110 protein-coding genes and 2 pseudogenes (1 of these 112 only partly in view) are annotated in these 115,343 nt (G+C 41.4%); 70 read left to right on the top strand and 42 right to left on the bottom strand.

Translation table 11 applies throughout. The features are described 5' to 3' along the window. Both MSSIT_RS16175 and MSSIT_RS16170 read left to right on the top strand, forming a co-directional pair. Window positions 1-594, top strand: partial view of a metallophosphoesterase gene (locus MSSIT_RS16175; protein WP_082089046.1) — the 3' portion only. Its footprint begins 258 nt before the window's first position; 594 of the gene's 852 nt are visible here — the last part of the coding sequence; its start codon lies off the left edge, out of view; it ends in the stop codon at window positions 592-594. 352 nt (window positions 595-946) lie between these two features. Further along, on the top strand, window positions 947-1,234 hold the full coding sequence (locus MSSIT_RS16170) for a hypothetical protein (protein WP_011023552.1): 288 nt from the start codon (window positions 947-949) through the stop codon (window positions 1,232-1,234). 323 nt (window positions 1,235-1,557) lie between these two features. On the opposite strand, the gene MSSIT_RS16165 is transcribed toward MSSIT_RS16170, so the two are convergent. Next, a complete protein-coding gene (locus tag MSSIT_RS16165) occupies window positions 1,558-1,755 on the bottom strand; it encodes a hypothetical protein (protein WP_048173574.1) in 198 nt (65 codons plus the stop codon). 527 nt (window positions 1,756-2,282) lie between these two features. On the opposite strand from MSSIT_RS16165, the gene MSSIT_RS16160 reads away from it, so the two are divergent. Further along, entirely contained in the window at window positions 2,283-4,169 is a 1,887-nt protein-coding gene (locus MSSIT_RS16160) for a PGF-pre-PGF domain-containing protein (protein ID WP_052721698.1), read from the top strand. A gap of 217 nt (window positions 4,170-4,386) precedes the next feature. Here MSSIT_RS16160 and MSSIT_RS16155 read toward each other — a convergent pair whose 3' ends face one another. Further along, the gene (locus MSSIT_RS16155; RefSeq protein WP_048173573.1) at window positions 4,387-4,941 is read right to left on the bottom strand and encodes a YkgJ family cysteine cluster protein; all 555 of its coding nucleotides are present in this window, start codon (window positions 4,939-4,941) and stop codon (window positions 4,387-4,389) included. 223 nt (window positions 4,942-5,164) lie between these two features. Between MSSIT_RS16155 and MSSIT_RS16150 the strand changes: the two genes are divergently transcribed. Continuing rightward, a complete protein-coding gene (locus MSSIT_RS16150) occupies window positions 5,165-6,019 on the top strand; it encodes a MerR family transcriptional regulator (protein ID WP_048173572.1) in 855 nt (284 codons plus the stop codon). A 149-nt stretch (window positions 6,020-6,168) separates the two neighbouring features. Here MSSIT_RS16150 and MSSIT_RS16145 read toward each other — a convergent pair whose 3' ends face one another. After that, on the bottom strand, window positions 6,169-6,888 hold the full coding sequence (locus MSSIT_RS16145; protein WP_048174971.1) for a polysaccharide deacetylase family protein: 720 nt from the start codon (window positions 6,886-6,888) through the stop codon (window positions 6,169-6,171). 147 nt (window positions 6,889-7,035) lie between these two features. Between MSSIT_RS16145 and MSSIT_RS23605 the strand changes: the two genes are divergently transcribed. Beyond that, window positions 7,036-7,203, top strand: coding sequence for a hypothetical protein (locus MSSIT_RS23605; RefSeq protein WP_156158888.1), 168 nt, complete (start codon window positions 7,036-7,038; stop codon window positions 7,201-7,203). A gap of 66 nt (window positions 7,204-7,269) precedes the next feature. Here the strand turns inward: MSSIT_RS23605 and MSSIT_RS16140 are convergent, their stop codons facing one another. The 4 genes and pseudogenes from MSSIT_RS16140 to MSSIT_RS25775 form a co-directional block, all read right to left on the bottom strand. Further along, complete coding sequence (locus tag MSSIT_RS16140; RefSeq protein WP_231589915.1) at window positions 7,270-7,866, bottom strand: nuclear transport factor 2 family protein; 597 nt, start codon at window positions 7,864-7,866, stop codon at window positions 7,270-7,272. Window positions 7,867-7,882: 16 nt separating this feature from the next. Further along, window positions 7,883-8,110, bottom strand: coding sequence for a hypothetical protein (locus MSSIT_RS21420; protein ID WP_156158887.1), 228 nt, complete (start codon window positions 8,108-8,110; stop codon window positions 7,883-7,885). A gap of 95 nt (window positions 8,111-8,205) precedes the next feature. After that, complete coding sequence (locus MSSIT_RS16130) at window positions 8,206-9,027, bottom strand: alpha/beta fold hydrolase (protein WP_048173570.1); 822 nt, start codon at window positions 9,025-9,027, stop codon at window positions 8,206-8,208. Window positions 9,028-9,278: 251 nt separating this feature from the next. After that, window positions 9,279-9,386 (bottom strand): annotated as a pseudogene (locus tag MSSIT_RS25775) (DUF302 domain-containing protein); the annotation flags it as partial. Between the two features lie 525 nt (window positions 9,387-9,911). On the opposite strand from MSSIT_RS25775, the gene MSSIT_RS16125 reads away from it, so the two are divergent. From MSSIT_RS16125 to MSSIT_RS16110, 5 genes are all read left to right on the top strand, one after another. Beyond that, on the top strand, window positions 9,912-10,664 hold the full coding sequence (locus MSSIT_RS16125; RefSeq protein WP_048173569.1) for an AAA family ATPase: 753 nt from the start codon (window positions 9,912-9,914) through the stop codon (window positions 10,662-10,664). Window positions 10,665-10,847: 183 nt separating this feature from the next. Continuing rightward, window positions 10,848-11,588 (top strand): class I SAM-dependent methyltransferase, encoded by a 741-nt coding sequence (locus MSSIT_RS16120; protein ID WP_048173568.1) that lies wholly within the window; start codon window positions 10,848-10,850, stop codon window positions 11,586-11,588. A 704-nt stretch (window positions 11,589-12,292) separates the two neighbouring features. Next, window positions 12,293-12,616 (top strand): hypothetical protein, encoded by a 324-nt coding sequence (locus tag MSSIT_RS24305; protein ID WP_231589914.1) that lies wholly within the window; start codon window positions 12,293-12,295, stop codon window positions 12,614-12,616. A gap of 48 nt (window positions 12,617-12,664) precedes the next feature. Beyond that, window positions 12,665-12,820, top strand: a complete 156-nt coding sequence (locus tag MSSIT_RS23595; protein ID WP_231589912.1) for a hypothetical protein — start codon at window positions 12,665-12,667, stop codon at window positions 12,818-12,820. Window positions 12,821-12,946: 126 nt separating this feature from the next. Then, window positions 12,947-13,834, top strand: coding sequence for a class I SAM-dependent methyltransferase (locus tag MSSIT_RS16110; RefSeq protein WP_048173567.1), 888 nt, complete (start codon window positions 12,947-12,949; stop codon window positions 13,832-13,834). Window positions 13,835-14,145: 311 nt separating this feature from the next. On the opposite strand, the gene MSSIT_RS16105 is transcribed toward MSSIT_RS16110, so the two are convergent. Further along, window positions 14,146-15,237 (bottom strand): alkene reductase, encoded by a 1,092-nt coding sequence (locus MSSIT_RS16105; RefSeq protein WP_048173566.1) that lies wholly within the window; start codon window positions 15,235-15,237, stop codon window positions 14,146-14,148. A 594-nt stretch (window positions 15,238-15,831) separates the two neighbouring features. Next, window positions 15,832-16,638: a hypothetical protein gene (locus tag MSSIT_RS16100; RefSeq protein ID WP_082089044.1), complete on the bottom strand. Its 807-nt coding sequence runs from the start codon at window positions 16,636-16,638 to the stop codon at window positions 15,832-15,834. Between the two features lie 1,277 nt (window positions 16,639-17,915). On the opposite strand from MSSIT_RS16100, the gene MSSIT_RS16095 reads away from it, so the two are divergent. From MSSIT_RS16095 to prf1, 4 genes are all read left to right on the top strand, one after another. After that, on the top strand, window positions 17,916-18,329 hold the full coding sequence (locus tag MSSIT_RS16095) for a Fur family transcriptional regulator (protein WP_048173564.1): 414 nt from the start codon (window positions 17,916-17,918) through the stop codon (window positions 18,327-18,329). 362 nt (window positions 18,330-18,691) lie between these two features. Next, a complete protein-coding gene (locus tag MSSIT_RS16090) occupies window positions 18,692-20,008 on the top strand; it encodes a cytochrome ubiquinol oxidase subunit I (protein WP_048173563.1) in 1,317 nt (438 codons plus the stop codon). Window positions 20,009-20,010: 2 nt separating this feature from the next. Then, window positions 20,011-21,054, top strand: a complete 1,044-nt coding sequence (gene cydB, locus MSSIT_RS16085) for a cytochrome d ubiquinol oxidase subunit II (RefSeq protein ID WP_048173562.1) — start codon at window positions 20,011-20,013, stop codon at window positions 21,052-21,054. A 216-nt stretch (window positions 21,055-21,270) separates the two neighbouring features. Then, window positions 21,271-22,518 carry a peptide chain release factor aRF-1 gene (gene prf1 / locus MSSIT_RS16080; protein ID WP_048173561.1) on the top strand — a complete coding sequence of 416 codons (1,248 nt, stop codon included), beginning with the start codon at window positions 21,271-21,273 and terminating at the stop codon, window positions 22,516-22,518. Window positions 22,519-22,724: 206 nt separating this feature from the next. Here prf1 and acsC read toward each other — a convergent pair whose 3' ends face one another. From acsC to cdhA, 7 genes and pseudogenes are all read right to left on the bottom strand, one after another. Next, the gene (gene acsC, locus MSSIT_RS16075) at window positions 22,725-24,131 is read right to left on the bottom strand and encodes an acetyl-CoA decarbonylase/synthase complex subunit gamma (RefSeq protein ID WP_048173560.1); all 1,407 of its coding nucleotides are present in this window, start codon (window positions 24,129-24,131) and stop codon (window positions 22,725-22,727) included. Between the two features lie 3 nt (window positions 24,132-24,134). Next, window positions 24,135-25,445, bottom strand: a complete 1,311-nt coding sequence (gene cdhD, locus MSSIT_RS16070; RefSeq protein ID WP_048174969.1) for a CO dehydrogenase/acetyl-CoA synthase subunit delta — start codon at window positions 25,443-25,445, stop codon at window positions 24,135-24,137. 196 nt (window positions 25,446-25,641) lie between these two features. Further along, a complete protein-coding gene (locus MSSIT_RS16065) occupies window positions 25,642-25,851 on the bottom strand; it encodes a hypothetical protein (protein WP_048173559.1) in 210 nt (69 codons plus the stop codon). A gap of 42 nt (window positions 25,852-25,893) precedes the next feature. Next, window positions 25,894-26,655, bottom strand: coding sequence for an ATP-binding protein (locus MSSIT_RS16060; protein ID WP_048173558.1), 762 nt, complete (start codon window positions 26,653-26,655; stop codon window positions 25,894-25,896). A gap of 76 nt (window positions 26,656-26,731) precedes the next feature. Beyond that, window positions 26,732-28,141 (bottom strand): CO dehydrogenase/CO-methylating acetyl-CoA synthase complex subunit beta, encoded by a 1,410-nt coding sequence (gene cdhC / locus MSSIT_RS16055; protein WP_048173557.1) that lies wholly within the window; start codon window positions 28,139-28,141, stop codon window positions 26,732-26,734. Window positions 28,142-28,165: 24 nt separating this feature from the next. Then, on the bottom strand, window positions 28,166-28,678 hold the full coding sequence (cdhB, locus tag MSSIT_RS16050; protein ID WP_048173556.1) for a CO dehydrogenase/acetyl-CoA synthase complex subunit epsilon: 513 nt from the start codon (window positions 28,676-28,678) through the stop codon (window positions 28,166-28,168). Window positions 28,679-28,680: 2 nt separating this feature from the next. Next, a pseudogene (gene cdhA / locus MSSIT_RS16045) lies at window positions 28,681-31,100 on the bottom strand (CO dehydrogenase/acetyl-CoA synthase complex subunit alpha). 2,423 nt (window positions 31,101-33,523) lie between these two features. On the opposite strand from cdhA, the gene MSSIT_RS25770 reads away from it, so the two are divergent. Next, window positions 33,524-34,048, top strand: a complete 525-nt coding sequence (locus MSSIT_RS25770) for a DUF134 domain-containing protein (RefSeq protein ID WP_048173554.1) — start codon at window positions 33,524-33,526, stop codon at window positions 34,046-34,048. Window positions 34,049-34,352: 304 nt separating this feature from the next. Here MSSIT_RS25770 and MSSIT_RS16025 read toward each other — a convergent pair whose 3' ends face one another. From MSSIT_RS16025 to MSSIT_RS16015, 3 genes are all read right to left on the bottom strand, one after another. Continuing rightward, window positions 34,353-35,360, bottom strand: a complete 1,008-nt coding sequence (locus MSSIT_RS16025; RefSeq protein WP_048173553.1) for a type II glyceraldehyde-3-phosphate dehydrogenase — start codon at window positions 35,358-35,360, stop codon at window positions 34,353-34,355. Between the two features lie 297 nt (window positions 35,361-35,657). Next, the gene (locus tag MSSIT_RS16020) at window positions 35,658-36,998 is read right to left on the bottom strand and encodes a dihydrolipoyl dehydrogenase family protein (protein ID WP_048173552.1); all 1,341 of its coding nucleotides are present in this window, start codon (window positions 36,996-36,998) and stop codon (window positions 35,658-35,660) included. Between the two features lie 300 nt (window positions 36,999-37,298). After that, entirely contained in the window at window positions 37,299-38,456 is a 1,158-nt protein-coding gene (locus MSSIT_RS16015; protein WP_052721695.1) for a mechanosensitive ion channel family protein, read from the bottom strand. 331 nt (window positions 38,457-38,787) lie between these two features. On the opposite strand from MSSIT_RS16015, the gene MSSIT_RS16010 reads away from it, so the two are divergent. Then, window positions 38,788-39,579, top strand: coding sequence for an ATP-binding protein (locus MSSIT_RS16010; RefSeq protein WP_048173550.1), 792 nt, complete (start codon window positions 38,788-38,790; stop codon window positions 39,577-39,579). A gap of 108 nt (window positions 39,580-39,687) precedes the next feature. Here the strand turns inward: MSSIT_RS16010 and MSSIT_RS16005 are convergent, their stop codons facing one another. After that, window positions 39,688-40,071: an HVO_A0114 family putative DNA-binding protein gene (locus MSSIT_RS16005; protein ID WP_052721694.1), complete on the bottom strand. Its 384-nt coding sequence runs from the start codon at window positions 40,069-40,071 to the stop codon at window positions 39,688-39,690. Next, window positions 40,052-40,387 carry a toxin-antitoxin system TumE family protein gene (locus tag MSSIT_RS16000; RefSeq protein WP_048173549.1) on the bottom strand — a complete coding sequence of 112 codons (336 nt, stop codon included), beginning with the start codon at window positions 40,385-40,387 and terminating at the stop codon, window positions 40,052-40,054. Before MSSIT_RS16000 ends, MSSIT_RS16005 begins: the two co-directional genes overlap by 20 nt. Before the next feature lie 570 nt (window positions 40,388-40,957). On the opposite strand from MSSIT_RS16000, the gene iorA reads away from it, so the two are divergent. Beyond that, the gene (gene iorA / locus MSSIT_RS15995) at window positions 40,958-42,760 is read left to right on the top strand and encodes an indolepyruvate ferredoxin oxidoreductase subunit alpha (RefSeq protein WP_048173548.1); all 1,803 of its coding nucleotides are present in this window, start codon (window positions 40,958-40,960) and stop codon (window positions 42,758-42,760) included. Beyond that, on the top strand, window positions 42,757-43,359 hold the full coding sequence (locus tag MSSIT_RS15990) for an indolepyruvate oxidoreductase subunit beta (RefSeq protein ID WP_048173547.1): 603 nt from the start codon (window positions 42,757-42,759) through the stop codon (window positions 43,357-43,359). Before iorA ends, MSSIT_RS15990 begins: the two co-directional genes overlap by 4 nt. An 89-nt stretch (window positions 43,360-43,448) precedes the next feature. On the opposite strand, the gene MSSIT_RS15985 is transcribed toward MSSIT_RS15990, so the two are convergent. Then, window positions 43,449-43,967, bottom strand: a complete 519-nt coding sequence (locus tag MSSIT_RS15985; RefSeq protein ID WP_048173546.1) for a VanZ family protein — start codon at window positions 43,965-43,967, stop codon at window positions 43,449-43,451. A gap of 564 nt (window positions 43,968-44,531) precedes the next feature. Here MSSIT_RS15985 and MSSIT_RS15980 point away from each other — a divergent pair. Next, window positions 44,532-45,509: an MraY family glycosyltransferase gene (locus MSSIT_RS15980; RefSeq protein ID WP_048173545.1), complete on the top strand. Its 978-nt coding sequence runs from the start codon at window positions 44,532-44,534 to the stop codon at window positions 45,507-45,509. A gap of 31 nt (window positions 45,510-45,540) precedes the next feature. Here the strand turns inward: MSSIT_RS15980 and MSSIT_RS21415 are convergent, their stop codons facing one another. The 4 genes from MSSIT_RS21415 to MSSIT_RS25035 form a co-directional block, all read right to left on the bottom strand. After that, a complete protein-coding gene (locus MSSIT_RS21415) occupies window positions 45,541-46,791 on the bottom strand; it encodes a PGF-pre-PGF domain-containing protein (protein WP_052721693.1) in 1,251 nt (416 codons plus the stop codon). 365 nt (window positions 46,792-47,156) lie between these two features. After that, complete coding sequence (locus tag MSSIT_RS15970; RefSeq protein WP_052721692.1) at window positions 47,157-47,774, bottom strand: cohesin domain-containing protein; 618 nt, start codon at window positions 47,772-47,774, stop codon at window positions 47,157-47,159. 144 nt (window positions 47,775-47,918) lie between these two features. Then, on the bottom strand, window positions 47,919-48,503 hold the full coding sequence (locus MSSIT_RS15965; RefSeq protein ID WP_048173544.1) for a cohesin domain-containing protein: 585 nt from the start codon (window positions 48,501-48,503) through the stop codon (window positions 47,919-47,921). 406 nt (window positions 48,504-48,909) lie between these two features. Next, window positions 48,910-51,654, bottom strand: coding sequence for a putative Ig domain-containing protein (locus MSSIT_RS25035; protein ID WP_231589906.1), 2,745 nt, complete (start codon window positions 51,652-51,654; stop codon window positions 48,910-48,912). Between the two features lie 1,364 nt (window positions 51,655-53,018). Here MSSIT_RS25035 and MSSIT_RS21410 point away from each other — a divergent pair. Beyond that, on the top strand, window positions 53,019-53,981 hold the full coding sequence (locus tag MSSIT_RS21410) for a glycosyltransferase family 2 protein (RefSeq protein WP_052721691.1): 963 nt from the start codon (window positions 53,019-53,021) through the stop codon (window positions 53,979-53,981). A 232-nt stretch (window positions 53,982-54,213) separates the two neighbouring features. Here the strand turns inward: MSSIT_RS21410 and MSSIT_RS15950 are convergent, their stop codons facing one another. The 10 genes from MSSIT_RS15950 to MSSIT_RS15905 all read right to left on the bottom strand — a co-directional run bounded on the left by MSSIT_RS15950 (window position 54,214) and on the right by MSSIT_RS15905 (window position 65,190). After that, window positions 54,214-55,665: a flippase gene (locus tag MSSIT_RS15950; protein WP_048173543.1), complete on the bottom strand. Its 1,452-nt coding sequence runs from the start codon at window positions 55,663-55,665 to the stop codon at window positions 54,214-54,216. Window positions 55,666-55,856: 191 nt separating this feature from the next. Then, window positions 55,857-56,993, bottom strand: a complete 1,137-nt coding sequence (locus MSSIT_RS15945) for a glycosyltransferase family 4 protein (protein WP_048173542.1) — start codon at window positions 56,991-56,993, stop codon at window positions 55,857-55,859. Between the two features lie 5 nt (window positions 56,994-56,998). Continuing rightward, window positions 56,999-58,138, bottom strand: a complete 1,140-nt coding sequence (locus tag MSSIT_RS15940; RefSeq protein WP_048173541.1) for a glycosyltransferase family 4 protein — start codon at window positions 58,136-58,138, stop codon at window positions 56,999-57,001. Between the two features lie 18 nt (window positions 58,139-58,156). Next, window positions 58,157-59,260 carry a glycosyltransferase family 4 protein gene (locus MSSIT_RS15935; RefSeq protein ID WP_048173540.1) on the bottom strand — a complete coding sequence of 368 codons (1,104 nt, stop codon included), beginning with the start codon at window positions 59,258-59,260 and terminating at the stop codon, window positions 58,157-58,159. Between the two features lie 16 nt (window positions 59,261-59,276). Then, complete coding sequence (locus MSSIT_RS15930; RefSeq protein WP_048173539.1) at window positions 59,277-60,881, bottom strand: hypothetical protein; 1,605 nt, start codon at window positions 60,879-60,881, stop codon at window positions 59,277-59,279. Beyond that, on the bottom strand, window positions 60,853-61,746 hold the full coding sequence (locus MSSIT_RS15925) for a glycosyltransferase (RefSeq protein ID WP_048173538.1): 894 nt from the start codon (window positions 61,744-61,746) through the stop codon (window positions 60,853-60,855). The genes MSSIT_RS15930 and MSSIT_RS15925 overlap by 29 nt, the downstream gene beginning before the upstream one ends. 64 nt (window positions 61,747-61,810) lie before the next feature. Then, complete coding sequence (locus tag MSSIT_RS15920) at window positions 61,811-62,836, bottom strand: DUF354 domain-containing protein (RefSeq protein ID WP_048173537.1); 1,026 nt, start codon at window positions 62,834-62,836, stop codon at window positions 61,811-61,813. Continuing rightward, complete coding sequence (locus MSSIT_RS15915) at window positions 62,833-63,285, bottom strand: acyltransferase (RefSeq protein WP_231589903.1); 453 nt, start codon at window positions 63,283-63,285, stop codon at window positions 62,833-62,835. Before MSSIT_RS15915 ends, MSSIT_RS15920 begins: the two co-directional genes overlap by 4 nt. Window positions 63,286-63,347: 62 nt before the next feature. Beyond that, window positions 63,348-64,364, bottom strand: a complete 1,017-nt coding sequence (locus MSSIT_RS15910; RefSeq protein ID WP_048174957.1) for a lipid II:glycine glycyltransferase FemX — start codon at window positions 64,362-64,364, stop codon at window positions 63,348-63,350. Window position 64,365: 1 nt separating this feature from the next. Next, window positions 64,366-65,190, bottom strand: coding sequence for a polysaccharide deacetylase family protein (locus MSSIT_RS15905; protein ID WP_048174956.1), 825 nt, complete (start codon window positions 65,188-65,190; stop codon window positions 64,366-64,368). Between the two features lie 373 nt (window positions 65,191-65,563). On the opposite strand from MSSIT_RS15905, the gene artC reads away from it, so the two are divergent. Next, the gene (artC, locus tag MSSIT_RS15900; protein WP_048173536.1) at window positions 65,564-66,403 is read left to right on the top strand and encodes an archaeosortase C; all 840 of its coding nucleotides are present in this window, start codon (window positions 65,564-65,566) and stop codon (window positions 66,401-66,403) included. 115 nt (window positions 66,404-66,518) lie between these two features. Here the strand turns inward: artC and MSSIT_RS15895 are convergent, their stop codons facing one another. Then, on the bottom strand, window positions 66,519-67,784 hold the full coding sequence (locus MSSIT_RS15895) for a M48 family metalloprotease (RefSeq protein ID WP_231589902.1): 1,266 nt from the start codon (window positions 67,782-67,784) through the stop codon (window positions 66,519-66,521). A gap of 491 nt (window positions 67,785-68,275) precedes the next feature. Between MSSIT_RS15895 and MSSIT_RS15890 the strand changes: the two genes are divergently transcribed. The 8 genes from MSSIT_RS15890 to MSSIT_RS23580 all read left to right on the top strand — a co-directional run bounded on the left by MSSIT_RS15890 (window position 68,276) and on the right by MSSIT_RS23580 (window position 75,928). Further along, complete coding sequence (locus MSSIT_RS15890; RefSeq protein WP_048173535.1) at window positions 68,276-70,720, top strand: DUF1616 domain-containing protein; 2,445 nt, start codon at window positions 68,276-68,278, stop codon at window positions 70,718-70,720. Between the two features lie 900 nt (window positions 70,721-71,620). Beyond that, the gene (locus MSSIT_RS15885; RefSeq protein ID WP_231589901.1) at window positions 71,621-72,145 is read left to right on the top strand and encodes a PEF-CTERM sorting domain-containing protein; all 525 of its coding nucleotides are present in this window, start codon (window positions 71,621-71,623) and stop codon (window positions 72,143-72,145) included. A gap of 754 nt (window positions 72,146-72,899) precedes the next feature. Beyond that, the gene (locus MSSIT_RS21405; protein WP_052721690.1) at window positions 72,900-73,445 is read left to right on the top strand and encodes a PEF-CTERM sorting domain-containing protein; all 546 of its coding nucleotides are present in this window, start codon (window positions 72,900-72,902) and stop codon (window positions 73,443-73,445) included. Between the two features lie 600 nt (window positions 73,446-74,045). Then, window positions 74,046-74,636 (top strand): PEF-CTERM sorting domain-containing protein, encoded by a 591-nt coding sequence (locus tag MSSIT_RS24300; RefSeq protein ID WP_048173532.1) that lies wholly within the window; start codon window positions 74,046-74,048, stop codon window positions 74,634-74,636. A 374-nt stretch (window positions 74,637-75,010) separates the two neighbouring features. Continuing rightward, on the top strand, window positions 75,011-75,166 hold the full coding sequence (locus tag MSSIT_RS24295; protein WP_187151781.1) for a hypothetical protein: 156 nt from the start codon (window positions 75,011-75,013) through the stop codon (window positions 75,164-75,166). A gap of 247 nt (window positions 75,167-75,413) precedes the next feature. Continuing rightward, a complete protein-coding gene (locus MSSIT_RS23585) occupies window positions 75,414-75,560 on the top strand; it encodes a hypothetical protein (RefSeq protein WP_156158883.1) in 147 nt (48 codons plus the stop codon). Next, entirely contained in the window at window positions 75,560-75,715 is a 156-nt protein-coding gene (locus tag MSSIT_RS24290) for a hypothetical protein (RefSeq protein WP_187151779.1), read from the top strand. The genes MSSIT_RS23585 and MSSIT_RS24290 overlap by 1 nt, the downstream gene beginning before the upstream one ends. 66 nt (window positions 75,716-75,781) lie before the next feature. Then, on the top strand, window positions 75,782-75,928 hold the full coding sequence (locus MSSIT_RS23580) for a hypothetical protein (RefSeq protein ID WP_156158882.1): 147 nt from the start codon (window positions 75,782-75,784) through the stop codon (window positions 75,926-75,928). Between the two features lie 769 nt (window positions 75,929-76,697). Here the strand turns inward: MSSIT_RS23580 and MSSIT_RS15860 are convergent. Continuing rightward, entirely contained in the window at window positions 76,698-76,940 is a 243-nt protein-coding gene (locus tag MSSIT_RS15860; protein ID WP_048173530.1) for a hypothetical protein, read from the bottom strand. Window positions 76,941-76,997: 57 nt separating this feature from the next. Here MSSIT_RS15860 and rpl3p point away from each other — a divergent pair, with 57 nt between their 5' ends. The 26 genes from rpl3p (at window position 76,998) to MSSIT_RS15730 (ending at window position 91,355) form a co-directional block, all read left to right on the top strand. Next, entirely contained in the window at window positions 76,998-78,011 is a 1,014-nt protein-coding gene (rpl3p, locus tag MSSIT_RS15855) for a 50S ribosomal protein L3 (RefSeq protein ID WP_048173529.1), read from the top strand. 6 nt (window positions 78,012-78,017) lie between these two features. Then, window positions 78,018-78,779, top strand: coding sequence for a 50S ribosomal protein L4 (gene rpl4p, locus MSSIT_RS15850; RefSeq protein WP_048173528.1), 762 nt, complete (start codon window positions 78,018-78,020; stop codon window positions 78,777-78,779). Further along, window positions 78,776-79,024, top strand: coding sequence for a 50S ribosomal protein L23 (locus MSSIT_RS15845; RefSeq protein ID WP_011021103.1), 249 nt, complete (start codon window positions 78,776-78,778; stop codon window positions 79,022-79,024). The genes rpl4p and MSSIT_RS15845 overlap by 4 nt, the downstream gene beginning before the upstream one ends. A 10-nt stretch (window positions 79,025-79,034) precedes the next feature. Then, entirely contained in the window at window positions 79,035-79,751 is a 717-nt protein-coding gene (locus MSSIT_RS15840; protein WP_048173527.1) for a 50S ribosomal protein L2, read from the top strand. Between the two features lie 15 nt (window positions 79,752-79,766). Beyond that, window positions 79,767-80,177 (top strand): 30S ribosomal protein S19, encoded by a 411-nt coding sequence (locus MSSIT_RS15835; RefSeq protein ID WP_048173526.1) that lies wholly within the window; start codon window positions 79,767-79,769, stop codon window positions 80,175-80,177. An 11-nt stretch (window positions 80,178-80,188) separates the two neighbouring features. Continuing rightward, window positions 80,189-80,644, top strand: coding sequence for a 50S ribosomal protein L22 (locus tag MSSIT_RS15830; protein ID WP_048173525.1), 456 nt, complete (start codon window positions 80,189-80,191; stop codon window positions 80,642-80,644). Continuing rightward, complete coding sequence (locus tag MSSIT_RS15825) at window positions 80,645-81,583, top strand: 30S ribosomal protein S3 (protein WP_048173524.1); 939 nt, start codon at window positions 80,645-80,647, stop codon at window positions 81,581-81,583. Continuing rightward, window positions 81,583-81,786: a 50S ribosomal protein L29 gene (rpmC, locus tag MSSIT_RS15820; RefSeq protein WP_048173523.1), complete on the top strand. Its 204-nt coding sequence runs from the start codon at window positions 81,583-81,585 to the stop codon at window positions 81,784-81,786. The genes MSSIT_RS15825 and rpmC overlap by 1 nt, the downstream gene beginning before the upstream one ends. Beyond that, window positions 81,776-82,108: a ribonuclease P protein component 1 gene (rnp1, locus tag MSSIT_RS15815; RefSeq protein ID WP_048173522.1), complete on the top strand. Its 333-nt coding sequence runs from the start codon at window positions 81,776-81,778 to the stop codon at window positions 82,106-82,108. Before rpmC ends, rnp1 begins: the two co-directional genes overlap by 11 nt. Before the next feature lie 4 nt (window positions 82,109-82,112). After that, window positions 82,113-82,442: a 30S ribosomal protein S17 gene (locus tag MSSIT_RS15810; RefSeq protein WP_048173521.1), complete on the top strand. Its 330-nt coding sequence runs from the start codon at window positions 82,113-82,115 to the stop codon at window positions 82,440-82,442. Beyond that, a complete protein-coding gene (gene rpl14p / locus MSSIT_RS15805) occupies window positions 82,439-82,837 on the top strand; it encodes a 50S ribosomal protein L14 (RefSeq protein WP_048173520.1) in 399 nt (132 codons plus the stop codon). The genes MSSIT_RS15810 and rpl14p overlap by 4 nt, the downstream gene beginning before the upstream one ends. A 10-nt stretch (window positions 82,838-82,847) precedes the next feature. Next, window positions 82,848-83,198, top strand: a complete 351-nt coding sequence (gene rplX, locus MSSIT_RS15800) for a 50S ribosomal protein L24 (RefSeq protein ID WP_048173519.1) — start codon at window positions 82,848-82,850, stop codon at window positions 83,196-83,198. A gap of 13 nt (window positions 83,199-83,211) precedes the next feature. Further along, window positions 83,212-83,919 (top strand): 30S ribosomal protein S4e, encoded by a 708-nt coding sequence (locus MSSIT_RS15795; RefSeq protein ID WP_048173518.1) that lies wholly within the window; start codon window positions 83,212-83,214, stop codon window positions 83,917-83,919. A 4-nt stretch (window positions 83,920-83,923) separates the two neighbouring features. After that, window positions 83,924-84,421 (top strand): 50S ribosomal protein L5, encoded by a 498-nt coding sequence (locus tag MSSIT_RS15790; RefSeq protein ID WP_048173517.1) that lies wholly within the window; start codon window positions 83,924-83,926, stop codon window positions 84,419-84,421. Beyond that, complete coding sequence (locus MSSIT_RS15785) at window positions 84,422-84,574, top strand: 30S ribosomal protein S14 (protein WP_048173516.1); 153 nt, start codon at window positions 84,422-84,424, stop codon at window positions 84,572-84,574. It begins immediately after the preceding gene. A 10-nt stretch (window positions 84,575-84,584) separates the two neighbouring features. Beyond that, window positions 84,585-84,977 (top strand): 30S ribosomal protein S8, encoded by a 393-nt coding sequence (locus tag MSSIT_RS15780; protein WP_048173515.1) that lies wholly within the window; start codon window positions 84,585-84,587, stop codon window positions 84,975-84,977. A gap of 14 nt (window positions 84,978-84,991) precedes the next feature. After that, window positions 84,992-85,522, top strand: coding sequence for a 50S ribosomal protein L6 (locus MSSIT_RS15775; protein WP_048173514.1), 531 nt, complete (start codon window positions 84,992-84,994; stop codon window positions 85,520-85,522). 11 nt (window positions 85,523-85,533) lie between these two features. Next, window positions 85,534-85,992, top strand: a complete 459-nt coding sequence (locus MSSIT_RS15770) for a 50S ribosomal protein L32e (protein ID WP_048174950.1) — start codon at window positions 85,534-85,536, stop codon at window positions 85,990-85,992. Between the two features lies 1 nt (window position 85,993). Beyond that, window positions 85,994-86,449, top strand: a complete 456-nt coding sequence (locus MSSIT_RS15765) for a 50S ribosomal protein L19e (RefSeq protein ID WP_048173513.1) — start codon at window positions 85,994-85,996, stop codon at window positions 86,447-86,449. A gap of 16 nt (window positions 86,450-86,465) precedes the next feature. Then, window positions 86,466-86,990 (top strand): 50S ribosomal protein L18, encoded by a 525-nt coding sequence (locus MSSIT_RS15760; protein WP_048173512.1) that lies wholly within the window; start codon window positions 86,466-86,468, stop codon window positions 86,988-86,990. Between the two features lie 9 nt (window positions 86,991-86,999). Continuing rightward, window positions 87,000-87,629: a 30S ribosomal protein S5 gene (locus MSSIT_RS15755; protein ID WP_048173511.1), complete on the top strand. Its 630-nt coding sequence runs from the start codon at window positions 87,000-87,002 to the stop codon at window positions 87,627-87,629. Between the two features lies 1 nt (window position 87,630). Further along, window positions 87,631-88,092, top strand: coding sequence for a 50S ribosomal protein L30 (locus MSSIT_RS15750; protein WP_048173510.1), 462 nt, complete (start codon window positions 87,631-87,633; stop codon window positions 88,090-88,092). Between the two features lie 10 nt (window positions 88,093-88,102). After that, window positions 88,103-88,525 carry an uL15m family ribosomal protein gene (locus tag MSSIT_RS15745; RefSeq protein ID WP_048173509.1) on the top strand — a complete coding sequence of 141 codons (423 nt, stop codon included), beginning with the start codon at window positions 88,103-88,105 and terminating at the stop codon, window positions 88,523-88,525. A 142-nt stretch (window positions 88,526-88,667) separates the two neighbouring features. Next, window positions 88,668-90,143: a preprotein translocase subunit SecY gene (secY, locus tag MSSIT_RS15740; RefSeq protein ID WP_048173508.1), complete on the top strand. Its 1,476-nt coding sequence runs from the start codon at window positions 88,668-88,670 to the stop codon at window positions 90,141-90,143. A gap of 85 nt (window positions 90,144-90,228) precedes the next feature. Then, window positions 90,229-90,876 (top strand): adenylate kinase, encoded by a 648-nt coding sequence (locus MSSIT_RS15735; protein ID WP_048173507.1) that lies wholly within the window; start codon window positions 90,229-90,231, stop codon window positions 90,874-90,876. A 200-nt stretch (window positions 90,877-91,076) separates the two neighbouring features. Continuing rightward, window positions 91,077-91,355, top strand: coding sequence for an HVO_A0114 family putative DNA-binding protein (locus MSSIT_RS15730; RefSeq protein WP_048173506.1), 279 nt, complete (start codon window positions 91,077-91,079; stop codon window positions 91,353-91,355). A 46-nt stretch (window positions 91,356-91,401) separates the two neighbouring features. Here MSSIT_RS15730 and MSSIT_RS15725 read toward each other — a convergent pair whose 3' ends face one another. After that, window positions 91,402-91,947: a gamma carbonic anhydrase family protein gene (locus MSSIT_RS15725; RefSeq protein ID WP_048173505.1), complete on the bottom strand. Its 546-nt coding sequence runs from the start codon at window positions 91,945-91,947 to the stop codon at window positions 91,402-91,404. A gap of 556 nt (window positions 91,948-92,503) precedes the next feature. Between MSSIT_RS15725 and MSSIT_RS23575 the strand changes: the two genes are divergently transcribed. The 5 genes from MSSIT_RS23575 to MSSIT_RS15710 all read left to right on the top strand — a co-directional run bounded on the left by MSSIT_RS23575 (window position 92,504) and on the right by MSSIT_RS15710 (window position 97,686). Next, window positions 92,504-92,671 (top strand): hypothetical protein, encoded by a 168-nt coding sequence (locus MSSIT_RS23575; protein ID WP_156158881.1) that lies wholly within the window; start codon window positions 92,504-92,506, stop codon window positions 92,669-92,671. After that, window positions 92,664-94,040, top strand: coding sequence for a YncE family protein (locus MSSIT_RS15720; protein ID WP_082089041.1), 1,377 nt, complete (start codon window positions 92,664-92,666; stop codon window positions 94,038-94,040). Before MSSIT_RS23575 ends, MSSIT_RS15720 begins: the two co-directional genes overlap by 8 nt. A gap of 726 nt (window positions 94,041-94,766) precedes the next feature. Further along, on the top strand, window positions 94,767-95,000 hold the full coding sequence (locus tag MSSIT_RS25025) for a hypothetical protein (RefSeq protein ID WP_231589900.1): 234 nt from the start codon (window positions 94,767-94,769) through the stop codon (window positions 94,998-95,000). Then, window positions 94,982-96,070 carry a C39 family peptidase gene (locus MSSIT_RS15715; protein WP_231589899.1) on the top strand — a complete coding sequence of 363 codons (1,089 nt, stop codon included), beginning with the start codon at window positions 94,982-94,984 and terminating at the stop codon, window positions 96,068-96,070. The genes MSSIT_RS25025 and MSSIT_RS15715 overlap by 19 nt, the downstream gene beginning before the upstream one ends. A 284-nt stretch (window positions 96,071-96,354) precedes the next feature. Beyond that, complete coding sequence (locus MSSIT_RS15710) at window positions 96,355-97,686, top strand: beta-propeller fold lactonase family protein (protein WP_052721689.1); 1,332 nt, start codon at window positions 96,355-96,357, stop codon at window positions 97,684-97,686. Window positions 97,687-98,103: 417 nt separating this feature from the next. Here the strand turns inward: MSSIT_RS15710 and MSSIT_RS15700 are convergent, their stop codons facing one another. Together MSSIT_RS15700 and MSSIT_RS15695 are read right to left on the bottom strand one after the other, a co-directional pair. Then, window positions 98,104-99,462, bottom strand: a complete 1,359-nt coding sequence (locus MSSIT_RS15700) for an IS1634 family transposase (protein ID WP_156158880.1) — start codon at window positions 99,460-99,462, stop codon at window positions 98,104-98,106. Continuing rightward, complete coding sequence (locus MSSIT_RS15695) at window positions 99,348-99,827, bottom strand: DUF4277 domain-containing protein (protein ID WP_048173502.1); 480 nt, start codon at window positions 99,825-99,827, stop codon at window positions 99,348-99,350. Before MSSIT_RS15695 ends, MSSIT_RS15700 begins: the two co-directional genes overlap by 115 nt. A gap of 193 nt (window positions 99,828-100,020) precedes the next feature. Between MSSIT_RS15695 and MSSIT_RS15690 the strand changes: the two genes are divergently transcribed. Then, entirely contained in the window at window positions 100,021-100,299 is a 279-nt protein-coding gene (locus MSSIT_RS15690; RefSeq protein WP_231589898.1) for a hypothetical protein, read from the top strand. A gap of 533 nt (window positions 100,300-100,832) precedes the next feature. On the opposite strand, the gene MSSIT_RS15685 is transcribed toward MSSIT_RS15690, so the two are convergent. Beyond that, a complete protein-coding gene (locus MSSIT_RS15685; protein WP_048173501.1) occupies window positions 100,833-101,135 on the bottom strand; it encodes a heterodisulfide reductase-related iron-sulfur binding cluster in 303 nt (100 codons plus the stop codon). A gap of 433 nt (window positions 101,136-101,568) precedes the next feature. Between MSSIT_RS15685 and MSSIT_RS15680 the strand changes: the two genes are divergently transcribed. The 9 genes from MSSIT_RS15680 to MSSIT_RS15645 all read left to right on the top strand — a co-directional run bounded on the left by MSSIT_RS15680 (window position 101,569) and on the right by MSSIT_RS15645 (window position 114,738). Further along, window positions 101,569-103,104 (top strand): transposase, encoded by a 1,536-nt coding sequence (locus tag MSSIT_RS15680; RefSeq protein ID WP_048173500.1) that lies wholly within the window; start codon window positions 101,569-101,571, stop codon window positions 103,102-103,104. Window positions 103,105-103,480: 376 nt separating this feature from the next. Further along, a complete protein-coding gene (locus MSSIT_RS23570; protein ID WP_156158879.1) occupies window positions 103,481-103,648 on the top strand; it encodes a hypothetical protein in 168 nt (55 codons plus the stop codon). A 58-nt stretch (window positions 103,649-103,706) separates the two neighbouring features. Then, window positions 103,707-105,092: a YVTN family beta-propeller repeat protein gene (locus MSSIT_RS15675; RefSeq protein ID WP_048174942.1), complete on the top strand. Its 1,386-nt coding sequence runs from the start codon at window positions 103,707-103,709 to the stop codon at window positions 105,090-105,092. Between the two features lie 634 nt (window positions 105,093-105,726). Further along, complete coding sequence (locus MSSIT_RS15670; protein WP_011024107.1) at window positions 105,727-106,263, top strand: UPF0228 family protein; 537 nt, start codon at window positions 105,727-105,729, stop codon at window positions 106,261-106,263. Window positions 106,264-106,551: 288 nt separating this feature from the next. Continuing rightward, the gene (locus MSSIT_RS15665) at window positions 106,552-107,856 is read left to right on the top strand and encodes a beta-propeller fold lactonase family protein (RefSeq protein ID WP_048173499.1); all 1,305 of its coding nucleotides are present in this window, start codon (window positions 106,552-106,554) and stop codon (window positions 107,854-107,856) included. Continuing rightward, window positions 107,835-108,497 (top strand): UPF0228 family protein, encoded by a 663-nt coding sequence (locus MSSIT_RS15660; RefSeq protein ID WP_231589896.1) that lies wholly within the window; start codon window positions 107,835-107,837, stop codon window positions 108,495-108,497. Before MSSIT_RS15665 ends, MSSIT_RS15660 begins: the two co-directional genes overlap by 22 nt. A 1,057-nt stretch (window positions 108,498-109,554) precedes the next feature. Next, window positions 109,555-110,778 carry a cysteine peptidase family C39 domain-containing protein gene (locus MSSIT_RS15655; RefSeq protein ID WP_048173498.1) on the top strand — a complete coding sequence of 408 codons (1,224 nt, stop codon included), beginning with the start codon at window positions 109,555-109,557 and terminating at the stop codon, window positions 110,776-110,778. A gap of 360 nt (window positions 110,779-111,138) precedes the next feature. Beyond that, window positions 111,139-113,136, top strand: coding sequence for a PKD domain-containing protein (locus MSSIT_RS15650; protein ID WP_231589894.1), 1,998 nt, complete (start codon window positions 111,139-111,141; stop codon window positions 113,134-113,136). 225 nt (window positions 113,137-113,361) lie between these two features. Beyond that, on the top strand, window positions 113,362-114,738 hold the full coding sequence (locus MSSIT_RS15645) for a YncE family protein (RefSeq protein ID WP_082089040.1): 1,377 nt from the start codon (window positions 113,362-113,364) through the stop codon (window positions 114,736-114,738). Window positions 114,739-115,343: the final 605 nt, after the last annotated feature.

Genomic DNA, 115,343 nt, shown 5'->3' with positions numbered 1-115,343 from the left:
GATATTATCGTCCTGGGCGGAGATTACATTTACGGCAGTACGGCCTATATAGAACCCTGTTTTGAAGAGCTTTCCGGACTCAAAGCAAAAATGGGAGTCTTCGGAGTTACGGGAAATCACGATGAATGGGGAGATTACAATCTCACGGTAACGAGCATGGAAAAAGCCGGTATCATTGTTTTAAGCGACAGGGCGGAGTGGCTGGAAATCGGCGAAGATAAAATCAAAATAGCAGGCATTGACTGGCATGATTCCCGGCACTTTTCCGGTGAACCTGATATCGGTCCGCTGATAATGGATGTTGAAGAAAATGATTTTGTAATTTTAGTTTCACATACGCCCGATTTTGCCGAAGAATTAAGAACAGGTAAAGTCGACCTGCTGCTATCCGGACATACCCATGGAGGACAAATTACATTTTTCGGGTTCTGGGCGCCGTATGTGCCTTCCTATTACGGGCAAAAATACAGGTCCGGAATTGTAAAAACCGATAGAACCACTGTTTTGATTTCCAACGGTGTCGGAAATACGTTTTTACCAATCCGTTTTTTTGCCCGGCCTCAAATCAATATAGTCATCCTGGAAAATGGTTAAAACTGACAATTTTTGGCCTGTAGCTATTTTAAATGCGATAAGGATTATAAAAATAGAAAGTACTATTTCACCCGAAATTGAACGACATCAAAACTAAATCCTGTGCATTAAGTAGAACGAAACCCTATGCATTAAGTAGAACGGAACCCTATGCATTAAGTAGAACGGAACCCTATGCATAAGTAGAACGAAACCCTATGCATGAAACCGGAAATATAAATCATGTAACTATTTAAAAATCATGTAACTATTTAAAAATCATGTAACTATTTAAAAATCATGTAACTATTTAAAAATCATGTAACTATTTAAATCATGTAACTATTTTATATAATAAAATGTGTGATCCAGCATGCCCAGAAAATACAGCAACAAAACAACCCATTTCATCCTCCATGATGACGGTACTTTCGACGTTTATATAAACAAAAAATTCAAGGAATGCGGCCTTTACGAAGAAACCCCGGATACTCTGAAATTAGACTATTATAAACATTCTTCTATATTCCAGAAAGAAGAAGGCTGTTTAATTTCCGATAACGGCAGGATATGGATAGAGGACGGAATAATAAACGTTCCGGGCGGAATTCTTGACAATGGGGTGTTCATTGTCAGCAACGACAGTGAAAATACCGTTTAAATTATTTTTAATTTCATGCTCCCGGAAAGAAATAAAAGAGATTACAGGAGGTCTCAAAGTATAATAATTCTCGTAACTCTTTTCATTGTAACTCCTTTCATTATATTTCCCTGAAAATTCAGGATATTGAGAAGGACTGATTTCTCTTATCTTTTAGTCCGGCTTGGACTCGCTTAAAAAACAAGGGTTTTTTCATCAGTTCCTTCATGGATTCTTTATTCCCGCTAAACCTCCCTTTTTTGCAGTTCAGCTGCCAGCTCTGAAACCTGCTCTCTAAGTGCTGCTACACCGTCGTTTGTTTTTATTTCATACATGGTTTCACCTCATGAATGATATATTTTGATCGAAAGGACAAGATCGGTAACATCCTCAACAGAGGTCCCGAGGCTCCTGATTGAAGAGATGTCACTCTCCTGGTCGAAGACCCGGACGTCTCCTGTCAGTGGAGTCACCAAGGTTTCAATCCCGGCCACGATCACTCCGGCCAGGGTTTCTGCCAGGACTACTCCGGGGATCCCCAAGGAGGTTTCTGCAAGAACGTAATCGTTCAGGTTGCCTGGTAGTACAAAACTCCATCAACGACGTCGGAATAATGTGGGATTCCTTCCTGGAAAATGTTGAGAGTGATAGAAGGATAAGAGGTCAGTTTCTGGTTTGACCAGATCTTTGATGCGGGACTGTCGTTTCTCCGGTGATCACCTGAGCAGGAATAGCTTTGAAAACTTCTCGTTTATGTAGATCGGAAATCATGCGAGACAAATTTGAGGGTCTTCCTCTTCAGTCTGAGAACGTGGGTGCTCCACAGAGGGGGTTTGAGAAAGGAGTATTTAATGGAAAGTCGAACACCTCAATAAAAAATAAAAACCGACTTATATGATGTGTTTAATAACAAAACCAATAATGTAGGGGTGTTATTCTGACAAAAAAATTATTATCTATTCTATTCGCTGTAGCTCTATCCGTTCAGGTTCTTGCTGGATGTTCAGCAGCTACAACCTTTACGGTTGATGATGACGGGCCTGGAAATTACACAACTATCCAGAGTGCGGTGAATGAAGCTTCTTCAGGCGATCTTATTGTCGTGAAGCCTGGGGTATACCATGAAACTGTTAATATCATTGTTCTAGAACTCGAATTTAAAGGAGAAGGGATGCCAGAGGTCGATGGATTCAAAGAAGACATTCCCGGTGAGACTCCAAAAATCGCTATCTGGGGATTCGACATCACGGGAACTGGCATAAAAATTGATGGGAAATTCAGCAACGGAAATTATATTCATCACAATGTCTTCCACGACTGCGGAATTACTATAAGCGTGCAGGAAATGAGCTCGGAGGACACTATTGTAAATAACGAGTTCTATGGAGGGGAAACGGCAGTTTATTATGACGGTGATAGCGGTTTAAATATTCGAGACAACAAAATATCCGATGCAAATACTGGGATAGAAATTGATTCAATACACTATCAAAACTCAGTAAAAGAAATTTCCGGAAACACTATACAGGGGTGTAATGTTGGTCTGGTCTTGGAAGATTATACCAGCGTTGGTGAAATTTATAATAATGTTTTCAACAATACAGAGAATATCAAAATTAGTCCAGGACCATACTTTGACATGATCCCCAAAGTACAAAGCTGGAATAAAACCAGCTTGTCAAAAGATACGAACATCATTGGCGGCCCATACATCGGAGGTAACTACTGGAGCTCTCCTTCAGGAGATGGTTTCTCTCAAACTCACCTGGATACTGACGGAGACGGGATTGCAGAAGAGGAATACCAGATAAGCGAAGGAAATGTTGATTATTTCCCCCTGGTCACTCCGAGAATAGAACCGGAGCCTGTTGCAAACTTCAATACAAACGTCACAACAGGGGATGCTCCTCTTTCTGTCAAGTTTACAGATGTTTCTCAAAATGCTGCTTCATGGAGCTGGGACTTTGACAACAACGGACAGCCTGACTCTACCGTCCAGAGTCCGATTTACGTCTACGAAGTTCCGGGAAACTATACCGTTAAACTGACAGTAAGTAATAGCGTCGGTACTGCAGCGATAAGTAAAGATATAACCGTGGCTCCCGGGGATAATAGTACAGTAGATGTTTCTCCTGGAGACAACTCAACGGACGTTGTCCTTCCTGGGAATGAGACTAACTCTACCGGTGATACAACAGTGGACAGCTCCGGTAGCAGCCGCAAGAGTTCCGGTAGTTCGTCCGGAGGTGGAGGTGGTGGAGGATCCCCTGAGCTTGCAAAGAATGTTGAAGTTAAGGAGCTCTCCCAGGTCTTCATCATAAACGGCAAGGCTGTTAAGTTCGAGTTCAAAAACAATGCAACCTGCGTGGTCTCTGTAGATTTCGACGCGATCAGGAACGCGGGAAAAACGACAACTATTGTCGAGCAGCTGAAGAACAAGTCCGTCCTGGTCCCTGGACTGCCTGCAGGTGAGGTCTACAAATCCTTCAATGTCTGGGTTGGAAATTCCGGATATGCGACCTCAAAGAATATAGAGAATCCTGGTCTGACCTTCAAGCTGGAAAAGTCCTGGCTGCAGAGTGAAAGTATAGAGCAGGACTCAATCGCTCTGAGCAGGTACATGGATGAGGACGAGCACGACGATGATGACGGTACCTGGACAGAACTTAACATAACCAAAACGGGAGGAGATGATAAGTTCCTGTACTTCTCGGCAGAAACTCCCGGGTATGGTTCGTTTGTCATCACCGGAGCTCCTGCTCTGAAAGCCCCGGGAGAACAAGTCCTTGAGCTGCAGGCTGAGAATAGGACGGTTGGGTCCGTGAACGCTTCAGAGGAAGAGGACAGAGGGGACGAGGAAAACAACGGGGTTGGAAAAAATCTTATAAACATCGGAATTGTGGCCGGTGCTCTTGTAGTAGTAATGGGACTTGCATTAAAAGGCATGAAAAAGTAATCACTTCGCAGCTTTTACGAAGATCTTCTTTATCCCTTTTCTATTTTCTTCCGGAGCAGATCGCATGAAGGATCTTTCGGGGATGTTTCCTATCTTTTTTCTTTCTTAACTTTCTCTTTTTAGTTTCGTCTGTGCTTCCCTTTTGCTCCGGCATAATCCTTCATTAACAGGCAAGAGAATAGGAAACGAATAAAAGAGAATAGGAAACGAATAATAATCATTTCCTTTCAAGAAATTCTATGAACGAATCTAAATTATGCTCTTTCATTTCAATACAAAAATCATTATTTTTGTCTATGTTTTTATACTGTTCGTACAAGGCATTTAGTCGACTATGCATTGTCGAATTTACCGATTTATACCACTGAGTATAATCTTGAATTATGTTAACGGACATCGGGCACAATAACAACGTTAAACCGAATCCTGCTTCCTCATCCGGAATAATTACAAAAGGAAAATTTCTACACGCTTCCGGCCTATTATCGTATATTCTGCATTTTGAGTTTATCAATAACGGGCACTGTTCGACGGCATTTATTGCTTTATAACATCCTTCCAACTCTGATTTTACCGCATTCGATTTTAATATATTCGCATTTTCTTTATCTACATTTTTTAAGATTTTCTCATATTCTTTTCTGCTAAAATCGATAATATGATGTTTGCAGCAACTTGCATTACATGATTCAGGACAGCTATAATGTTCAAGTATACTTTGAGTTTTTGAGATCAACCAGTCGTGTTTTTTAAAACGTTGTCTTCTATCCATAGCATTCACCCGATTGAGAAAAAAGAGATGTTAAGTTTATAATATCTATCGATTGCCCTATAACTTTGTAAAGCCTGTACGATTTTATAATAAAAGAGGTAACGCAGCTGTTTTAACCATGTGTAGAGGCTTTTGCTCCTTTCTTCTTTGTTCATACGAAGTTTCCCCCGGGGAAAAGTAAGGCAGTTTATCTAATTTCAGGACAATTGAGGTTTTGAGCAAGATGCTAATCGATCAAATTCCAATTGGTAAGTTTTCCTTTATGACTCGTCTCTCCCGGAAAGCTCTCAGGCTCTACGATAGGAAAGGGCTGCTAGTCCCGGAAATAAAAGATTCTTTTACAGGTTACCGTTATTATACGGTTCCTCAGATCGAGCAGGGAATGAAGATAAAGACCTTTACTTTTCTGGGATTTTCCCTTGAGGAAATTTCCATGCTTCTGGACGCAGAAAGCAAAGGAAATTCCGAGTTTATTGAGACCTGTTTCAGGAAGAGGCTTGAGGAGGTCCGGCTGGAGGCTGTGCAGCTGCAGAGGATTGAGAGCATTTTGCAGGGCGCCTGCAAACATAGTGGAAAAGTTATGGAGATATTTAAAATGTCAGTTACAGAACCCGTAATTAAAGAAATTCCAGAGCTCCGTGTCCTGAGCAAGCGTGAAAAAGGAACTTTTGTAGTAACCATAGGAAAGCTAATCAATGAAATCTGTGCATGCGTCAGCAGTCCTGAAAACCAGCGGAACCGAGTAAAAACTACAGGCCCTATTATGTTCCTCTGCCATGATGAAGAATACAAGGAAACAGGTGCGGACATAGAGATCACACTTCCGGTCTCAGGCCGGGTCTCAGTTGAAGACCCAAAATTGGAGATAAAGACACTGCCGGCTATGAAGGCCATTTCAGTTATCTATCGAGGCCCGTACCATGAAGTTGAAGTGGCATACAACAGGATTTTCTCCTTTGCAGAGGAAAATAACCTGGAAACAATTCTGCCAAGCAGGGAATTATATTTTAATGACCCTGCTGAAGTCCCGGAAGAAGAACTAATGACTGAAGTCCAGGTTCAGTTCAGAGAGAGGTAATTCTTCTACAGTATATTTCCTGTATTGCGTAGTTTTCGTACAGCTCCGGAATTCTGGAGCAGTTTTCTTTTTTGTCTATTGTCTAATCAGTGCGATGAGATTAGGAAAAATTCTCTATTTTAATCCCGGATTAAGTAATTTCCAGTATTTCAATCTCGGATTATGTAATTTCCAGTCGCCAATAATTCATCTACTGTTACAAAATTAAACCCCTTTTGCTGTAATTCCGGGATCGCTCTGTCTAAAGCCGATACAATCCCGAAATTTGCGTCGTGGGTTCCACTGTGTCCATCATGGCATAAAATAATTGATCCGTTTTCAGTGTTTCTCATTATGTTGTTGTAAATATCCGTTGGCCCGTATTTGTATTTGAGAGATCCGTCAAGAATAATACCATGTTCGGTAGAACTATCTGCTGAGCGACAGCTCCATAAAACGATTTTTAGGTCAAGCGCTTTTACTATCTTATTTACTCTATCGTCAGTCCTGCCATATGGAGGACGAAAGTACACAGGGGTTTTTCCGATCAAATCAGTGATTATATTTTTGGTTCTGGTCAATTTTTTGTTAAGGGTTTCTTCATCAGTAAGTTCTGGAAGAGCTCGATGATCATAAGAATGAACGGCTATGAGATGGCCTTCTTCATTTGCACGTTTGACAATTTCACTGCCCGTTATGTATTTGCTATCATGATTTTGAGCAGCAATGTTTTTCTCAATACAGCATCCAAGACAAAAAAATGTAGCTCTGACTCCATATTTTCGGAGCCCATCAAGAATATACGGAGTTACTCTGCCAGGACCGTCATCAAAGGTCAGAGCAATATTAGGGATGTTAGGATTGCCTTTTACAATTATCTCGTTTGACATCGTAAATACCTGTGTAAGTTCTTGCTTTACTTTCCTTTTTTTGCCCGGGGTCTCCCGATATCTGCTCACTTCGTGAGTATACGGATGCAGAGAGAATTTTTTAGAGGAGTTTGGAAGAAATTTTCCCTCCAGCACGATACCCTTTGCATGGGCTGCACTACCGTAAGTTTGCTTGCCGAAAACGAGATTGAGCGCGTCTACAGCTCATCTGGCGTCGAACTCTGCGGCGCGAAAGAAGTTCCCATCTCCCCTCGGAGCGGTTTTTTCCGGTGTTGTCATTCAACAGTGTACGATGTACATTTTCCTCTGACATAACAATCCCTTTCAATTTGTTGCACAGATACTTTTGCGCGCCCCCTCTCTTTCTGCTTCTGCTGAAAATTATTTATTATCCTGTTTGCTCACCGGTATGCGTTTCCATAGATCTGCAAGGGCGATAGTGTCAAAGAACGCCACTACCTTTACAATGCGTCCGTTTTTCATGGTCATGTACCAGGAATAAGTGTTGTTGTATGGTTTGCCGTCCTTGGCTGTGGCTGTTCCATCCCATAGGGCAATTACCATGTCTCCATCGGCATAAATGCCTCTCACTCTGGGCACTATTTTCACGCTTAATCGTTCGTTGAGCGGTGTTATGACTTCTTCCAGGAACTGCTTGCGGTTGGTGTAGGTCTTGGAAACGGGACTGCTACCGATAATCGTCCATTCCATATCATCAGTCAGCAGGTCGAAAACGTCGCCAGCACCACTTGCCCATTTGGCAAAGCCTTCGTTTATTATCTCTTTATTCTTGCCCTCGTCAGATTGTGTTTGAGCCATCATCTTATTCTTCCTGTTGGATTGTGTTTGAGCTGCCATTATGTCTGTCGTGGTCGCGATCATGGGATCAAAAGTCAGATATACTGTCAGATATACCGTAAATAGGTGTTTAGCGCGTTTGATGGCGATGCGAAAGCGGCTTAACAGTAGTATCGTCACATATCGTCACATATCGTCACACCGCAGATTCACGGAGAAGGCCTTCGATTTTCGGCGTGTCGAGCCCGGTCTCTTCACGCAGAATTTCGCCGTGATCGAGTTTCATGAACATCATCATCTTCGTCCTGCCGAGACCCCTGTGGACCGCCGTACTTTCCAGTTCGGCAAAGGTCCGTGCGCTTCGAGTTGCCTTCACGAACTCGACCATATCCGGATACCAAATAGCCTTTTCGAGTTCTATCACGACTAACTAAAGGCTTGGAAGATATCACGCTGAACCGTTCAATCTCTACCTTTCTGATCGTCACGTTATTCTCCTTTCCACTTTATTATCCGATCTTATTCCTTGAAAAAAGCTAGCAGGTCCTCGTTGACCCGATCCTTAAGTGTTGTGCACATACCGTGAGGCGCACCTTTGTAGACTTTCAGCGTGGCGTCCTTGACAAGCTTGGATGAGAGCATGGCTGAGGCGCCGATAGGCACAATCTGATCGTCATCGCCATGCAGGATCAGAGTCGGAACATCGATTTTTTTGAGGTCCTCCGTCAGGTCTGTTTCGGAAAAAGCTTTGATGCAAAAGTATGCAGCCGGAAATCCAGCCATCATTCCCTGGAGCCAGAATGAATCACGCACCCCTTCCGAGATTTTGGCGCCCGGCCTGTTATAGCCGTAGAACGGCAGGCTGAGATCCTTCCAGTACTGCGAACGATCGGCTTTGATGCTTGCACGAATCTGGTCGAACACTTCGATCGGAGTACCTGCCGGATTTGCTGGTGTCTTGAGCATCAGCGGAGACACAGCGCCGATCAACACAGCTCTGGCCACACGATCCGTGCCGTAGCGACCAATATAGCGGGTGACTTCACCGCCTCCCGTTGAGTGGCCAACAAGGATTGCATCCTTCAGGTCGAGTGTTTCAATAAGCTCCGCGAGGTCGTCTGCATACGTATCCATGTCGTTACCGTTCCACGGTTGGCTCGAACGCCCGTGGCCACGGCGATCGTGGGCGATGCATCGATATCCTCGAGAAGCCAGAAAGAACATCTGGTCTTCAAAAGCATCCGAATTCAGCGGCCATCCGTGGCTGAAGACCACCGGCTGTCCACTGCCCCAGTCCTTATAATAGATTCTCGTACCGTCTTTAGTCGTAATAGCGGTCATGAAACGATATCTGTCACCAAATCATATAATATCTAAAGAATAACTTCTTCTTAATATTAATAGTCTTTAAAAAAACCGGGCAAATCTTTTACTAAAATGCAAGTTTTCTTTTAAATTTAATTCACAGTTTTAGTTTTTTCGAACTAATTTCGGGCTTCAGATCCGCTTCTGATTTCTGGAACTCAAAGTAAGTAAGGGCTTCAATGCTACCCTCCTACCATAGCTGCCAATGTTTCTACGATAGAGAGATTTTACAGCAGCTCCTGAGGCAGACTGTGCCGCTTCATTAAGTAGTCCGGACTGTTGTAAGAAACCCAAACTTTCCCCTGGCTATCTTCCCAAATAAGAACCTTCAAAGGAAGATTCTGCTAACAATGTACATATACCACACTTTTTATGGCAGCAACGGATTCTACTTTTCTTCTTTCTTGTCAATGGCTGCCCGATATCTGCTTACTTCATGAGCATGCGGGCGTGGAGGGAAGTTTTCAGAGGAGTTGATTAAAAAGAAATTTGATAATCAAGATTTTATCCGGAAAAATAGGTTATAGTCCATAGGGGCTGAGATAAATTTTCCGTAATTCTGAAGCCAGTCCTAAGGTCAGCTCCAGCAAACCGCAAAGTACCCTGAAAGTCGCTTTATGAAGAGTAAAATTAATGAAAAACCGAAATTGGTTATTTCAGCCATTCGGAACTATATCTATCGGAACTACTGATAATATGAGCTATCTAAGGCCTGGCCATTGCCTTAGGACCAGGGGGATCAGGAACATATGGATCAGGAACATATTTTCGTTACATGAAACCGAACGCATGGTTGCGACATCATGCCGCTAATTACTTAAGAATGGATTCGTAGACTTATTTATCCTGGAGATGAATTGATGAAATCCGGTAAATTAGAACAATACATAAGATATATAGAATTAGATAGAGAAAAAGTACCCTCTTTTTCTGAATATCCGTTTAATTTACCTGCAGTAAGAAATCTACAGTCACTATCATTTCATCCTAAAGTCACATTTATTATTGGAGAAAATGGTTCCGGGAAATCTACAATTTTAGAATCAATAGCTGTTGCATATGGATTTAATGCAGAAGGCGGAACAAAGAATTTTAATTTTACCTCCAGAGCAACACATTCTGATTTAAGTAATTATATAAAAGTTGTTAAAGGTACCAAAAAACCCCGTACTGGTTTTTTCTTAAGGGCAGAAAGTTTTTATAATTTTGCTTCTAGTATTGATGACCTGGATAATGAAGCATCTTTCGGGCCTCCCATTATTAATTCTTATGGTGGCCGTTCGTTACACGAACAATCTCATGGAGAATCGTTTTTTGCAGTATTTTTAAATAAATTTACTGGTGAGGGTATCTATATATTGGACGAGCCCGAAGCAGCATTATCCCCATCGCGGCAAATGTCTATGCTTACCAGAATGCATGACTTAGTAAAAGAAGGGTCCCAGTTTATTATTGCAACGCATTCACCGATAATAATGGCATATCCCCAGGCCGTGATCTACCAAATTCAAGAAGGATTTGAACAAATAGGTTACAAAGAAACGGAACATTATCAGGTTACACAGTCTTTTCTAAATAATACACAGAAGATGCTTAGCATCTTACTGGAATGATAAGGAGATGAAGTTCAAGGCTCGGCCATCCGTTGACGACCCTGTTCTGAGGGGAATTCGGCATCAGATAACACTATGTTCTCGCGAGGGCGCAAACCCGGAAAGAAGATTTGAAAATGCGGGTGCGCCGGTGACGCACCACACCTTTTGGCCGCAGGAATAATATGTTTTTGGAGGGAAAGTATGCAACCGCAAAATATATTTGATAATGAAGTTTTTTTTCAGGGCTATAAAAAGCTTCGCGAAAATCCTAACAGTGCAAATATATTGGAAGAAAAACCAGCTACTTTTAGCCTGCTACCAGAATTGACAGGGAAAAAAGTACTGGATTTAGGGTGCGGTTATGGAGAAAATTGCAGCATGTTTTCCAAAATGGGCGCTAATAAGGTAGTCGGTATAGATGTTTCTTCAAAAATGCTTGCTGTCGCCAATAATGAAAACAGTGGAGATAATATTTTTTATGAGAATATGTGTATGGAAGATATTTTCTGCATTAATGAGAAGTTTGACGTAGTTGTAAGCTCTTTGGCAGTGCACTATATTAATGATTTTAATAAATTGGTCTGTAATGTGAACTCATTGTTGAAAGATAATGGCATTTTTGTTTTTTCTCAGGAACATCCGCTTACAACAGCACCAAAAAACGGTGCGAGATGGTTTAAAAATGTAGATGGAAGGATCACTCACTATGCATTGACCGATTATGCGATCAGTGGAGAACGAACCGTATCGTGGATAGTGGACGGGATCACGAAATACCATAGGACTTTTTCGGATATTGTCAACGCTTTAATTGATGCTGGCTTCATTATCGAAAAATTGCTGGAACCCGTTCCTACAAAGGAAATAATCGAAAAAGACCCTTCTTCTGCAAAAGACTTACATAAACCCAACTTTTTAGTTACCAGGGCACGAAAGAAATAACATAAGGCTGCAAGACCCGGCTTCCTGGTCCAAACATAAGAGCTATGTAAGGCCCGAACATCGCTTTAGGGCAGGGGGTGCCGGGAAGACGCGGGAAGCTCTACGAAATGTGGCCGTATAGGTGCCCGGGTTCAGCCGTCGGGCACACAGAGAAATGGTAAATACACTTTGATGTATATATGTTTGATTTTGTGAAGCTCTAATTTATGCTTTTTTTACTCATTCATCCTACGAAATAATTTTAACAAAGCAAGTCAAGTAAACATTAATAGTTTTATGTTACTCTTTATACAGGAGGAGAAAAAGTGGATAGTTGGGAATAGATAAATGCTGTTCAACGTATGCAGGATTATATTGATGAGCATATTACAGATTCAACATTCTACATATGATTGCAAAAGCAGAAAGATATTCACCCTGGCATTCTGCAAGGATTTTCAAGGAATTAACAGGTAAAACGCCATTTGAACACATTTGAACTTCGGCTGTCCTGTCAGCTATCAAGTTGAGAGATAATAATGCAAAAATAATTGATGTGGCGTCTGACTTTGTTTTTGATTCTCACGAGGGCTTTTACAAGAGTATTTTCCAAGCAATTTTGAATGACACCGCAATATTATTGCAAAAATGCGCCTCCGTTGAAGCTTTTTATACCCGGCCGTATCCTTGAATGCTACCTCATGTTACAAAAAGGAGGAAATAACATGAACCAAAATACTAACACAAACACCGTTTTTGTTCAAGGTGTTGAGGCTCCGCATGATTATACTGGAGAAATTCCTGAAGGATTCGAATTGATAGATCTTCCACCATGCAAGATGCTGGTATTCCAGGGACAACCTTTTGAAGATTCAAAGTTCGGTGAAGCAATACATGAACTATGGGAAGTTATGAAAAGTTATAAACCTGAAATTTACGGATTTGAATGGGCGGATGAAGATGGACCAGGGTTCCAACTTGCTCCAATGGGATATAGAGGTTATATCGAAGCAAGACCTGTGAGATTGTTAAACAGAAAACAGATATAATAATATTAGAATTTTAGGGGAGAACATTTAAAGGGTGCACCATCCGTGGTGCACTCTGAATCTGGGGCAGGATACGTCGTAGAACACCGAATTCACACAAGGGATGCGGGAAGAAGGGACAAGAAGAACCTGCTGCACTATATTCCTTCACCGGGCGCGGAGCACCGCCAAGGGACAATTCCGGCTCGCCCGGGCCTAACATAAGAGACATGTAAGGCCTGGTCATCGCTTTAAGGTCGGAGATGTCGGAAGTGAGAAAAGGTTCTCTGAAATTCGGCAGAGAGGCGCGCCCGTCCATGGGCGCAAATGATATTTTTGGGGCTATGAATAATGAGTGAGTATTATTGGGATACAAAACTTGATTATTTAAAAACAAGTAGATACTTATATTTTAATGATGACTATCTCGAATTTCTGATTTACAAAGTATGGGGCTTTACTAATCCAGTCAAAATCATTGATTTTGGTTGCGGTTTAGGTTATTTGGGTTTAAAGTTTTTACCACTACTTCCAAAAGGGTCAACATACATTGGAATTGATAAGGGAGAGAAATTAATTGAAGAAGCAAAAAAAATATTTTCAAAGTTACCTTATGATACTGAGTTTATTGTAAGTGATGTAGAGCAGGTTCAGTCATGGAAAATGAAATATGATGTTGCTATTTGCCAGGCGTTACTATTGCATTTACCTAACCCCAGGGAAGTACTATTAAACATGATTAATTGTGTAAAAAATAATGGGAAAATTATTTGCATTGAACCCCATTGGAACTCATGTATGGCTAATTTCTATATTGATGAGCTGGAAGAGTTTAAGTCTATAAACTTAGGATTACTTCAAAAACTTTATAGAATGGATAAAAATAGAACTGGCAAAGATGGCAATATTGGGATTAAGCTACCTGTTTATATGAGAGAGTTAGGATTGAAAAATGTAAATAGCCGGGTTAGCGATTGTGTGAGATACCTGAATCCTGATTTGTGCCTTGAAGATGGGGAGTTACTATATAATTTACTGCGTAATGAAGGATTTGGCAGCATTTGTAACAATTTAGACAACGCTGTAAAAGGTTTAGTAAATAGAGGACTGACTATTGAAGAAGCACAAGAACAGGTAGAGTCAGAGAACTACGTAAGCAGGTGCTTTAGAGAAAAAGGGCTTGAATATAACACTGTATTTGCGCCAACGATGATAATTTCATATGGAACAAAGGGATAATTTAAGGACAGCCGTCCGTAGCTGCTCTGAATATAGAGCCTGCCGCACATCAGAGAACACGCACTCCTGCAAGGCGCGGATAAAGGGTGAAGCTGGCTTTGACGAATATCTCTGAAAGGCGCACTTTTAACATCGAAGGCATTTTGCAAAGTACTTAGGCAACATATAATTATGGCTCTTCGTTGTTTTGTGTGGATATCCTCACAAAAACCAATGCGATATAAATTGAAAAATCATCTGATTAGTGTAGAACCTTAAATATACTCACCCACTCATCCCCGAGACTTTACAACACCACGCTTTGAGCCGCATCATCTATCAACCAGCGCCGGATAGTCCGTATAGCCTTTCTCTCCGCCCACGTAGAAGGTGGCCTCGTCCGGCTCGTTAAGCGGCGCGTTCTGCATGAAACGCTCTGGCAGGTCAGGATTGGACAGGAAAGGCACTCCGAAGGCAATCAGGTCGGCTTCACCGCTGGCAATGGCTTCATTCCCGCTTTGGAGGCCATAGCCACCGTTCAGTATGAACGTCCTTTCAAAAGTTCTGCGCAGGGTAGGCCCAAGCCGTGCTTCGGGTGGCACGAACCCCGACCGTCCTCCAATGGGCTCGATTAAATGAAGGTAGCCCAGACCCGTTTTGTTCAGCTCTCTGGTGAAATAGGAAAAGGTTTCCCTGGGATTGGCATCTGACATAGAATGCGCGGTATTGTGCGGAGAGATGCGGTAGCCGACACGGTCGCCGCCCCATACCTCGATGACGGCTTTCGTGACCTCAAGCGGCAGACGGGCCTGGTTCTCAAGGCTGCCGCCGTACTTATCTGTTCTTTTGTTGGATCCGCTCCGCAGGAATTGGTCCAGCAGGTAGGTGTTAGCTCCATGGATTTCTACACCATCGAAGCCGGCGGTTTTCGCGTTCTCCGCCGCTTGCCGAAACTGCCTGATAATGTCCGGCACCTCGTCGGTTTCCAGGGCTCTGGGTGCGGGAATTGGCTTTTTTCCACCTGGTGTGTGGACTAAGCCTTCGACAGGCAGCGCGGATGGCGCTACCGGCAGAGTACCACCCAGAAGGTCAGGGTGGGAAACCCTCCCTACGTGCCACAGCTGGATGAAAATCTTGCCTCCGGCCTTGTGGACGGCATCCGTTATCTCCTTCCAGCCGACGACCTGTGCTGCAGAGTGTATGCCCGGTGTATGCATGAAGCCTACACCCTGCGGGCTAACCTGTGAACCCTCGGTGATAATCATGCCGGCCGAGGCTCGCTGCACATAGTAAGTGGCCGTCAGTGGGACCGGGACGTCGTCATCCCCTGCGCGGCTGCGAGTCATCGGCGCCATCACCATGCGGTTTGGCAGCGTTAAATCGCCCATCCGATACTGTGAAAAAAGGTCCGTGTCTTCTGCCATGATGATCATCTCATTAAGCCTGCAAAATCAATAGCTATCTTTTTACCCGGATTCTTAGAATCTCATTGATATCTTCAATGCTCCCCCAATCATTGAACTGGTTCCGGTTATTGTCTCAGCGCCTGGCACAATCCCCATTGTTCAACGCTTACAATTTAACCCTGAATCACTAAATACGAGCTCCGGGTGAAAACTTATATGATAATTATTATGGAATATTTATTTAAATATTCGTAGCTTGCCTGATGAATTATCGGGTGTTTAAACCACCAAATCACATTTTGAAAAGCCAAAAATGGCGTTTTGTAAAAGTGGTAGTGAGTCTATAAAATAGAGTGCCATTTGGTACTTAGAGTGCCATTTGGTACTTAGAGTGCCATTTGGTACTTAGAGTGCCATTTGGTACTTAGAGTGCCATTCGGTACTGTACAATATGAGGAGAATAAGAATTCTTTCCAGCTACGGTCGGGTTTGGGGGTTCACTGGCTTCCGCTCCACGGGCTCCCCTCCGCCCCAGATACTCCCTGGTCTGGTGGTTTCCTGAAGAAAATTGTTATCACTAAATCTATAAAAATTAAGTGAGTAGTGTGAGTCTCACCAAATACTTGGACTGTAATTTAATTTGATTTCATTAACTTTCTCGGCAGGTAGGCCAAGGTTTTCGAACATTTCCCTGAATATTGTTCTGTACTCTTCTTCAGGGATTTCTTTTCCGGCGCTGCCTGCAGGCATCGCAATCTTTAGACGTATAAGTCCCGAACTGCTCACATAGATATTGTATTTATTGGAATTATGTATCCGGCTGATGGTAGTTTCGGGGATAACAAACCTTACGTACCCAATCTTTTTATTATTTCTATAAAATTTGTCCTCATATTTGTCTCCGTTCCACGTATCAGGTCCAGTGACAGTTTTTGTGCTGCTCTGGTTCAGGTAGGCATAGATTGCCGGGAAATCCACATTTTCATTTGTATCCAGACTCACAAACCCCTTCTGGTCTGATATCTCAGTCTTTAGCTTTTTAAGAAATTCCTCAGAATCAGTTTCGTTAAGTTCTAAACTCATTCCGAGCATTTTAAGCATCCAGGAATCGTCCGGAAACATGGAAGGCATCTGAGGTGTAATAGCGCCGGCGTCATTATGATGAGAATAATTATAGAGTGTTACAAGTGTCTGCTTATTTTCATCTTTTTTAAATTCGAGATACGTGTTTAAGTTGTAGTAAAGCTCGACTCTTGATGCCCTGTAGTCTATTTTAAACCTTTTCTCAAGCGATTCGACATTTCCGGGTTCTATTAAGTTTGCTTCATCCAGTCTGGTATGTGGTCCACTGAGGTCATATCCTGCTTTCTCTGCTTTTGTGACAACGGAATTGTAATCGATGGGTCCGATATCAACCATATCCCCATAATAAGAGGCTTGATCAGAACTACCAATTAACATAAAAAGCACAAATAGGCTCCCATAAAAGAGCACAATCAAACCTATACATATCAACAGCAAATATTTTAAAATTTTGGGGAGTTTATTCATCTGAGGAACCTCTGATATTATATTATTTAGCAGGATATACCCTTCTTAAAACCTGAAATATCAAAAAAAATTTCAAAATGCATTTACTCAAACATGGCTAAAATTAACCACTCCATGATGATATATCTTCTGAGAATCACTAAATAGTTTATTAATTATTATAATTCTTTATAAATATTCCACAATTCCAAATAGTCTGAATTTTTATACAATTATAGGACATAAAATCGATAATAAATATTCAATGCCGCGTCTGCCTCGATTATGTCTCCAACATGGGTGACATATCAACCAGCTCGGCCGGGAGCCCGGACAGCTCTTTACCGTTTCAAGACTCAATAATCAGTAGTGGTAGAGTCCAAAAAAGGCAAAACAAAAATCTTAATACTCTAATCATCAAAATGAAATATGTTGACAAAAGTCTGTGAAGTCCACAGATACTAAGTAGTTACTCTTTTTGTATAATATACTGTATCGATACTTAGACCCGATCTGAAAATTCAAAATGGAATGTTGCAAATGTTACTGCAGTCTATATTATCGAATGCTTGCTTCAGCTATGCATATTATATTTTAAAGTTACTGTAGATCGCAGATTTTCGGATAGGTTCTGGTCCAGACTGGTTATCATAGACGCTACTATTGATGTGCCATCATTAACACGCTTTTTATTTCATCTGCAGACTCTATTTTTTCCTTTTTTCAGTGGTCGCCCGATATCTGCTCACTTCGTAATCATGCGGACATGGAGGGAAGTTTTCAGAGAGTTTTGTGTACCTTGCCTTTTATCAGACACAGAGAGAACAACACTTCTCGGATAGGTTCTTAGTTGGTTCTCTCAAAAAACGACGTTAAAATTTGGATCTATATTTCAATTAAAGCCTTATAAAACTTTAAATTCTATTTAAATGGGTTTAAAATCCTCTTCTTACTATTTTAGTCCTATATCACTCTTTTTTAGTGTCCTTTTAGTGAGAAAAACTGTGATTTACGGTATTAGGAAAAGAAAATAGTCACAGGCATTCTATAAATAAAGAAATCTAAAAGATGATAGAAATTGTTAAATAACAATTAATATCATTTAGTAATGAATATCATATATGTTGGAACAAACCTGTTTTCACAGGTAATTTAGGTGGACGACAATGAAGCCCACAGAGAAAGCTGACATGAAATACACAAACCAGAGAGTCGAAATACTTGATTTCCTGCGCGAACACGACGGTCATCCCACTGTAGACGAAGTTTACGACGGAGTTAGAAAAAAACTGACACGCATAAGCAAGGCTACCGTGTATAAGAATCTCAAATTCCTTACGGAGAAAGGGTTACTGGAGGAGGTGAATGTAAAAGGGGTCTCAAGATTTGAAGCGAATTTCATTCCACATCACCATCTCATCTGCCGGGAATGCGGAAAGATGGAGGATTTTAATTCGGAACAATTGCTGGATTACTCGATGAAGATAGCTGAGGAAATAGATGGATTTACTATTGTTTCAACGAGTACTAACTTCTATGGTATCTGTAAAAAGTGTATGGAGCTAAAGGAGGAAACATAACTTAAGCAGAACGTCAAGGGGGAACAGTGTGTTATCCGGATGTACAATGGTATATCTTTCAGACGATCAAAGATAAAAATCGGGTGACACACAGCACTGTACTCCGAATTTGAATTGATGAGATTGAGTTCCATATTCTCACTGATGAAATTGAGCATGAAGATGATCTGCAAGCCGTGCCGGAAGACATTGACTTGCTTCAGCGCAAATATTGACGTGTACAACGGTTCATGGAGATTTGATATCTCTTAACCCCTGAACCTTGTTTGTTCTATTGTTATATGCAAAGTTATTGTGCCGGAAAGAGTCTTTTCCGGGTTGTAATGATTACCGAATATAAACAAAAAAACGAGGGATAACGGATGGTTGAGTTGCTTTTATTAAGCCGGCTTCAGTTTGCCATAACAGTTGCGTTCCATTTCCTTTTCGTTCCACTAACACTGGGGCTCGCATTCTTAGTGGCAGTCATGGAAACGGTATACTACAAAAACAAAGATGAAACCTGGCGAAGGATGGCAGATTTCTGGGGCAGGATATTCAAGATAAACTTCGCAATAGGTCTGGTAACGGGTCTTTCAATGACTTTCCAGTTCGGTACCAACTGGGGTGCCTATTCCGAATTCATGGGAGATGTCTTCGGACCGCCATTAGCGGTGGAAGCATTACTGGCTTTTTTCCTTGAAGGCACTTTCTTTGGCGCATGGGTATTCCTTGACCGCTCCCGTCAGAAACTGAAGGCATTTTCCATGTGGATGGTAGCTCTGGGTACCAACATATCTTCATTATGGATTATCACTGCTAACGGTTTTATGCAGAATCCAGTTGGCTATAAGATGGCTGCTGACGGGAGCAAGGTAATCATGACGGATTTCCTTGCTCTGGTTACAAACAGCTATGTGTGGTACATGCTGGTACATACCCTGCTTTCGGCATATCTTCTGACCGCATTCCTGATCATGGGAATCTGTGCATATCATTTCCTTAAAAGGAACAATAGTGAAGTGTTCAGGAAGTCTTTTGGAATAGCAGTTGCCATAGCTCTTGTCACCGCAGTCCTGCTTCCGGTTCTTGGTCACGGTTATGCACAATATGTTGCTGAACTTCAACCCGCTAAAGGAGCGGCAATGGACGCGATATGGGAAACGGGCTCCGGAGTACCCATGTATCTGATACAGGTGCCGGATTCAAGTACAGGTTCTAACAGTGTTCAGTTTCTGGGAATTCCGGGGCTTGCAAGTTTCCTGTATACGGGAAGTTTCAGCGGGACGATAACAGGACTCAACCAGTTAGCTCAGGATGAATTGCCGCCTGTAGGAATGGTATTCTGGAGCTTCAGGCTGATGACAATTCTCGGATCCCTGTTTATCATAGAGGCTCTTTTAGGCTTATATCTTCAAAAGTCAGGCAAGCTGTACACATCGGATAAGTATCTGAAGTTGCTCATGTGGTCGATTCCACTTCCATATGTTGCCATCACTGCCGGCTGGATTGTAGCCGAGGTAGGGAGACAGCCATGGATAGTATACGGGCTGCTAAAGACAGCTAATGGGATATCATCGGTTCCCATATCGGATGTGTTGTTAAGTGTTGTCCTTATCAGTACATTCTATCTGGTCCTTATAGTCTTTGAGATATACCTCATAAAGAAAACCGTAGTCAATGCTACAGGAGTTGAGTGAAAATGTTCGATTTCCTTACTCATGACATGCTTGCCGTTATCTGGTTTTTCCTGTGGTGTGTAATATGGGGAGTTTACTTCATTGCAGACTCCTTTTCCCTTGGAGCAGGGCTTTTGACACCCTTTATTGCCGAGGATAAAGCGCAGAGGGTCCAGATCCAGAGCTCTGTTGGGCCTTTCTGGGGCGGGAACGAGGTATGGCTCATCCTGGCTGCGGGAGGAACCTTTGCTGCATTTCCTCTGGTATTCTCGAAGATGTTTACTTTCCTCTATCTGCCTATGATTTTGCTGCTCATCGGTCTGATTGCAAGAGGCATTTCCGTGGAATATCTCCACAAGGATGATAATCCCCGGATACAGAAGGTCCTGATGTGGGGATGGTTCACCGGAAGCCTGCTTATCTCTCTGGTCCTGGGGGTTGCATTTGCGAACTTCTTCAAGGGGCTTGAAATCGTTTTGGGAGGATTTTATGTCGGTACACTTCTCGAACTTTTTGGCCCTTATGCATTGGTCGGTGGTGCCCTGTTCGTGCTTATGAATGTTACTTCTGGTGCACTCTGGATCAATGTCAAGACCGAAGGCGACGTAGCTGCAAAAGCAGGAGACTTGGCAAAAAAGAGTACTCTTCTTGTACTCGTACTTGCTCTTGTCTACCTGGCATACTCCTTTGCTGGCATAGAAGGTTTTACAAGCAACTATTCAGCCATGCCAGCTCTGTACTTATTGCCGGTTCTTGCGGTAGTAGCAGCTGTTTTTGCCGTGTTATTTGCAAAAAAAGACAAAGACTTCCCGGCTTTTTGCAGCAACCTCCTGGCTTTTCTCTTCATTGTGGAAAGCGGGCTTGCAAGTATCTATCCTTATATGCTCAAATCTTCCGTTTTTCCTGAGTACGGAATAGATATCTTTGAGGCGGCATCGAGCCATATGACTCTAGGCGTCATGTTGGGGGGTGCACTGGTCTTTGTGCCCATAGTTATTATCTACCAGCTGTGGGCGTATACCCTGTTCAGGGAAAAAATAACAGAAACAGAGCAGGTCGAATACTGATCTGTCTTCTTTCTTTTTTTCTTTCTTTTGTCATTTTAGACATGAAGCATAGACTTAATCATAAGAATCAAAAATCAGGTTGAGGGCAACCACCTCAGTATCTTTTTCTCATCCGGGGTTAAGCTTGAATAGTTTGTAAGAACTTTTTTCTTTCAGGTACCGACCACGGATATTTAGGTCCCTCAACGGTTTATATAAAAGAAGGAGGAAGCTTGAATGGCTGAGTACTGTACATATGAAAAATATGTATTAAAAAAGAAGCTTGAAACTCTAAAGAATAAAAGTGTGAAGAGCGCGGAATTGATTTCCCTTTATGTTCCTTCTGATAAACAGATTTCAGATGTTATAAAGCATTTGAAAGAAGAACATGAGCAGGCTTCGAACATAATATCCAAACTTGCCAGCAATAATGTACGGGAAGCCCTTGATTCTTTGCTGGCAAAGTTAAGATCTCTTAACAAAATTCCGGAAAACGGAATCGTTTATTTTGCAGGAGTTGTCGATACCGGAGCTAACAGGACAGGCATGGTAAATGAAGTTCTTATTCCTCCGGAACCTGTTGTACATTATATATATCACTGTGATTCTGTTTTTTATCTTGAGCCTATTGAGGAAATGCTCAGGGAGTGCGGTACTTATGGGCTCATACTTCTTGATTTAAGAGAAGCTAGTGTCGGAATGCTTGTAGGTAAGCAAATTGAAGCTATTAAGCATCTTCATTCTACGGTTCCTGGCAAACAAAGAAAAGGAGGGCAGAGTGCACATCGCTTTGAACAGCTCAGACGCATTGCTATTCATGATTTCTACAAGAGAATAGGGGGTGCTGCAAGTGAGGCATTCCTTGAATTAGAGCCTTCTGACCTTAAAGGCATTCTTATAGGAGGGCATTCCCCGACTAAAGAAGAATTTTATGAAGGCGAATTTCTACATTATGAGCTTCAGAAAAAGGTTCTTGGCCTGTTTGATACGGGGTATACGGATGAATCGGGTTTTTCTGAGTTAATAAATGAAGCAGAGGATACTCTCCAGGGTATTGACTTAATTAAGCAAAAGAAAGACATGGACATATTTTTTAAAGAAATCGCTACCGAATCCGGTAAAGTATCTTATGGAGAGGACAATGTAAGGGCAAATCTTGAGATAAAGGCGGTTGATGTGCTTTTACTTTCTGAAGAGTTGCGGGCTGAAAGAGTATCTCTCATGTGCAGGGTTTGCGGATATGAGAATAGACGGACAAGAATATGGAAAACAGGTGAAGCTGTTCCTACGATTGGAAATTGTCCTGAATGCGGTTCTGCACTTGAAGTTACGGATCTTATTGATATCGTGGGGGAATTTTCAGAACTCGCAGATAAAGGCAATGCAAGGATTGCTTTTATATCAACAGATTTCGACGAAGGGTCTCAATTTATGATAGCTTTTGGCGGAATTGCTGCAATCCTTAGATATAGTACAGGGATGTAGTTTAGTTCATGGGTTTCATAGTTAGTGAATTTACATAAATTATCCAAAATTACATAAATTATCCAAAATTTGATACTGTCAACTAACGAGAAGGTAATTTATGAGTTTGATTTTTGCTGTAGTCGAAAATTACGTTTTTTTTTAAAAAAGATAAAAAAGTACCGTGTCTTTTAGACACGGAATCTTAACCTTCAATTTTTTTGCCTTTATTTAGGTGGCCAGTTCTTTTCCATCCAGCCTGGGATACGGCCGGAGTCCATTGGTCCTACCTTTACATTTGCACCGAGCTTGTCCTCAAGGTCTCCCTGTAGACGGGCCGCAAGACCCGGAGTAACTACGGTGTTGTGGTTTACGGCTGTCTTAAGGTCGAACCCTGCCTTGTCAAAGGCTTCCTTCACCTTGTCAGCGGTCAGCTGTCCGCCTGCAACTGCAGCTTCCACCCCTATCCCGTCTGTGTCAACTGCAAGTAACCAGCAGTCGATTCCGTTGGACGATATATCGCTCTCCACAGTATAGTATGTGAGTGCGAAGTTTGTGGTAAAGAGTACCGGGGAATCCGCTGTCGGGCTTCCTACCTTGTACATTCCTCCGTCCACGGATACCGGGGTCCTCGGGTCCGTGTAGATGGTCTCTGCCAGGTGAACCTCAGGCAGGGTGGAATAAGGCTCCATGCTGTGGAGGATCATTATGTCTCCGTACCTTATAGTAAAGACCGAAGCCATTACGGTTTCCCAGTATGAGGCGCTGACCGGGTCGGAAATTCCAGCCATCCATGCAGTGAAGGGGAGAGCAATAATCGGGTATGCGATCTCCGTGTCGCCCATAATTCCCGCTCTCCTTATCTTCAGGAAGTTGGTGAATGTTTCCTTCAGGCCCTTTCCTGTGGGGTATGTTCCCGGGTCAAGGACAATATCCTTAATTCCTGCCTCTGCAAATGTCTTTGCAAGGGTCTTGAGGGCATCAAGGTCATTGAAAGCTGACACAACCACAGGCACCTTGTATTCAAGGGCGAGTTCTCCTACTTCCTTCCAGTTATCCTTGTTTGCAGCATAAAGCAGCGGGTTCAGGTCCTTTGCCACTTCGAGTCCTGCCTTCAGGACCTCAGGGTTGAAGGAACAGAATATCATGGGCAATCCTGCTTCAGCTACCTTCTTTACAGCTGCCGCAAACTTTGCCGGGTCGTTGGAAACGGCTCTGATGGCCACCCCATCGAGGAGCAGGTTTCGGCCTACATAGAACTTTCTGAAGTTGGCGATGCTGTTCACTCTCTCAACAATGGCAGCTTCATCCATGTTGTCTGCCACATCGAAGAACATCTTCGTCTTGTTGAAGAATGTGAGTTTGTGGCGGTACAGGACATCGTCCCCCCCAATGTTAACTGCTTTCTCGCCTACTCCTATGGTTACCTGGCGAATTTCCGGTGCAAGTAGCCTGTCGAGTTCTGCAAGTTTCTTTGCAAATTTCTTCTCCTTAATAAGAGGTGGACAGTCTGATGTCTTGCCTGACCTGTCAATCAGCTTGGAGGCAAAAGCCATACATGTAGCTTCCCCACACTCTCCACAGTTTGTCTGGGGCAAGTATTTGTAAGCTTCTAACGGGCTGTTTATTTTCATGTTTTACACCTCCGCTCCTATCCAGTTTGCAATGTCAACCTGCTCTGTGTCGATCATACCGAAGAGTGTCTGTGTGATCTGTTTCAGGACAGCAACCGATGTTGGGTGCATCATCATGAACAGGTCGTTTCCTGCAATTGCAAGGGACAGTCCTGTAACGATTTCCCATATCGGACCTCTGTACTCTCTCGGTCCCCAGTCAGAGTCTTCCTTAAGTGGGGAACTAACCATCCATGACTCACGGGCACCCCATGCATTTGTGGTCCCTGAAGACATCAGGAATGTAAGTTCGTCATCACCCATGAGGGCTGCAAGTCTGATACGCTCCATGTTGGTGTAAGCGTAGTCGAGACCGTATCCCAGGGCTGCAGTGGTGGGGTCCATGATGATTCTGTCTCTTGGGACGTTGCACTGCTTCATGAGTTTCCTGTTTAGTTCCTTCTGCGCGTTCATGTCCAGCTGTGTCCAGGAAAGCACGTCGTGATCGTATTTTAGTGCTGCCTCTGCGATTGCTGCATAGTCTAGGTTCAGGCTGGCCGATGCAAGCAGGCAGCGCTCGCCTTCCGAAACTTCTGCTGCTCTTGTGAGCACTTCCGGGTCCTTCTGTGGGTTCCCTGATCCGCCTATGGCAATTGGCACATCAACAGCCTGGAGCACTTCTTCTACAGTCTTGGCTGCTTCTTTTGCAGGAGTGTCTTTGATTAGCGGGTCTGTTGAAATCAGGTGGATGGTGATCATGTCAGCGTTGAATTTCTCAACGTTCTTCTTTGCCCATTCTCCCGGGCTGTCCATGACTTCATCATAGTTCTGCTTGACAGCTTTTGCAAGGCCGATCCTCATGTCGAACACGTCAATAGTGACCTGGTTCCTGTTCGGCATCGGTGCGTCGAAGTAGAACGGAAGGGCTTTCTCTCCGCCCAGCATCACTCTCTTTCCACGGCTTCCGCCGTCTGCCGAGGTGTTGCCTATTGGTACTTCCTGGATCTCGGTTGCCCATTCAGCGATGTTAGCAACATCGAACTTTGCAGGGATAAGATCTTTGAGTTTGGGGGCTGCAAGAGCTGGGGCAACTGCCGGAGCTGCTGGTGCGCCAATGCCCACCGGATATCCGAACATGCCTGCGATTCTTGCGAAGTGTTGGGCAAGTACTGCGCTCTCCTGCCCAAGAGCTGCGGCAAGCATCGGGTCAAAGCCGCCTCCGAGTCCACCGAGATCAATCTCAATGTCCCCTTCAATAGTCACACCTTCGAGGGCTTCTACATCCATCCCCGCGAACATGTTTGTTATATCAGATAACTTCATTTTCTTTGCCATGTAAACCTCACCGTTTCCGTAATTTATCCGTTTTTTGAACATTTAATGAGTGACTTTTTTATCCAAGAACTTTAACTGTTATACAATAATTTTTGAACGAAGCGGAGTGCTGCATTATTCTTTTAGACCAAAATGACTTCTTAACCCATGAACAACTGTTTTTTTGAACAACTTTGAAGTGTCTGAACTTCCGAGATTATCTTCTCCCAAGTAGGTTTGAAAGATTAGCAAGGTGAGTCGCTATCTGTGAACTTTCCTGTCCAATAACTGCACCCAATTGGGGATTAACTCCATCCGATTCCAGATTAATCTCTATTTCTCCCTCTATGCTTATCCCTTCGAGGGTCTCTACATTCAGACCTCCAGTCATTTTTCCCAGATCTGATACTTTTATTTTTGTGGTCATTCTGCTCACACTCCAGGTAAGTAAATTACTAAATCTCGGAGATCAGAATCCCAGCTTCTTTGCAATTTTTTCGATTTCAAGTACTGCAACCGAATCATCTGGAAGTTCGGTTAGTGGGACCCCTCCTATATCGAATTCCTCTATTTTCGAGTCAAGGGGAATCGTGCCTAGAAGGCTGAGTTTCAGGTCTCCTGCAAGTTCTTCAATCTTATTGCGGTTATTATCTGTAACTTTGTTTGCAATAACGTGAATGTTTCCTACATTTGAATCCAGTTCACTCACCAGTTCTCTGATCCTTTCGGCAGTCCGAAATCCCCTTCGTGAAGCGTCAGTTACTACAATAAGGTCATCTATGTCCCGGATAATCTTGCGGCTGAAATGCTCAAGCCCCGCTTCTGCGTCAATTACAACCACATCATAGTTTGTGATCAGTTTGTCCATTATCCCGCGGAGGAGGTTGTTCACATAACAGTAGCAGCCTGACCCTTCGGGTCTTCCCATTACAAGGAGGTCGTATCCCGGCATCTCTTCAATTATCTCATAGACCTTGCTTTTAAGTATTGACTCTTTGTTCATATCGGGGTTATCAGGCCTGGGATTCGTAATTTCTACCTGCAGGAACTCTTTTGCATCCCCGATTGTTTTTACGTTCTCACATCCAAGGGTTTCAGGAAGGTTAGTATCCGCATCCGCATCAACTGCCAGTAGAAACTTCCCTTTTTTGGAAAGGTAGCGGATCAGAAGAGCCGCTACCGCTGTTTTACCAGTCCCGCCTTTTCCCGTTATTGCAATTACTTTAGTCACAGCATACCCCTTTGTATTGTTTTTCGGTTTTAAGCAATTGCCTTTCGGTTTTAGGCAATCGCCTGTCGTCACTCAGTTATTTCTTTTCCTTCTTCTCGCTGATGATCATCCTGTCAATGGTGATCTTTGCGTTCTTGAAGGTCAGCTTTATTCCGCCGCTTGAACCGCCTGACATCATTGGCATTGCAGGCATCTGGAACCCGGCTGCTGGCATCATCATCGGAGCTGCTGCAACTGCTACTTCCTCTTCTTCTTCCTCTTCTTCCTCTTCTTCTTCCTCTGCTGCCCAGTTGGCAACTACCGGGTGTTCCTTCTCCTGGAGGAAGGCTTTCAGGGATTCAATATCAGTTGCATCGTTTTCTGTTGCAATCTTGTCTTTGAGGTCAGCAGGGATTGCTTCATCAACCTTCTCCTTCAGCATTGCGGGGAGCCATACAACTCTGTTCCAGCCCCCGTCAGCCTGGATGAACTTCGGGGAGTAGAAATAGTTGATCCCAATACCGAGGAAACCTACGATCTGCTTCCCACCGCCGGTCTGACCTGCCATGGTTGAGAATCCGATCCCGTTCGGTGCCATTCCCTGGTATTCCCTGTTAACCCAGCCTATACCGTCTACTTCGGGGATATAGAACCCTACTACTTCAAAACAGCCACAGGAGGTATGTGGGTATTCGAAGAAGGAGTGGAGGTTGATTTTATCATATTCGCCGCTGGAGAGTTTCTTTGCAATCTCGTTGATCCCGGAGTATTCTCCCTTCTCGGCGTCAATAAGGTCGCCCTTTGCGATTTCAAACTGTGGACCTTCGGGGTCTACTTTTGCTGCTGCTCGGCCGTCGAACCAGTTGATAGCACCACAGAGTGAGATCCTGTCTGGGGAAACCACACAGACATTGGTCGGAGCAAAGGACTGACAGAGAGTGCAGCCATAGAAGACATCCACATCTTCGTCGTGGAGGTCCTTGGTCCTTGCGTCTCTTGCCTTGAAGATTTCCTTTGCTTCTTCCATCTGCTTTTCAACTTCAGCCTTGTCGGTGTAGAATGTCACCTGCATCTTCTCGATAAAGGGCAGTTCTGTCTTGAAGAGCATCATGACGGCCTGTCCGAAGGGCTCGAAAGAGTCCATCTTTGAAGCTGTGTCCTTGGAAACTCTCATCCAGACATCGTACCTCTGGTTCAGGTGCATGATACCCTGGCAGTAGTTGATGAAGTCGTGGACACGCCTTTCGACCACAGACTCAAGGTCAGGCTCTACGAGTTCTCCACCTATGTGAAAGATCATTGCCCATGGGTAGGTCTTACCTTCTTCCATTTCTTTGAGGTCTGGACCGATAATTGTTACTTTGTCGTCTTCAATCTCATCCATGGGTTTTGCGCGAACAAGTTCGAGACCAAGGGACTTTGGGCCCCCAAGTTCGACGAACATTCCATCTTTTCTTACTCTTTCTCCTTCAAACATCGGGGAAATCTCAAATGGGAATTCTGCCATAATATTTCGCCTCCTAAATTAAAATTATAAAAAGTCAATTAGCTCGTCCAGGGCAGCGTAGTGGTCTGCTTTGCTAAGGTTTCCGAAAGACATTGTTGCGTTCTGGATGTAGCCTCTTTCAATTGCAATTGATTTTAAGTTGCTGAAGTTCTTTGCTGCGGACAGTACCTGGTTGATGTAGAATTTCTTGAATCCCAGGACTATGACAGTGTCATAGTTTCCATTACCATCAAGACCGGGCCATTTGGGGTCAGTGAGGTAGAAGCCGAGCATGTGGGCGTTGATGTATGTTGCATCCACGTCTTTATCAGCAAGGCTTGCCAGAGAACTCCCAGTTGCAGCGATCGGGATGTTTGCAGTCTTTGAAATTTTTACCACACGGTCAATGAGTTCCGGATCAAGGGTCAGGGTCCCCACCATAAGGAGTGGCCTCTTTGCTTTTGAGATCAGCTTTGAAGCCATTTCAGGCGTAACAGTTCTTGAGGTACCCACTCCATAGCTGGTAAATAGCTTTGTATTCTTGGCAGTATCAACCATTTTCAGGCCTCCTTGCAAAGTCTCTTAAGGTTGGTGGGCTGTGCCGAGACGTCGAATTTGATCTTCGGGCCGGAGATAATCTTCTTCTTCTTCCAGTCAATTTCCCATCCGTGTTTGGCCTCGAGCTCCTTGAGAAGCGCTTCACGCTTGGCAAGCGGTAGGTCAGCCTCATTCCTGACGAACTTCCACCACTCATCCGGATCTGCTCCAATGTACTTCTTGTGAAGCTCCATCCAGTGGGTCAGTTTAATGGACCTTCCCATGCTGTTGTCAGATGGACGGATGCAGGCTTTTGCCATCATCGGGATTGCTTCCTGCCAGGTCTCTGCGGTGGTCAGGAGGAATTCGGGAGCCGGTGGGATTGGCATCTCTTCGCCGTTTCTGGCGTCGTAGACTTTCCACTTGTCTTCTTCATAGGTCTTGGCAATCAGGGCTCTCCTGTACTTGGAACTGTGCGGGCCGAGTACTGCAGGGATACCCAGGATGTTACAGCCGGTACCGATAGGGAAGCCTTCTGGGAGAATGCACCCCAGGCAAGTCCGCAGGCACCTACACGGTTCAGGATGTAGTCTGAGATTTCTGCGAGATTGCCTTCAAGAGTCCTCTGGGCAAAGATAGACGCAACTTTCTCGGCTGCACCGGTGATGTGAGCGTTTGAAACGCAGGACCCGATGTTGGCAAGTCCACCGCATTCGAATCCGCCGGGGAACCTCTCATAAAGGGTCTTGCCGTCGTCGTCCTTGAACATACCAATGTCCATTGCTCCGCAGCCCGTGGTAACCACAATGAAGTTTCTCTTCAGGAATTCTTCTGCGATATAGTAGACGTCCTTTGTGCCTTCTGCATAGTTCGGGCATCCGATGATTGCAATAATACCGGGCGTGGTACCCATGACAAGATTCAGGCCTTCTGCACGGATTTCAGCATCAGAAACCTGTCCTCTGCCGGCTCTCATCCAGCCTTTCTCTTCTGCAATCTGCTTCTGGGCAACCTTTTCTATTATGTTGAGGATCGGGATCTCTTTCTTACATACCTGCTCGCAGCGGCGGCATCCGATACAGACATCGTGGAGTTCCCCAAGATATGATAGGTCTCCTTCCTTTGCAAATCCCATGGCTTCCGGGATGTCAAGTTCTTCCGGACAGGCCAGCAGGCAGGCTCCGCAGTCTGCACATTTTGCGACCCAGTCTGCGAATTCCTCGTCAGTGGGAATTGCAGTAATGCCTTCTGCATCACGGATCGGGCCCATTTCCATAGTAAGCCTGATACAGAGTTCACCGAGTTTGTCGTAGTCCAGCATCACACAACCCGGAATTGCTCCTGACTTGAGTTCCTCAATGACATCATCGACATTGGCATCGGTCCTGTTCGGAAGTCCGTACATGATCTTTGCATTGGAAGCGATGACCGGAATCTTAAGTTTCTGGGCTTCAGGTACAATATCACCGCGGACGCACTGTTCATCCACAACAATGACATCAGGCATTCCGGAGCGAATGACTTTCAGTTCCTTGGACATGGAACCGATGACCTTGGCATATGGGGGTCTCCTGTCAGCTTCCTTGTACCTTGAAAGGTCTATTGCGGTACAGCAGAGCCCGGCAATTTCCATCTTGTCGGTCAGTTCATGTTCTTCCATGTAATCCATCATGTAGGTGACACCGCCTACATTATGCCCGATCACACACAGGAAAGGCTTGGACTTGTCAATTGTCCCCATCCCGATTTCTATCAGAGGAGCCTCTGGATCAGCTTTCGGGAAGTCGTATGCTGCAACCTGCACAACATCGGAAATTTCCATACCTACGTGGTCCAGGCTACCACTGAAGAGAGCTTTAGAATCATAGTCGATCTCTGCGGATTCCTGGCCTGCATGGATGGTTGCAAGCAGCTGGGTCAGCTGTTCTTCTACGAACTCCATGGCTGGTTTTATTTCACCGAGGTTCTTGGGACTGAGTCCTGTGCTGATTGTGATATTCGGAGTAAGCACATTTGACTGCCCGAGGTTGAGGGGTAAGTCTTCTCCGAAGGTTTCAATCAGGTGGTCAAGCAGGTGGCGGCCGTGGGCAGCGTGGCAGGCAGTACCTGTAATCACACGGAGGAAGAATTCTCTTCCATTGTGGCCCAGCATGTCAATACCACAAGCACCTCTCTTGTTCCCTGAGAGATCACAGGGGCCGTAGGTACAGTAGCAGCACTGGTCACACATCGGGGTAATGACAGGCTCGTAGCGGTCAAGCAGTTTGAAGTTCCAGTCATCCCTGTAAGACTCGAGTCCTGGGAAAAGTGTGGGACCTGCTTTCTCGAGCTCCTTTGCTTTTTCTTCAGCAGCCTCCTTTGCTGCCCCTACAATGTTATTAATAGTGATCTGAACGGATTCAAGATCTTCTATTGAAAAACTCCCAGTAGTTAATTTGCTCATTTTAGCTTTACCTCCTAAATGCGCTTAAAGTCATTTTATCCAACGATTCTTGAAAGTTCCAGCTATTTAAATGACTTTTTTTAGAGATCGTTTTTTATTTTTTATAGAATTTACACACTTACAACACAAAATAAAGTACAGTAAATTAAGCAGTTAAAACTTTGATTTTTAGGGTGTTGGGAGTCCACTGCTTTTATTTTAGACATCAAGTGGGTAAGTCCTATATTCCTAAAGTTGTGATCTCAGAATAATAAAAGAGATCTAGAGACCATCCGAAAAGTTCTATGCGGGTTGTAAAATTACAATTAGATAATTAGTGTTTATTATCCGGAATCCGTTCATTTATGATTCGCCAATTGTAGAAGTTACAGTGGGTCACAGCACTTTTCGGATATACTCTTAAATTACACATTAGCGACGTATTATAAATAATTTGCACTTTTGTTCTGTTTAAATATAAAAATAAATAATTCCGTTGTGCAATTCGATCTAAACTCTTACAAGTCGTTGACTCATGACGAAGCATGAAAAACGGCACCATCTGCTCATTTTCCATAAGGTGAAAACATGAGATTATTCGGATGAGAGGCAAAGCAAAAGTACCGGTAATTGGCAGAACTTTTACATTAAATCAGGCGTAAAAAGCAGAAAATAGCTACCGGACTAACAGACATATGGTACAAAATTATCAGGTAAAAGTCATATCTATAATCGTATTTTATTCAGTTATGAGTTTAATGCTATTGGTTTTTGTACTTATAATACAGAGCCCTGAAAATGAATTATGAACTTATTTATTTTACCAATAGTTGTATTATCGCAGCATTAGTTATTTATACTTCGTCTCTTTTGTGTATTTTGACAGTGAGCAGAGTTAAGCGGACTATCAAGAAGCTCAAAAGCTACCTATTACAATACAGATCCAAAGAAATTTTGCTAAGTGTTTTTGTAGTTACTAACGTGTCCCTGGAAGAGTTGAAGCATTCGTTTTTAAATCTCCAGATAGAGCAGAAAGAGGCTGCTGACCGGACGGGAGTATCCCGGAAAACTTTCAGGAACGACATTCTGAATAAATGACTGGCGTTAGTCTGGACCGATCCAATATCTTCTCTAAAAAATTCCCTGTAGTTAATTTGCTTATTTTAGCTTTCCCTCCTGATTACTCTTAAAACCACTTTATCAGAGGATTTGTTTTATGGATTGTTTTATAATATTTAGCATACCGATAATTACTGTGCAATTTATATTTGTGCAATTTATATTTGTGCAATTTATATTTGTACAATTTATATTTGTGCAATTTATATTGATGTCTGCTTGAAAGTTCCGGCTATTTAAATGACATTTTTTGTAGATTGTTTTTTAACTTTATCTAAAATTTATACACCTACAATCCAAAATCGAGTACAGTAAATTAAACAGTTAAAACTTGGGTTTTTATGGAGTTGGAAGTTCAAAGCTTTTGTTTTAGCCTTCCGGTGGTAAGTCCTGTATTAGTAAACGTTCTGGTCTCAGAAAAAGAGATATAGAGAATATCCGAAAAGTTCCATGCACGTTGTAAAATTTACAATTGGACAATTAGTGTTTATTATCCGGAATCCGTTCATTTATGATCGATGATTGTAGAAGTTACAGTAAGTCACAGCACTTTTCGGATAGACTCCTAAATTACACATAAGCGACGTACTATAAATAGTTTTCATTTATGTCCGGTTTAATTATAAAAATAAAAAAAATCCGTTTTATATATCCTATCTGTATTCTTAAAGCCGTTGGCTCGTGATAAACTCTGAAAATCGGTATCATATGCCCATTTTTCATAAGATGAAAAATGAGATTATTCGAACAAGAGGCAAAACGAAAGTACAGGTGATTAACAGAAATTTTGTGTTAAATCAGTTGTCAAAGGCAGAAAATAGTCACAGGACTAACGGATATATGATACAAAGCTATCAGGTAAATGTCATAGTTCTTGTCGGGTTTTTTTACAGTTATTCGTTTATTGATATTGGTTTTACATTTTCAATACAAAACTCTAAAATGGATTCAGAATTTTTTAGTTTCATAAACATCTAAGTTATCCTGGCGTTATTTATTTATATCACTTCGCTTTTGTGTAGTTTGACTGTTGGTTGAGGTACCCTGACTCTAAAAAATCTCAAAAGCTACTTGTCAGAATCTCTGTGAAATTAAGCTAAATGTTCTCGTAATTAGTAATGTGTCCTTGGAAGAGCTTTGGGTATTTGTCTTTTTGACCTGCATATCTCTCAAATCCCTGTTCTACGGGTATTCTACAAGTTGCACTTGAAATTTTTCCAAATTTGTGTTTACTCTAATCCTTAATGACGATGTTAATGTCAATACTTTGAACGCTTCCGAAATTTATCGATGGATATTTATTGCGTGTCGCATTAGTTAGCTAGATGGTCAATAAAGTTAAGCGCAGGGTATCTTGCTTTCCAAAGGCCACCTATTACAAGCCCAGGGAAATTCCTCTTTGTTGTCTTGAAATCGCCAACCTATCCATAGAAGAGCTTGAAGCTATTCGTCTTTGTGACCTCCTCCAGATAGAGCAGAACGAGGCTGCTGACCGGATGGGAGTATCCCGGAAAACTTTCTGGAGCGATCTCCAGAGGGCACGACAAAAAGTGGCTGATGCTCTTGTCAACGGAAAAGCAATAGAGATCTCCGGAGGAGAATACATTAATACTGGTGAATGTAGGGTCAATTTTCTCTGCAAAGAATGCGATCATATGTGGGAACCCAAATTCGACCAGGCCCGTCCCGCAAACTGTCCGAGTTGTGGTTCCAGTCTGATTTTCCGACTCGGGGGCGATGGAAGAGGAAAGAGATTTGTTGAGAATGATTACTGTTGCCCTAAAGAAAAGGGAAGCGGCAGGAATACTGATGATGAGAATAAAAAAAATGACGGAAGTACAAAAAAGTGACAACAGTTATAATATCGGTGAGTGATACTGGATCGGAGTCTTATGTATGATCCCATTTTGGCTCATGGAAACATTGAGTTTTTAATATCGAGTTTCCGGATTCGAATTTGACCTGATGATGCCCGGCTCAGGGAGGATTTCTACGGAGACGGAATATCGAAGTCCCGAATCTGAGCTTTCTAATCTAAAAATAAAATTCCGGATATCCGGGCTGAATCTCCGGAATCTTCAAAAGCCGGAATCTTCAAAAGCCGGAATTTCCATAGAAGCTTGCAGTCCGAAAGCTTACATTCCGGGGTCTTTATTACACCCCAAGAGCTTTATTCGTTTTTTCTATTGACTTTGTCCCGTCACTTTCCAGTCCCATCATGGCCCTGATAGCGTCCACATTTTCGGGAACTACTATGGATTCCTGGTGGACGGCCTGGAAGAAGTAGAGTTCTTTCTCGTTCACTGTTATGGACTCGGGCCAGATACAGTTCTCCCACATGTCATTTCTGGGGCGCTTGATGTCTCTGGCAACTTCCATTATTTCTGCTGTCGAAGTAATCCCCTGTCCTATGAACCTGATTCTGGACTGGGAAGAAAAAATTTTCTTAATGTCTTCTGCAGTACAATCCGTGTTGACTTCCATATTTACAGTGTGCAGGTGCATGAGAGTTGTCGGGACCAGCAGGGCTGCAGATGTGATATTTATATGCGGGATCACGCTCTTTACATCGGGTCCGTGGTGGGAAGGAAGTTTGACCGGGTGAAGTACTATTGCATTAATCGGTCCCTTTTTTATATCATTGGGGTCGGTTGCTCTTCTTGCAAGAATAGCTCTTACTTTCTTTACCCCAAGTTCCCTGTCTATCGGTGTGATAGCCCTGCAAAGCCCTGTGGTGTTGCAGGAGACAACCCTTACCAGGTCACGGTCCAGAGCCCCCTCGTAATTGCTGGCCGCATTAAAGGAAAAACCCGCAATCGGGTGGCTCTCCCCTCCCTGCCAGATCGCTTTTACACCTGCTTTTTCATACAAAGGCTTATTCTTTTCCCCGATCCCCCCCGGAGTACAGTCCACAACCAGGTCAGCTTTCTCTATCATTTCTTCAACGGATCCGGCTGCAGGCATCCCTGCTTTTTCAAAGGCTTCGACATTCTCAGCAGGGGTATATATATCATACCCAAGCTGATGGGCCACTGCAGCTTCATAGTTTGGTGTCCTCTTGGAAATTCCGACAACTTCCATATCGTCCTGAGCCCTAACGGCGTCTGCAACTCTTTTTCCTATGGTTCCGTAACCGTTTACTGCAATCTTTGCTTTAGCCATTTTCCATCCTGTCCTGTTTTATTCATTCTATCCTTAGACTTATGCATTCTTAATTCCATAATCAAGTTCAATAGACGTCATTGTTGCATTTTTTTAGGCAATCTCAAATTTAACGATATTGATTTTTCAGCCCAATCTGGTAACTTATATCGTGAAAACTTATGTCGTGAAAAATATACAATCTGAAAATTGAGCAAGCTTTGAATAAATCGAAGAGATCCAGAATCCTGTTTACCCCCATTAAATCAGGTACTGGAATGTATGTTTGATTACATGTTTGGCCCTTGCCGGAGTATTTTACAGCATATAAGGAATATCCGAACATACAGTCGGATAGGAAAAAATCATCTTTTTCATATCAGATGCCTTGAGTCCGAGCCGCATTACTGCAGCGAAAACGTTGATAGCTTCCCCGGCATTCGGACCCAGAATATGAGTTCCCATTATGCGGTCATTTGCTTCATCGATAATTACCTTTGAAGCCACAAAATCCGTTCCTTCACTCCGGGTTGTCTTTTCGCTGCTCCTGTCCCGGTAGATTACCTTATACTTATCGCTATCTTTAACAGTGCTGATTCCTACCGAAGCCAGGACAGGCATGGTGTGGACCGCACTTGGAATACCTTTGTAGTCAGCCTCGACACTATCTTCGGTAAGGATGTTAACTGCTGCAACTTCTCCCTGATAGGCCGCCACAGGAGTAAGCTGCATACCCTCCGATGCACAGTCCCCACCTGCATAGATTCGGGGATTTGAAGTCCTCATGTGCTTATCAACTTTGATAGCTCCCTTTTCAACCTTGACCCCGGCTTTTTCGAGATTCATACCCTCTATATCCGGAACGCGGCCTGCTCCATGCACGACCATATCCGCACGGAAACTCCGGGTTTCGGATTCAGGCCCGGCCCTGACCAGAAAGCCGTCACCTTCTTTTTCGACCGCAATCACCGGCTTATTTGTTAAGATTTTGATTCCTGCGGCTTCGGAGTCCTTTATGAGTATATTTACCATATCAGCATCAAAGTGCCGCAGGAGCTTTTCACCCCTATGCAGGATTATAGCTTCCGATCCGGCTTTTAGTGCAATATGAGAAAACTCCATGGATATATGCCCGCCTCCTATGAAAATAATTCTTTCAGGGAGCTTTTCGGTTTCCATGAATTCCCCACTCGTAATTATGTATTTTTTCCCGGGAATGTTGAGTTTTCTCGGCTTTGCGCCTGTAGCAAGAAAAATATATTCTCCTTTAAGCTTATCCTCCCCGACAGTGACCGTATTTTTACTTTCAAAATAAGCTCTTCCGTGATATGTATCAATTCCCAGTTCCACAAAATGGTTCTCAGTTTTTCTGGAACATTTTTCCGTAAATGTTTTCCTGAACTCGATAAGCAAAGGCCAGTCAATCTTTAATGGATTTTGAGTTCCCGCACCTTTCCCTATCAGTCGATTATTCCGGTCCGTAATCTCGGCAATATCTATAAACACCTTCTTCGGATCACAACCTATGGGTGGAGAAACACCTCCGTATTCTCCCGAGTCGACAATAGCTGTTTTTAATCCTGAGATTGCAACTTTGTCCGCAAAAGTCCTTCCTGAGGTTCCGGTCCCGATAATTACAATATCGTAGTCCTTTTCCATAGTTTACTTCCTTTTTATCCGCTACTTCCCGGAAAAACGATAGTGTGAAATAGCTACTCCCCCGTATCCTTTTATTCATTTTATTTATAGGAATAAGTAATTCACCTGAACTTTTTTCCTGAAAAAAGTTCCCGGTACAATGAAGAATGGAGAAAAGATCTCTTTTACTATTGGGATCCGGGGAGTTTCAGTTCGTCGAGTTCAGCAGATCTTAAAAGAATACCGTGATACTGATCAGGAGCTTTTTGCTGGAGAGAATCCTTGTTAGCCGGAGAAACTGTTTTTTAAATCCTGTAAGTTTCAAACCTTTTCCGGATTTTTGTTATCCAGAATTTCCTTTAACTCCTTTTCCAGTTTTTTCCTCCTGATATCCAGGTGGTCGGCCTTCAGGTTAAGGCTTTGAAGCTGCCTCGAACGCATTTCCGGCTCAATTATTTCCTCGGTTTCTTCTATTTGTTTTTTCATGGTTTCGAACCCGGTTTTGATCTCTTCTTTCCGGATTTTTAAGAATTCCAGTTTTCCTGAAAGTTCTGCTTTTCTATTCTGTTCCGGCACACTGCTTATCTGCTGTTTCAGGTCCTTTTCTTTTTCTTCCAGGTTCGAGAGGATAAGCTCTATTTTGCCCAGGATTTCGGCTTCTATTGCTTTGTCAAAGATGATTTCTTCAGGCTTCTTTTCCGGAGGCTTTTGGGGCACTTCGACTTTCAGGGGCTCTTTTGGGGGAATGAAAACGGTCCCTTCTTTCAGGATTCTCTGGTTCATGAAGTTGGGGGAGACTATTTCTACACCGGCTTCGTGCAGGGAGTCCAGGACAGCTTTCTTGAAGTCCGAACGAGTTGTAATAAGGCTCTCAATGTTCTTTAAGAGCCCTCCGACCTTGTACGTGACCGAAAAGTCCCCGAGTTCCAGGACGTGGACGAAAGGGTTTTCAAGCCCGATTTTTTCTGCGGCCAGAAGCAGGCTTTTTTCGATTTTCCGGCGGGGGACATCGTAGCCAAGGGAGACACAGGTAGAGATAATGGTGCCCGAAGTCCTGATTGTTTTTAAAGGGTTTGAGACAAGTTTGAGGTTCGGGAAGGTTACCAGGTCCCTGTCAATAGATTGGACCTCGGTGTGCAGGATATGGACGTCGGTGACTCTTCCGAATATGGTTTCACTTTCAATGTAATCCCCTGCCCTGAAGGGCTTTATAATCCGCAGCATGATCCCGGACATCGCATTTGCAATAAAAGTGGTTGAGGAAAGCGCAACTGCAGCTCCGGCAATAATTCCGAGCAGGCTGAGGATCGACTCTTTGTACTGGGCGGCAATCGGAAGGCTGAACACGACAAAAATGAGGCCGATACTGAGGATGACAAACTGGATTAGCTGCTTTGCAAATTTCACGTCTGTGTGGAGAAGCTTTGTCCTGGCAAGCAGGCGGTCAACTGCAAAAATCAGAAAAAGGGTAACTGCCACTGTAATAATACTTACAAGATAGTCCCCGAGAATCTGGGATAAATAGCTCAGCTTCTTCTCCCCCTCTATAACTTCCTTTAATTTCTCCCTTTAATTTCTTCCTCTAATTTCTTCCTCTAATTTCTCCCTTTTTCTTTTTTGCCTTTTCGTATCCTGTCACTTACTGTTAATTTGTTTCTGATGCTTGATATTATTAACTTCAAAATTTACTTTTAATCCTCCCCGGTCCCATAGGTCGTAATTTTCTTCTTCTTTCCGTCCTGAGGTAAATAACTTTAAAAGCTCTTAAATAAATTATTGTGGATAAATTCTTGTAATAGGTGAACCGGATATGAAAATCGCAGTATGCGGGAAAGGCGGAAGTGGAAAGAGCACGATTTCTGCGCTCCTGGCAAAGCAGATGGCAAAAACAAAGAACGTGCTTGTGCTTGATACCGATGAATCCAACTACGGACTGCACGGCCAGCTCGGGCTTGCGGCTCCAAGGGACCTTATGGAGTACTTCGGGGGAAAACAGGGTTTCAAGCAAAAACAGAGAGCTCCGAAGACTGCTCCTCTCGGAGGGCTTGCAGTTCCCGGGGCTTTGGGAGGTCAGCCCAAGTCCCGTTTTTTTGAAGAGAGGTGGAGCTTTTCCGGCCTGCCTCCGGAATTCGTGGAAGAAAAGGGAAAGATAAGGCTCATGGCAATTGGAAAGATCCACGAGTTCGGGGAAGGCTGTGCCTGTCCTATGGGCGTCCTCACACGGGAGTTTCTCGAAAACCTGGACCTTACGGAAAATGATATCGTTATCGTGGACACGGAAGCCGGAGTGGAGCATTTCGGGCGAGGAGTTGCAAAGGACTTTGACACGATCCTGGTCGTGGTAGACCCTTCTTTTGAATCCCTCAAGCTGTCTAAAAAATTCGATGAACTCGGGGGACAGGCCGGAAACAGGGTTTTCTTTGTGCTGAACAAAGTTGAGGAAGACATTAAAGGCGAGCTTCTTGAAGCGGTTGATTCCTCGAAAGTTGCCGCGGTGATTCCGGCAGACAGGGAACTTTTCAGGGCGTCCCTGAAAGGTGCGGAATTCGATATTGAACTTGAGGGAATCGCAAAACTTGCGGAGTTTCTGGATAAAAATTGACTCATGGGCCGGGCCTGTGAACCAGTACATTTAATTTTGCCCAGTTTAATTTTCCGGGCAACCTTCTTTTTTTGATACTTTACTTCCAGGGACTTAGCCTTCAGTGAATTAGCAACTCAGATCCACTGTTATCCGCACCGCATCATAATTAACTATCGGTTTCTTATGCAGTACAGGGTCCATTTTCTCTTCAAGTTCCAGCAGCCCAATTCCTTCCAGATATTTTATATCGTTTGAGACGTTTGACTGGCTACGGTTCAGAAGGCGGGCAAGCTCACTAATGGACTCTGGTTTCTTTTCCCGGATCATCTGAAGCAGGCGAATTCGTTCATTTGTCAGGATTTTTGCTACATCTTCGGGGGTGCGAGCTATAATCCGGGGTTTTCGTTTCTCGATTGTGTTGCCGGCTTTTATGTCCTCAAAGAGCCGGTCAAGGTGATCGCCGTAAGCCTCATCAGACATGACCTTGATTTCAATGTCTTTTAATTTCATCTATAAGCCCCCTGTTTTGTTCTATTAGGTTGAGAATTTTTTCATAGATATGCTTCAAGGATATGAATTCAAATTCTACGGGCTGGTTGTCAAATAGGTGTTTGTGATCCCTTCTTTTATGCCCTTTTACCACATGGGCATTATCAACTCTTATGGCAGTTTCCCATCCTGAGGATTCAGATTTCACCCTGTAGTTGAAACTATACTTTACCCCATTGGGGATTTGAGGCGATTCTTTAACTCTTGTGATGGAAATATCAATGATTTCATCTTCCGCCAATACTCTGGTTTCTTTCACCGGTATTTTGGAGTCCAAAGTTTCAAACACCTGTATGCTGCTACTATTTTATGAGCCATTTCAGTATATAACTATATGGTCTAAGCATATGGGCCTTCCTAGCATCTGCCGCAAACTGATTTTGCTCCTATATCGGTCTCTATACTCAAAACAAAAACTACTTTAGGGTCCTTAAAAATTGGTCCGTTTTTTAAGGATTAATGAGTTTTATTTTTGAAATGAAGTATTGTTCTGTTGTTCCCCGGAGTAAAATAAACTTGTAAACTAATTTTTGTTTGGGAAACTCTAATTATATGTATATAGACTGAAATAAGCATTTTAGCATCTTTATTTACACACTTATTTTGAAGGACCATAAACTACTTTATAAGATTGGGCTGATTTTCAATTCCGGACAATTATCCGAAAGTATATTATTGATCGTGTTATTTTGAATAATGCAAAAGTTTTACCTAGTTTGCGGACAGCAGGTCTTGTTTGCCGGAGCTGTCTTTTCCTGAATTTCTTACTTATTTAATATTGATTGACAGAGAAATGCATTTATTAGAATCGCATTTTCCCTGTTTTAATGCTGTGGAGATGATGATTATGACTACACGCGAGTACATGCTTGGAAACGTGGCAATCGCCCGTGGCCTTCTGGAAGGCGGCGTACAGGTAGCCGCAGGCTATCCGGGAACTCCTTCTTCGGAGATTGTAGACACGCTTGCGGCCCGGAAGGACCGGGACTACTATATCGAATGGTCCGTAAACGAAAAGGTGGCAATGGAAGTGGCAGTCGGAGCCGCCTGGACCGGGGTGCGTTCGGTGGTGACCATGAAGCACGTCGGGTTGAATGTTGCAGCCGACCCATTTATGACCCTTGCCTATGCAGGGACAAAAGGCGGGTTGATCGCAATCGTAGCTGATGACCCTTCCTGCCACTCTTCCCAGAACGAGCAGGATACAAGGCGTTATGCCCAGTTTGCCCTTGTGCCCTGTTTTGACCCCTCAACCCCCCAGGAAGCCAAGGACATGATTCCTTATGCTTTCGAGTTTTCTGAAAAATTTGAAATTCCGGTTATCTTCCGCCCCACAACCAGGATCTCCCATGGGAAGTCCGATATCGAGCTCGGGGAAATTCCTGCAGACAAGCCCGAACCGAATTTTGAAAAACTGCTCGACCGCTGGGTCATGCTGCCCAAGAATGCTCGTCCCCGCCACACCCATATCCTCTCGATCCAGCAGGCAATGGAGGATGAGCTTGCCGAATCCCCCTGGAACTCTCTTGAATTGAAACCTGATGCAAAACTTGGGGTAATAGGGGCAGGCATTGCTTCGGTATACGCAAAAGAGGCCCTGGAGGAACTGGGACTTGAAGCTTCTTTCCTGAAGATCGGGGCCTATCCTGTCCCGAAAAAACTTATCCTGGAACTGCTTGAAACCGTAAACACTGTTCTCATCTTTGAAGAACTTGAACCTATTGTGGAAGAGCATGTAAAGCTGATTGCACAGGAAGCCGGCCTTCCGGTTACGGTCCTGGGAAAAGCTGGAGGTTTTGTCCCGCGAGAAGGAGAACTGGACATCAGTGCTTTCCTCGAAGCCCTTAAAAAAGCTTTTGAGCTGGACATAGAGTCCGAAACCGGGATTATTCCCCTTGAACTTGCTCCCCGCCCGCCTGCCCTCTGCGCCGGCTGCTCTCACAGGGCAACCTTCTATTCCATGAAAAAGGTCTTTGGAAACGACGCTATCTACCCGAGCGATATAGGCTGTTACACCCTTGGGATCCAGAGCGGGACCGTTGAGACCACACTCTGCATGGGTTCAAGCATCAGCATTGCGTCAGGGCTTTACCATGCAGGGGAAAAACGCCCTATCTGCTGTTCCATCGGGGACTCAACCTTTTTCCATACGGGCATGAACTCGCTCCTGAATGCAGTCTTCAACAAAGCCAATATTACGGTCACCATTCTCGACAACCGCATCACAGCCATGACCGGGCACCAGCCAAACCCCGGAGTTGGCTATACGGTTACAGGAGAGCCAACTGTTGAGGTCTCGCTTGCCGAACTCTGCAGGGCTATGGGTGCCGGATCCGTAGCGGTTGTTGATCCCTACAACCTGGAAGAGGCCCAGGGAGCCTTCAAGGCTGCAAAGGATTTCGAGGGCACAGCCGTGGTTATTGCAAAACAGCCCTGCGTGATCTCAGGCAAGAGGGCAGGGATCAGGAGGGTCCCGTATATTGTCGATCCTGAAAAGTGCGAAGGCTGCAAGCAGTGTGTTAAGTTCGGCTGTCCTGCAATCGAATTTGATGAGGAAAACAAACGTGCTTTTATTACTGCCCTCTGCAGCGGGTGCGGGGTCTGTGCGCAGATCTGCAAGTTTGATGCTATCCGGGAGGTGAAGAGATGATCCAGAAAGCCGGAGTAAAGAAAATCGACCTCCTCATCACGGGGGTTGGCGGGCAGGGGGCAATCCTTGCATCGGATATCATCGGAAAAGCAGCAGTTGTTTCAGGAATCCCTATCAGGGCAGCCGAGACCCACGGCATGGCACAGCGCGGAGGTTCGGTTGTAAACCACATAAGGCTGGGTTCCGATTTCGGGTCAATGATCCCTAAAAAAGGTGCAGACCTCATGCTTGCCCTTGAACCTATGGAAGCAGTCCGGTACCTCGATTTCCTGAAAGACGGCGGAGTGATTATAGTTAATACGCAGCCTATCATCCCCGTAACCGTTACTTCCGGAGTGGCAAAGTACCCTGAGGTCCAGGAAATCCTTGACATCCTTTCTGAAAAATATATTGTCAAAGCCTTTAATGCAGATGACCTGGCTTATGAAGCCGGGAGCAGGCTTGCAATGAATGTGGCAATGGTCGGGGCAGTTTCCGGTTACCTGCCCATCCCGAAAGAGTCTCTGCTTGAGAGTGTGAAGGCTCTTGTGCCGCAGAAAACAATTGAGATTAATGTCAGGGCTTTTGAGATGGGGAGGCAGAAGGTAGAGGAAAGTTAACCGGAAGAAAGTTAATCAGAGGAAAGCTAGGTCTTTCCTTTTTACTTTTGAATCATGAAGGTTTCAGCTTTACCTTTTTTCTTCATTTTTTAGTCTGCCGGTCCTTCAGTTCTTTTTTTCTTATCTATTATTGCTTTCAGAGTAAGTACAAAAAAGATTACGCAGATCTGTGCAAGCACTAGCCCTATCAGGTTTGAGACCGCATCTGCCACGCTTGCAGTCCGGTATGGTAAGAATGTCTGGAATATTTCGTTCAGTATACCGTAAGCAGTCCCTATAAATACTGCACAGATTGCCGAATATCTTACAAATGTCGGGTTTTTCGAACTTAAAAAAACAAGGTACAGTAAAACTCCGAGTCCGAAGTATATCCCTACATGCCCGGGGTCTATGGATGCGTCCTGAACCGTGTGCAGCGAGGCAAGCAAAAAATCCACTACAGAAGACAGGTCGTTGGCAAGGAGAGCATTTTTGAGCGGATAGCCCAGGCCCATTTTCAGGAGGTGTTTGAGGTCCCCCACGCCGGCACTGACTGACAGGTAAAATACCATAATTGCATATAATATGGTAATTAAAATAAAAAAACGGGATTTTTCGAGCTTTAGCATTTTATCTTTATGGTTTATTATAGGTGCGGGATTTAAAGCTTTGTTTTAACAAACGATTTGCAGTAAAATTCGAACAACAATTCATATCTGTTTTGTGGTTCTTCTGTATGTAAAAATTTCGGTCACATCCCAATATATTAAACTTTTTCATGTTTGCTTCAAATATCTTTCAGTGTTCCGGAATTAATTTAAATCTGAAAGCTGCCGGATAATATTTATGTTTAATCATAATAATCTTTTTTTGTCCTGGTTGTAGAAATCCCGGGATATTATACTCTCACTATTAATTATAGAGAGACTATTTTTCAAATATTGAAACTTTACTATATATGTTGGAGACTTTTTTTATGTAAATACATTTGTATCTGAAAAGGGCTAAATTGGGGTTTTTGAACCGGATCATTTTTTAAAAAGAAATCTTCTTAGTTTATACATTGGAACTGTGTATAATTTATGATAAATGTTTTCGATAAGTATTTCTATAACTATGCTTTTAATGTCCCGGGTTAAATGTAAAATTTATTTTCGTAGAACTAAAATAAATAACTCTGAGGACAGTAAAAAATGATCTCCAGTCCTTCTTCATTCATTCAAAATATTATGCTTATAAGCAATTTCTTTGTCCCGTTAGTAGTAACCGCAGTCTCAATGCCATATTTTATCAGGAAGCTTACTGAAAATAAGGTTGTTGCCAAAGACGTCTATAAAAAAGGCACACCTATGATAGCGGATCGTGGTGGGACTGCAATTCTGCTGATTGCAATGCTTTCCCTTTCCATGAACACTCTCTTTTTCAAGTTCACATCCACAAACTATGTTGTAATGATTGTCATTGCCCTTTTCGGGCTTTTCGGTGTCCTTGACGACATGGTCAATATTGGCAGGACATCCAAATTCCTGATAATGTACTACTGCTCTTATCCTCTTATCCAGTATGCAACCCATACCGCGTTCACTCTTCCAAGTATCGGAAGTCTGGAACTCGGAATCCTCTACCTGCAGTTCATTGTCCCGACTTACGTTCTGGTCGCATCAAACCTGGTTAACATGCATTCCGGATACAACGGGCTTGCTTCGGGCCTGTCCATAATCATCCTCGTTTCCCTGATTATAAAGTCAGTCCTGATACATGATGTCGAAAACATAATCCCCGTTGTAGCCGTTACGGGAGCCACACTCGGGTTTTACTTTTACGAACGCTATCCTGCAAGGATCTTCTGGGGAAATGTCGGGTCGCTTACGGTCGGGGCTGCAATCGGGGCTATTATTGTCATCCAGGGCTTCATCATAAGCGGTTTTATTATGTTCATCCCGCATACGGTTAATTTCTTAATGTATGTCTACTGGAAAATTAAAAAATATCCTGCTGTTAAGTTTGGAAAAATTAGGGAAGACGGAACTCTGGACGTCCCAAATAACCTTACTCTTAAATGGGTCCTGCCTTACTACTACAGGTTAACTGAGAAGCAGGCAACTTATGCAATGTTTTTGCTGACTTCGGTTTTTTGTATTGCGGGGATTTTAGTTCCGGGAAGGTTGTAAATAATTTAAAATAGAAGCCGATTATTCCTTTTCACTTTCTGTTTCTTTTGAAGGACGTCAGTGCAGCCAGGAATAATATCCCGGTTCCGGATATGCCAGATCCCGGTGCCTGAGAAGTCCGGGATTCCTGTCCATCTTCACTCCGGACGGTTTCTTTTTCCTTTTCAGAAGAAAGGTTAGCTTCAGAGGTTTCTTTGACGACCGGTTCTGTTCCCAGTTTTTCTTTTAAGTCCGGAAGCCGATTTTCCGGACCATATGCAAATTGGGAACTCTGGCCTGTTATTACGAAAGGAGAAAAACCCGGAGCTTCCGATTCAAAGAATATATATTCCGAATCTTCTCCTGTTTTTACGGTGGGAAGGGGATTCCATGCATTCAGGTGATATCTGTTTAGTTTGACGGTTGATACCTGAATCCGGTTTTCTTCCAGCCAGGTTTTGTTTACTCTAAAACCGATTACCGGGTTTCCTATGTTTTCTTCAGTTGAATAACCGTTCTTTCCTACCCATATATTCAGGTTTTTATAGACTATTCCCCCAGGCTTACCCGAAACAAGCCCTGAAGTATTTTCCAGAACCTCGATGGTTGTTGTTATGAAACCAGCGTTTTTGAGAGCTGTATAATTTATGTACGAAACCGGATTTTCCGAAGCTTTAAATCGATAAGAGACAACGGTTTCTTTACTTACATATACTCTGGATACTTCTTTTAGCTTAATGTTTTCATAATTTTCCCCGTTATCGATGCCTCCTCCCCCGCCGGACCTTTCTCCGGTTGAGGTTCCAGAGCTGTTGTCGGACCGGCCCGTACTTTCCGCATCCCCGACATTGACACTGCCGTTTACAATTGTTACAGGCACTGCCTTCCCGCTTGAGTTGCTTACGATGACGTTTGAAAGCTGCAGTTTGCATACTCCCGGCAGGCCGTTTGAAACGAGATTGATCGCTGAAAGAGTTCCGGGCTCTGTTGCTGTGTTTTTTCCAAGGATCAGGCTGTAAACCCCGGTAACAGTGCCCTTTGAGTTGTCAATACTGCCCGCATTGAATATGGTAGTTGCACCTGTCTGGCTTAATGCTTTTTTTTCCTGTATGTTGTTTACATTTACAAGGCTGCTGTTGAATATGAAGTCAAACTGAACTCCGGATATGGGTGTGTCAGGTTCGATGTATATGTTGATTGTAAAGCTCTCGTTTTCTTCGATAGCCTGTTCCCTGGGGGATATACTTATTATAGTTTCTGCGGCAGTAGTCCCTATCAATGTGGTGCTTAAAAAAAGGAACACTATCAAGTATAAACTAAAATTTGATCTCCTGTCCGGAAGCCTCATTTTTTTCACCATTTGTGATTTGTTAAAAACGATTATCACTACTTTAACATATATTTTTTATATGTTATACTTTTATCTCTCCAGGTGAAGCTGGTCAGGACTCGACTGGCGGAGGTGTTTGGCTATGAAAATCTCCTGAGTTCGGAACTGAATCAAGAGTAAAACTCAAGGTCATTTGAATTATGAGGGAGATTCCGATCGATCTACTTGAATATATGAACTTCTTCAAAAAAAGTGAGTTTCTCAGGAAAAAGTAAATTTCACATTAATAATAAAAAAGTAAAAGTAAACAGATGAATAACCAGGTCCTGCAAACTAATTTACACAAGTTGTTCTAACAAATTATAGATTCTTTCTTTCCATGAACTGCTCCTATCTTTTGTTTCTACAGGTTCAGTTTTATCTTTTGTTTCTACAGGTTCAGTTTTATCTTTTGTTTCTACAGGTTCAGTGCTGTGATTTTTCACTTTGATTTCTACAGCATTACCTTCCGGGCTGCTTATAATAACGTTTTCAAAGTATATTTCAGACATAATGTTCTTATTTGAGGTTAAAGACAGTGTAACTGTTGCAAATGTGCCTGGAGTCGAAACTTCTCCTTTTCCCAGAATACATCCGTATGTATTTTTTAGTGCTCCTGCATCTGTTTTTCCTGAGTTAAAATATGTCTCCATTCCGCTCTGCTCAAACAGGTCGCCTTCAGTCACATTTGTTACCTGCAGCAATGATTCATTAAATTTCAGGTCAAACTGCATGCCTGCAACATCTGTGTCTGGAACTACGAAAATGTCTAATGTAACCGGATTATCCCCCCAGTTTGTCCCGGCTGACGGCCTGAGAATTACCTCTGAAGCGGCAGCTGCATTAGAGGAGAATATTGAGAGTGCTGCTATTATTGCAAATAACCAGATGCATATTTTCCTGCTGTTCCCAAACATAGTTTCTCATCTGTATGACAAATCATATATATCTGTCTAAATACCTGGCTATATATTATTATTCTTTCTTATCTGTCTTTGTATGATGATTAACACTTATTATCCGGTAATATATGGCATATTATGCCGAAAACATCGAAACCCTCAGGCATAACTTTGCCTTTTCAAGGTCAGTTCCTCTACCAGTCTTTTAATCAGTTCCCTCTGGAAGTTATCATAATTTCTTGTTTTCGTGAGTATGATGCTGGTATTTTTCACTCTGGTTTGCACGGCATTTCCTTCCCGGCTACTTACAGTAACGTTTTGAAGATAAATTTGTGCCACACCTCTTTTGCCCGGGGTTGAGGATAACGTCACTGTTGCAAATCTGGCGGAAGTAGAAGCTTCTCCTTTTCCCAGAATGCACCCATATACGTTTTTAAGTGTTCCCGTATCCTTCTGTCCCGGGTTAAAAAAAGTTTCCGTACCATTCTGTTTAAACAGGTCGCCTTCAGTCACATCTGTTACCTGCAGTACTGAGCCGTCAAACTTCAGGTCGAACTGCATGCCTGCAATTTCCGTATCCGGATCTACAAATATATCTACAGTTATCGGGCTCCCTGATTCAACCACTTTGGATAAAGGCCGGAGAGTTACCTGGGTGGCTGCAGATGCCGTAAAAGTGAATATTAAGAGAATTGTAATTATTGTAAATAAACAGATTCCTGTTAGTTTATATTTTCTCGCCATACTATGCAATTTATTTTATGATGTATAAAAAATTATCTTTTCAAGGTCGTATTCATTATTTTCATTAACCTGCAGTTTATTATCCAGGTTAACTATAGTCATGATAATAAATAAGTTTAATAAACCAGACAGTCAGATAAACCAAATCAGCCAGTAAGCCAAATCAGTCAGTAAGCCAAATCAGTCAGTAAGCCAAATCAGCCAGTAAGCCAAATCAGCCAGTAAGCCAAATCAGTCAGTAAGCCAAATCAGCCAGTAAGCCAAATCAGTCAGTAAGTTCAAAATAGTAAGTGAATATAGTAAGTTCAAAATAGTAAGTGGATACTGAAAAGTGGCTATGTGAGAAAAGTAATTTTGAAGCAGGTTTTGTGCCTGCCCCATATTTTTTATCTTTTTTGAACTGTTTTTAGACTACTGTTTCCCCGAAATAGTACCCGGCCAGGGTAAGGTCCTGGATGTTTATCACTCCGTCCTGGTTCACATCCCAGCGCGGGTACGGCTTTACTGTGCTGCTTCCGTAATTCTGGGCTATTATGGTTATGTCAAGGATGTTTACTACCCCGTCCTGGTTTACGTCCCAGCGCGGGTGGTAGTTGTTAATGTATATATTGTTCTGCTCCGTAACTTTTTCTATTCCATCGCTTACGGCCACCTCAATTGTATGGTTGCCGCTACTGGAATAACCCGTTTCCCAGACATAAGTATTTTCAGTGCTGTATTCCACTCCGTCGATCATGATGGAGTATTTAAGGAGGTCCCCGTCTGCATCGGATGCGTTTACTGAGACCTCTATCCTTTCCCCTTCGCTGAAAGACGACCCGTCCGGAGGTTCGAAGGAATCAATGACCGGTGGGTTATTTAACTTGTTTACGGTTACCGTGACGTTCTCCGAATCCGTGAGGTACCCGTCGCTCACTTCAAAGGTAAACGTGTAAACTCCGGCCTGTCCGACAGCCGGGGTCCAGCTGAAGTCCCCTGATCCTGTGTTGAATTCTGCCCCTTCGGGGAGGCCTGAAGCTGAAAGAATAAGTTTGTCTCCGTCCGCATCTTTGGCAGTTACCTTAAAAGTGAGAGCGCTTTTCTCATCAACCGACTTGAGGTAGCAAATAGGGTCCATTACCGGAGCAGTGTCTATCAGTACGCTTGCGTTTGTAACGGTATAAGGAGCTGACCTTGAACTTGTGTCACTGATAATCACGTTTGAGAGGTTGAACTCTGCCATCCCTGTCCTGTTTCCTGCAGTCAGGTCAACGGTCGCAAAAGTCCCGGGTGCGGATACTTTTACGGCTCCCAGGATGTAGCCATAAACATTCTTGACTATCCCGGCACTGTTGTCGATCGTCCCGCTGTTGAAAACAGTGGATGCCTCGCTCTGTTTGAAAATATCTCCTTCGGTTACGCCGGTGGCTGAGACCATTGAGCTGTCGAATATGAAGTCGAGCTGTGCACCGTTTATTGGGGTGGAGGGATCGATTTTTATGCCAAGGTCAAACTGAGCTCCGGGTGCGACGTTCTCGCAGGGAATTATCGTGATTATTGATTTGTTCTCAACTGGCGGCTCTTCAGGTTCTGTCACGTTTACCTCCCAGGTATTCGAAAAGCTCTCGGTATCCGTAGAACCGCTTACGGTAACGCTATATACTCCTGCCGTATCCCAGCTATAGGTTAAGGATGTGCTGTCCTTCAGGACCGTTTCCCCGTCTACGAACCAGTTTGCGGTCAAAGCCCGGCCGGAACTTACATTGAAGTATACGGACTCTCCTGTATTCTTAACGAGCGAAGTATCTTCCGGAAAAAATTCGATCAGATCCGACGAATTACCCCCAGTTCCCCATACGTCCCAGCTCTTGCTAACATCTCCGTTTGCGTTTGACCCCTCAAATTTAATTACTGATTCGTCTTTTGTTATAGTCCACGTGTAATTAAGGGACCCTTCGGAAACAAGTTTTCCGTCCACATACCATTCCATCTCTTTCAAAGGCTCATCTGTCCAGACCCTGAAGTTTTTAGTTTCTCCGGGGTTGAACGGGTTTTCCGTGCTTGGAGCAAACCCGGTTATCTGCGGGCCGGTTGAATCGTCCGGGATAATTGCTGTGATGGTGTAGGTCGGGACGTTTGGATCTTTACGGTACCAGGAAGAGTCAGGAGTGATTCCTGAGAGAGAAACAGTGCGGCCGTCCGGAGTGGTGATGGTGGCTGTGTGAGAGAGGAGTAGATATTTTCCTTCTGGGTAATTCTTATAATACTCGGTTATTGCTGGAGAATTCTTTCTGTTTTCATTTGGTAATGCTGTATGACCATTACTTTCTGTGTTAAAGCTTGTTTGATTATCTCCAAACCCGTTAGTACTTGAAAACGTAGTATTGTTTGCTGTTATTAGTACTGCACAATCTGATATTTGATTTCCTTTAGGATCTACTGCTAAAATGTCAGCATAATAACCTACTTTGTATTCAGCCTTATTCCCAGCTTGGAACCTATACGATGGAGTTTTAGTGTTAATGAAATTGACATTCTGTGTCTCTATCATCCATGCATAAGTGTTGAACGATGAATCCATTATTGAAGCATCTTTTACAACGCCACGCCCACCTAATCCTAAAGCAATTCCATATCCTGTATGGTTAAGTATTTGTGCATCCAATATTTTTACGCCCATAGCGTAGTTTATCAGTATTCCCCCACCTCTATTGTCAGAAGTGAGGTTTTCAACAAATAAATTCATTAATCTATTGGCGGATAGTGCTGACCCACTTGCATTATAGGAATTATAGTTTTTTATTGTAATGTTATGTGTGACTCTATCATCCTTAACCGGTGTCCAATTTATAAGGTTATAATCTGGTTGATAGACTGCATCAGGTCCAGCTATCAGGAAATTTTCTGCTATAGACCCATTAACTGTCACGTTATTAATCGAACAATTCCATTGGCCATGGAAATCTACTCCGTTATGACCTGCGTTGTCCACATATATATTTTCGAGTGTCGTATTAAATTCATTGTCTGTGAGATCTACCCCGCTCCACGGACCTCCATTCACTGATATGTTAGTAACTTTATTGTCATGTCCACTTGCTACAATGAACGCAACATAGGTTTTAGGGTTAAGATAGTCGCCTCCTCTTTCTATGGTAATGTTATCTATCATCACCTGAGTTCCATTTTCGCATAAGAACGACTGTTGGGCCATATCTTGCATATATATATCCTTGATGTAACCTCCGGCTTTGTTATTAATTAGCAGTCCATTAGTAGAATTATATATCCAAATATTGGATATGTTCCCTGTATATACACCTCCGTTGAGAGTATATGAACCAATCTTCGTAAATGTTATATTATGGAGGTTATAGCTTCCTAAATCCTTAGAAGCGATATTGATAGTTGTATCGTTGCCAGTTATTGTAGCATTAGATATTTTCCACGGCGCTCCCATAAATCCCCCTCCTGTACCAGGGTAGTTGCGTTCAAAATATAATGTTACATTTTCAAAATTTATGGACCCCCCATATGACAACGAAAGTTGAGTAACATTTTTAAATGTGTAACTCCCATCTGGATTCCGTCTAATTACAGTCTCATTTGTATCAAGGACAGGATTATTATCTGGATTACAATAGTAAGTGTGATTATATAAGTAGCTCATATTAGGAATATGACCATATCTGAATTGATATCCATGATATGATTCAAAATAGTATCCGGCTGGCGCTTCAGCGGAAGCCATACTAATGGTAGTAAACAGGAAAAATGATATAAATACTAGTAGTATTGGGTATATATTCATTTTCGGCATGAATTTAAGTTTAACTTGCAAATATTTATTATCGTGTTGGTATTCGTCTTAGTTTGCAAATATTCTATTTATTTAATCATCAATATTACACTTAATCATCTAATATTACACTTGTCGATTTTTGGGAGTTGTAGTCATTGACCGTTACTTTTCCAAAACTGAATTCTTAGTCTATAATCGCTACCAATTTTTCGTGTTACTACAAATTGCTGGTAGTTTATGGTTAATTTTAAGTTGTTTCTTATTATAGATTGATTCGAGCATTTGTTCCAAAACTAAGTTTAATCCAATTATATTATAAAGTTCTGTTAGTTATTCTAAACTTGAATTTTTTATAGTCTTAATACCAGTTCAAGAACTAATTTAATATTAACTTTATCTTTGTGATTCAGTAGTAATATAGTTTGAAAAGTTCCCTGACTGAGGAACATAAGAAATCATTCTTGTTGTCTTAAGTTGTTGATTTTGAACTTGAAGCCTGATTTATGTTTTAGCCGATTATATGAAATCGATATTATGTCTTAATTTTCAATTTGATCAAATGTTTGATAATCTTTATGAAAATGGAGGTAATTTATCACGATTCTTCACTTTACCGAAGACACATGTATTGGAGTCGTAATTTTTATATGAACTTTCTCATAAAATCCAATTGCGCAAATCCTATATACTTTAACTGGCTTTACTATACACAAATTATCTTTTAAAGTGAATATATGGTAAAAGTTTCGGTTGTTATTCCTCTTTACAATAAAGAGCCACATATTAAGAGAACATTATGTTCTGTTTTGGGCCAAAATGTTAACGATTTTGAAGTAATTGTAGTTGATGGAGGATCTGAAGATAATGGTCCAACTATAGTGGAAAACTTTGCAAACATGGACTCACGTATTAGATTGATTCGGCAAGAAGGCACAGGTGTATCAGAAGCTCGTAATCAAGGCGTTCGCGAAAGTCGTTCAGACCTCATCGCTCTTCTGGATGCTGATGATGAATGGATGTCAAATTATCTTGAAACAATTCTGCGGATGCGGGACAATTATCCATACGCAGGTCTATATGCAACATCAATTAAGAATGAATTTATTGGTAATGTGTTGATGGAATTAGACGAAGAATTGAGAAACTTAGTTCCTAATGAAGGGTTAATTCTAAGTTATTTTAAGATATATAAGCACGGGCATGCTTTGTTTGGAACCTCTTCAGTAACGATCCCCAAAAAAATATTTTTAAATATTGGAGGATTTCAAACTGACTTTTGGTGGGGGGAAGATATTGATCTGTGGGGTAGGATTGCTCTAAAATATCAAATTGCTTACAGTAGTCAGGTGTGTGCAATATATTACCAAAATGTTATCAACAGTGCTGTAAAAAGAAAAAAGCCTGTAGAGACTCATCCTTTCCTAATAACCGCAAAGAAAGCTCTAAATCTTGATCAGGTTCCACATGAAATGGTAAATGATTTAAAAGCGTATGTAATGTTTCTTGAAATGTTCACCGCGAAACATAACATCGAAGCTGGTGATAAAAAGCTAGCTTTTGGTCTTTTAATCAGGAAAGATATTAATTTAACTTACAAAAAAAGGTTACTTCGTACCATTGTTTCAACAAGTGTTAAAACCAATTTCCCATTGATCTATAAAAAATATCTAAATATTTATAATCATGAGGTTCCCTAGTCCTTTTATTATACACACATTTCTGAAGCCGTATTTCGGAAGAAAGGAACAGAATGTAAATTTCATAAATTAAAAAGTTCCAGTTTAACAACAGATAATTGTTATTTTATTATTACTGGTACTTGTCGTGCAGTATGTTTTGGGTATAGTGACTGCACATGTAGCTGTTTTTCCCAAAAAAATATTGTGGGATCAACTATAGTAGGGGTCAATCTCATTAATAATACCACTATCACTCAACCGAAGATGCATGAATATTGTTGTCCATTTGTTTTCCTATTAATTTATTAAACAACTTTTTATCTTCTTTATCTATCCCGCCTAAAAGATAAATCAATATTGGGTATGATATTATGATTGGTATGGCAAATAATTCATTATAACTATTAATCGCAAACATAAGTAGAAACATCAAAATACTAGCCATTACAGGTGCTCTTATATCATATATTAATTTAGCCAAACTTATAAAGTTTGGAAGATAATATATCATTATGAGCGCATTTATTAATTCAGTTGCTACAGTTGCCAAAGCTGCTCCTTGATAGCTTAATTGGGGTATTAACAGATAATTCAAACCGATGTTTATAAATGCACAAATTGCAGTAGAAATGGTAGTTACTTTCTGTCTATTTATAGAAACTAAAAGTTGAACTAATGAATAATTTATAAACATAATCGCGGTTGCCCAAATTAATATTTTAAGAACAGCTACAGCTTCATGAACTTGATTTCCGTATAAAATATATATTATTTCGTCTGCAAAAAATGTCACTATTGCGGCGAGTGGTAACGAAATACTAAGTAGATACTTAAAAGATTTGATGTATGCAAGTGTGAGATTCTCTTTAGAATTTTTAAAATATCTTGACATTAGCGGAAACATTGAAACCATATAAATGTTAGGGATAAAGGTAAATGCCTCTGTGAGTCTATAAGCGGCGCTATAAATCCCAACTTCTGAATCACCTTTCATCATTGAGAGCATAACAACGTCAATTCTAAAGTAAATTATAATGAAAACGGAAGTTAAAGCCAGAGGAATCGATTCTTTTAGTAAGGATTTACACAAGTCTATATCGAGGTAGAATTTCGGTCTTATATATTTCCTTGAATAAATCATAGCGAGTACGCTATATAGAGCATCAGATGCTACAGTAGCTAAAACTAACAAGATTAAACCTAAATCATAATAAATAATCACAAACGTTGATACAAAAAGAAATAAACGATTTAATACTCCAAAAATAACTGAATATTTCATCTCAAGGTTTGCTTCATAAATCGCACCAAAAGGTGATAAAGCTCCAAGAAGTAATTCTAAAGAAGCTAATTGAACAAGATATTTTGTTTCAACTGGATAGTCCAAAAAATGTATGGTCAAAACAGATAGGGATAAGGCTGTTATCGACGAAACTATCGAAATTAGAACAGCATTACCAATTAGCTTGTTTGCAATTTCTGGAGATCTTGCAATTTCTCTAACAACTATATTATGTGTTCCAAGTTCTGAAATAATATTGAAAAAAGAGATAAATGCAAATGCAAATGCATACTTTCCATATCCAGCGTCGCCTAGATATCTCACCATATATATAATTACGAATAAGTTAATTATTTTGGTAGTTATTCTACCCACTAACAAAAATCCAGTATTTTTAGCTATTTTTTGTATGGTGTTCATACAAACTCCATTTTTACTAGTGTTTTTTGTCAACAATCACCAAGTAGATAACTACTCATTCGTTCTCAAACTATTAATATTTCAGAACCAATTATTCATGATGAGGTGCTCAATTAATTTCTAATCTCTATAATTCAAAGAAGTGATTTTGAGTTTTGGGTTTCTTAATAATAGATCAGATTGCACATTAATTATATTTTAGTATATAATTCCACATATTTATTTGTGCATTGAAGTAGTGAAAATTTTTCCAATATTCTTTTTTTACATTTTTCGCCCATCGAATCGATGAGTTCTTTGTTATGAATAGCGACTATTTTCTCTACAAGGGCTTTACTTTTTTTTGGAATTATATATCCGTTTTGGCCATCAATAACTATCTCTTTCAAACCACCCGAATCAAATCCTATAACAGGAACTCCTATTGCCATTGACTCTAAAGCTGTATAAGGACATGCTTCTTCTACTAAAGTTGGCATAACAACACAAGATGAAATACAGAAAACTTCTTCGATGTTACTTATCTGACCAGTAAATATGACGTATTTTTTTAAATCGTATTCTTGAACTTGAGTCTCTAGATAATTCCTACATTCGCCTTCTCCTACGAGTATAATTTTTATGTTAGGTATTTGTTTAATTATCGATGGTATTTCTTTGATTAGATAATGAACGCCTTTGTCTTTCCTTAACCCAACACACGTTATTATAAATTCATCTTTAACTTTATATTTTTCTTTTATTTTGCCTACTTCGCATCTTTTATTAAATCTCTCTATATTTATCCCATTATATATTACACACAAGTTTTTAGGATGTATCCCGTAATCCTTAACATATTTTAATTTCGTAAACTTTGAGACACATATGATTCGATTTATTCCATAACTAAACAATTTTGAATTTACATTATAATAAATTAGACGAATCATTTTTTTAAATTTTGTTTTTGCTTCCTTACCTCCCATATGATCCGTATATACAATCCGAACATCAGATATTATACTTAAATAATTTACAATGGTGTATATGGGGTAAAAGTGAAAATGAACGATATCTGGCTGATTTTTCTTTATAATTCTGTAAAATTCAATAAAGTTCTTTATGTTATATTTTGATGGTTTAATTATCTCGATTTTTGCACCTTTGTTTAATAAAGAGTCTTCAACAATCTTAATAGGTTTGTCTCTGAAAATGATTAGGTGTTCAAAATTATTATCTTTTAATTTATCGGTCAATGCAACAATGAATTCTTCAAAGGAACCAAACTTAGTTGGAGAGATGTTACAAATAGATATTACACGTTTTTTGAGAGTTTTCTGGGGCATAGTATTTACTCCATACGTGTTTTCGTAATTTCTTTCATGGTATATTCTATAGATTTATTAAGAGTTTCAAAAAAAGTTCTGTAATTATTTTTATCTTCAAAGTTTTTTCTAGAATTTTTTCCCATAACTCCCATTAGTTCTTCATTGGACAGTATTTTTTTTATTGATTCATACAATTCTTCTATGTTTTTTTCCTCAACAACAAAACCATTGTATTCGTTTTTTATCATGTCGAGACTAGCTCCAACCGCATTAGTAGCAATTACGGGCTTACTAAATGCCATTGCTTCATTTATGACCAAGCCCCATGGTTCGTAAGAATAATCATAAAAAATGGATGGTAGAACAAACAGGTCACATACATTGTAATAAGATGCTTTTTCTTTTTCTTCTATTTGTCCTACAAATAGTACATTATTTAATCCCAAATCTGCAACCATTTTCTCATATTTGTTTCTATCAGGTCCATCTCCGGCAACTAACAAAAAATCGTTTACATTGTCTTTTTCTAACATTTTTAATGAATTCAATAAATAACCCAAACCTTTTCGTTCTATAACTCTTCCCAGATATAGTATGATTTTTTTATCCTGCAATCCTAATTTGGATCTTAAATCAAATGTAGGATTTTTGCTGTAATCGACAGCACACTGAGGATGCGTAAAGATTTTGTCCTTATCAACACCGAAATTTCTATAACAGGTATATGCACTAGTTCCCATTGCAAAAATAGAATCCGAAGTTTTTGACACAAGTCTAGTAAATTTATTTAATAATTTCCTACAAAAGGAGGAATCTTCCCAATGCCAAAATTCAGTCATAAAAACAAATTTTTTCCTGCGTATCTTCGCTATTATCCAGCAAACATACCAGCTTGTAGAGGTTAAAACAACATCGTAGTCACTGCACAAGAGTTCTCTTATTAGTCTAAAATACATTCCAACGTCTTTCCGACCGACCCTAAAGTTAGTTTTCAATACCTTACTTTTCCATTCTTTTGGAATTTCCTGTTGTTTTTCGTTTACGTTATCTTGACCTCTTCCCTGTTTAGTAAAGACAAATGTTGTATCATAATTCCTATTTAATCTCTCAAAAAGTTCAACTCTATAATCCATATGTGCAGGATGAATAAAGATTACTTTCATACTATACATCCTATTAATTTACTGTCTATCTAATATTAAATTATAAACTTCTATATATTTAGGCGTTATTAAATCCCATGAACAACTCTTTGCAAATTCCATCTGGTAATGTATATCTACTTTTTTCTTTGGAAATGAGTTCAGTATTTCACTAATTTTCTTAGTATTGAGTTCAAAATAATTTAACGGAAAGCCATTTTTTATAGCAAAATCATATATACCGACATTTTTGGAGAAATAAACTGGGCAATTTGCACAGGTTAATGCTTCAAGAACGGCCAGAGGGAAATTATCAAATCTTGAGGGGTATATAGCAAGATCAACATTTTTTAAAAATTCTTTTATTTCTTCTTTATTGAGGGAACCTAAGAAAATTACATTGCTGCTTATTTTTAATCTAAAACATATATCTTTTAGTTGCTTTTTTTGAGATCCCTCTCCTGCAAGATAAATCATTGTGTTTTGATTCTTTTTTATGCAGCTTTCTGCAGCTTCCAATAATATGTCAATTCCTTTTTCCCACGAAAGCCTACCGTGATAAAATACATTAAACGCATTTTTATCCACAGGATTTTTTAAATTTACAGTTTCGTAATTCGGTTGGAACCAATAGCTATCAATAGCATTAGGAATAACTACACTTCTTGAAACTCCATATTTTATGAGTTTCTTGTTCATAGAGTAAGAATGAGTTATCACCGCATCTGCACTTTTTAACAATTTTGGTAAAAATATATATGATAATATATGAACAAGTGAACGAATATCTCTATAACTTGATTTAAGCTCAGTCCTTACGTCGCCGTGGTATTGAATTATTATTTTTTTTCTTTTAATTAATTTTGTATGAAAATACAGTAGAAACTTACTGTTCGGTAATATAAAGGGTAACACAGGGAAATGTACTACATAATCTTCGGAAAGTTCATTCAATTCTTTATAACTAATTACACGTAAATTTTGAAATTTCTCTTTAATAATATCTAAGTCTTTTTTTTTAGAAAAAAGTATTATTTCATTAAAAGGCAGGATATCTGCATGCTTAATCAACTCTTCCAAAATTTCCCTGGCAACATTTGAAGGAGATCCTTTATCCGTTGGATAATAATATATTAAGTTCATTTTTTAAACCCGAAACTCAATTTGTCCATAGCCTCATTCTTCCACAATCATAGACCCTATTTTTGTTTCCGGGCAGGGAATTAAATAATGTGTTGTATATATTTGCATCTTCATAATAATAAGAAACATCCACTCTTCCTAAAAATTCTTCAGCTCTTTTGTCTGTAATTGGAAATAGAGATATCCAATTTAATACCCCTGAAGAATCAGTATTCAAAACATATGGATTATCAAAATAAAATTCCTTAGAAAATGGGGAGTTTTTAACTATATTATTTTGATCTAATGTTACAAGCCCATTGATATAATTTAAAATGTCATCGGCATATTTAATTGGTTTTCCACCATATGATGCCGCTAACCTATCTGATTCAAATCCATTATCTACGGCTATTTTATCTTGAGATATATGGTTTCTTATCCATTCTCCGGTAAGGTATGTATCATCTTTCATATACCAATCAGAGTATCCACCTTTGAGTCCTAACCGATAATGTGCAAAAAAAGTAGAAAATGTTACATTCGCTATTAAAACTGTTATAACAATGATAACCACAATTTTACTGTTTCTTTCTTCATTTTTTATTATGTTTAAGAGTCCCACGGACCCTAATAAGGTAGCGAATAAGTATGTTGTCATATAACCATATGTTTGGTTAAATGAAAATATCAGTGTAGGCAGTAAACAAATTAAAATTGCCCATTCCTCAGACAACTTGTCTTTTTTGAGAACAAGATATGTAAGCCCGCCTACAGAAAGTGGAAATATAATGCCTGCGTTCCTTCCTGTAATTATTCCAATATCTATTATCCATGAATATCTAGAGCCTGCATTTATTAGTCCCAATTTACTGCCAAATAAGAAGATAGAAATAATCAGAAGAAAACTAATTGAAATATATATATAATTTAAATTGACCTTCCTCAATGTGACCTTTTTGGTATTCAAGAAATTGTTCCGTCTGCAAACTTCATATACTAAAGTGGTAAGAACTATTACTCCTGAATAAAACATCGCTATATATACAAAGTGGTGAGTTGCAAGCAAAAGCAGTGCAGTTATAATAAATAGGAGTATAAACCTTAATTTGAACCTTTTTACTATTTTAAAGGCTAAGTATATTAAGAATGGGAGAAACACAACAATTTGAGCACGGGTGGTAATTTCCCAGGTTGTGAGGTTCATGGTACCTGCAGTTAACGAAAATATGGCTGCAAATAAGAATCGGTGGAGGAAATTATCATAGAGAACTGTTGCCAGTGAATATGATGCAAATATACTGAATAAGCCCAGAATTATGCAGAAAAGTAAAATTACTATTTCCATCCTTATGCCTGTCAATTGTGACATGCCTGAAAGTGTAAAGGGAACAGCACTGGCATAAGAATAAGGATATAATCCAAAAACAGACATCCAGTTAATCCACCACCCTGCAACTCCAGCGTTAGAAACGGAATTTGCAAGTGAATGTATAAAGAAGGAGTCATAACCTTTCTCATGAGGTATGCTGGGAATTCTCATTACAATGTTCAATATTAACAATAATCCCATTAGCAGAAATTTAGTTTTTCTAGAGGGGTTATATTGAACATCAGAGTTTGAGCTTGAATTTTCCTGCATAGTATCTTCCGATCTCAATATGTTTTTTTCTATAGTACTGCCTGACTTCCGGGATGTCTATTTTCTTTCGGATTTTTACGACTCCTTTTATATATCCTTCTATATATGCAATTCCTATGTAGAAGGGACTTGTTAGGCTATATTTTACGAATTTAAATGTGGCATATAATGGGTGATAGTCCCTGTAATAATCGGATTCCCCTTTAGTCATGTATCCTTTCCATAAACCTTCAGCGCTGCCGGTTCTACGTGTTTGGATTCCGACAATATCTTCAAACTTTTTTGTGTCCCATCCATGTAATACGGCAAGGACGTTTGAGACGGAATCGGCTGAATAGCTTATGGGGAAGCCTCCTGTTTCCATGAAACATTCCCGCCTCCAGACTCTCAGGCCTCCGATTGGAAGGTTGTCTCTGCCTTTCTCGGTAATGAGGTTATTTGCTTCAAAGTATGCTGTGCTTCCGCTGGCAACACCAAGATGGGGGTCTTGTTCAAATCTATCCATGATCTTTTCGAAAAAGTTCTTTTCTAACACCATATCAGCGTCAATGAGGCCGATATATTCGAAGGGAATTTTTTCAGTAGAACTTATGTCCAGAGATAACGATAATCCATCTCTTACTACTTTTGCGTAATGAAAGCTGAGATCTCGTTTCGTTCCTTCGGATGTAAATACATGGATCCAGTCGTATTTTGTTTCAAGATCTTTCAAAATTTCAGCAGAATTGTCAGTACTGTTATCGTTTACAATGAGCCAGAGGTTTGGGGTTATCGTCTGGTTAATTATGGATTCTGCAAGCTCCGGAAGGGATTTTTCTTCATTTTTACACGGAGTTGCCAAAATATAACCAGGTTCTACGGCCATGTATTTTCCCCCTATTTCATTCCAACTGATAAAAATCTGTTGAAATTGAATTATTATTTACTGTTTATAGTTTATATGAACCTTCAATCTCATTGACCATAAATTCCACAACATCTATTTTTTCTTTTAATAGCTTCTCTCTTTTCTCTTTAGAATTCTTTACCAGAAAATTGTCTGACAGAAGCGATTTTGCCTTTTCGAGGGCTTCTCCTCTATTCGGGATAGTGAACGCTAATCCGTAGGTCTCCAGCTCATCGAGATACCCTCTATGGGTATTTGAGACGTATATCGCCGGGACTCCGAGTATGGCTGCTTCCGAAGCCATTGTTGCTCCTTCTCCAATACACATTTTGGAATAGTAGAGAAGATCATGCAGATCTCCTGGTTTGAATTTAAGCTCATAATCAGAGATTGTCTCCCATTGTTTTGTCTCTGAAGAAATTATAACTCGACCATATCTTTCAAGCTCCCTAATAAAATTGATTAACTCTTCCTCGGAACTGAAAGTGAACCCTCTTGCGCCTATATCATGATGGGATGCAAGTGCCGATAAACGCAGTATAATATATCCTTCGTCCAGATTGTATTTTTTAAGCACATCTCTATTCGGTGTAAAATATCTTGAGTGCAGATATGCCAGTTCATAGTACCCATTGAACCTTATTTGTTTGGGACCAAGGTCAAGATAGAAACTGGATGATGTGTATATTTTATCCGTAAAAGGAAATGTCAATTTTATTACAAGTCCGGCAATTTCAGTATCTGAAAAAGCGATATGTGGTTTTCCAAGTACCCGGCTTACGTGAGCCGAATAAGGAGATCCAGGGCTAACAAAGATATCCGGCTGGAATTTTTTAGCTATATTATAAAGGTGTATGTCGTTTGTGATAATGCCAAAAGCCTTGCCGACCATCTGCTTATGGTGTTTGCACACCTCATACTCAAATCCGTACTCTTCAAGTACTCTTTTCGTATTTTCTTTAGCCCTTGCCACTATCTTGATCTCGTGACCCTTTTCTTGAAGTTTCCAGATCACGTTTTTAAAGACATTTACGTCTTTCGGGTGCCCGATATCAAACAGTATATTCATGGCATCTCGACCTTTTTTATTGTTTTGGCAGGCACTCCTGCAACGATATGATAAGGGTCTACATTTTTTGTAACGACTGATCCGGCTCCGACTACAGCTCCCCTGCCAATTCTTATCTCAGGCATTAGTATAGAGCCAGCGCCAAGCCAGGCATCGTCTTCTATTACTATCCGGCCTCTCTGAATTTTTACGTAAGGCCTGATTCGGGAATTATTGGGGTCTGAAGATGTGAGCAGGGTTACGTTTGGGCCTATAGCTACTCTATCTCCGATTATCAGGTTATCAGTATCTTCCAGTTTTTCTGCGATTGTTAGACCTTCTGCTATGTACGTGTGCTTTCCGATCTTGTACCCGCAGTTTTTGTACATAAATATCCGGAGACTGCAACAGGGCAGGTTTTTAGCAAAGTATTTGAGTACCTTTTTCTTCAGTTTCCTTAACGTTTTCATGCCCTGCTCTCCAAATAATCGAAACTATTAATCTAAATGATCATGAGTTCTCAACAACGGTTTCATAACACCCTTGCAAGATTCAATTTTTTATATGCCTTGAACCCCAGATTCAATAGTTCTTTTTTGTTCCGGTCGTGAACCTTCTCGTATCTCCCAAAATTCACTTCCTCGCCGCCAAACCTTCTCTTAAATTCCCTTACTCCATAGGGCTTGTCAGGATGTCCGGCCCCTCCGAAATCAAATTCTTTTTCCTTGCCTGCGTATTCCGAGAGCATGTGCCAGACAACGGCTTCATTTACGTAATTTATTTCCTGTTTTGAGCCTGCGTACCAGTCGTGCACCAGACCTTTATATTTCAGGACTACTCTTGAGCCGACAACTTCGCCGTCAAGGATTGCGAGGTAGAAATCGATAAGTCCGGAATCGGAGAGTTGGTCATATGCACTTTCAAGAAGAGAAATGTCTGCAAGGGGGAGCCTTACGTTTTTATAGGTTTCCTCAATTACTTTATAGCAGTCTTTTACCTCGTCTCTTGTTTCTATTTTCCTGACCTCGATTCCTATTTTCTCAGCTCTGTTTATCCCTTTCCTGCGGGGTTTGTGGATATCTCCCCAGATTTCTTTTGCAGGGCGGTTGAGGTTTATCAGGTAATTTAAATGGGGCTCATACTGGTATCCGAGGGATTCCAGGGTATTTTTCGAGGTCCCCGTATCAAAATGGTTGCGGATCTGGGTATATATGGCTCTGTTGTGCAGAAACTTCTCATAATAGTCGAGCAGCTTTTCGAGAGCTTCAAGCCCTTTTTTACCTTCTGTGAAAAGGGGGCCTCCGATGATTATTGATCTTGAGGAGATTGAGCCGACCAGGCCGGGAGCATCTCTTATAATAACTGCCTGCAGGCCTGCAAGTATTTCTCCGCTTTCCTGCTCGACTGCAGCAAGCGAGACCGGTCCGTAGTTTCTGGTTGACCTGTATACGTCTGCCATTGCACAGGTCTGAAAAATATTTCCTTCCGGGTGGCTGAATACAAAATTCTCCCATTTCTCCCGGTCAAACGACTCCGTAATTTCAATCACTTTAAAGCCCCGCATTTACAGTATCTTTTTTCCGGGTTCTGCTCCTGTACCACACGATCCCTGCTTTCCCGACATTTTTCACATTCTGGAACAGCAGTTCTTTTGCCCAGCCTCCGAAGTCTTCGCACCACCTGTTGGGGTGTACGAGCAGGCAGATCCGGGAAACTTTTTCGGTCCGGATCAGGCGGATTACATCATCAGTAGAAGAAATTGCTTTGAGGTCTGCTTTTGCATTTGCCTCAAATTCTCCCCCTGACTTATCAATCGTATCCTTGACCCGGATTTTCAAATCCGCCCAGGTCCTTCCGGTATCGGTAAGATAAAAGACTTTATTGTAGTCAATTGAAAGGTACGGCTCTCCGGTAAGCCCGAAGTCCCTGAAATCGTACTTCTGCCACAGGTCCCTGTTTGACCAGGGTTTTAGGGGGTTTCCGTGCATGCATACCGTGTTTATTTCGGCGACTTTTCTGAGGTCTTCAAGTTCCTCTCTGAAAATTTTGATTGCTTTTTCCGGGTTCCCATTTGCCTTGTCCATTACCTCATAATGGAAGCCGATCTCGTGGCCCATTCCCGCCATCTGGCGAATGATATCAGGCTTAAAGGTCTCTTCAATATGCCGGAAATAATAAGTGGATTTTATTCCGTAGCCGTGCTCAAGTTTTGCCATAGCGAGGTTTCTGTTAACCGCCCGGTCCACGTCATGCCTGAGGATGATGCATTTTTCGGGGTTGTTTTTAAGAAAATCGTATACTGTGCAGGTAGAATAATCCGTCTCTTTGATTGCCTGCAGCAGACTTTCATATTTTGTTAAAGTAAAATCCCTCACTTCCGGCACCCCCGTTTTTAGCCTGTAATCTGTCCACAACCTGAATTATCTCGTTATATCAGGTTAAGAATTCATGAGTGTATACTCAATTTTTTTATCACAGACTTTTTTGAACACAGGCTTTTTTTCAAGCACAAATTTTTTGAACATAGATTTTTTTCGAACTTCAATTTTTTGTAATTCCAGTTGATCAATTAGAAGGTTTCCGATAGAATTCAATTTTTCAGGTTAAATTGTTATGTGTTTAATATATATCTTACTATTTTACATTTTATTAGATAGTTCTCCCGGAAATTATCCCGAAGATTGCTGATAACTTTTAGGAAAGTTTTTAAATAAATTGCTCAATTATATATGCGTGTGAAGATTGGGTATGATTGACGATGAAAATAAAAATCTGGTTTTAATTTTATTGGTCCTTGCATTGTTTACAGGGATGGCAGTTGAAGTCAGTGAAGGCTCTACTGCGGTTGGGGTTGTCCTCTTCCTCATATCCGTGTTTTTGCTGACAAGAATTAATTTCAAGCAACTGGGCAGTTCCGGTTTGTTGAAAAAGTCTAAAACCTATTTTGTCATAGGGGTTTTTATAGTCTCAGCTGACCTTTATTATAACTTCAAAAACGGTGGGGAACTCGGGACCCTGGACGTTATGACCTTATTTTTCGGAGCCTCTTTAATCGGCACCCAGCTCCAAAACCCGCAGATTGAGCGCGTCTCCAGGTTTGGAATGTACATTTCGTCGGTTTTTGTCGTACTGTACCTTATTTTTTATTCCATGTTTGCTTTTCTTAATATTGATTTCCTGCACAAATTCGACCATTACTTGATCCTTCTTCCGACTGTAAAGCTGCTTGGCCTTGCAGGTATCCCTCTGGAGGTAATCGCTACGGAAACTGTCAGGGTCAGCGGTGTTGAAGAAATGACTGTGATTATTGGGGGGCCCTGCTCAGGTCTGTACTCTATGTTCCTCCTGATCGGGATTGTCTTTGGGTATAGCCGGATCGAAAAAATGGAAGTTAAAAAAACCCTGATGATGCTTGGGTTTTGTGTTGTTGTCGCTTACATAGCTAATTTATTTAGAGTCATTGCTCTTTATTTCGCGGCTTACTATTATGGGCAGGAAACAATGATGTTGCTACACACACATCTGGGCTGGATTATTTTTGCAGCCGTTGCAGCAGGTATAATGTACTTTATAGAACTAAAAAGCTGAAATAGGATCTATTCAAAGCATTTTTTTAACACCCTTTTTTACTTGAGACGATTTTACTTGAGACGCTTTTACTTGAGACAATTTTACTTGAGAAGATAGTTTCTAAGTATTTTTCTTATGAAGTCTCGCTTTTCTTCTCTTCTTTCGCATCCGATTTTTCTTTATGGGCTATGTGGCTGCGGTTGAAATGAATAAAAGTTAATCCTCTTTTCATCAAATGCTTGAAAGCCTGCACCGGGTTCAAAAAAACCCTTTTACGGGTCGGAGAAGGGCTCCTCAAATAAATCCTTCTTCTGGACAGCTTCGCAGTAGCCCCTAAAAACAGTAAAACTGTACCTGTATACGCTGCAGCAATTCCTCCATTGACAAGGAAATTGAAATCTTTGAGTGCAAAAGTAACCCCTACTATAATCACAAACAAAAATGCCATGTATGAGACAAAGCTTATCCCTAACGCAAGCCTCCAGTTTTTCACATCAAAAAAGCCAGGGACTCTTGAGCGCTTATTATCGATGTTGTCATTTTTAGAATACGTCGAATGGCTGAGGATACGTGCAACCCTGTCTCCTGTTTCGGGATGTGTATCAAACATGGATATGAAAATAGAAAGGTATCCTCTTACCTGCTGTGTGTGAGTGCTGAACAGGTGGAAATGCCCGGGATTAAACCTGGTTGATACTGGCTGAAGGGGAATATAATTTTCAAGGTACTCGATAGTTTTTGCCAGGACCCGGGGGTTTTCTGTCAGGTTGACTGCTACTTCATCGGCTTCAAGTTCTCTTTTCATCGGGTTTCTAAGATGAATAAGAAGTGCTGCAGGCGGGACTGCAATAGCAGTTGCAATATACCTGAAGAATTTCGGCGCCGGGTCCTCCGGCTGTCCGAAACCCGAGAGCATCGAGCACCACATCGCAAAATTCGGAAAAGACATTATTGTGCCTGCAAGAAATGCCGTAAATGTGTTTTTGCCCACGTCTTTATTTTTTATGTGCCCTACTTCGTGTGCCATCAAAGCTTCAAGTTCCAGTTCCCCGAAAATCTCAAGCATGGATGTTGAAATGGCAAGCGATGTTTTACTGGCATGTCCTACGGTAAACATTGAAGGGATGCTCGATTCAAAGCTGTATATTTCCGGAGGCTTGACTCCTGCTTTTGAGGCGAGGTCTTCAAGAAGCGAATAGAGGAGAGGTTTCTCGTTTTTCTGGATCTTTTTTGCTCCGTACCATTTGAGGACCCGTTTGCTGCTTGAAAAATATATATACGCATACAGGATAAATCCCAGGATTGCAATTACTACAATAAACAAAATAATTTCTATCGTGAGCCCGCCTGATAAAGCTGAAGAAAAATCAAAAGACCCAGGAATTCCAGATCCAGCCATTTACATGTTCCCCGGTTTTTTTCTTAACTGCTAGTTTAACTGCTAATATTAATATTACTGCTACAAAACGCATCGCTGCGGCAATGAATGTATTACTCCTTTAGGTATTGACTCCGTGCATATCTCCCTGGGTAATAATATAATTATAGGCACAGTAAGTCTCAAAAAGTAAATACTTTTCGAATCAAAACTTCCGGATGAATCATCATACGGCATTTTTTTAAAATCTTCTCCCTTCAGGTAATCAGTTATTTTTTGGAGTTCTCCTTTAGTTATCTGTATAAATATTTGTATAAATACACTTTTGACTATTTAATTTACTATTTGATGATTATTTAATTGACTGTTTATGTGGCTTTCAATTATCCATTTTTGAACTGCGGACTTAAATTACAGGTTTTATATTTTTAATTTTATCACTAACGTCCGCAGGCAGGTATTTTCAATATTTGGAAACTATTATATCTCTTGTCGAATAACTTCCTATTTGAATGCCACACTTAAAAAAATGTGTTTTTGTAGACGATTTACTTGCAGTTACTCTTCTTTCATGTCTGGGGGTTGTCTTTGTACTTGTTCCTCCTTTCAATGAGACTTTTCTCAGGATCCCTATAGCTCTATCCCTCTTCTTTTTCGTTCCTGGCTATGCCTTTATATCCGCACTTTTCCCGGGCAATAAAGAGATTAGCGGGATAGAACGTTTTACCTTAAGTGTTGGCTTCAGTCTTGTACTAACGGTTTTTGACGGTTTTATAATAAGCCTGCTTCCCTGGGGTTACCGGCCTGCCCCGATAGTTGTATCCATTCTTGGGATTACGACTTTTTTCAGTATTCTGGCAATTTTTACCCGGAAGTTACGGGATGAGAGCGAGCAGTTCTCATTTTCTATCAAAGAATTCATCCGATCCGTCAGGGAGGGTGAAGTGGATGAGGCTTATAAAGCCGATGGAGGTCTGGCTGGGCAGGAAGAAACCCCTGCGATCTCCGTGACGGCTGAAAACAGGCGTTTTCACAGGTCAAAAAGCAAAGTTAAAGCAAAAGGCTTAAAGCACTCTCCTGGAAAGGAGGTCAAATCCGAAACCCGGAAAAAGCCTTTACCTCCGGAAATTGAAAAAGCTCTCGTAATCGCGCTTGTAGGTTCGATAATTATCTCAAGTGCGATGCTTGCATATGCCAAGATGACTCGGGAAAAGGAGACCTTTACAATGCTGTACCTCCTGGGGCCGGATGGGAAAGCCGAAGGCTATCCGAATGAGAGTCTTATCAATCTCCCGGTCAATGTTACGGTAGGAATTGAAAATCATGAACTTCAGAGTGTAAATTATATTCTCCAGATGAAAGTTGATGGTGAAGTGCTCCAGGAGCTCAGCGTCCCTCTGGAAGACGGGGGGATCTGGCAGAAGGATATGACCTATACGCGCCATAATTTGAAACCCGGCAGGTCAAAGCTCGAATTTGCCCTCTTCAAAGAAGAGCCCGGTTATTTCTCTTACAGGTCTGTTCATCTTTATTTAGATAATAATAATACTTTCTCCCATCTGGTCGACGAGAAGTATACTAACGCCTCTGCACTCCCGAAGCTCAAAAACGGTGAGATGGAATTCTCAACCGGCTGGGGTTTTACTTCAAATTCCGAATCTATAACAGGTTCATATGTTAACGGTTCCGGTGTGAATTCTTCTTTCGCTTACGGGATAGTAAATTCCTATGAAGGAAATCTTTCCAACTATACGGTCGAGTTCGGAGAGATCTCTCAAAATATAAAGAGTGAAAACGAAACTATGGCTGTATTATCAGCATATGTAAAAGATGACTTTAATCTGACATCCGGAGGAACGGACTCCCAGCTAAAATATGTTACCATCAACGGAGAAACCGTCTGGTCGGAAGGAATCAGTGAAGCGGAAGGGTGGCAGCACCTTGAAGTCCCCATAACCCTGCAGGCAGGTGAAAACAATCTGACCCTTGGTTTGAGACAGATGGAGGACGAAATCGTACCTGTTGAAGTCTTCTGGGATAGCGTTTCCCTGATACCTCTCTCTGAACTGTCTTCATATGTTTCGGACTCCAATACTGTTGAGACCGTACCTCCGGTCTCAAGTGTTCTCGAACTTCCGGCATACACAGGTGACAGAACCTTTACTGTTTCCTGGAACGGGACAGATGAAGCTTCAGGAATCGCGTATTATTCCATAGACTCAAGCACAGACGGCATCAACTGGGAAACCTGGATTTCAAAGACCACGGATAACTCTTCCAGCTTTACCGGAAAGGATAACCAGACTTATTATTTCCGCTCAAAGGCTGTTGACAGGGCTGGAAACGAAGAGCCTGAACACCCTGAACCGGACACCCAGACTCAGATCTATACCGGAGTTCCGAAGGTCACGCTGGATATCACCCCCAATCCCTGCAAGACCGCCACAACATTTACTGTCACATATCCCATATCTCTCCAGGCCGCGGTATGCCTGGTTGCTCGGGAAGGTTTTGAATCCGAATCAACTGAATTGACATCATCTGATGGGATTAGCTGGACAGGTAATTATATTGTAAGTGCCGGGAATCACTTCTATGTAGAGGCGGTATGTACGGACATCTTCGGAAATACAGTTTCCGCTTTTGATGAGTTTACGGTTGATTCTTCAATCTCTGACTTCGAAATCGAGCTTACTCCGAAAACTATTGATGAGGGAGATCTGGATATCAAAGTTACTCCCTCAACAGCTTTAAGGTCCAGGCCCTCTGTATCAGTTTCAGGCAATATAACAGTTGATGTCACTTATCTGTCATATTCAGATGGTGCATACTTCTATGAAGCGAGAATTAAGTCCGAATTAAATGAGGGTGACCATAAAGTCTATGTTACGGGCTATGACCTGGATTCTGAAAAGATAGAGGGCAACGCTACATTTGTAGTTGACCATTCAGGTTGAGCAGTTGGTCATGCTGGAAAGCTGAATAATTGCCGGTCTGTTCAACTAATTATTTAATCTGCAGCTAATCCCAAAATAAAAAATCGGAGCCTATTAATACAAATAAAGTTTCGGTGATTTTAAATTAGGATCTTTCTTGATTTTTTTGCCTAATTTCCCGTCGATATTTTTTCTTTTAACTTTTTAAGTGCCAAATATTATAATTTCGGACATCTATAAATATCGGGCTAAATCATGTTATTATTTTATTACAGATATCTATTAACTTTTGAAGTTTTCATTATCCATTTCATTCGGTTCAGATTATTTGAAAGAAAGTAAAATAATACTAAAAACATATTTTCTTTCAAATATATCAATTCCTCGAATTCTACAAAAATAGGGAATATTAAAGAAAAATAAAGGATTGAAGAGCTGGCATATAAATTGTATATCTGTCGTATTTATGGGGCATGTATACTCATTTTCTCATAAAAGGGCAGAATCCGACTCTATAACTTTCAAATTATGTCACTTCTGTTTATTTACAATTTCTTATGTTTTTTAATCGGAAAAAGTCTTCTTATTTTATATATTTAGTCTGCACATCCTTAAATATTTACTGTTAAATATAACACTTAACATTATAAAATGATTAATTTAAAAAAGATTGTAACCAATTAATTGTTAGTATCTTTCTTCGGAATAATACTCACTTCCTTATGTTTGAATCTTAAGTTTGCCTTTGTATGGGAAGGCTGATCCCTTAAATGTGTGAATAAGAACTCTTCATTCGAACATCTTGATTTTTCGGGAAAATACTGATTTTATATGGAAACCTGAAATTAAACATTTTATAAGTCCAGTTCAACAACTTTCCGATAAATAAGGGTAGATTTATCTGGAAATCAGGGGTAGATTATGAAAAAAATGTTGTTGCTATTAGTGCGCTGTCTATTGCTAGTCTGTATCGCCGGATCGGCAAGTGCCAGTAATACCGTACTGACACCGGATGATGTAACTATAACTCCGGATGGAGAGTCCGTTGCCTCTGTTGCTACAAGTATAGGGATTAACACCCCAGGGACCTATCATGTGACTCTTACTGCAACTGATGGTCTTTTTGCATATATTGAAAGCTCCTCTCCTATTGCAGTGGGCAGTTCCAGTAACTGGGCAAGCGTTGGTCACTCTCTTTCAAGTTCTTCTTTTACATCAACTGTAGAGGCCTGCACTGGAAACCTGTACATAAAAGGAACCAATCCGGGGACGGTAACTGTAACAACTTATTCCGAATCTGGGGGAGATTCGATTACACAGTCTTATTCTGTTTATTCGGCAGAATCCGTTAATGTATTAGTTCCCGAGTTCCCCATCATTGCCTTCCCCATAGCAGCTGTAATTGGAATCGTTTTCATATTCGGACGTAACAAAGAAGGGCTGTAAGCTTTTACAACCTTTTGTTCTTTTATTTTTTTATTTTTTGCAGTCTCTTTAAATCTTGAAATTTATATTTCCGGTTTTTTTAAAAAATCCGGTTAAACTGAGTTATAATTTTATTATATATATCCATCAGCTTTTGAAATATTGCCATAGTATTTATTTTTTCATCTCGATAAATTACGGAAAATCTCAGCATCACTGGATATCTACTTCTCGGAATAATATGGGAACTTTTCAGTTTATAAAAATTGAAAAACAAGCAAAAATACCGTAATTAGAGACTTCATATCTAAGTAATGTGTATTGTTGTTTTGTGCAATATTTCACACTTGAAGCTTACAACTGTCGTATTCGTTGCCTTTTATATATCTTAATATTATACATTTCTAAGTTCACGATGAATATATCTTATCTTATATATTAAACTTGAACATCCTTATATATTTCGTGATAGATATATGGTACAACATTATAAAATGTTTAATTTCAATGTTGGCGCAATCCATTACTGGTTTGTATTCTTCCCCTGAGTACTCCCTTCCACCTCTCAATCTTTTTCCAGGGCTTGCCTGTGATAGGTAAACCTTGTTGTCCATTGTATGATTGCTGTGAAGTGTAAGTGAGTCTCTGGATATTCAAGGAAAATATTAACTTTTTTAGTGGATCCCTCAAGGATTAAACATTTATGATGAGTTCAGTTCATATGACTTTCCATAAATAATGGTGTATAAACTTATCTGGAAAGTAGGGGTAGATTATGAAGAAAATATTGTTATTAATAGTGAGCGGTTTATTGATCGCTTGTATGGCCGGGTCAGCGATGGCTTCACCGGCGAGTTCAACTTTGATAAACGCTGATACTCAAGAAGTTGTAAGTAACGAAGACTTATATTTGGCTGTTGACAACCCTTTACGCTTACAGTTATCTGTGGTATACACTGTCGCTGAAAGTGATATTACATACGACTATGGTGCTGCAGTGACTCCATGGCCAAACAGTGATGGTAATGTTCTTGGAAGTGCTAGTGATGTGAGTGTAATTCTCCCAAGTCCTGCAACTTTCACCCTGCCCAAAATAACAGAGGGTACTGGTACCTTTACAGATCCTAATATTATATTTGTAACTAGGACCTCCTCAGCACCATCCGACGCTGTATATAAGGTTACTATTGGGGATGAAGGTTTTTTCCTCACTTCTGCAAGCACAAATCTTTATGTACCTGAATTCCCAACCGTCGCCGCACCCATAGCAGGAATAATAGGATTGCTTTTTATCTTCGGGCGTAAGAAAGAAGGGCTGTAATATCCCTTTCTTCTTTTCTTTTTTTCTTTCTACTGCCCTACAAATATTTAATTTATATGGCCTGTTTTTATAAATCCAGCTGAACTGAGTTTTAAAATTCTGTTGACAAACCTGTGGGATTGATATTACTTGATTATTGGTTAACGCTTTCGTTTTTATAATTCTCATTAGTTAGCAATCGAATATCTCAATTCCATCAAAACGATAGTTTTCAACTTATTTAAGAGTCTAAGATCTTTTTTAAGGTAACGGCGAATAAATCTTATTTTATATATTATCCCTGAGCAGATTTATATATTTCTGGAGGAGTATACTAAAAGACCTTATAATGTGTTTAATTTCACAGGTGACGCATTCCATTAAATAGTTAGTATTCTCCCCCGAATACTCTCTTTACATATCTCAATTTAGACCTATGATTATCTGCTTGTTGAAACCGTTTTTTTTTGCAGTATAAATACTGTCGGTTCTAATTGAGTTTTTGAATATTCAAAGAATATCTTACTTTTTTAATGGAAATTCTGTGAACTTGAACTAATTATTCTGGTTAAAATCTATTATACGGATCTAAAGCAAAAATCTGGAAAACAGGGGTAGATTATGAAAAAAATATCCTTATTTTTGGTTAGTATCGTGCTTCTACTTGTGGTAGGGGCTGGAAATGCGTTGGCAGAGGACACTCTGGTGACTATTCTGAACAGTAAGTATGGGGCTGGGAATTTTCATGAAGTTACCAATACAAACGAGTATGAATTCCAGCCGGGAGCATATGTTGTTACTGCCTTGATCGTGGACAAACAGTCAGCTAACGTTAACCCTACAGGTTGGTATGATAGTTCCGACCCGGATTCTATGAATTTACTGTTTCCCACTCCTGAAGGATCAATAGGGGTTTCAAAGAGCTTTAATCCGGGTGGTAAGTTCGGTATGTATATTGAGCCTTCCGCTGGGACAACTTATTACAGTAAAGCAAGCCTGAATGGTGGGGTAAAACGTGTAAGGCTTTTTACTCTGGACACAGGAGGTTACGTCCTGGGATTTGAAGATTCAACCGATAATGACTACCAGGATGTAGTGCTTGAGCTCAAAGGGGCAAGTCTTAACGTTCCCGAATTCCCAACCATCGCGGCACCCATAGCAGCTATACTCGGATTGGTTTTCATCTTCGGACGTAAGAAAGAAGGGCTGTAATTCCCCCCACAACTCTTCTTTTCCTTAAAATTTCCCAACTTTCTTTTTTTTATTTATTAACTTATTTTTTCCCTTCTAAAACCCGACAAAAACTTCCTAACTTCTTAAGTATCTATCTTCAGAAACATTGTTTCCTAACATTATTTACTCATCTAACATCTAGCTATTTATACTCGTATTTACGATTCAATGTTTGGGGTTGAGCAAAATTATGGGGAGTCAGTGCTCTGGCAGCATAATTCTCCACCGGATAAATATATTTATATAATTATGTTCTGCCGCGTCTTTAATTTCTTTTTGTGGAATAAAATACGTGGCCGCTGTCTGTTAAAAAACTTTGTCGGGTATGAAAGTTAAAACAAGTAGGTGATATCATGGAATATGTAAGGAAAACATGTCCTATCTGTGGGCGTGAGTTTACAGTCCTGAAAATAGTTGAGGAAAAGGCAATTTACTGCAAGCTTGAGTGTCTTTTAGCGTCCCAGGGGACGACGAAGCGAGATAAAGCTTCCTCTTTTATGTCTATATAAATTCATACTGTTTTACCGCAAGCATTATGGTCTATTTACTTTTTAGTTTTTTTAACTCCCGGTCTGTTCTTTTAGTTATGTGTTTTTTCCTCATTGCTATTGTTCATTGGTGTATTTTTGTGTATGTTGGTGTGGTCACTTTATAGTAATATTTTAAAGTATTCTTTATTTTTTTGACAAAGTTTCTTATAAGTTGAGGTCTTACTTTTTCTAATCAATTTTTGTTAATTGTTAGGAGATTAGCGATATGGGAATTGTCAATCCGGAACTTTTTAATGTTTTCTCTGGGGGCATGATTCGAAAAATGACCCTTACGGTTGCCAGGGGACAGATGGTCCTGTCTGGCAGAACACATCCCCGAAACCGGGCACTAAAACAGGTTGGTGATTTTTAATGAAATATGTAAAAAAAATCTGCCCGATTTGCGGGAGTGAGTTCATAGTCCTGAAAAAGGTTGAAGAAAAGGCAGTTTACTGCACTCTCGAATGTCTTTTAATCTCTCAGGAAAGGATGGGGGAAGAGAAAATATCTCCTTTTATGTCTGTATAAATTCATGCTTTCGTTTCAGATTCAGGGAATTCTCAAAGTGGTCCCGGGGCCGGAGGGCGGGTTGAAATGGTAACCTGGTCATCTGGTAGCAACTCTGCCGAATTCGTCCGGAAAATACCGGGTGTGGCTCTTGCGGGCGGGATAAATTTAAGGGCCAGGAAGATTCCTGAAATCATGAAACCGGTTTTTGCTGAAAAACAGGCAGAACCCTGAGCATTTTCAGGTTCTTTTTCCATCCGAAAACTTTTTTACCTCTTTTTTACAGGGCTCCGTTTTCCGAACTCCTGCCTGGGAGCTATAACTTGCTGACGCTGCTGATAAATCGCTGACACTGGCAGCTTGCTGTCCGGGTTTGTTGTCCTGAATGTATTATATAGGGACTTCACTAAGTGTAATTAAGATGTTTCACAACGTCGTATTGGCCGGGTGGTTAGGAGCGGCATGCTAATCTGCATGTTAATCTGTGAATGGCCCTCATGGCTTTTAACTTTTTAATTTACTGCAACTTTTTAATTTACTGCCTTTTTTCTCCCCTGCAATTGATTCTACTTTTCCATTTTTCCTCTCTCCCTACAAAGGCTTTATATATTAGGTGTGCTATTTAAAGGCAAAGTACATCAGAGATGTGAGGTTTCGGGCATTATGATGTCTGGAACTCTTTATCAGATCAATGTGATGCTTAATGCTAAACTCCCGGAAATCTCCGGAAGTAAGGGCTTTTTACCGTTTTTGCGGTTGAATTTCCTGCATTGAATATAAACCAGTGAGAAAAGTCGGATCAACATGAGTGTCAAAGGGCCAATGCTTTGAAACGCCCGCTTTTGGCGCCTGAAGGTGCCTAAAATCGCACGAAACTGTTCCAGGTTTTCGATGAGTTGCGGTTGTAGTTGCTGAATACTGAAGTTTCAAGTCAGGTTAACTGAATTAAAAATAAGGTTACTGAATTCTGAACTTTCAAAATCAGATTGCTATATGTTTCAAATCAGGGCAAGGTGCCTGGATTTGGGTCTGCCAGGAATCGTAAGGTCGGTCCTTCAATAAGAGCTTTCCTGCGGAGGCAGGAACGGAAGGGAACCGAATATCTGCAGATGCCTGAAGGAATGTAGGGTACCGGGAGCACAGGGCTCCGGTCTGCTCGAGGCTTTCCAAGCCGGCAGGTCTGAAATGGACATCCCTCCCCCACCTGGTAGCGTTCGGGGAATCCGGAGCATTTCTCTTTTGTCACTCGTTTTGTTCCGACCGGAGGGACTGGTATTTCAATTGAAGTTTACGGAGTAGAAATATGGCAAGCATACACCGACCAAAACGAGGTTCCCTTGCATTCAGTCCGCGCAAGAGGGCTAAGAGCCACATTCCAAGGTTCAGAGCCTGGCCGGAAGCGACAGGTGAGCCAAAGCTGCAGAGTTTTGCAGGTTATAAGGTGGGTATGACCCACGTGATCATGGTTGATGATATAAAGAACAGCCTTACCCAGGGTATGGAAATCTCCGTGCCTGTGACTGTAATCGAAACTCCTGCAATAAGGGTCGCAGCCATCCGGGCTTACGCAGAAGACAGCACCGGGGAAAAGGCAATCGCTGAGGTATGGGCAGCAGACCTTGATCCTGAACTCAAGCGCAGGATCCCCGTTCCGGCAGCAGGTAACCAGGCTGAAGCTCTTGAAAATATCGGAAAAATGATCGAAGAAGGCAAAGTAAGCGACATCAAGTCAGTTATCTACACCCTTCCAAAGAGCCTTACCGGTGTCCCCAAAAAGGTGCCGGACATCATGGAATCCGGGATCAGTGCAAGAGACCTCGGCACCAAATTCGAATACGCAAAATCAATCCTCGGCACCCTTGTAAGTGTTACCGATGTTTTCAAGAACGGAACACTTGTCGACACCGCAGCAATTACCATAGGGAAAGGTACCCAGGGCCCTGTAAAGCGCTGGGGTATTCAGCTGATGAAAGGCAAGCACTCCAGGCAGGGCAGCCTCAGACAGGTCGGTACCCTCGGGGCTTTCAACCCGTCCCGTGTCTCCTGGAGAGTCCCGCAGATGGGCCAGATGGGATACCACCAGAGGACTGAGTTTAACAAGCGCATCCTCAAGATCGGGTCCGATGGAGAAGAAGTCACTCCGGAAGGCGGGTTCATTAACTATGGGCTTGTCCGCGGCGACTATATCCTTATAAAAGGCAGTGTCCCCGGCCCTTCCAAGAGGCTTATAAGGCTCAGAGACCCTATCAGGGCAAAGAAAGCCGACCTTGGCGAACCCAACATCCTGTACATAAGCAGGGAATCCAAGCAGGGGTGATCTAAGATGGCTACAGCAAAAACCATAGACCTTACAGGAAAAGCTGTCGGGGAAATCGAGCTCCCTGCAGTGTTTGATGCGGACTACCGCCCGGACCTGATTAAAAAGGCAGTACTGGCAGCCCAGGCAAACAGGCTTCAGCCCTACGGTCCCCGCCTCTACGCAGGCATGGAGACCTCGGCAAGAGGCTGGGGTTCCGGAAGAGGTGTATCCCATGTCCCAAGGCTTGTAAACAGCAGCAGGGCTGCAAGAGTCCCGCATGCCAAGGGCGGAAGGAGAGCTCACCCACCAAAACCGGAAGCTGACAGGAGCGAGAAGGTCAACACAAAAGAGCGCCGCTACGCAATCCGTTCTGCAATCGCAGCAACCACAGATCCTACCCTTGTAAGCCTGAGAGGACACATTTTTGAAGCCGAACTTCCCATTGTCGCAGTAAACGACCTTGAAAGTCTCGAGCGGACAAAGCAGGTAATCGAGTTCCTCGAAGCTGCAGGGCTCTATGAGGACGTACTCAGGGCAAAATACGGGAGGCACATCAGGGCAGGCCGCGGAAAGCTCAGAGGCAGGAAATACAAGCACAAAAAGAGCGTCCTGATCGTTGCAGGAGAAAACACTCCTATCCTGAAAGCGGCAAGAAACCTTTCCGGAGTAGACGTCGTAACAGTGGACTCACTGAATGCCGAACTGCTCGCACCGGGCACTCACGCAGGTCGCCTTACTGTCTGGACAGAGTCTGCAATTGGAAAACTGGAGGGCGCATTCCAATGAGTTCTATCAATTATCCGTTTGTTACTGAAAAAGCGATGATGCTGCTTGATGAAAACAAGCTCCAGTTTATCGTTGATACCAGGTCAAACAAGAAGCAGATCTTAGAAGATGTTGAGAAGATGTACGGGTTCAAAGTAAAATCCGTGCGGACCATGACCACAATGAAGGGTATGAAAAAAGCAGTCCTTGCCTTTGAAGAACCTGAAGCGGCACATGAGATTGCAACCCGAATAGGACTTATGTGAGGTGTGATCCATGGGTAAAAGACTAATATCACAGAACAGGGGTCGAGGCACTCCGACCTACAGAGCTCCTTCTCACAAGTACAAGGCAGACCTGAGACACCCCCGTGTGGATGAAAACAGCTCCCTCCGGGGAGAAGTCATAGACATCGAGCACGACCCTGCTCGTTCAGCTCCTATAGCAAAAGTTACCTTTGAAAACGGAGAAGAACTTTTCCTTCTTGCTTCCGAAGGCATTGCCGTAGGGAATATTATCGAGTGCGGAGACGATGCTGAGGTAAAACCCGGGAACATTGTACCTATCGGAAATGTGCCCGAAGGTTTCTTCATCTGCAATATAGAATCAAAGCCAAACGACGGCGGCAAATTTGTCCGTTCCTCCGGAGTATATGCAACCGTTGTAACCCACGAACCGACCAGGACTGCAGTGTCCATGCCTTCGGGGAACATAAAATGGCTCAACCCCAAGTGCAGGGCAGTCGTCGGGATTGTTGCCGGCAGCGGCAGAGTGGACAGGCCGTGGCTTAAAGCCGGGAAAAAGTATCACAAAATGAAAACAAGGGCTGCAAAGTATCCGAGGGTTTCGGCTGTTGCTATGAACCCTGTTGACCACCCGTTCGGTGGAGGTGCCTGGAAACACCCTGGTAAGCCAACTACCGTTAGCAGAAACGCCCCGCCCGGAAGAAAGGTCGGACTGATTGCAGCAAGAAGGACCGGAATGAAGCGCTGATGAGGTGTATTCGTTATGGCAAAGAAATCATCATCAAGGTTACCGAAGAGAAAGGGTGAGTATACCTACCGCGGGAAGACCGTCTCAGAACTTCAGGAACTGAGTCTTGAAGAGTTTGCAGAACTCCTGCCATCAAGAGAGCGCAGGAGCATCAAGCGCGGGTTCACAGACGGGCAGAAGAAAGTCCTGCATGAGTTCAAGGAAGGAAAGAAGGTTAAGACCCATCACAGGGACCTGATCATCCTTCCCGAAATGATCGGAAAGACTATCGAAATCCACAACGGGAAAGGGTTTGTAAGTGTAGATCTCCAGCCTGAAATGGTCGGGCACCGCTTCGGAGAATTCGCACCTACAAGATCAAGAGTTAACCACGGCAGTGCCGGTGTGGGAGCAACCCGTTCAAGCAAGTTCGTACCGCTTAAATGAGGTGAAAGGGAATGGCAAGAATCAATTACTCAATCAATGGAGACCCCGAAACTACCTCTAAAGCAATGGGTTCCGAACTTCACATCTCCCCCAAGAAATCCCGTGAGGTTTGCTGCAAGATTAAGGGTATGAAGGCCTCTGAAGCCAGGAAGTTCCTTGAGGACGTAATCGCCATGAAACAGGCAGTTCCCTTCAAGAAGCACCATGACGGAACGGGTCACAGGAAAGGGCCAATGGCTGCAGGAAGGTACCCTATAAGTGCCTCAAAAGAGATCTTAAAGGTCCTTAAAAATGCAGAAAGCAACGCCGAATATAAAGGCCTTGAACCTGCAAACATGTACATCACCCACGCCGCCATCCAGCGCGGAAGAGTGATTCATGGGTTCATGCCAAGGGCCAGGGGAAGGGCAACGCCCAAAGATACGGAAACTGTAAATATCGAGATGATCCTCTCCGAGGTGCGCTAAATGGCAATAGAGAAAAAATTCGTCAGTGACGGGTACGTCAAAGCTTCCATGGACGAGTATTTTGCAGAACAGCTCAGCAGGGCTGGATACGGCGGCATGGAGTTAAACAGGACCCCCATGGGCACCCAGATTGTTATCTACTCTGAAAAGCCGGGAATGGTAATCGGGAAAGCCGGGAAGGTCATCAGGAAACTTACCCGCGACGTTGCAAACAAATACAGCCTCGAAAACCCGCAGATTGATGCTCAGGAAGTCAAGAGGCCCGAACTTAACGCCCAGATGATGGCGTCCAGGCTTGCCGCTTCCATTGAAAGGGGCTGGTACTTCAGGAAAGCCGGACACAACACTCTCAGAGCAGTCATGAATGCAGGCGCCCTTGGTTGTGAAGTCGTAATTTCCGGAAAGCTTACCGGAGCAAGGTCCAGAGTCGAGAAATTTGTTAACGGGTACATAAAGCACTCCGGAAATCCTGTAGAAGAAGTCGTGGACGAAGGGTTTGCAGTAGCAGTCAAAAAGCTCGGGACTCTTGGTTGCAAAGTCAGGATCATTCAGCCTGGCGTTGTACTTCCCGACTCCTACAAAGTCAGGGAATCCGTCGAAGTTGAAGAACCCGCTGAAAAGCCTGCTGAGAAGCCTGTTGAGAAGCCTGTTGAGAAAGCAGCCGAAGCTCCCAAAAAGGAGGAAAAAGCCAAAGCTCCTGCTCCTGCTCCCGAAGCCCCTGCACCGGCACCCGTAGAGGAAGCTGAAGTTGCAGAGCCCGAAGAAGCAGAAGAAGAAGTCCAGGCTGAAACATCCGAAGACATTGAAGGGGCCGAACTTGTCTATGTCGAAGGTTCGGATGAAGTCCGCAGGCAGGTCAATGGTGTCTGGCAACACAAGCATGGGAGCTATGATTACTGGCATCCAATGGCAAGGGTCCACAAGGAGGCTAAGGAATAATGGCAATTCTCAGGACCAACGAAATCCGGACCATGACGATTGAAGAACGGGCTGATGAACTCGAAAACCTGAATAACGAACTGGTCAGGGAAAGAGCTCTTACCTCTGCAGGCGGGGCTCCGGAAAACCCTGGCAGGATCGGAGAAATCAGGAGAACGATTGCCCGTATAAAGACAATTCAGCACGAGCTAAATGAGATCTAAAGTGGAAATTCTACCTTCGAATCTTATCTTTCATGAACTGATAGGGCTCGAGATCAAGGTGATTAATTCCACTAATCCATCATTAACAGGAATCCGGGGCAGAGTAATCAACGAGACGAAAAATATGCTTGTTGTGGAAAACCCAGAGTCCCGGGAACTGAAGATTCCCAAGGCGGATTCGGAATTTCTCTTCCGGATCCCTGCCGAGCTCTCAGAAAAAGGCCGCAGATCCGATACATTCGTTAAAATTCAGGGAAACCTGCTGCTCTCACAACCCGAAAATCGGATCAAGAACATTAAAAAGCTACGTAAATGGGGCTAAATTCATGGCAAGAGATATTGGATTAAATATACCGGCGCCATCAGAGGAATGTGACGATGCGTATTGTCCTTTCCACGGAACACTCCCGGTAAGAGGTCAGATCCTTGTGGGTACCGTGGTCAGCAGTAAAATGGACAACACGGTAGTCATTGAAAGGCAATACATGAAAATGGTGTCGAAATATCAGAGATATGAAAAGAGACGCTCGAAGATTCATGCACATAATCCGGCCTGTATCTCCGCAAAAGTCGGTGACATTGTCACGATTGTGGAATGCAGACCTATAAGCAAGACCAAATCCTACGTTGTTGTCAAAGCAGAGGTGCCCAAATGAAAGGCATACGCTCAAACATCCCAAGAGCTCTCAATGCAGGTGCCCAGATCGCCTGTGTGGACAACACCGGGGCAAAAGTTGTTGAGATCATCTCTGTCAAGAAGTACAGAGGCGTCAAAAACAGAATGCCCTGCGCAGGAATTGGGGATATGTGCGTCGTGTCCGTAAAGAAAGGCACCCCCGAAATGAGGAAACAGATTCTCCTCGCAGTGGTGGTCCGCCAGAAGCAGGAGTTCCGCCGTCCTGACGGTCTGCGTGTCTTATTTGAAGACAATGCAATGGTAATCACGGATGAAGACGGAATCCCTAAAGGCACGGACATAAAAGGCCCTGTTGCCAGAGAAGTGGCGGAAAGGTTCCCGAAAATCGGGACAACCGCATCCATTATTGTCTGAGGTGATTGCAATGGTATCCAAACAGCCCAGAAAGCAGAGAAAGGCAAGATACACCGCACCTCTCCATATCAGGCAGAAATTCATGGGTGCAAGACTCAGTGAGGCACTTGCTAAAGAGTACGGCACAAGAAGTGCTGCAGTCATCACTGGCGACATGGTAAAGGTCATGCGTGGGGACTTCAAGGGCACTGAAGGAAAAGTCCAGTCCGTATCCCTTATGGACGGCACGATCACAGTGGACGGAGTCATTTCCACAAAAGTGGACGGCACCGAAGTCCCGAGGCCCGTAAATCCCTCCAATGTCATGATCACAAAACTGGAAATGAAGGACGGGCGCAGAGCGTCAAGCATTAAGAAGTGAGGCAGGTGATTTTGTGACACACCAGAAAAGATTATCAGTTCCAAAGAGCTGGAAGGTCGGGAAAAAAGGTAACAAGTGGATCTCCACTACCCGCCCGGGGCCTCACAGCCAGGCTCGCAGTCTTCCGCTCGGAATTATCATCCGGGACATTCTCAAGCTTGTTGACAACAGCAGGGAAGGTAAAAGGATCCTCTCCGAAGGAAACGTCCTTGTTGACGGGATCCCGAGGAAAGACCTCAGGTTCCCGGTAGGGCTCTTTGATGTAATTTCCCTCCCTCTCGTAAATGAAGCATACAGGATGCTCCAGGATGAAAAGGGACGTCTGACCCTCCACAAACTCAACGAAACCAAAGTAAACAAGTTGTGCAGGATCAATAACAAGATGACCGTCAAGGGAGGAAAAGTCCAGCTTAACCTCAATGACGGAACCAACATAATAGGGTCCAATGAATACGGGACGAAAGACTCCCTGATTCTTTCCATTCCTGACAAGCAGGTAGTAAAACACCTGAAGTTTGAAGTCGGCAACCTTGCAATGGTTGTAGGCGGTCGGCACTCTGGCGAAACCGGAAAGATTATGGAGATCAGGGAAGTTAAGAGTTCCAGGCACAATACAGTAATGATCTCCGGAGAAAACGATTTCGAAACAATCGAAGACTACGTAATCGTTATCGGCGAGGACAAACCCGAAATCAGGCTTGGCGGTGAGATAAGTGAGTAATCCTATGCGCACCCCGATGGTTGAAAAGGTAATTGTCCACATGGGTGTCGGAGAAAGTGGTCAGCACCTTGTAAATGCCGAAGATATCCTCCGGAATATCACAGGGCAGGAAGTCGTAAGGTGCTTTGCCAAAAGGACCCTTCCCGCTTTCTCGATCAAAAAGAATGAACCCATAGGCTGCAAGGTAACCCTCAGGGGCCAGAAAGCCCAGGAGTTCCTTGAGACCGCTATCGGGATTGTCGAAAAGACCCTGAACAGGTCCCAGTTCGATTCCCTCGGAAACGTCTCTTTCGGCATTGAAGAACACACTGACTTTCCGGGTATGAGGTATGACCCTAATATCGGGGTTTTCGGAATGGACGTAACAGTGGTACTCAAACGCCCGGGAGAAAGGATCTGCAAGAGGAGAATTGCAGCCCGAAAGATCCCGGTTGACCACAGGGTCACGGTGGACGATGCGATCGCCTTCCTTAACGAAAGTTATGGCGTGGAGGTCATGTAAATGAAAGAGACGATAAACAAGTCCGGTAAAGGAGTAAACGAATGCAAGCGGTGCGGGAGGAAACAGGGACTTGTCCGCAAGTACGACATTTACCTCTGCAGGCACTGTTTCAGGGAGATTGCCCACGAGATGGGCTTTGAGAAGTATTCGTAAGGTGATTTGAATGGTATTACTTGATCCTCTTGCAAACGCCCTTTCCACTATCAAAAATGCGGAAGCCATTGGGAAGAGCTCCTGTATTGTCAGGCCTGCTTCTAAAAATATTGGCAACGTCCTGAAGGTTATGCAGGATCTAGGCTACATCGGAGATTTCGAGTTTATCGACGATGGAAAAGCCGGAATCTACAGCATTACCCTTGTGGGAAGAATCAACAAGTGCGGTGCAATCAAGCCGCGGTATTCCGTAGGAACAGTCAGTTTCGAACGCTGGGAAAAGCAGTTCCTGCCAGCAAAGAACTTTGGTGCCCTTATAGTAACCACTTCAAGCGGGGTTATGTCTCAATACGAGGCCCGTGATAAGAAGATTGGTGGGCAACTTCTTGCTTATGTGTACTGAGGAGGGAACAGGAAATGGTTAAGGAAATTGCAAGAACAATAGAGGTTCCTGAAGGAGTTTCCGTCTCTCTCGCTCAGGATGTCTTTACAGCCACGGGTCCCAGGGGAACTGTCGAAAGAAAGTTGTGGTACCCCGGAATCAAGATCGACGTAAGGGATGGCGAAGTGGTAGTCGACGCCGAATATGCCCGGAAGGAACAGAAAGCCATGGTGGGAACCTTTGCTTCTCATATCAGGAACCTGGTCAAAGGCGTAAATGAAGGCTTTGAATGCAAGATGTCCATTGTGTACGCTCACTTTCCTATGCAGGTCAAAGTTGATGGCAAAACCTTCGTAATCGGGAACTTCCTTGGAGAAAAGAAGCCAAGAGTTGCAAAAATCATTGGCGAGACAAAGGTTAAGGTAAGTGGGAACGATGTCACAATTACCGGAATCAACAAGGAAGATGTCGGGCAGACTGCCGCAAACATAGAACAGAAGACCAAGATTAAGAGGTTCGATCCGAGGATCTTCCAGGATGGAATCTACATAGTGCAGAAGGCCTGAAGGTGGTTATGATGGCAGAAGAATTTAATGAAGTTGAAGGTACCAATGAAGTTGAAGGTACTTCTGTTTCCACTCTTGATATGGATCCTGAATCCAGGCGCTTATTCAATGTGAGAAAGGTTCAGAAAGGAAAGAAACCTCAGTTCAAGAGAACCTGCAGCCACAAGTTCAAAAGGCTTGATGACAACTGGAGGCGTCCGAGAGGTTCTCAGGGTAAGCAGCGCAGAAAGTACGTCTCAAAAGGTGCGCTTGCCCAGGTAGGATACGGAAGCCCGGTTGCAGTTAAAGGCCTGCACCCTTCGGGTTATTCTGATGTTCTTATTTCCAGCATTGCTGAGCTTGAGCTTATTGACCCGTCTTACGAAGCTATCAGGATAGCAGGGACAATAGGTGCACAAAAGAAAGCCCTTATTATTGCAAAAGCTGAAGAAATCGGGATTAAAGTCCTGAACCCTGGAAGGGGTGAGTAAAATGTCCGATTTGTTCAACCAGAAGAAATTGGCTTCTAAAGTTCTTGGATGCGGGCTTGACAGGGTATGGCTTGATCCCGAAGCCTCCGAAGAAATCGCCTCCGCAATAACAAGAGAAGATATCCGTGGGCTTATTGAGAAAGGTACAATTAAAGTAAAGCCTGTAAAAGGAGTCAGCAGAGGCAGGGCCAGAGCACTTGATGCCAAGCGTAAGTACGGGCACTGCAAGGGATATGGTTCCAGAAAGGGTAAGAAAGGAGCCCGTACTCCCAAGAAGGAGCAGTGGATCAAAAAGATCCGGGCTCTCAGAAGAAGACTCAAGGAGCTGCGTGCAGACGGAGCCCTTGACAAGTCGGTGTACTGCAGACTCTACAGAAAGGCCAAAGGCGGAGAATACAGAAGTGTTTCTCACCTTAACTCCCACCTTGAGTCCGAAAAACTGTTAAAGAAAGAATAACCTGGAGGAGCTGAAGATGGCAACAGGACCGAGATATAAGGTTCCTTTTAGAAGAAGAAGAGAAGGACGCACCAACTACCACCTCCGCCTTAAATTATTACTCTCAAGGCAGGACCGTGTGGTAGTCAGAAAGAGTGCAAGAAACGTTCAGATCCAGTTAATAGCTCCAACCCCCGAGGGGGACACAACTTATTCCTCAGCCGTTTCGAGTGAGCTTGCAAAGTACGGTTACACAGGAGCTACCGGAAACACAACGGCTGCATACCTTACAGGGCTCTTATTCGGGCTGAAGAGTTTGCAGAAAGGCTATGAAGGAGGCATTCTGGACATAGGACTCCAGGCTTCCTCTGCAGGTTCAAGAGTCTATGCCGCCCTTAAAGGGATTGTAGACTCGGGATTTGAAATCCCCTGCAGCTCTGAAGTGTTCCCGTCGGATGAGAGGATCCGCGGAGAGCATATAGCCGAATACAGAGAAGAGAGCTCAGACCTGCCAGAGCAGTTTGAAGCAACCAAAGAGAAAATCTTTGCTGAATTTAGTTAAGGTGATTAAATGGCATTCGATCAGGATTGGGTTCCGAAGACCAGGCTTGGAAAATTAGTTGTTGAAGGACAGGTTGCTTCCATGGACGAGGCAATCAACTCAGGCCTGCCTATAAGGGAACCCCAGATAATTGATATGCTGCTTCCTGACCTGGAAGATGAGGTGCTTGACATCAACATGGTCCAGAGGATGACTGACTCAGGACGCCGTGTAAAGTTCAGAGCAACCGTTATCGTAGGAAACAGAAACGGCTATGTAGGGCTCGGACAGGCAAAGGATGTCCAGGTCGGGCCTGCAATCCGCAAGGCAATTGATGCTGCAAAGCTTAACATTACCTATATCCGCAGAGGCTGCGGTTCCTGGGAATGCGCCTGCGGGCTGCCGCATACCGTACCTTACGAGGTTACAGGAAAGGCAGGCAGTGTAAGTGTGACCCTCATCCCGGCCCCGAGAGGTCTCGGGATCGCCGCAGGAAACACTGCGACCAAGGTGCTCGAAAAAGCCGGCATCAAAGATGTGTGGACCAAGACCTCCGGGACTACAAGGACAACTCTCAATTTCGCAAAGGCTACCTATGATGCCCTTAACCAGGTCAACGTGGTAAGGCTGCCTGTCTACTACGGTAAGGAGGAAGTCTGAGATGTATGCAGTTGTGAGAATGAGAGGTCAGGTCAACGTACGCTATACGATTGAGGACACAATGAAGATGCTCCGCCTTCACAAGGTTAACCACTGCGTGTTTTTGCCGGAAAATCCTCACTACAAGGGTATGGTCCAGAAAGTGAAGGACTACGTTGCATACGGCAAGATTGATGCAGAAATCCTTGCAGAAGTCCTTGAAAACCGCGGAAGGCTTGAAGGCAACACCTGCCTTACAGAAGAATACATCCGTGAAAACACGGACTATGATTCCATACAGGCCTTTGCCGAAGCCGTTGTCGAGGGAAAAGCCTCCCTTAAGGATGTCCCCAAACTGAAGCCTGTTTTCAGGCTTCACCCGCCCAGAAAAGGGCACGCAGGGATTAAGAGGACAGTCCAGCAGGGCGGTGTACTCGGAAACCACGACGAAAATATCAACGTGCTTCTGCACAAGATGAGATAAGGTGGTTTATATGGATGTTAAGAAATTCAGAGGGTCCAGGACCTGCGGGGGCGGGACCCACAAAAACAGGCGTGGAGCCGGTAACCGTGGTGGCCGCGGGAAAGCAGGTGGCTGCAAACACCACTTCGTCAGAGCTATGATGCGTGGATACAGCTACGGAAAGCACGGTTTCAAGCGCCCTGATGAAGTATCCAGGGACGTTTCCATAGTAAATGTCGGAGAGCTTGATGAACTTGCTCCCTATCTTGTTGAAGAAGGGCTAGCAGAAGTTATGGACGGGACATACCACATCAACCTTGAAAACCTCGGAATCGAGAAGGTGCTTGGAAGCGGACGTGTCACAAAGAATCTTGTGATCACTTCAGAGGAGTTTTCCGTCTCTGCCCGTGAAAAAATCGAAAATGCTGGTGGAAGCTGCATCGATGCCGAATAAGTAGTGTCATCCTGACCCTACTTATTTTATTCTTTTAATAACTTTTTATATTAGATGTGCTATATACCATTATCTTACGGTAAAAACATAATCTAATATTTAATGTAGTATCAATAAACGTATATTTTGAATGGTGTAATCGATGACTCTCAGGGATACCTTAGAACCGTTTTTTAATAAGTTACCTGCAGTAGCAAGTCCGGAAAAACACGTCCACTTCAAGGATAAACTCTGGTGGACTCTGGGAGTTCTGGTGCTGTACTTTGCTCTTGCAAATGTACCGCTCTTCGGGATGTCCCAGGATTCTGTTGACCTTTTTGAATCTTACCGTGCCTTTTTTGCCGGGGCTTCTGGATCTTTAGTCCTTCTCGGTATAGGGCCAATCGTCACTGCTTCTATTGTTCTGCAGCTTCTTGTTGGGGCAGATATTATTAAAATGGATCTTTCGGACCCCAAAGATCAGGCATTTTTCCAGGGAGCTCAGAAGTTTCTTGTCTTTGTCATGATCATACTGGAGGCCCTGCCGCAGCTTCTTGGCGGATACATCCAGCCGGACCCGGGGCTTGCTTCTACGCTTGGTGTAGGCCTGGGAGTGATCACTTTACTGCTCCTTATCCAGATCTTCCTCGGAGGCACGCTGATTCTCTTCATGGATGAAGTGGTTTCCAAGTGGGGTATCGGGTCAGGAGTCGGGCTGTTCATTGTTGCGGGAATTTCCCAGCAGATCGTTACAGGTATCTTTAACTGGCAGCTCGAACAAGGGCTTCCTGTCGGACTTATTCCCAAATGGATCTACATTGCCCAGAACACCGGAGCAGACTACCTCTTCTCCGGGGAAGGTCTGATGTTCCTGCTGGTCAGAGGCGGAATTCTCGCTCTCTTGAGCACGGTTACTATCTTCCTTCTCGTCGTATACGTGGAGAGTACGAGAATAGAAATCCCTCTCGCCCATAGTTCGGTCAGAGGGGCAAGGGGACGTTTTCCTGTCAAGCTCATCTATGCCTCGGTTCTGCCCATGATCCTTGTCAGGGCTCTTCAAGCTAACATTCAGATGATCGGGATCATCCTTGCCAGCAGGGGGATTACCTTCCTCGGAGAGTTCAGTGGCTCAAAGCCTTTGAACGGGATTATGTATTACCTGGCTCCCATCCACGACCCATATGACTGGATCCCGTCTCTCGTACAGGATTCCTTTGCAAGCTATGGGGCAACTGCTCCGGCAATCTGGCAGATCGGGCTTCACGTCTTGGTGGACGCTATTATGCTGATCGGAGGCGGGATTATCTTTGCTCTCTTCTGGATAGAGACTACAGGTATGGGTGCAAAGCCCACAGCCCAGAAGATCTTCAATTCAGGGATGCAGATCCCGGGTTTCAGGCGGAACATCGGCAGTATTGAAAAAGTTATGCAGCGTTACATTCCAAAGGTTACCGTTATAGGTGGAGCTTTCATTGGGATTCTTACCCTGATCGCAAGCTTGCTCGGTACGCTCGGAAGCGCCGGAGGTACAGGGCTTTTGCTTACTGTCAGTATCGTGTACCGTCTGTATGAGGATATCGCATCCGAACAGATGATGGAGATGCACCCGATGATCCGTTCCTTCTTCGGGGAGCAGTAAGGCTGGTAAACCTCTAACTACAGACTGAAATTATGGAGCAGAAAGAAAATAATCCGAGTAAAAGGATAAAAAAGGGGATTTTCGAATGAATATAATACTCTTCGGGCCCCCGGGTGCCGGTAAAGGTACCCAGGCCAAAAAACTGGTTGATTTCTACGGAATTCCACAGATTTCCACAGGAGATATCCTGCGGGCAAATGTTAGGGAAGGAACAGAACTGGGCCTTGCAGCCAAGGCATATATGGACAAAGGGGAACTTGTCCCTGACCGGGTGCTTATCGGCATAATTAAAAACCGTCTGAATGAGGCAGACTGCGAAAAAGGTTTCATTCTTGACGGGTACCCCAGGACTGTCCCTCAGGCTGATGCCCTGGAAACAATCCTCGATGAAATCGAAAAACCCATTGATATAGTCCTCAACCTTGAAGTGCCTGATGAAGTGCTTGTAGGAAGAATAAGCGGACGTCTAATGTGCAAATGCGGAGCAAGCTATCACATTATTTCCAATCCACCAAAGAAGGACAATATCTGTGATATTTGCGGAGGCGAAGTCTTCCAGCGTGCTGACGATACCGCAGAAGCCGTCCAGAACCGCCTGAATGTCTACAAAAAGCAGACTCAGCCGCTTACCAACTACTACAAAGAGAAAGGCATCCTTGTCACCCTTGACGGGACAAAGGATATAGACGTGGTCTTTGAGGACCTTAAGGCAATTCTGGCAAAGTTTGCCTGAATTCCTTCTTTCTTTTTCTTTTGTTTTTTCTCTTCTTCATTTAAGTTCCTGCGTTTTCGATCTATCCTTTAAAATTTTGGTGTTTTTAGATCCTTAAATCCTCTTTCCTGCTAATTTCCAATGCGACAGAGTGATTAAATTTTAAATATTATGCGGCTGCTTATTTCCCTAGGAAGCTTTTGCTGGAGAATCTGACTTACATGACTGAAAACTCAATAGACGAATTGATGAAGTGGGTTATCAGCGTTGACCGGCGTCTGATACTCATGCAATCCATGAAAAAGCATACTGCAGTAAGGGCTTCGGATATTGCCCATGAAGCAAGCAGGTCTACGCAAAATATCAGTCGCGCCTTAAAAGAGCTCGAGGACAGGGGTTTAATCGAATGCCTGACTCCCAAAAAAACTACCTGGAAAAAATACATGCTTACGGATAAAGGAAAAACGGTTCTGGAAAAGCTGGAGGGAAAATACCTTTAACCTCCTGCTAAAATTTTTCGATTCGATTTCCTGCTCATTTTTTCCCTTAATTTTCCTCTCTGAGTTTCATATACCCTTCCACAAGTTCGATATTTGCTTTGACCACCGACCTTTTGAACCTGTTCAGGTCTTTTGTGATAGGTCCAAGCGCATCGGCACAGGCCTGACCGGTGATCACGGTTCCGTCAGGGATCATCCTGCATGAGGAAATGTCCACTCCCCGGATAATTGCCCTGTGGAGGACGAGCGTATCCTTCCCGAGAGTGCAGTCAAACACCACTGCCCCGAACCCTATGAAGCAGCCTTCTCCTATCCTGCAGGGCCCGTGCACGATGCAGCTGTGCGCAAGGGAAGTGTTTTTGCCGACCAGCACATCGGAATGCGAGAGGGAATGGACGACAACATTGTCCTGTATATTGCAGCCGCTTTGAACCGTTATGGACGACCCGGGTTCATCTGCTCTGAGAACCGCGTTTGGCCCCACGAATACGTCGTCTCCAACACTCACGTTTCCGATTATTACTGCAGTTTCGGATATCCACGCCCTTTTGCTGACTCTCGGGTGTTGTTTATGAGGATTTGGAAGGTTCATTTTAAAACTCCTTTTTCCATGCCTGGAGGAGCTGCCCCGAATCCCGTTTGAATTTTCTATCCCGAGTCCGGTTAGCTATTTCTCAGGCTTCGATTATTTTCATGATAAATTATTATAAGTTATGATGTATTATGATAATATATTTAAATTTATATTTTGACCTGAATTTGACGGTTAAATAGAAACGGTTACTTTTTTTGCGTTATTCGGTCAAATGATAATCACAAAGGAGATTATTCTCTGAGAATTAGTGGATACTATCAAAATTATATCTACAATTTAAAATTTTATATAGGTTCCCATGTCAGTTATGAATTTCATCTTTTCAAATGAGATTGCATCTAAGCCATGAAGAATGAATGTTAAAGGATATGGTCAGAAAACTTATAAGGAGTTAGATAAATGAGATTTATGGAGTTCAGAAGTGCTTTCCAGGTACCGCCCGAGCTCCACAAAACACGCCCTAAAGGCATGAGTTATGTTAGCTTTGTCTGTATTTAAGGCTTAGCTTGCCTGATTCTGCCTCCTGGGTATAAGATACACGGGAGATTAAAGTATGAACCGTAATAAAATTGGAGTAAGTATACTTGTTTTAGCAACACTGCCGGTTGGCATGGTGTTAATACCGGCAGTAAGTGCACGGGAAGAAAAAGATTATTCTGTAACTTTTGATAATGGCACTGGCATAGAAAACAAACACTGCTTGAGGACAAAATATGGATAGTAAAAATATATCAACGATATCTATTGACACATTTTCTATTCTACATCCATCTGCAGCAATATCTAATAAAGCATACAGAATATATACCTTCATAAGAGCTTTTGGAATAACTGCACTTCTGATTTTAATACTGATAGGTGTAGCAGGTGCGGCTCCATTTGCATATGTGACAAATCTGGGAGATTATGATCAGAGAGGTTATTATTACGATACGAATTATAATGGTACTGTTCCTACTCATAATGTCGCTGTAATTGACACAGCAACTAACAATGTTACAGCCAGAGTGCCTGTAGAAGGCTGGCCTAGAGATATTGCAGTCAACCCTGCAGGAACAAAGGTATATGTGGCAACTCCAGGATTCGGTCCAACTATCTCGGTAATTGACATAGCGACAAATAAGGTTAGTGCTACAGTGAATGTAGGAGGTTATCCTATGCAAGTTGCAGTCAACCCCGCAGGAACAAAAGTTTATGTGACAGACCGTGATAGCACCAATATCTCTGTAATTGACACAGCTACAAATACTTTAATGGAACAGATTAATGTGGGGATGATTACTCGTAATGTTGTCATTAGTCCTGACGGAAAAAAAATCTATGTTACGAACACTTTCAACAATACTACTTCTGTAATTGATGCAATTACAAACAAAGTTACAACCACTATATCTGTAGGAGACAGTCCTTATGAAGTTGCGATTGCTCCTGATGGAAATAAGGTGTACGTTACTAATACAGACAGCAACACTATTTCTGTAATCGACACAACTGCAGGCAATGTTACGGCCACCGTGCCCGTAGGAGATACCCCCAGTGATATTGCAGTCAGCCCTGATGGAAAAAAGGCATATGTGACAATCTCTGGTAACTACAATGATTCCGGTAACACTGTTTCTGTAATTGACACAGTAAATAACACTGTTACAGCCACAGTTCCTGTAGGAATTACTCCTTTAGGAGTTGCAGTCACACCAGACGGAAAAAATGTATATGTGACAAACGCCAAAAGCGACAATGTATCCGTAATTGACACAGACACGGACACTGTTACGGCTACGGTGAATGTAGGAGTCCACCCTACTAGTGTTGTAATTGTACCTCCTACAGATTCTGATATGACTGTCCAAAGCACAGAGGAAACCTCCAGTTCAACTGAAGATATGGGAGTTGAAGAAACTAATATTTCTTCATCTGAAGAAATAAACGCTGTCGAACTAAATAATTACAGCGATGAAAATAATTCTGAATCTGGTAAGGATAATGGCTCAAATGAAAATGAACCGAGCAAAAATAATTCTACGCCAGGCTTCGGATTATTGGGAAGCCTGACCTGCCTGTCTGCAGGGTGGAAACTTGGGAAAAGGTAATTACCCGCCGTATTCTATTTTTTGATTATTGCAGCAATGATTGTATTGCAGCGCGGGCTGGTAGCGGTCGTACTGGATATGGCAGTTCGGGCACATATGAATCATTAATTCCATACCGGCCCTCTGGAGACTGTCGAGTTTGGTTTTGGTAACCTGGAGAAAGGTATTTTGTTAAGGTGGAGCTGAGAAAAGCCCATTCCGCAGGTAAGGGTGTGAGCGATATTTTGTCATAATTTGTCTAAAATATAGGTTACCTAATGCATAACTAGGTATGCCAAAAATTAGAATGATTATAATATATAAAGACCCGAATAAGATACAAACACTGATTTTATGAGACAAAACTGTAATACTTAAACAAAAATCAATATATGGGAATATTCAGTAAAATTGGGAAGTTTATAGAGATGTACTTGATTATATAAGGAGACAATATACATATATATAATTTCTGGCCAAATCATCAAACTGTCAAGGTCAAGGAACTATTACAGGCAATTACAGATTCAAAATCAGTTCGAAAATCGAATTGTTTGAGAATTTACACAGAAAACTTATAAGGAGTTAGATAAGAGGGATTTATGGAGTTCAGAAGTGCTTTCCAGGTACCGCCCGAACTCCACAAAACACGCCTTGAAGGCATGAGTTATGTTAGCTCTGTCTGTATTTAAGACTTAGCTTGCCTGATTCTGCCTCCTGGGTATAAGATACACAGGAGATAAAGTAATGAACCATAATAAAATTGGTGTAGATATACTTGTTTTAGCAACACTGCTGGTTGGTATGGTGTTAATACCGGCAGTAAGTGCACAGGAAGAAAAAGATTATTCTGTAACTGTTGAGGAAGCTTTTAAGCATGCAAATACGCGCATGATGGCGTTAATTGCAACCGAAAACGACTCTGAAAAAAATGGGAAGGGACATCTATTGATCCCGAACCATTGGAGCTTTATGATATAAACGGTCAAAAATTGTATTATGAATTTTCAGTATATAAAGAAAATACTCTGATAAGTAGGATTGACATTGGTGCTAATAAAACGCTGGGAAGTGCACTCCGACGCATCGAAATAAATCCTAAACACTATAACGTGGCTGAAGTCATGGGGAAGTCAATAGAATCCGCAAGAATAAAATATCCAACTGGAAAAATCGTGTCAACTAATATGGTTGTATATGACTATCCTAGCGTGGGGGCAATGACCATAGTAAGAGATAAGACTACAGGAATTGAACATCGGATATTTGTAGATGCATACACCCTTGAAGAGGTACAAGACAAACCTGCAACTGAAACCGCGCTTGGAGTTTGGTCGATGTATGAACAGGTATCGAAGGATAAAATGGACGAGAATTTAAATGACTGGCAAAAGAGTGAACAATTTACTAAAAAATTAGAACAGGAAGGAAATAATATAGGAATTGATATCAGTGCGCCAATTACTGAAGAAAATATAAAAAAACTAAGCGACAAACTAAACACCATTTCAAAAGTGGTATCATCACCATGTAACTCGACAGTAATGCCCACAACAACAGATGCCTCAACAAAAGCACTACTTAGAGATGATTCAACACAAGTAATACTTGATGTTGACACCGTTGGTCAAGAAAAAAACTTTTACTGTGTTCCGGCAACCGCTGAAATGATTGCTGACTGGCATGGCTATTCTTTTACCCAAGATTACATATACCAAGAAATGGGTGGGACAAATGGTGACACTACTGGAATTGGTCCTACTGCGGCATTATCTTGGTATAAATTATCTCGGAATGAGGGAGGATTAGGGGCAACGAGGTCATACAAAACTACTTCTTTATCTTTTACTAAAGCGATGAGTGAAATTGACTATTATAGACCTTTTGCTAGTTTCACTTCAAATCATTGTCGAGCTTGTGCTGGATATTGGGTTTTCTATGATAGTGCGGATGACTGTTTATACATTAATGATCCGGGGAGCGGGGGTAGCGTGTACTGGGAAGCTGTATCAGGTAGTCCAGAAGGTCTGCGTATATATGTGATTTTCTGAGCGAGGGGAATATAAAAGACTGAAATTGATATATATGAGGAGTTTAACTCCTCATTTTTTAGAAACAGATATGAGTAATATTTATGAGGGAATTATTGTTTCTATTGTTTTTGGACTAATTTTAATTCCAACGCGGTAATTTACTACTTATCAAAATCTAAAAAAGCATTTTTTTGCAAAAAATATTATCCATAATCATAGTATTAGAAAATATCTGTAAATTTATTCATATATATCTAATCTCGGCACCTGCATAAAAGACAAACACTACAGGGGGTAAATATATGAAAATTAAAATTATACCAACAACAGAGATTGCCATTTTTTCGAGTCTACTTTCATCTGTAGCTACATCCAATAAGGTACACAAGCAGCTTAAAATCATGAAAGTTTTAGGAATAACTGCACTTATGATTTTAATACTGATGGGTGTCGTAGGTGCAGCTCCATTTGCCTACATTACTAACTACGACAGTAATAATCTCTCTGTAATTGACACATCCACAAATAAGATTACAGCCACAGTAGATGTAGGAGAACATCCCTCTGGAGTTGCAATCAGTCCGGATGAAACAAAGGCATATGTTGTGAACTCACGTAGCAACACTGTATCTGTAATTAACACCACCAAAAATAAAGTTATAGCCACAGTGAAAGTAGGAACCTATCCTCAAAAAATTGCAGTAAGTCCGGATGGGACAAAGGCATACGTGACGAGTTTCAGCAACAACACTGTTTCTGTAATTAACACAACCATAAACAAAGTTACAGCCACAGTGCCTGTTGGAAACTTTCCTTTCGGAGTTGCCGTTAGCCCGGACGGGAAAAAGGTATATGTGGCGAATTCTGGCGGTTACTCAACTAACTTTACAGGCACAGTCTCTGTAATTGACACAACCGCAAACACTGTTGCAGCCACGATACCTACAGGAAATAATTCACTTGGGGTTGCAATCAGTCCGGGTGGGAAAAAGGTATATGTGGCGAATATGGCAGGCAGCAGTATTTCTATAATAGATACAATTTCAAATGCTGTTGTAAGTACGGTTAAAACAGGAAGAAATCCTAAGGGGGTAGCGGTCAGCCCGGATGGGAAAAAGGTATACGTAGCGATAAATCCCATCAATTCACTTACAGGTGCTGTTGATATTATTGATACAGCCACAAATAAGGTCACAGCCACTGTGCCTGTAGGAAAGGCACCTAGTGGAATTGAAGTCACCCAAGACGGAGCAAAGGTATATGTGGTGAATTACGCGAGCCACACTGTTTCTGTAATAGACACCTCTACAAACAGGGTTACAGACACAGTGCCTGTAGGAAAATATCCTATTGAAGTTGCCTTTGGGAACTTTATAGATTCTAATGTGACTGATCCGATTATAACAACAAACTCTACTGTAACTGAAGATATAAAAGTTGGAGATATAGCAAGTCCATCATCTGAAGAAATAAACGCTGTCGAACTCAATAATTCAAAAAATAATAATTCTGAATCTGATAATGGTAATAGCTCAAATGAAAATGAATCGAGCAAAAATAACTCCACTCCAGGTTTCGGATTATTGGGAAGCCTGGTCTGCCTGTATGGTGGATGGAAACTCGGGAAGAAGTAATACAGAGCTTGGATAACCCGAACATTGGCATTAATGATCAAATGACTACTTGGTCGAATAGTATGCCAAAAATTGAATTCGCCACCAGTCAAGAAAAAAACGTATATATAAGCCAAAATTCCTCAGAGGAGTTCGATAAATCTCTGGTTTCAACAGTTGATTATATACCCTTTGTATAAACAGCCAGTCTATGGGTTTATCAAATCGTTTTCATTTTTTAGCTCACATTTCGACCCCCCCTTTAATTTTCCCCTGAATTATGGTTCAATTACCATAATTTCTAGTTAATCCCATCAGTTCTTTTTTGAAAAAGTTCAAACTCTTGATTTCATTAACCAAGTGTTACATCACAAACTGTATAGCTACCGCTACATATTTTCCGAAATATAACCTTTTATTCAGCCTTATTCAGGAAGTTCACCCAGACTCGAGATTCAAGCCCAGTAGCTTTAGCAACTTGTTCAGGTGATCTACTTTTCCATTTTTTGTGATAATCACACGCTTTCCATCTATAGTCATGATATAATGGAAGGAAAGCAACCTCAGCATTTTTTCTGCTGTAGGGTTTTTCAGGATAGACCTCCCAAAATCAATACGTAAAGGCTCATTTTCCTTTTTCAGATTTTCTCTTGCTGTAATCCTCATAAGTACCCTTACTAATAAGGAAACATGCAGCAGCATAAGCAATGCTTCAATACGTTCTGGTTTTTCCAGAAATATCCTGTAAAACATAGAAGGTTTTTTCAATTCTTCAAAGTTCGTTTCAACAACTTGTTGGTTTTTATATAACTGAAAGATTTCCTTATTGTTTTTTGTATCGAAGGGAACATTTGTAATCAGTACTACAGTTTCCAACGACTGATGGCGCTTTTCCATTTTTTCCTTGTTTTGCTCAAGGCTTTTGAGTTTAACGTAAAATTCACTGGTGATTTTCAATTTTTGTTGACTCTTGGAGGGTCTTCCTTTCGGTCTTTTTTCAATTGTTTCTTCTTGGATCTCAAATGTGACATTGAATAATGAGGGTTTGTACTTCTTAGCAAATTCATCCATTGCTTTCCTGGCATCTGCTTCGCAAGCGAATGGTTTTTTAAACTCTTTCTTTATTCCTTCCTCAATTTTTTCTCGTTCCTTTTTACTTTCATTGGCTAACCTTTCATCACCATCAAGCTTTCTAAAAACGACTAACCGACATTCATTTCCATGAACAATTTTATCAAAACCTTGCACTTCATACTTTGTTGCTCTTTTAGATTCTTCATCTTTACAGCAAGGTCCTACGTATTCCCATTCATTGAGCGAATAAGCCTCAGATACAGTCTTTTCTGCAATCCTGGAACAGAATTTCTCTGGGCACCTGGAGATGAAACTGAAAGGATTTGTTTTATCGAAAAGGACTCCAAAATTCTTTTTATTCACCAGTTTCGAATCTGCTATGAAGATCGAATCACTATACATTTCACCAAATAAATCCCTGAAATGGCGCATAGCATCTGGGAGCCAAACAGTATCAGCAGTGTTCCCATCAAGTGTTTCTGTGTAAAGAGGAAGTCCTAATTCGTTTGTAATCATTCCGCTCATAATTTGTTTTTTATCAGGACGCTTATCTTTGCTATAACCGTAAGTGACCTTCAAACCTTCATAATTTTCCTCTTCACAAACCCTTAGAATCTCCCATAGTAAACATGAGATGTAGTGTCCACTTGGAATATTCGACCGAATGGAATTTTGAAGTTTGCAAAAACTTGTGATACTACCATGCTGAAAAGACCTGGGCAACCTGCTTCATGAACTCGATCCAGCAACAGACCTAAACAATCATCATTGAAGTATGAGTGGGGATAATCTTTTCCAAAAACAAGCTCAGTATCCATGAATTCAACAATCTCTTCAACAGAGCATAAAGGATATCGTTTATCTGCGCGAAAAAAAGGAGTTAGCACTATACTCAGTGCCAGAGTTCCTGGCGGAACTCTCCATTGATCTCGATCCCATTGGATGTTGTCATTGATAATGGCTTCAAAAGAAATTTGATTTAAATAATGTTTAGGAGCCAAAACTGTGAATGGGGTCGTATTTGTCTGTGGAAATTCATTTGTATTCAAGTGTTCGGAAATATTATCACAGTTGGAAGTATTTTTCATGCGAGATAACTCTCTGTTTTTATTTTAGGCTTTGAAGAATTTGTTTGTTATGTTATGTATTATATGCAGGACGTTATAAAAATCAAATCCTTAGGAATAATGTGAAGATGAGAATCGTTTATAAAAATTGAATGAAGAAAAAATTAGGTCTTATCGGGAAGATGGGGTCGAAATGTGAGTTTTAGGCGTTAATATGAGCAAAATCAACAAGAAAATCGCTATTTTTATTGTTTTTCTAACTCTCGTAGCGTTTTGGGGGTTACTTGTAAAAGTGCCAGTAGAAGATACGAAAACGCCAGATCCTGAATCGCAAGTAGCTGGTATGACTATTCAATTTAAAGATGGAATTTCTGAGTCAGAAGTAAAAGCCCTTCTTCAAAACTATAACATGACTCGGAACTATGGAATGACATATGATACTAATTCTCCGGAAAAATATTACATAATGCTCAGGTATAAAGTTACTAGCTAAAGTATCTAACAATCAAAGATTAGGAAATAATTAACGATTCTAAAGGAGTTTTAAAAAACAGATAGTTAAATGAAATGGTCAGAAAACTTATAAGGAGTTCACTAAGATGAATTTATGGAGTTCAAAAGTACTTTCTCCTTTCTTTTCCCAAGAATTGTGATTATTCAACGGATATTTTAATACCCTGCTTTTGGTAGGTTGACAAAAGAAATTAGGCTAAAATAAGTAGTAAAAGGGTTGGTTGATCATGGAAAAATTAGCTAAAGCTATTATATACTTCATATTATTGTGCGTTATGATTTTTGTTATTTTTATGATATTCACTGGTAGGTAATGGTTTGGGACTATTTTTGATTCTTACAGCAATGATTGTATTGTATGTCTGGAAAAAGTAAGCCTTAAGATAAAAGTTTCTAAGGTAGATTTGTTTGGTATACATTTTAAAGTTCGAAAACAAATTTCGGTAGAGCCAAAAAAGTGATTGGAAAAAATCAAAATAAAAAAGGCGACCGGTTCAACTTTAAAACGGGATTTTATATTATACCGGCCTTTTCAAGAAAACCTTCCAGAGGCACGGAGTGAGTCTGGAAACCGCATACTTTGTAGGGGTCTGCTCCCAGTGAGAGAGCTACGAACTGGGCAATATTCATGTGCACCATGTCGTACTCTACCCCATACTCTTTTTCAATCACAGGCTGGTAGCGGTCGTACTGGATATGGCAGTTCGGGCACATATGGATCATTAACTCCACGCCGGCTCTCTGAAGGCTGTCGAGTTTGGTTTTGGTGACCTGGAGAGAGGTGTTTTTGTTAAGGTGGAGCTGGGAAAAGCCCATTCCGCAGGTAAGGATGTGAGCGATATTTTGTCATAATTTGTCTAAAATATAGGTTACCTAATGTATAACAAGATATGCCAAAAATTAGAAGGATTATAGTATATAAATACTCCTATAAGATACAAACACTGACATTATTCTGTAAAACTGTTAGATTTAAACAAAAATCAATATATGGAAATATTCAGTAGAATTTGGAGGTTTATAGAGAAGTACTTGAATATATAATGAGACAATATACATATTTGAGGTTTTACCATTTTTCTTAAAATTACTTCTTTTTTTAAAATAACAATAAAAAAAGATTATTTCATCGAAATATTATTTATTGACATTTAAAATACCATTTCAAATCAAATAATAAGGATTATACCTAATTAAACCTATTTTAAGGTGTACCAATCTAAAAATAAACCTTAATAAGGTATAATCCATGATAAAAATTGTTGGTAAGGGATATAAGTATTTTTTGCTTCAGTTGAGTGACTTTTTAGAGATTACAAAAACAATAGTTGTAAGCTTGAAGAGTGTTGAAGGCAGGAAAAAATATGAAAAGATATTTGGAAGAAAATTCGAAGACAAAAAGGATAATTCAAGAATCCTTACCGTTCACGTTAATCAGTCAACGCTTGCAAGCTTTATAGGTAATTTTTTTGAAAAAACGATATGTATCTCCACTTTCAAGGACCATTTTCTTTTTAAGAATTCAAAATTTAAAATTATGTTCCTGAAGAGTGATAAAAAGAATAAGAAAAAAGCAGAAAACAGTAGATATTGTGTCATATCTACGTATCAAAGAGTACTGTCTGATTTCTTTGATGATATGATAAATGTCCTCAAACGGAAAATTAATGTCCCTTACAAGGTTAAACCTTTAATTGTGAAGAGTAAGGACTATATGGAGAATGTTCTTCCTCGGAGTCAAATACTCGCTTTTCAAAATCTTAAAAAATTTAGAGGGTATTTGAGGAACATTTTTGAATTAAACCCTTCGCTTGGTTCTTATTTTAATGACATTCAGGTATCAATGGGGTATAAACCTCAACTTGAAGAATTATCTTTCAATAATATTTTCAAGCTAGAGTTATCAAGATGCAAACTTGGATATTCTAATCTTGAATTATTTATCAGAGATTACAACCAGAACCCAGCTCTAAGGAATGAATTAAAAATCAAAAGCGGAGAAAAGATTACTCTTTCTTCTTATCGACGAAACCTAAAAATAATTTATCCTTATCTGGACAGATATGCAGAATTACTGATCCAAGAATGTAGAAATCTTAACCTTATTGGTGACAAAATCTGGATTTGGGATCGAAGATTTTTTGAGTGTAATTGCAGTGGTTTGAAAAATAAAGAGACTGGACAGCTTTCCGATCCAGATGCTGGACACTATGTCAAGAAAACAGGTAAATTTAGTGTATTATCAGGAACAGGATACACTGATACATGTATTGTTGATAGCTGGTGGGGTTTACCTGTTTATTGGGATGCAGTAAATGCTAGCAAAAATGACAACACCATATTTCAGGATACAATAAATCAATGTATGAAATCAGCAACAGAAAAACCGTTTTTTGTGATCGCTGATGCAGGACCTGATAGTCATCTTTCCAATGAAACCGTAATTGAGAAAGGGGTCATTCCAATCATAGCTGCAAGAGCGAATAGTGTTGGAAATATCTTGAAAACAGAAAAGGGGAACCACTTCAGAGCTCAATACGTCCCAAGAATTTATCATAAATTGCTTGGAAAATTGTACAATATAAGAACCACTGTTGAAAGGAAAAATTCAAACGATGTTGTTGGATACAATAGATCAAAAACACCAACTAGAGGAAGTGAATGGGCTAAAATCTATGTATCGATAAGCAATATTGCCGCATTACTTACGGCACTTACAGCTTTTAAAGTTGGAAGACATGACCTGATAAGAGCACCAGGAGCTTTTAGAAGGTTGAATATCTAAGCAAGTAAAAGCGATTTTTTTTAAAAAAAGGAAGTTTAGTGTTTTTAATTTGATTTTAAAGCATTAATAGTGAAATTGGTAAAGGCTCATTTATATGATTTCTGGCCAAATCATCAAACTGTCAAGGTCAAGGAACTATTACAGGCAATTACAGACTCAAAATCAGTTCGAAAATCGAATTGTTTGAGAATTTACACAGAAAACTTATAAGGAGTTAGATAAGAGGGATTTATGGAGTTCAGAAGTGCTTTCCAGGTACCGCCCGAACTCCACAAAACACGCCCTAAAGGCATGAGTTATGTTAGCTTTGTCTGAATTTAAGGCTTAGCTTGCCTGATTCTGCCTCCTGGGTATAAGATACACGGGAGATGAAATAATGAACCGTAATAAAATTGGAGTAAGTATACTTGTTTTAGCAACACTGCCGGTTGGTATGTTGTTAATACCGGCAATAAGTGCACAGGAAGAAAAAAATTATTATGTAACTTTTGATAATGGCACTGGCATAAAAAACAAACATTGCTTGAGGACAAAAGATGGATAGTAAAAATATATCAACAATACATATTGACACATTTTCTATTCAATTCTCATTTGTGGCAATGTCTAATAAAGCACGCAGAGAAAAAACTCCCATAAAAACCTTTGGAATAACTGCACTTGCGATTTTAATACTGGTGGGCATAGCAGGTGCAGCTCCATTTGCATATGTGACAAATATAGGAGATTATGATAAGAGAGGTCCTAATGTCGCTGTAATTGACACAGCAACTAACAATGTTACAGCCAGAGTGCCTCTCGGCGGAGGATGGCCTGTAGGAATTGCAGTCAACCCTGCAGGAACAAAGATATATGTGGTGGACTCGCCTTCCGACTCCACTGTCTATGTAATTGACACAGCCACAAATAAGGTTAGTGCCAAAGTAAATTTAGGTAGTAGTTATCCTGCAAGAATTACATTTAACCCTGCAGGAACAAGAGTTTATGTAACGAAACAGCATGACTACACTGACATCTTTGTAATTAATCCAGCGACAAACACTTTAATGGCACCGATTATTGTGGGGCCGAGTACTTATAGTATTGCATTTACCCCGGATGGAAAAAAAATCTATGCTGAAAATTGTAACAACAACACTATCTATGTAATTGATGCGGCTACAAACAAAGTTACAGCCAATATATCTGTAGGAGACAGTCCTTATAAAGGTGTAATCACACCGGACGGAAAAAAGGTATACGTACCTAACTATGGCAGCAACACTGTCTCTGTAATTGACACAGCCACGGATAATGTAATAGCCACTGTGCCTGTAGGAAACTCGCCTCATCGTGCTGCAGTCACTTCTGATGGAAATAAAGTATATGTAGCTAACAATAACACTGTCTCTGTAATTGACACAGCTACTGATAATATAATAGCCACTGTACCTGTAGGAACTTCTTCTCATGAAATTGTAATCAGTCCAGATGGAAATAAGATATATTTAGGAAACTTCTACAATGAAAGCGTCACTGTAATTAATACAAAAACAAACACTGTCACAGCCACAGTGCCTGTAGGAGAATGGCCCATGGGAATCGCAGTCACACCGGACGGAAAAAAGGTATATGTGGTAAACGCAGAAAGCGACAATGTCTCAGTGATTGACACAGCCACAGACACTGTTACGGCTACGGTGAATGCAGGAATCTACCCTACTGGGATTGTAATTGTGCCTCTTAAGGATTCCAATATGACTGCCCAAAGCACAGAGACAAACTCCAGTTCAACTGAAGACAGAGGGATTGAAGGAACTAATATTTCTTCATCTGAAGAAATAAACGCTGTCGAACTAAATAATTACAGCGATGAAAATAATTCAGAATCTGGTAAGGATAATGGCTCAAATACAAATGAATCGAGCAAAAATAATTCTACGTCAGGTTTTGGATTATTAGGAAGCCTGACCTGCCTTTATGGAGGTTGGAAACTTGGGAAAAGATAATCGTATTCTATTTTTTGATTATTACAGCAATTACAGGATCACATAAGATACAAACGCTGATTTTATGCGGTAAGACTGTTATATTTAAACAAAAATCAATATATGAGAATATACAGTAGAATCAGGAAGTTTGTATACAAGTGATTGAATATATAATGAGATAATATGCTTATATATAGAATTTCTGGCCAAATCATCAAACTATCAAAGGAAAAAGAATTATTACAGACCATTAAAGACTCAAAACTAGTTAGAAAATCGAATTGTTAGATGATTTGGCCATAAAACATTTAAAGAACCAATATAAAGGGATTTATGGAGTTCAGAAGTGCTTTCCAGGTACCGCCAGAATTCCACAAAACACGCCCTGAAGGCATGAGTTATGTTAGCTTTATCTGTATGTGACTTTTGCAGGAGCTACTAGTGAGATTGACAATGGAAGGCCTTTCAAGAGTGCAGTTGATGGCCATGCTCGAATGTGTCGTGGATACAAAATAAGTGGTTCGGATGAGTATTTGCGTATAGGTGATCCTAACCCTGTGCATTTCCGATACCTTATTGGGAAGCATTTGGTTCTGAAATTAAACGTATATATGTAAGGAGTTAAAACTCCTCATTTTTTTCGGTGATTGATGTGAATAAAATTAGCAAAGTAGTAGTTGTTTTTATTGCTCTTCTAACCTTCTTAGCACTGATGATGCAATCTCAAGAAGTTAAAACACCTGGTTTACTTATTCAATTTGAAAATGAAACTAGTGAGGCGGAAGTTAAAGCCATTCTTGAAAATTACGACATACCCGTGAATTATACCATAGACTATAATTCTAATATTGGGCGAGGAATGTACTACATAGAAGTTGATGAAGATAAAATATATGAATTAAGGAAAGATGAAAACTGGACTTCTGTAGTTGAAATCAAAAAAGGAAATTATAACATAATTATGTTATCTGAAGAATTTGTTCCAGATGAAAATGTTCTCGCAATGCTGGAAAAAAATAACCTTCAGTTGAAAAAGGCTGTTGTGTGTTATATCCAGTTTGGAGATGGATCAGCGCCCTGGGTTGTTGGAGAGAATTGTATTCTGGAGAGGGATGCAATCAGGATAAAAAATGAACTCGAAACAAATGAGAAAGTTTTGATTGTAGGTCTGGATGATATTGTAGGGTAATACTCCAAGCTTCAGGTCATTGGGAAGCTTGGCTTGCCAATATGGAAGTGGAAGTTCAAAAAAGTTACGGTGGATTGGATAACAAAAAGTCGTTGGAAAAGTATATGCATTTAGATTCTGGTCTGATATAAAAACAGTTGAAGTCGCTGATTCAAAAATCAACCGTACATAAGTGGAATTTATGCTCCCCTCATTTTTTAAGTACTGGTATGAATAGAATCCATGAGGGAGTCGATGATGTCGTTACATGTCTTTACTTTTTCATAAGTTCATAAGTTGGGGTTTAAAATGGAAGAAATAACATGTAATAAAAAATATCAAGAGCACACTCTCATAAGAGTTTTAGGAATAACTGCACTTCTGATTTTAATACTGATAGGAGTAGCAGGTGCGGCCCCATTTGCATATGTTTCGAGTCTGGGGGTCGATACCGGAACTGTCTTTGTAATTGATACAGCAACTGACAATGTTACAGCCTTGGTGCCTGTGGGAGGCTGGCCTGCAGGTGTTACAGTCAACCCTGCAGGAACAAAAGTATATGTGGCAACCGGATTTGATCCAACCGTCTCAATAATTGACACGGCAACAAATAAGGTTAGTGACACAGTGAACACAGGAGGAAGTTATCCATGGGGAGTTGCAGTCAACCCGACAGGAACAAGGGTTTATGTGACGAATCGCTACAGTATAGCGGATAATGACAGCAACAGCATCTCAGTAATTGACACAGCCACAAACAGCGTAGCGGCCACTATTAATATGGGGATAAGTACTGTTAATGTCGCAGTTACCCCGGATGGAAAAAAAATCTATGCTGCGAACAGTCGCAACAACACTACTTCTGTAATTGATGCGGTTACAAACAAAGTTACAGCCACCGTGCCTGTAGGAGACCATCCTACTGATGTTGCAGTCAGTCCTGATGGAAATAAGGTGTATATAACCAATACAGGCAGCAACGACGTATCCGTAATCGATACGGCAACAAACAAAGTTACAGCCACTGTGTCTGTAGAAGACGGTCCTGGTGATATTGCAATCACCCCGGATGGAACAAAAATATATGTGGCAGATTGGCAGAGCAACAATGTTTCTGTAATTGACACCGTAACAAACAAAGTTACAGCCACAGTGCCTGTAGGAAAACAGCCAATGGGAATTGCAGTCACACCGGATGGAAAAAAGGTATATGTGACAAACGCCAAAAGCGGCAATGTCTCAGTGATTGACACGGCAACAAACAAAGTTACAGCGACTGTGAATGCAGGAAAATATACTATAAATTATCCTACTAAAGTTGCCATTAGGCCTCTTACAGATTCTGATATGACTGATCAAAGTGTAAGGGCAACCCCCAGTTCAACTGAAGATATGGGAGTTGAAGAAACTAATTTATCATCCTCTGAAAAAATAAACGATATCAAACTCAATAACTCAAACAATAATAGTTACAATGATACTAATAATTCAGAACCCGAGAATGGTAATAGTTCGGGTGAAAATGAATCGAGCAAAAATAACTCTATTCCTGGTTTTGGATTATTAGGAAGTCTGACCTGCCTTTACGGAGGTTGGAAGTTCAGGAAGAAGTGAGCCAGTCAAAAGGCAGAAGTTATCGAAATTTTCTTTTTTGGGGAGATGTTGATATGAATAAAATTTCAAAGAAAATTATTTTTTTTATTGCTTTCCTGACTATCATAATAATTGCAGTATTATTTATAAAAACGACAATTGACACGAAACCGTCAGTTAATACATCTTTTCCGGTTCCTGGATTACAAGTCGGTGGCCTGTATATTCAATATACAGATGGAGTTTCTGAGTCTGAGGTAAAAACTACTCTTCAAAACTCTAACATAACTATAAACTATAGTATGGAATATGATACAAATAGCACAGATGAAAGATATTACATAATGGTGGACAAAGATAAAATAACAGATGTAAGAGACGAATTTGGAGAAGAAAACAATTGGACTAAGTCTGTTCCCACTATCAAAAAAGGTAATTATTATATTATTACTGTCTCTGAACAAGCTACATATGATAAAAATTTCCTTGCAATACTGGATAAATACGATCTTCAGTTAAAAAGGTTTGTTTGGTGCGAAATTCGTTTTTATGAGGGATCTAAGAAATGGTGGATTCCGGAAGAAGAAGCAATAAGAATAAAAAACGATCTTGAACAAAAAGAGAATATTGTTACTGTACAGCTTAGTTACCTTTATCCTTGATTTGACAGTATTACTGTTACGGCAACGGTGACTGCAGAATCTGCCCTACTGGAGTTGCCAGTAGGCCTTATTATTAATTCGAACATGATTGATCAAAACACACGGACAACTTCCAATGCAACTGGAAGTTAAGGAGTTGAAGAAACGAACTTATCGTCTCCTGATAAATAAACGCTATCGAATTCAATCATTAGGACAATAATTCGGGACCAGATAATGGTAGTAGCTCAGGTGGAAATGAATCGAGCAAAAATAACTCTACTCCAGGCTTCGGGTTATTGGAAAGCCTGGCCGGCCTGTATGTAGGGTGGAAACTTGGGAAAAGGTAATTACCCGCTGTATTCTATTTTTTGATTATTGCAGCAATGATTGTATTGCAGCGCGGGCTGGTAGCGGTCGTACTGGATATGGCAGTTCGGGCACATATGGATCATTAATTCCATACCGGCTCTCTGGAGACTGTCGAGTTTGGTTTTGGTAACCTGGAGAAAGGTATTTTGTTAAGGTGGAGCTGAGAAAAGCCCATTCCGCAGGTAAGGGTGTGAGCGATATTTTGTCATAATTTGTCTAAAATATAGGTTACCTAATGCATAACTAGATATGCTAAAAATTAGAAGGATTATAATATATAAAGACTCCAATAAGATACAAACACTGATTCTATGTGGTAAAACTGTGAGATTTAAATAAAAATCAATGTATGAGAATATTCAGTAGAATTGGGAAGTTTATAGAGAAGTACTTGAATATATAAGGAGACAATATACATATTTATATAATTTCTGGCCAAATCATCAAACTGTCAAGGTCAAGGAACTATTACAGGCAATTACAGACTCAAAATCAGTTCGAAAATCGAATTGTTTGAGAATTTACACAGAAAACTTATAAGGAGTTAGATAAGAGGGATTTATGGAGTTCAGAAGTGCTTTCCAGGTACCGCCCGAACTCCACAAAACACGCCCTAAAGGCATGAGTTATGTTAGCTTTGTCTGTATTTAAGGCTTAGCTTGCCTGATTCTGCCTCCTGGGTATAAGATACACAGGAGATAAAGTAATGAACCGTAATAAAATTGGAGTAGGTATACTTGTTTTAGCAACACTGCTGATTGGTATGGTGTTAATGCCGGCAGTAAGTGCACAGGCAGAAAAAGATTATTCTGTAACTGCTGAGGAAGCTTTTAAGCATGCCAGTGCGAACATGATAAGTTTCATAGCAGCCGATGCACCAGGCTTTGAAAACTGGACCGGTGCATCTGTTGATCCCAAACCGGTTGAGCTTTATGACATAAATGGTCAGAAATTATTTTATCAATTCTCAGTATACAAAGAAAAAAAATTGATAGGTACAATTGACATTTATGCCAATAAAACGCTGGGAAACTCATTCAACGACATTGCATTTGATCCTGAAACTTATAAAGTGGCTGAAGCCATTAAGAAGTCAAAAGAAATCGCTAAAAATGAATACCCAGATGGGGAAATCAAATCAACTAAAATGGTTGTATACAGCTATCCAAGTATCGGGGCAATGACCATTATAAAAGATAAAGTCACTGGAGTTAAACACCGGATATTTGTAGATGCATATACTCTTGAAGAGGTAGAAGATAAACCTGCAACTGAAACCGAGCCTGGAGTTTGGTCAATGTATGAGATGAAATTGGAGAATGGAGTGGAAGAGAATTTAAAAGAGTGGGAGAAAAGTGATCAACTCATAAAATCTATAGAACAAGCAGCGGCGAATAAAGGAGTTAATATTAATGCGGCAGTCACGGAAGAAAATATTGAAAAACTAAGTGCTGACGTGGTAACGCCAAAAGCAAGTGGTATTACGCTTCCTGTTACCAAGCGTGGACAAGAAAACGATGTTTACTGTGGTTGCGCATGTTGCCAAATGATTGGTGAATACATATGTGATATATATCAGACACAAGATTACATCTACGAATTTGAAGGACATGACCCGGATAATCTGAAAGGAGGGCTCTCAATTCCCGACGCTGTAGATTATTGTAAAAGTTGGTCAGGATTAGCACAACGAGGCACAGATGATGATTATACACTTAGTTCTATGGGCGTCATTGGTGAGATTAACAATAATAGGCCTTTTATGAGTCTGATTAAAGGGCATTTTCGACTTTGTTATGGATACTTATCATCTGGTTCATTAGTTTATATGTATATTATTGATCCAAAGCCTGTTGGATCTGGCTCATATATAATTGAACGCTGTGGTGCTAATAACGAAGTCGCGCGTGTATATGTGAGACCTTCCTAAGATTCCTTAGAGGAGTTTGATAAACTTCGGTTTCAACGGTTGCTTATAGTTGCTTATAATTTATAATAGCCAGCCAAAAATTGGAGTTTATCTAGATCCTCGATGTATATTTTTTAGAATTGCAAAGGCACTCGTTATTGTGAAATCGTCATAGAACAACCTCTGTGTATTTCCGATATCATAAATCTTAATTTTCAATTATCATAATCGTCAATAGAAGTTCCTACGAATAGTAAGTTTCACAGGTCATTACGTTGCGGATATCATATCCAAGTAATCTTAATTGAAAGATAGGCGGCCTAATTAATGGAAATGAATAGACAAAAAATTTATCTATTTATGTTTGTTGCATTTTTGGCGATGACTACGGGATCAGCCGCCGGGGCAACAGCTACTCCTGGAGTTAACATGGAATTGATGGGACATTTTGGCGGGCAAATAGATGCCGTTGATATCGTTGGAAATTACGCCTACGTTGGACAGGGACAGGATCTTTTGATACTAGATATCACTAATTCTTCTTCGCCTGTTTTAGTGAGTAAGATTATGACAAAAGGTTTCGTAAATGATATCAAAGTATCCGATAACTACGCCTATGTAGCCGATGGTGATAGTGGTCTTGTGATCGTTGATATAAGCAACTCATCTTCTCCAATTAGAGAAGGAAGTTATGATGATGTTGGATCTGCTAGGGGTATTTCAATTTCGGGCAATTACGCCTACATAGTCGATGACAATAATGGTCTTGTAGTCATCGATGTAAGTAATCCATCTTCTCCAATTCTAAAAGGAAGCTGCAATACAGGCGAGCGTGCTAAAAGTGTTTCAGTTTCTGGCAATTACGCCTATGTAACCGATAATCATAGTCTTGCAATTGTGGATATCAGCAACCCTTCTTCCCCGATTCTTAAAGGAAGCTGCGATACTGGTGGATTGGCTTACGGTGTTTCGGTTTCAGGTAATTACGCCTATATAGCCGATTGGGATAATGGTCTTGTGATTGTTGATATAAGCAATCCGTCGTCTCCAATTCTAAAAGGAAGGTATGCTCCTCCCAGATCTACTAATAATGGATATTTTTTAAGCGTTTCAGTTTCTGGCAATTATGCCTATTTAGCTGATTACGAAAACGCTCTTGTAATTGTTGATGTAAGTAACTCGTCTTCTCCTACTTTCAAAGGGAGTTATGATACAAACGGACGTGCTGGAGATATTTCAATATTAGGCAATTATGCCTATGTAACCAATAATCATGGTCTTATGATTATTGATATAAGCAATCCTTCTTCTCCAATTCTAAGTGGAAGTTATAATAGTGTCGGATCTGTTTACGGTGTTTCAGCTTCCGGCAATTATGCCTATGTAACCGACTGGGACCAAGGTCTTATGATTGTTGATATAAGCAATCCTTCTTCTCCAACTCTCAAAGGAAGTTATGATACTGGCGGGCGTGCTAGAGGTATTTCGGTTTTAGACAATTGCGCCTACGTAGTCGATGACGATAGTGGTCTTGTGATTATTGATATAAGCAACCCTTCTTCTCCAATTATAAAGGGGAGTTGCAATACTACTGGAGGTCTTGGTGTTTCAGTTTCCGGCAATTACGCCTATGTAACCAATAATCGGGGTCTTGTGATCGTTGATATAAGCAATCCCTCTTCTCCAATTATAAAGGGAAGTCACAATATTACCGGATCTGCTTGTGGTGTTTCGGTTTCAGATAATTATGCCTATGTAACCGGTAATCATAGTCTTGTGATTATTGATATAAGCAACCTTTCTTCTCCAATTATGAAGGGAAGTTGTAATTTTACCGAATCCACTTGGGGTATTTCGGTTTCAGGCAATTATGCTTATATAACCAATGACCAAGGTCTTTCGATTGTTGATATAAGTAATCCTTCTTCCCCAAATATAAAAGGAAGTTGCAATAGTGTTGGGTCTGCATGGGGTGTTTCGGCTTCAGACAATTACGTCTATGTAGCCGGCATTGGTAATGGTCTAGTTATTCTGAAAGCAAATCCAGAGAAACCAGCACATCTTGTCGCAAATTTCAGCAGCAATATCACATCCGGTTATGCGCCTCTCTCGGTCCAGTTTAATGACAGTTCTCCTCAGACTGTAACTGCATGGAACTGGGACTTTGGAGACGGAGATAATTCTACGAATCAAAACCCGGTCCATATTTACTCTTCAGAAGGAACCTATACTGTTAACCTGACGATTAGCAATGCAAATGGTACAGCTTCAAAGACGCGTGAGATCAACGTACAAACTGCTCCCCATACGATTCCCGATAAATTTAATTTTTTAACTTTTTCCATTATTTTATTGTTCCTCTGTAAAAAATCAATCTGAATCGAGTAAAGAAACATACAGATATTTATACATAAGAACGATATCCCAAAAAGAAAAACAGGATAATTGGGCTAAAATATGTTTTTATCCTGAAATTATTTCACCTTGCAACCGTTTACTTTTGTCTTGAAATTGACTTAATTAATGAAGATTTTAGAAAAATATCCCGAATCCGCACTTTTGATAATGACGTTACATGAAAGATAAACATCGTTTGGGGAAAAGATGAAACGCAAAACTATATCAACGATATCGATTGACACTTTTTCTATTCTACTTCCATCTGCAGCAATATCTAATAAAGCATACAGAGGATATACCTTCATAAGAGTTTTAGGAATAACTGCACTTCTGATTTTAATACTGATAGGTGTAGCTGGTGCGGCTCCGTTTGCATATGTGACAAATCTGGGAGATTATGATCAGAGAGGTTATTATTACGATACGAATTATAATGGTACTCTTCCTACTCATAATGTCGCTGTAATTGACACAGCAACTAACAATGTTACAGCCAGAGTGCCTGTAGAAGGCTGGCCTAGAGATATTGCAGTCAACCCTGCAGGAACAAAGGTATATGTGGCAACTCCAGGATTCGGTCCAACTATCTCGGTAATTGACATAGCGACAAATACGGTTAGTGCTACAGTGAATGTAGGAGGTTATCCTATGCAAGTTGCAGTCAACCCTGCAGGAACAAAAGTTTATGTGACGGACCGTGATAGCACCAATATCTCTGTAATTGACACAGCTACAAATACTTTAATGGAACAGATTAATGTGGGGATGATTACTCGTAATGTTGTCATTAGTCCTGACGGAAAAAAAATCTATGTTACGAACATTTTCAACAATACTACTTCTGTAATTGACGCAATTACAAACAAAGTTACAACCACTATATCTGTAGGAGACAGTCCTTATGAAGTTGCAATTGCTCCTGATGGAAATAAGGTTTACGTGACTAATACAGGCAGCAACACTGTTTCTGTAATCGACACAACTGCAGACAATGTTACGGCCACCGTGTCCGTAGGAGATAACCCCAGTGATATTGCAGTCAGTCTTGATGGAAAAAAGGCATATGTGACAATCTCTGGTAACTACAATGATTCCGGTAACACTGTTTCTGTAATTGACACAGTAAATAACACTGTTACAGCCACAGTTCCTGTAGGAATTACTCCTTTAGGAGTTGCAGTCACACCGGACGGAAAAAATGTATATGTGACAAACGCCAACAGCGACAATGTATCCGTAATTGACACAGACACGGACACTGTTACGGCTACGGTGAATGCAGGAGTCCACCCTACTAATGTTGTAATTGTACCTCCTACAGATTCTGATATGACTGCCCAAAGCACAGAGGAAACCTCCAGTTCAACTGAAGACAGAGGGATTGAAGGAACTAATATTTCTTCATCTGAAGAAATAAACACTGTCGAATTAAATAATTACAGCGGTGAAAAGAATTCAGAATCTGGTAAGGATAATAGCTCAAATGAAAATGAACCGAGCAAAAATAATTCTACGCCAGGCTTCGGATTATTGGGAAGCCTGACCTGCCTGTCTGCAGGGTGGAAACTTGGGAAAAGGTAATTACCCGCCGTATTCTATTTTTTGATTATTGCAGCAATGATTGTATTGCAGCGCGGGCTGGTAGCGGTCGTACTGGATATGGCAGTTCGGGCACATATGAATCATTAATTCCATACCGGCCCTCTGGAGACTGTCGAGTTTGGTTTTGGTAACCTGGAGAAAGGTATTTTGTTAAGGTGGAGCTGAGAAAAGCCCATTCCGCAGGTAAGGGTGTGAGCGATATTTTGTCATAATTTGTCTAAAATATAGGAGACCTAATTTTGAGATAGACATGCCAAAAATTCAAAGGTTTATAATATATACAGGCCTACATTAGATACAAACACTGATTTTATGCGGCAAAACTGTAACATTTAAACAAAAATCAATATATGAGAATATTCAGTAGAACTGAGAATTTTATAGAGACGTACTTGAATATATAAGGAGACAATATACATATTTATATAATTTCTGGCCAAATCATCAAACTGTTAAGGTCAAGGAACTATTACAGGCAATTACAGACTCAAAATCAGTTCGAAAATCGAATTGTTTGAGAATTTACACAGAAAACTTATAAGGAGTTAGATAAGAGGGATTTATGGAGTTCAGAAATGCTTTCC

This window comes from Methanosarcina siciliae T4/M, assembly GCF_000970085.1.
In the GTDB taxonomy this organism is placed as follows: Archaea; Halobacteriota; Methanosarcinia; order Methanosarcinales; family Methanosarcinaceae; genus Methanosarcina; species Methanosarcina siciliae.
The sequence above is the reverse complement of the archived record's forward strand: the minus strand, read 5'-3'. Positions and strand labels throughout refer to the sequence as shown.

What these genes read in the sequence shown, in the direction of transcription:
- MSSIT_RS16170 (WP_011023552.1), top strand. Translation starts at nt 947, where the DNA reads ATGCCCAGAAAATACAGCAACAAAACAACCCATTTCATCCTCCATGAT.
- MSSIT_RS16155 (WP_048173573.1), bottom strand. Translation starts at nt 4,941, where the DNA reads ATGGATAGAAGACAACGTTTTAAAAAACACGACTGGTTGATCTCAAAA.
- MSSIT_RS16150 (WP_048173572.1), top strand. Translation starts at nt 5,165, where the DNA reads ATGCTAATCGATCAAATTCCAATTGGTAAGTTTTCCTTTATGACTCGT.
- MSSIT_RS16145 (WP_048174971.1), bottom strand. Translation starts at nt 6,888, where the DNA reads ATGTCAAACGAGATAATTGTAAAAGGCAATCCTAACATCCCTAATATT.
- MSSIT_RS23605 (WP_156158888.1), top strand. Translation starts at nt 7,036, where the DNA reads ATGGGCTGCACTACCGTAAGTTTGCTTGCCGAAAACGAGATTGAGCGC.
- MSSIT_RS16130 (WP_048173570.1), bottom strand. Translation starts at nt 9,027, where the DNA reads ATGACCGCTATTACGACTAAAGACGGTACGAGAATCTATTATAAGGAC.
- MSSIT_RS16125 (WP_048173569.1), top strand. Translation starts at nt 9,912, where the DNA reads ATGAAATCCGGTAAATTAGAACAATACATAAGATATATAGAATTAGAT.
- MSSIT_RS16120 (WP_048173568.1), top strand. Translation starts at nt 10,848, where the DNA reads ATGCAACCGCAAAATATATTTGATAATGAAGTTTTTTTTCAGGGCTAT.
- MSSIT_RS24305 (WP_231589914.1), top strand. Translation starts at nt 12,293, where the DNA reads ATGAACCAAAATACTAACACAAACACCGTTTTTGTTCAAGGTGTTGAG.
- MSSIT_RS16110 (WP_048173567.1), top strand. Translation starts at nt 12,947, where the DNA reads ATGAGTGAGTATTATTGGGATACAAAACTTGATTATTTAAAAACAAGT.
- MSSIT_RS16105 (WP_048173566.1), bottom strand. Translation starts at nt 15,237, where the DNA reads ATGGCAGAAGACACGGACCTTTTTTCACAGTATCGGATGGGCGATTTA.
- MSSIT_RS16100 (WP_082089044.1), bottom strand. Translation starts at nt 16,638, where the DNA reads ATGGTTGATATCGGACCCATCGATTACAATTCCGTTGTCACAAAAGCA.
- MSSIT_RS16095 (WP_048173564.1), top strand. Translation starts at nt 17,916, where the DNA reads ATGAAGCCCACAGAGAAAGCTGACATGAAATACACAAACCAGAGAGTC.
- MSSIT_RS16090 (WP_048173563.1), top strand. Translation starts at nt 18,692, where the DNA reads ATGGTTGAGTTGCTTTTATTAAGCCGGCTTCAGTTTGCCATAACAGTT.
- cydB (WP_048173562.1), top strand. Translation starts at nt 20,011, where the DNA reads ATGTTCGATTTCCTTACTCATGACATGCTTGCCGTTATCTGGTTTTTC.
- prf1 (WP_048173561.1), top strand. Translation starts at nt 21,271, where the DNA reads ATGGCTGAGTACTGTACATATGAAAAATATGTATTAAAAAAGAAGCTT.
- acsC (WP_048173560.1), bottom strand. Translation starts at nt 24,131, where the DNA reads ATGAAAATAAACAGCCCGTTAGAAGCTTACAAATACTTGCCCCAGACA.
- cdhD (WP_048174969.1), bottom strand. Translation starts at nt 25,445, where the DNA reads ATGGCAAAGAAAATGAAGTTATCTGATATAACAAACATGTTCGCGGGG.
- MSSIT_RS16065 (WP_048173559.1), bottom strand. Translation starts at nt 25,851, where the DNA reads ATGACCACAAAAATAAAAGTATCAGATCTGGGAAAAATGACTGGAGGT.
- cdhC (WP_048173557.1), bottom strand. Translation starts at nt 28,141, where the DNA reads ATGGCAGAATTCCCATTTGAGATTTCCCCGATGTTTGAAGGAGAAAGA.
- cdhB (WP_048173556.1), bottom strand. Translation starts at nt 28,678, where the DNA reads ATGGTTGATACTGCCAAGAATACAAAGCTATTTACCAGCTATGGAGTG.
- MSSIT_RS25770 (WP_048173554.1), top strand. Translation starts at nt 33,524, where the DNA reads ATGGTCAATAAAGTTAAGCGCAGGGTATCTTGCTTTCCAAAGGCCACC.
- MSSIT_RS16025 (WP_048173553.1), bottom strand. Translation starts at nt 35,360, where the DNA reads ATGGCTAAAGCAAAGATTGCAGTAAACGGTTACGGAACCATAGGAAAA.
- MSSIT_RS16020 (WP_048173552.1), bottom strand. Translation starts at nt 36,998, where the DNA reads ATGGAAAAGGACTACGATATTGTAATTATCGGGACCGGAACCTCAGGA.
- MSSIT_RS16010 (WP_048173550.1), top strand. Translation starts at nt 38,788, where the DNA reads ATGAAAATCGCAGTATGCGGGAAAGGCGGAAGTGGAAAGAGCACGATT.
- MSSIT_RS16005 (WP_052721694.1), bottom strand. Translation starts at nt 40,071, where the DNA reads ATGAAATTAAAAGACATTGAAATCAAGGTCATGTCTGATGAGGCTTAC.
- iorA (WP_048173548.1), top strand. Translation starts at nt 40,958, where the DNA reads ATGACTACACGCGAGTACATGCTTGGAAACGTGGCAATCGCCCGTGGC.
- MSSIT_RS15990 (WP_048173547.1), top strand. Translation starts at nt 42,757, where the DNA reads ATGATCCAGAAAGCCGGAGTAAAGAAAATCGACCTCCTCATCACGGGG.
- MSSIT_RS15985 (WP_048173546.1), bottom strand. Translation starts at nt 43,967, where the DNA reads ATGCTAAAGCTCGAAAAATCCCGTTTTTTTATTTTAATTACCATATTA.
- MSSIT_RS15980 (WP_048173545.1), top strand. Translation starts at nt 44,532, where the DNA reads ATGATCTCCAGTCCTTCTTCATTCATTCAAAATATTATGCTTATAAGC.
- MSSIT_RS15970 (WP_052721692.1), bottom strand. Translation starts at nt 47,774, where the DNA reads ATGTTTGGGAACAGCAGGAAAATATGCATCTGGTTATTTGCAATAATA.
- MSSIT_RS15965 (WP_048173544.1), bottom strand. Translation starts at nt 48,503, where the DNA reads ATGGCGAGAAAATATAAACTAACAGGAATCTGTTTATTTACAATAATT.
- MSSIT_RS25035 (WP_231589906.1), bottom strand. Translation starts at nt 51,654, where the DNA reads ATGATAGATAACATTACCATAGAAAGAGGAGGCGACTATCTTAACCCT.
- MSSIT_RS21410 (WP_052721691.1), top strand. Translation starts at nt 53,019, where the DNA reads ATGGTAAAAGTTTCGGTTGTTATTCCTCTTTACAATAAAGAGCCACAT.
- MSSIT_RS15950 (WP_048173543.1), bottom strand. Translation starts at nt 55,665, where the DNA reads ATGAACACCATACAAAAAATAGCTAAAAATACTGGATTTTTGTTAGTG.
- MSSIT_RS15945 (WP_048173542.1), bottom strand. Translation starts at nt 56,993, where the DNA reads ATGCCCCAGAAAACTCTCAAAAAACGTGTAATATCTATTTGTAACATC.
- MSSIT_RS15940 (WP_048173541.1), bottom strand. Translation starts at nt 58,138, where the DNA reads ATGAAAGTAATCTTTATTCATCCTGCACATATGGATTATAGAGTTGAA.
- MSSIT_RS15935 (WP_048173540.1), bottom strand. Translation starts at nt 59,260, where the DNA reads ATGAACTTAATATATTATTATCCAACGGATAAAGGATCTCCTTCAAAT.
- MSSIT_RS15930 (WP_048173539.1), bottom strand. Translation starts at nt 60,881, where the DNA reads ATGCAGGAAAATTCAAGCTCAAACTCTGATGTTCAATATAACCCCTCT.
- MSSIT_RS15925 (WP_048173538.1), bottom strand. Translation starts at nt 61,746, where the DNA reads ATGGCCGTAGAACCTGGTTATATTTTGGCAACTCCGTGTAAAAATGAA.
- MSSIT_RS15920 (WP_048173537.1), bottom strand. Translation starts at nt 62,836, where the DNA reads ATGAATATACTGTTTGATATCGGGCACCCGAAAGACGTAAATGTCTTT.
- MSSIT_RS15915 (WP_231589903.1), bottom strand. Translation starts at nt 63,285, where the DNA reads ATGAAAACGTTAAGGAAACTGAAGAAAAAGGTACTCAAATACTTTGCT.
- artC (WP_048173536.1), top strand. Translation starts at nt 65,564, where the DNA reads ATGATTGACGATGAAAATAAAAATCTGGTTTTAATTTTATTGGTCCTT.
- MSSIT_RS15895 (WP_231589902.1), bottom strand. Translation starts at nt 67,784, where the DNA reads ATGGCTGGATCTGGAATTCCTGGGTCTTTTGATTTTTCTTCAGCTTTA.
- MSSIT_RS15890 (WP_048173535.1), top strand. Translation starts at nt 68,276, where the DNA reads ATGCCACACTTAAAAAAATGTGTTTTTGTAGACGATTTACTTGCAGTT.
- MSSIT_RS15885 (WP_231589901.1), top strand. Translation starts at nt 71,621, where the DNA reads ATGAAAAAAATGTTGTTGCTATTAGTGCGCTGTCTATTGCTAGTCTGT.
- MSSIT_RS21405 (WP_052721690.1), top strand. Translation starts at nt 72,900, where the DNA reads ATGAAGAAAATATTGTTATTAATAGTGAGCGGTTTATTGATCGCTTGT.
- MSSIT_RS24300 (WP_048173532.1), top strand. Translation starts at nt 74,046, where the DNA reads ATGAAAAAAATATCCTTATTTTTGGTTAGTATCGTGCTTCTACTTGTG.
- MSSIT_RS24295 (WP_187151781.1), top strand. Translation starts at nt 75,011, where the DNA reads ATGGAATATGTAAGGAAAACATGTCCTATCTGTGGGCGTGAGTTTACA.
- MSSIT_RS23585 (WP_156158883.1), top strand. Translation starts at nt 75,414, where the DNA reads ATGGGAATTGTCAATCCGGAACTTTTTAATGTTTTCTCTGGGGGCATG.
- MSSIT_RS24290 (WP_187151779.1), top strand. Translation starts at nt 75,560, where the DNA reads ATGAAATATGTAAAAAAAATCTGCCCGATTTGCGGGAGTGAGTTCATA.
- MSSIT_RS23580 (WP_156158882.1), top strand. Translation starts at nt 75,782, where the DNA reads ATGGTAACCTGGTCATCTGGTAGCAACTCTGCCGAATTCGTCCGGAAA.
- rpl3p (WP_048173529.1), top strand. Translation starts at nt 76,998, where the DNA reads ATGGCAAGCATACACCGACCAAAACGAGGTTCCCTTGCATTCAGTCCG.
- rpl4p (WP_048173528.1), top strand. Translation starts at nt 78,018, where the DNA reads ATGGCTACAGCAAAAACCATAGACCTTACAGGAAAAGCTGTCGGGGAA.
- MSSIT_RS15845 (WP_011021103.1), top strand. Translation starts at nt 78,776, where the DNA reads ATGAGTTCTATCAATTATCCGTTTGTTACTGAAAAAGCGATGATGCTG.
- MSSIT_RS15840 (WP_048173527.1), top strand. Translation starts at nt 79,035, where the DNA reads ATGGGTAAAAGACTAATATCACAGAACAGGGGTCGAGGCACTCCGACC.
- MSSIT_RS15835 (WP_048173526.1), top strand. Translation starts at nt 79,767, where the DNA reads ATGGCAAAGAAATCATCATCAAGGTTACCGAAGAGAAAGGGTGAGTAT.
- MSSIT_RS15830 (WP_048173525.1), top strand. Translation starts at nt 80,189, where the DNA reads ATGGCAAGAATCAATTACTCAATCAATGGAGACCCCGAAACTACCTCT.
- MSSIT_RS15825 (WP_048173524.1), top strand. Translation starts at nt 80,645, where the DNA reads ATGGCAATAGAGAAAAAATTCGTCAGTGACGGGTACGTCAAAGCTTCC.
- rpmC (WP_048173523.1), top strand. Translation starts at nt 81,583, where the DNA reads ATGGCAATTCTCAGGACCAACGAAATCCGGACCATGACGATTGAAGAA.
- rnp1 (WP_048173522.1), top strand. Translation starts at nt 81,776, where the DNA reads ATGAGATCTAAAGTGGAAATTCTACCTTCGAATCTTATCTTTCATGAA.
- MSSIT_RS15810 (WP_048173521.1), top strand. Translation starts at nt 82,113, where the DNA reads ATGGCAAGAGATATTGGATTAAATATACCGGCGCCATCAGAGGAATGT.
- rpl14p (WP_048173520.1), top strand. Translation starts at nt 82,439, where the DNA reads ATGAAAGGCATACGCTCAAACATCCCAAGAGCTCTCAATGCAGGTGCC.
- rplX (WP_048173519.1), top strand. Translation starts at nt 82,848, where the DNA reads ATGGTATCCAAACAGCCCAGAAAGCAGAGAAAGGCAAGATACACCGCA.
- MSSIT_RS15790 (WP_048173517.1), top strand. Translation starts at nt 83,924, where the DNA reads ATGCGCACCCCGATGGTTGAAAAGGTAATTGTCCACATGGGTGTCGGA.
- MSSIT_RS15785 (WP_048173516.1), top strand. Translation starts at nt 84,422, where the DNA reads ATGAAAGAGACGATAAACAAGTCCGGTAAAGGAGTAAACGAATGCAAG.
- MSSIT_RS15780 (WP_048173515.1), top strand. Translation starts at nt 84,585, where the DNA reads ATGGTATTACTTGATCCTCTTGCAAACGCCCTTTCCACTATCAAAAAT.
- MSSIT_RS15775 (WP_048173514.1), top strand. Translation starts at nt 84,992, where the DNA reads ATGGTTAAGGAAATTGCAAGAACAATAGAGGTTCCTGAAGGAGTTTCC.
- MSSIT_RS15770 (WP_048174950.1), top strand. Translation starts at nt 85,534, where the DNA reads ATGGCAGAAGAATTTAATGAAGTTGAAGGTACCAATGAAGTTGAAGGT.
- MSSIT_RS15765 (WP_048173513.1), top strand. Translation starts at nt 85,994, where the DNA reads ATGTCCGATTTGTTCAACCAGAAGAAATTGGCTTCTAAAGTTCTTGGA.
- MSSIT_RS15760 (WP_048173512.1), top strand. Translation starts at nt 86,466, where the DNA reads ATGGCAACAGGACCGAGATATAAGGTTCCTTTTAGAAGAAGAAGAGAA.
- MSSIT_RS15755 (WP_048173511.1), top strand. Translation starts at nt 87,000, where the DNA reads ATGGCATTCGATCAGGATTGGGTTCCGAAGACCAGGCTTGGAAAATTA.
- MSSIT_RS15750 (WP_048173510.1), top strand. Translation starts at nt 87,631, where the DNA reads ATGTATGCAGTTGTGAGAATGAGAGGTCAGGTCAACGTACGCTATACG.
- MSSIT_RS15745 (WP_048173509.1), top strand. Translation starts at nt 88,103, where the DNA reads ATGGATGTTAAGAAATTCAGAGGGTCCAGGACCTGCGGGGGCGGGACC.
- secY (WP_048173508.1), top strand. Translation starts at nt 88,668, where the DNA reads ATGACTCTCAGGGATACCTTAGAACCGTTTTTTAATAAGTTACCTGCA.
- MSSIT_RS15735 (WP_048173507.1), top strand. Translation starts at nt 90,229, where the DNA reads ATGAATATAATACTCTTCGGGCCCCCGGGTGCCGGTAAAGGTACCCAG.
- MSSIT_RS15730 (WP_048173506.1), top strand. Translation starts at nt 91,077, where the DNA reads ATGACTGAAAACTCAATAGACGAATTGATGAAGTGGGTTATCAGCGTT.
- MSSIT_RS15725 (WP_048173505.1), bottom strand. Translation starts at nt 91,947, where the DNA reads ATGAACCTTCCAAATCCTCATAAACAACACCCGAGAGTCAGCAAAAGG.
- MSSIT_RS23575 (WP_156158881.1), top strand. Translation starts at nt 92,504, where the DNA reads ATGAACCGTAATAAAATTGGAGTAAGTATACTTGTTTTAGCAACACTG.
- MSSIT_RS15720 (WP_082089041.1), top strand. Translation starts at nt 92,664, where the DNA reads ATGGATAGTAAAAATATATCAACGATATCTATTGACACATTTTCTATT.
- MSSIT_RS25025 (WP_231589900.1), top strand. Translation starts at nt 94,767, where the DNA reads ATGAACCATAATAAAATTGGTGTAGATATACTTGTTTTAGCAACACTG.
- MSSIT_RS15710 (WP_052721689.1), top strand. Translation starts at nt 96,355, where the DNA reads ATGAAAATTAAAATTATACCAACAACAGAGATTGCCATTTTTTCGAGT.
- MSSIT_RS15695 (WP_048173502.1), bottom strand. Translation starts at nt 99,827, where the DNA reads ATGAAAAATACTTCCAACTGTGATAATATTTCCGAACACTTGAATACA.
- MSSIT_RS15690 (WP_231589898.1), top strand. Translation starts at nt 100,021, where the DNA reads ATGAGCAAAATCAACAAGAAAATCGCTATTTTTATTGTTTTTCTAACT.
- MSSIT_RS15685 (WP_048173501.1), bottom strand. Translation starts at nt 101,135, where the DNA reads ATGGGCTTTTCCCAGCTCCACCTTAACAAAAACACCTCTCTCCAGGTC.
- MSSIT_RS15680 (WP_048173500.1), top strand. Translation starts at nt 101,569, where the DNA reads ATGATAAAAATTGTTGGTAAGGGATATAAGTATTTTTTGCTTCAGTTG.
- MSSIT_RS23570 (WP_156158879.1), top strand. Translation starts at nt 103,481, where the DNA reads ATGAACCGTAATAAAATTGGAGTAAGTATACTTGTTTTAGCAACACTG.
- MSSIT_RS15675 (WP_048174942.1), top strand. Translation starts at nt 103,707, where the DNA reads ATGTCTAATAAAGCACGCAGAGAAAAAACTCCCATAAAAACCTTTGGA.
- MSSIT_RS15665 (WP_048173499.1), top strand. Translation starts at nt 106,552, where the DNA reads ATGGAAGAAATAACATGTAATAAAAAATATCAAGAGCACACTCTCATA.
- MSSIT_RS15655 (WP_048173498.1), top strand. Translation starts at nt 109,555, where the DNA reads ATGAACCGTAATAAAATTGGAGTAGGTATACTTGTTTTAGCAACACTG.
- MSSIT_RS15650 (WP_231589894.1), top strand. Translation starts at nt 111,139, where the DNA reads ATGACTACGGGATCAGCCGCCGGGGCAACAGCTACTCCTGGAGTTAAC.
- MSSIT_RS15645 (WP_082089040.1), top strand. Translation starts at nt 113,362, where the DNA reads ATGAAACGCAAAACTATATCAACGATATCGATTGACACTTTTTCTATT.